The sequence below is a fragment of the Streptomyces sp. NPDC100445 genome, from assembly GCF_044759735.1.
GTDB lineage: Bacteria > Actinomycetota > Actinomycetes > Streptomycetales > Streptomycetaceae > Streptomyces.
The window spans coordinates 504,664-616,884 of sequence record NZ_JBIVZV010000002.1 but is presented as its reverse complement, the minus strand read 5'-3'; the positions used below and the strand labels follow the sequence as shown (position 1 = coordinate 616,884).

The 112,221-nt window shown below is 73.5% G+C and carries 104 protein-coding genes and 2 riboswitches (1 of these 106 only partly in view); of the genes, 48 read left to right on the top strand and 56 right to left on the bottom strand.

All coding sequences use genetic code 11. The features are described 5' to 3' along the window. From thiE to ACIQVT_RS08135, 4 genes are all read right to left on the bottom strand, one after another. On the bottom strand, nucleotides 1–506 hold the 5' portion of the coding sequence (gene thiE / locus ACIQVT_RS08150) for a thiamine phosphate synthase (RefSeq protein ID WP_403749271.1). It extends 145 nt beyond the left edge of the window; only the first 506 of its 651 coding nucleotides appear in the window; its start codon is at nucleotides 504–506; its stop codon lies beyond the left edge, outside the window. Nucleotides 507–591: 85 nt separating this feature from the next. Further along, nucleotides 592–957 carry an Rv2175c family DNA-binding protein gene (locus ACIQVT_RS08145; protein WP_403749268.1) on the bottom strand — a complete coding sequence of 122 codons (366 nt, stop codon included), beginning with the start codon at nucleotides 955–957 and terminating at the stop codon, nucleotides 592–594. Between the two features lie 72 nt (nucleotides 958–1,029). Continuing rightward, a complete protein-coding gene (locus ACIQVT_RS08140; RefSeq protein WP_403749266.1) occupies nucleotides 1,030–2,277 on the bottom strand; it encodes an NAD(P)/FAD-dependent oxidoreductase in 1,248 nt (415 codons plus the stop codon). 31 nt (nucleotides 2,278–2,308) lie between these two features. Next, entirely contained in the window at nucleotides 2,309–2,659 is a 351-nt protein-coding gene (locus ACIQVT_RS08135) for a hypothetical protein (protein ID WP_403749264.1), read from the bottom strand. Nucleotides 2,660–2,711: 52 nt separating this feature from the next. Then, a riboswitch (TPP riboswitch) is annotated at nucleotides 2,712–2,823 on the top strand. Between ACIQVT_RS08135 and thiO the strand changes: the two genes are divergently transcribed. The 5 genes from thiO (at nucleotide 2,821) to ACIQVT_RS08110 (ending at nucleotide 7,993) form a co-directional block, all read left to right on the top strand. Then, the gene (gene thiO, locus ACIQVT_RS08130) at nucleotides 2,821–3,990 is read left to right on the top strand and encodes a glycine oxidase ThiO (RefSeq protein ID WP_403749263.1); all 1,170 of its coding nucleotides are present in this window, start codon (nucleotides 2,821–2,823) and stop codon (nucleotides 3,988–3,990) included. Its footprint overlaps the riboswitch before it by 3 nt. Continuing rightward, a complete protein-coding gene (thiS, locus tag ACIQVT_RS08125) occupies nucleotides 3,987–4,199 on the top strand; it encodes a sulfur carrier protein ThiS (protein ID WP_403749261.1) in 213 nt (70 codons plus the stop codon). Before thiO ends, thiS begins: the two co-directional genes overlap by 4 nt. A gap of 3 nt (nucleotides 4,200–4,202) precedes the next feature. Continuing rightward, nucleotides 4,203–4,997, top strand: coding sequence for a thiazole synthase (locus tag ACIQVT_RS08120; protein ID WP_403749259.1), 795 nt, complete (start codon nucleotides 4,203–4,205; stop codon nucleotides 4,995–4,997). Between the two features lie 98 nt (nucleotides 4,998–5,095). Next, nucleotides 5,096–7,036 carry a Stk1 family PASTA domain-containing Ser/Thr kinase gene (gene pknB / locus ACIQVT_RS08115; RefSeq protein WP_403749257.1) on the top strand — a complete coding sequence of 647 codons (1,941 nt, stop codon included), beginning with the start codon at nucleotides 5,096–5,098 and terminating at the stop codon, nucleotides 7,034–7,036. Nucleotides 7,037–7,093: 57 nt separating this feature from the next. Beyond that, on the top strand, nucleotides 7,094–7,993 hold the full coding sequence (locus tag ACIQVT_RS08110; RefSeq protein WP_403749255.1) for a deoxyribonuclease IV: 900 nt from the start codon (nucleotides 7,094–7,096) through the stop codon (nucleotides 7,991–7,993). Nucleotides 7,994–8,009: 16 nt separating this feature from the next. Here ACIQVT_RS08110 and ACIQVT_RS08105 read toward each other — a convergent pair whose 3' ends face one another. Then, the gene (locus ACIQVT_RS08105; RefSeq protein WP_403749254.1) at nucleotides 8,010–8,642 is read right to left on the bottom strand and encodes a sulfite oxidase-like oxidoreductase; all 633 of its coding nucleotides are present in this window, start codon (nucleotides 8,640–8,642) and stop codon (nucleotides 8,010–8,012) included. Nucleotides 8,643–8,824: 182 nt separating this feature from the next. Between ACIQVT_RS08105 and bfr the strand changes: the two genes are divergently transcribed. Further along, on the top strand, nucleotides 8,825–9,304 hold the full coding sequence (gene bfr, locus ACIQVT_RS08100) for a bacterioferritin (RefSeq protein WP_403749252.1): 480 nt from the start codon (nucleotides 8,825–8,827) through the stop codon (nucleotides 9,302–9,304). An 11-nt stretch (nucleotides 9,305–9,315) separates the two neighbouring features. On the opposite strand, the gene ACIQVT_RS08095 is transcribed toward bfr, so the two are convergent. After that, complete coding sequence (locus ACIQVT_RS08095; protein WP_403749249.1) at nucleotides 9,316–9,558, bottom strand: bacterioferritin-associated ferredoxin; 243 nt, start codon at nucleotides 9,556–9,558, stop codon at nucleotides 9,316–9,318. A 138-nt stretch (nucleotides 9,559–9,696) separates the two neighbouring features. After that, on the bottom strand, nucleotides 9,697–11,049 hold the full coding sequence (locus tag ACIQVT_RS08090) for a class II 3-deoxy-7-phosphoheptulonate synthase (RefSeq protein ID WP_403749246.1): 1,353 nt from the start codon (nucleotides 11,047–11,049) through the stop codon (nucleotides 9,697–9,699). A 105-nt stretch (nucleotides 11,050–11,154) separates the two neighbouring features. Here ACIQVT_RS08090 and ACIQVT_RS08085 point away from each other — a divergent pair, with 105 nt between their 5' ends. Together ACIQVT_RS08085 and ACIQVT_RS08080 are read left to right on the top strand one after the other, a co-directional pair. Then, a complete protein-coding gene (locus ACIQVT_RS08085; RefSeq protein WP_121791294.1) occupies nucleotides 11,155–11,211 on the top strand; it encodes a trp operon leader peptide in 57 nt (18 codons plus the stop codon). A 97-nt stretch (nucleotides 11,212–11,308) separates the two neighbouring features. Next, the gene (locus ACIQVT_RS08080) at nucleotides 11,309–13,198 is read left to right on the top strand and encodes an anthranilate synthase family protein (protein WP_403749244.1); all 1,890 of its coding nucleotides are present in this window, start codon (nucleotides 11,309–11,311) and stop codon (nucleotides 13,196–13,198) included. A gap of 45 nt (nucleotides 13,199–13,243) precedes the next feature. Here the strand turns inward: ACIQVT_RS08080 and ACIQVT_RS08075 are convergent, their stop codons facing one another. The 4 genes from ACIQVT_RS08075 to ACIQVT_RS08060 form a co-directional block, all read right to left on the bottom strand. Further along, nucleotides 13,244–14,272 carry a 6-phosphofructokinase gene (locus ACIQVT_RS08075; RefSeq protein ID WP_403749241.1) on the bottom strand — a complete coding sequence of 343 codons (1,029 nt, stop codon included), beginning with the start codon at nucleotides 14,270–14,272 and terminating at the stop codon, nucleotides 13,244–13,246. A gap of 107 nt (nucleotides 14,273–14,379) precedes the next feature. Then, nucleotides 14,380–15,057, bottom strand: coding sequence for a response regulator (locus ACIQVT_RS08070; RefSeq protein WP_403749239.1), 678 nt, complete (start codon nucleotides 15,055–15,057; stop codon nucleotides 14,380–14,382). Beyond that, nucleotides 15,057–16,301, bottom strand: coding sequence for a MacS family sensor histidine kinase (gene macS, locus ACIQVT_RS08065; protein ID WP_403749236.1), 1,245 nt, complete (start codon nucleotides 16,299–16,301; stop codon nucleotides 15,057–15,059). The genes ACIQVT_RS08070 and macS overlap by 1 nt, the downstream gene beginning before the upstream one ends. Nucleotides 16,302–16,361: 60 nt before the next feature. Continuing rightward, a complete protein-coding gene (locus tag ACIQVT_RS08060) occupies nucleotides 16,362–17,114 on the bottom strand; it encodes a lysophospholipid acyltransferase family protein (protein WP_403749740.1) in 753 nt (250 codons plus the stop codon). A 105-nt stretch (nucleotides 17,115–17,219) separates the two neighbouring features. Between ACIQVT_RS08060 and ACIQVT_RS08055 the strand changes: the two genes are divergently transcribed. Next, complete coding sequence (locus ACIQVT_RS08055) at nucleotides 17,220–17,999, top strand: alpha/beta hydrolase (RefSeq protein ID WP_403749234.1); 780 nt, start codon at nucleotides 17,220–17,222, stop codon at nucleotides 17,997–17,999. Further along, nucleotides 17,992–18,627: a hypothetical protein gene (locus tag ACIQVT_RS08050; protein ID WP_403749232.1), complete on the top strand. Its 636-nt coding sequence runs from the start codon at nucleotides 17,992–17,994 to the stop codon at nucleotides 18,625–18,627. The genes ACIQVT_RS08055 and ACIQVT_RS08050 overlap by 8 nt, the downstream gene beginning before the upstream one ends. A gap of 18 nt (nucleotides 18,628–18,645) precedes the next feature. On the opposite strand, the gene ACIQVT_RS08045 is transcribed toward ACIQVT_RS08050, so the two are convergent. The 6 genes from ACIQVT_RS08045 to ACIQVT_RS08020 form a co-directional block, all read right to left on the bottom strand. Beyond that, the gene (locus tag ACIQVT_RS08045) at nucleotides 18,646–19,398 is read right to left on the bottom strand and encodes an endonuclease/exonuclease/phosphatase family protein (RefSeq protein WP_403749230.1); all 753 of its coding nucleotides are present in this window, start codon (nucleotides 19,396–19,398) and stop codon (nucleotides 18,646–18,648) included. 81 nt (nucleotides 19,399–19,479) lie between these two features. Further along, on the bottom strand, nucleotides 19,480–20,433 hold the full coding sequence (locus ACIQVT_RS08040; RefSeq protein ID WP_403749227.1) for an ROK family glucokinase: 954 nt from the start codon (nucleotides 20,431–20,433) through the stop codon (nucleotides 19,480–19,482). Between the two features lie 67 nt (nucleotides 20,434–20,500). Continuing rightward, nucleotides 20,501–20,989, bottom strand: coding sequence for a DUF5304 domain-containing protein (locus ACIQVT_RS08035; RefSeq protein ID WP_403749224.1), 489 nt, complete (start codon nucleotides 20,987–20,989; stop codon nucleotides 20,501–20,503). Between the two features lie 57 nt (nucleotides 20,990–21,046). Continuing rightward, nucleotides 21,047–22,219, bottom strand: a complete 1,173-nt coding sequence (locus ACIQVT_RS08030) for an ArsA family ATPase (RefSeq protein WP_403749222.1) — start codon at nucleotides 22,217–22,219, stop codon at nucleotides 21,047–21,049. Nucleotides 22,220–22,263: 44 nt separating this feature from the next. Beyond that, nucleotides 22,264–22,707, bottom strand: coding sequence for an SRPBCC family protein (locus ACIQVT_RS08025; protein WP_403749220.1), 444 nt, complete (start codon nucleotides 22,705–22,707; stop codon nucleotides 22,264–22,266). A 120-nt stretch (nucleotides 22,708–22,827) separates the two neighbouring features. After that, nucleotides 22,828–23,583, bottom strand: a complete 756-nt coding sequence (locus ACIQVT_RS08020) for a metallophosphoesterase (protein WP_403749739.1) — start codon at nucleotides 23,581–23,583, stop codon at nucleotides 22,828–22,830. A 339-nt stretch (nucleotides 23,584–23,922) separates the two neighbouring features. Between ACIQVT_RS08020 and ACIQVT_RS08015 the strand changes: the two genes are divergently transcribed. Then, nucleotides 23,923–25,719: an AMP-dependent synthetase/ligase gene (locus ACIQVT_RS08015; RefSeq protein WP_403749217.1), complete on the top strand. Its 1,797-nt coding sequence runs from the start codon at nucleotides 23,923–23,925 to the stop codon at nucleotides 25,717–25,719. Between the two features lie 67 nt (nucleotides 25,720–25,786). Here ACIQVT_RS08015 and ACIQVT_RS08010 read toward each other — a convergent pair whose 3' ends face one another. Continuing rightward, a complete protein-coding gene (locus ACIQVT_RS08010; RefSeq protein WP_403749215.1) occupies nucleotides 25,787–26,929 on the bottom strand; it encodes a glycosyltransferase family 4 protein in 1,143 nt (380 codons plus the stop codon). A 146-nt stretch (nucleotides 26,930–27,075) separates the two neighbouring features. Here ACIQVT_RS08010 and ACIQVT_RS08005 point away from each other — a divergent pair, with 146 nt between their 5' ends. Continuing rightward, entirely contained in the window at nucleotides 27,076–28,308 is a 1,233-nt protein-coding gene (locus tag ACIQVT_RS08005; RefSeq protein ID WP_403749212.1) for a glycosyltransferase 87 family protein, read from the top strand. A gap of 29 nt (nucleotides 28,309–28,337) precedes the next feature. Here the strand turns inward: ACIQVT_RS08005 and ACIQVT_RS08000 are convergent, their stop codons facing one another. The 5 genes from ACIQVT_RS08000 to ACIQVT_RS07980 all read right to left on the bottom strand — a co-directional run bounded on the left by ACIQVT_RS08000 (nucleotide 28,338) and on the right by ACIQVT_RS07980 (nucleotide 33,688). Then, nucleotides 28,338–29,537 carry a hypothetical protein gene (locus tag ACIQVT_RS08000; protein WP_403749209.1) on the bottom strand — a complete coding sequence of 400 codons (1,200 nt, stop codon included), beginning with the start codon at nucleotides 29,535–29,537 and terminating at the stop codon, nucleotides 28,338–28,340. Nucleotides 29,538–29,563: 26 nt separating this feature from the next. Next, on the bottom strand, nucleotides 29,564–30,571 hold the full coding sequence (locus ACIQVT_RS07995) for an NlpC/P60 family protein (protein WP_403749207.1): 1,008 nt from the start codon (nucleotides 30,569–30,571) through the stop codon (nucleotides 29,564–29,566). A 240-nt stretch (nucleotides 30,572–30,811) separates the two neighbouring features. Then, nucleotides 30,812–31,849, bottom strand: coding sequence for an NlpC/P60 family protein (locus tag ACIQVT_RS07990; protein ID WP_403749205.1), 1,038 nt, complete (start codon nucleotides 31,847–31,849; stop codon nucleotides 30,812–30,814). Nucleotides 31,850–32,061: 212 nt separating this feature from the next. Beyond that, nucleotides 32,062–33,405, bottom strand: coding sequence for an NYN domain-containing protein (locus ACIQVT_RS07985; RefSeq protein ID WP_403749203.1), 1,344 nt, complete (start codon nucleotides 33,403–33,405; stop codon nucleotides 32,062–32,064). Between the two features lie 43 nt (nucleotides 33,406–33,448). Continuing rightward, entirely contained in the window at nucleotides 33,449–33,688 is a 240-nt protein-coding gene (locus tag ACIQVT_RS07980; RefSeq protein WP_067125142.1) for a hypothetical protein, read from the bottom strand. Nucleotides 33,689–33,841: 153 nt separating this feature from the next. On the opposite strand from ACIQVT_RS07980, the gene ACIQVT_RS07975 reads away from it, so the two are divergent. Both ACIQVT_RS07975 and ACIQVT_RS07970 read left to right on the top strand, forming a co-directional pair. Continuing rightward, nucleotides 33,842–34,633 carry a rhomboid family intramembrane serine protease gene (locus tag ACIQVT_RS07975; protein WP_403749199.1) on the top strand — a complete coding sequence of 264 codons (792 nt, stop codon included), beginning with the start codon at nucleotides 33,842–33,844 and terminating at the stop codon, nucleotides 34,631–34,633. Then, complete coding sequence (locus ACIQVT_RS07970) at nucleotides 34,630–34,911, top strand: Lrp/AsnC family transcriptional regulator (protein WP_121789193.1); 282 nt, start codon at nucleotides 34,630–34,632, stop codon at nucleotides 34,909–34,911. Before ACIQVT_RS07975 ends, ACIQVT_RS07970 begins: the two co-directional genes overlap by 4 nt. Before the next feature lie 26 nt (nucleotides 34,912–34,937). Here ACIQVT_RS07970 and ACIQVT_RS07965 read toward each other — a convergent pair whose 3' ends face one another. The 6 genes from ACIQVT_RS07965 to ACIQVT_RS07940 form a co-directional block, all read right to left on the bottom strand. After that, nucleotides 34,938–36,299, bottom strand: a complete 1,362-nt coding sequence (locus ACIQVT_RS07965) for an aminotransferase class V-fold PLP-dependent enzyme (RefSeq protein ID WP_403749197.1) — start codon at nucleotides 36,297–36,299, stop codon at nucleotides 34,938–34,940. Between the two features lie 177 nt (nucleotides 36,300–36,476). Then, a riboswitch (SAM riboswitch) is annotated at nucleotides 36,477–36,593 on the bottom strand. 75 nt (nucleotides 36,594–36,668) lie between these two features. After that, entirely contained in the window at nucleotides 36,669–37,733 is a 1,065-nt protein-coding gene (gene trpD, locus ACIQVT_RS07960) for an anthranilate phosphoribosyltransferase (protein ID WP_403749195.1), read from the bottom strand. Between the two features lie 121 nt (nucleotides 37,734–37,854). After that, nucleotides 37,855–39,492 carry a cytochrome bc complex cytochrome b subunit gene (locus tag ACIQVT_RS07955; protein WP_403749193.1) on the bottom strand — a complete coding sequence of 546 codons (1,638 nt, stop codon included), beginning with the start codon at nucleotides 39,490–39,492 and terminating at the stop codon, nucleotides 37,855–37,857. Continuing rightward, nucleotides 39,489–40,547 carry a Rieske 2Fe-2S domain-containing protein gene (locus ACIQVT_RS07950; RefSeq protein WP_403749191.1) on the bottom strand — a complete coding sequence of 353 codons (1,059 nt, stop codon included), beginning with the start codon at nucleotides 40,545–40,547 and terminating at the stop codon, nucleotides 39,489–39,491. Before ACIQVT_RS07950 ends, ACIQVT_RS07955 begins: the two co-directional genes overlap by 4 nt. Then, nucleotides 40,544–41,356, bottom strand: coding sequence for a c-type cytochrome (locus ACIQVT_RS07945; protein WP_403749189.1), 813 nt, complete (start codon nucleotides 41,354–41,356; stop codon nucleotides 40,544–40,546). Before ACIQVT_RS07945 ends, ACIQVT_RS07950 begins: the two co-directional genes overlap by 4 nt. A 61-nt stretch (nucleotides 41,357–41,417) precedes the next feature. After that, nucleotides 41,418–42,038: a heme-copper oxidase subunit III gene (locus ACIQVT_RS07940; RefSeq protein ID WP_403749186.1), complete on the bottom strand. Its 621-nt coding sequence runs from the start codon at nucleotides 42,036–42,038 to the stop codon at nucleotides 41,418–41,420. Nucleotides 42,039–42,192: 154 nt separating this feature from the next. Here ACIQVT_RS07940 and ACIQVT_RS07935 point away from each other — a divergent pair, with 154 nt between their 5' ends. Next, the gene (locus ACIQVT_RS07935) at nucleotides 42,193–42,594 is read left to right on the top strand and encodes a hypothetical protein (protein WP_403749183.1); all 402 of its coding nucleotides are present in this window, start codon (nucleotides 42,193–42,195) and stop codon (nucleotides 42,592–42,594) included. Nucleotides 42,595–42,701: 107 nt separating this feature from the next. Here ACIQVT_RS07935 and ACIQVT_RS07930 read toward each other — a convergent pair whose 3' ends face one another. The 4 genes from ACIQVT_RS07930 to coxB all read right to left on the bottom strand — a co-directional run bounded on the left by ACIQVT_RS07930 (nucleotide 42,702) and on the right by coxB (nucleotide 47,219). After that, nucleotides 42,702–43,964 carry an Ig-like domain-containing protein gene (locus ACIQVT_RS07930; protein ID WP_403749181.1) on the bottom strand — a complete coding sequence of 421 codons (1,263 nt, stop codon included), beginning with the start codon at nucleotides 43,962–43,964 and terminating at the stop codon, nucleotides 42,702–42,704. 167 nt (nucleotides 43,965–44,131) lie between these two features. Then, nucleotides 44,132–44,530 (bottom strand): cytochrome c oxidase subunit 4, encoded by a 399-nt coding sequence (locus ACIQVT_RS07925; protein ID WP_403749179.1) that lies wholly within the window; start codon nucleotides 44,528–44,530, stop codon nucleotides 44,132–44,134. Then, nucleotides 44,527–46,263, bottom strand: a complete 1,737-nt coding sequence (gene ctaD / locus ACIQVT_RS07920; protein WP_403749177.1) for a cytochrome c oxidase subunit I — start codon at nucleotides 46,261–46,263, stop codon at nucleotides 44,527–44,529. Before ctaD ends, ACIQVT_RS07925 begins: the two co-directional genes overlap by 4 nt. Beyond that, entirely contained in the window at nucleotides 46,260–47,219 is a 960-nt protein-coding gene (gene coxB / locus ACIQVT_RS07915; protein WP_403749175.1) for a cytochrome c oxidase subunit II, read from the bottom strand. The genes ctaD and coxB overlap by 4 nt, the downstream gene beginning before the upstream one ends. 327 nt (nucleotides 47,220–47,546) lie before the next feature. Between coxB and ACIQVT_RS07910 the strand changes: the two genes are divergently transcribed. Beyond that, the gene (locus ACIQVT_RS07910; RefSeq protein WP_403749173.1) at nucleotides 47,547–48,929 is read left to right on the top strand and encodes a cysteine desulfurase/sulfurtransferase TusA family protein; all 1,383 of its coding nucleotides are present in this window, start codon (nucleotides 47,547–47,549) and stop codon (nucleotides 48,927–48,929) included. Nucleotides 48,930–49,083: 154 nt separating this feature from the next. Here ACIQVT_RS07910 and ACIQVT_RS07905 read toward each other — a convergent pair whose 3' ends face one another. Then, nucleotides 49,084–50,058: a carbohydrate kinase family protein gene (locus ACIQVT_RS07905; RefSeq protein ID WP_403749171.1), complete on the bottom strand. Its 975-nt coding sequence runs from the start codon at nucleotides 50,056–50,058 to the stop codon at nucleotides 49,084–49,086. A 130-nt stretch (nucleotides 50,059–50,188) separates the two neighbouring features. Between ACIQVT_RS07905 and ACIQVT_RS07900 the strand changes: the two genes are divergently transcribed. Next, nucleotides 50,189–50,398 carry a hypothetical protein gene (locus ACIQVT_RS07900; RefSeq protein WP_403749168.1) on the top strand — a complete coding sequence of 70 codons (210 nt, stop codon included), beginning with the start codon at nucleotides 50,189–50,191 and terminating at the stop codon, nucleotides 50,396–50,398. 121 nt (nucleotides 50,399–50,519) lie between these two features. Further along, on the top strand, nucleotides 50,520–52,136 hold the full coding sequence (locus ACIQVT_RS07895) for a hypothetical protein (RefSeq protein WP_403749166.1): 1,617 nt from the start codon (nucleotides 50,520–50,522) through the stop codon (nucleotides 52,134–52,136). A 120-nt stretch (nucleotides 52,137–52,256) separates the two neighbouring features. Here ACIQVT_RS07895 and erpA read toward each other — a convergent pair whose 3' ends face one another. Next, nucleotides 52,257–52,613, bottom strand: a complete 357-nt coding sequence (gene erpA, locus ACIQVT_RS07890; RefSeq protein ID WP_121789178.1) for an iron-sulfur cluster insertion protein ErpA — start codon at nucleotides 52,611–52,613, stop codon at nucleotides 52,257–52,259. A gap of 316 nt (nucleotides 52,614–52,929) precedes the next feature. Here erpA and nadA point away from each other — a divergent pair, with 316 nt between their 5' ends. Continuing rightward, entirely contained in the window at nucleotides 52,930–54,114 is a 1,185-nt protein-coding gene (gene nadA / locus ACIQVT_RS07885) for a quinolinate synthase NadA (RefSeq protein ID WP_403749163.1), read from the top strand. 67 nt (nucleotides 54,115–54,181) lie between these two features. Here nadA and ACIQVT_RS07880 read toward each other — a convergent pair whose 3' ends face one another. From ACIQVT_RS07880 to ACIQVT_RS07860, 5 genes are all read right to left on the bottom strand, one after another. Then, complete coding sequence (locus ACIQVT_RS07880; protein ID WP_403749160.1) at nucleotides 54,182–57,292, bottom strand: efflux RND transporter permease subunit; 3,111 nt, start codon at nucleotides 57,290–57,292, stop codon at nucleotides 54,182–54,184. Nucleotides 57,293–57,473: 181 nt separating this feature from the next. Beyond that, entirely contained in the window at nucleotides 57,474–58,154 is a 681-nt protein-coding gene (locus ACIQVT_RS07875) for a response regulator (protein ID WP_403749157.1), read from the bottom strand. Further along, nucleotides 58,151–59,368, bottom strand: coding sequence for a sensor histidine kinase (locus ACIQVT_RS07870; RefSeq protein ID WP_403749155.1), 1,218 nt, complete (start codon nucleotides 59,366–59,368; stop codon nucleotides 58,151–58,153). The genes ACIQVT_RS07875 and ACIQVT_RS07870 overlap by 4 nt, the downstream gene beginning before the upstream one ends. A 1,267-nt stretch (nucleotides 59,369–60,635) precedes the next feature. Then, the gene (locus tag ACIQVT_RS07865; RefSeq protein ID WP_403749151.1) at nucleotides 60,636–60,914 is read right to left on the bottom strand and encodes a hypothetical protein; all 279 of its coding nucleotides are present in this window, start codon (nucleotides 60,912–60,914) and stop codon (nucleotides 60,636–60,638) included. A gap of 32 nt (nucleotides 60,915–60,946) precedes the next feature. Then, nucleotides 60,947–61,738: a PspA/IM30 family protein gene (locus ACIQVT_RS07860; RefSeq protein WP_403749148.1), complete on the bottom strand. Its 792-nt coding sequence runs from the start codon at nucleotides 61,736–61,738 to the stop codon at nucleotides 60,947–60,949. A 246-nt stretch (nucleotides 61,739–61,984) separates the two neighbouring features. Between ACIQVT_RS07860 and ACIQVT_RS07855 the strand changes: the two genes are divergently transcribed. The 3 genes from ACIQVT_RS07855 to ACIQVT_RS07845 all read left to right on the top strand — a co-directional run bounded on the left by ACIQVT_RS07855 (nucleotide 61,985) and on the right by ACIQVT_RS07845 (nucleotide 64,565). Then, entirely contained in the window at nucleotides 61,985–62,614 is a 630-nt protein-coding gene (locus tag ACIQVT_RS07855) for a DUF3043 domain-containing protein (protein WP_403749145.1), read from the top strand. Nucleotides 62,615–62,697: 83 nt separating this feature from the next. Further along, nucleotides 62,698–63,435, top strand: coding sequence for a class I SAM-dependent methyltransferase (locus tag ACIQVT_RS07850; RefSeq protein WP_403749736.1), 738 nt, complete (start codon nucleotides 62,698–62,700; stop codon nucleotides 63,433–63,435). Nucleotides 63,436–63,491: 56 nt separating this feature from the next. Continuing rightward, a complete protein-coding gene (locus ACIQVT_RS07845; RefSeq protein WP_403749142.1) occupies nucleotides 63,492–64,565 on the top strand; it encodes a S1C family serine protease in 1,074 nt (357 codons plus the stop codon). A 37-nt stretch (nucleotides 64,566–64,602) separates the two neighbouring features. Here the strand turns inward: ACIQVT_RS07845 and ACIQVT_RS07840 are convergent, their stop codons facing one another. Then, nucleotides 64,603–64,812 (bottom strand): hypothetical protein, encoded by a 210-nt coding sequence (locus ACIQVT_RS07840; RefSeq protein ID WP_403749138.1) that lies wholly within the window; start codon nucleotides 64,810–64,812, stop codon nucleotides 64,603–64,605. A gap of 79 nt (nucleotides 64,813–64,891) precedes the next feature. Between ACIQVT_RS07840 and ACIQVT_RS07835 the strand changes: the two genes are divergently transcribed. After that, complete coding sequence (locus ACIQVT_RS07835) at nucleotides 64,892–66,103, top strand: bifunctional adenosylcobinamide kinase/adenosylcobinamide-phosphate guanylyltransferase (RefSeq protein WP_403749135.1); 1,212 nt, start codon at nucleotides 64,892–64,894, stop codon at nucleotides 66,101–66,103. Nucleotides 66,104–66,128: 25 nt separating this feature from the next. Here the strand turns inward: ACIQVT_RS07835 and ACIQVT_RS07830 are convergent, their stop codons facing one another. Then, nucleotides 66,129–67,112, bottom strand: a complete 984-nt coding sequence (locus ACIQVT_RS07830; protein ID WP_403749132.1) for a class I SAM-dependent methyltransferase — start codon at nucleotides 67,110–67,112, stop codon at nucleotides 66,129–66,131. 132 nt (nucleotides 67,113–67,244) lie between these two features. Here ACIQVT_RS07830 and cobT point away from each other — a divergent pair, with 132 nt between their 5' ends. From cobT to ACIQVT_RS07815, 3 genes are all read left to right on the top strand, one after another. Further along, nucleotides 67,245–68,384 (top strand): nicotinate-nucleotide--dimethylbenzimidazole phosphoribosyltransferase, encoded by a 1,140-nt coding sequence (gene cobT, locus ACIQVT_RS07825; RefSeq protein WP_403749130.1) that lies wholly within the window; start codon nucleotides 67,245–67,247, stop codon nucleotides 68,382–68,384. Between the two features lie 136 nt (nucleotides 68,385–68,520). Next, nucleotides 68,521–70,317, top strand: coding sequence for a phosphatidylglycerol lysyltransferase domain-containing protein (locus ACIQVT_RS07820; protein ID WP_403749128.1), 1,797 nt, complete (start codon nucleotides 68,521–68,523; stop codon nucleotides 70,315–70,317). 10 nt (nucleotides 70,318–70,327) lie between these two features. Then, the gene (locus ACIQVT_RS07815; protein ID WP_403749126.1) at nucleotides 70,328–71,062 is read left to right on the top strand and encodes a hypothetical protein; all 735 of its coding nucleotides are present in this window, start codon (nucleotides 70,328–70,330) and stop codon (nucleotides 71,060–71,062) included. Here ACIQVT_RS07815 and ACIQVT_RS07810 read toward each other — a convergent pair. Beyond that, complete coding sequence (locus ACIQVT_RS07810) at nucleotides 71,002–71,766, bottom strand: hypothetical protein (RefSeq protein ID WP_403749123.1); 765 nt, start codon at nucleotides 71,764–71,766, stop codon at nucleotides 71,002–71,004. The two genes, ACIQVT_RS07815 and ACIQVT_RS07810, sit on opposite strands and share 61 nt — an antisense overlap. Before the next feature lie 96 nt (nucleotides 71,767–71,862). Between ACIQVT_RS07810 and ACIQVT_RS07805 the strand changes: the two genes are divergently transcribed. Further along, complete coding sequence (locus ACIQVT_RS07805; protein ID WP_403749121.1) at nucleotides 71,863–72,648, top strand: adenosylcobinamide-GDP ribazoletransferase; 786 nt, start codon at nucleotides 71,863–71,865, stop codon at nucleotides 72,646–72,648. Nucleotides 72,649–72,693: 45 nt separating this feature from the next. Here ACIQVT_RS07805 and ACIQVT_RS07800 read toward each other — a convergent pair whose 3' ends face one another. Then, nucleotides 72,694–74,730 carry a hypothetical protein gene (locus tag ACIQVT_RS07800; protein WP_403749118.1) on the bottom strand — a complete coding sequence of 679 codons (2,037 nt, stop codon included), beginning with the start codon at nucleotides 74,728–74,730 and terminating at the stop codon, nucleotides 72,694–72,696. A gap of 339 nt (nucleotides 74,731–75,069) precedes the next feature. Between ACIQVT_RS07800 and ACIQVT_RS07795 the strand changes: the two genes are divergently transcribed. The 7 genes from ACIQVT_RS07795 to ACIQVT_RS07765 all read left to right on the top strand — a co-directional run bounded on the left by ACIQVT_RS07795 (nucleotide 75,070) and on the right by ACIQVT_RS07765 (nucleotide 86,844). Continuing rightward, nucleotides 75,070–76,611, top strand: a complete 1,542-nt coding sequence (locus tag ACIQVT_RS07795) for a leucyl aminopeptidase (protein WP_403749114.1) — start codon at nucleotides 75,070–75,072, stop codon at nucleotides 76,609–76,611. Nucleotides 76,612–76,902: 291 nt separating this feature from the next. Beyond that, on the top strand, nucleotides 76,903–78,291 hold the full coding sequence (lpdA, locus tag ACIQVT_RS07790; RefSeq protein ID WP_403749111.1) for a dihydrolipoyl dehydrogenase: 1,389 nt from the start codon (nucleotides 76,903–76,905) through the stop codon (nucleotides 78,289–78,291). Nucleotides 78,292–78,351: 60 nt separating this feature from the next. Next, nucleotides 78,352–80,211 (top strand): 2-oxoglutarate dehydrogenase, E2 component, dihydrolipoamide succinyltransferase, encoded by a 1,860-nt coding sequence (sucB, locus tag ACIQVT_RS07785; protein ID WP_403749109.1) that lies wholly within the window; start codon nucleotides 78,352–78,354, stop codon nucleotides 80,209–80,211. 192 nt (nucleotides 80,212–80,403) lie between these two features. Continuing rightward, the gene (locus ACIQVT_RS07780) at nucleotides 80,404–81,027 is read left to right on the top strand and encodes a GntR family transcriptional regulator (RefSeq protein WP_403749107.1); all 624 of its coding nucleotides are present in this window, start codon (nucleotides 80,404–80,406) and stop codon (nucleotides 81,025–81,027) included. A 259-nt stretch (nucleotides 81,028–81,286) separates the two neighbouring features. Further along, on the top strand, nucleotides 81,287–83,989 hold the full coding sequence (gene aceE / locus ACIQVT_RS07775; protein WP_403749105.1) for a pyruvate dehydrogenase (acetyl-transferring), homodimeric type: 2,703 nt from the start codon (nucleotides 81,287–81,289) through the stop codon (nucleotides 83,987–83,989). A gap of 976 nt (nucleotides 83,990–84,965) precedes the next feature. Continuing rightward, nucleotides 84,966–85,484 carry a DUF4240 domain-containing protein gene (locus ACIQVT_RS07770; protein ID WP_403749733.1) on the top strand — a complete coding sequence of 173 codons (519 nt, stop codon included), beginning with the start codon at nucleotides 84,966–84,968 and terminating at the stop codon, nucleotides 85,482–85,484. A gap of 175 nt (nucleotides 85,485–85,659) precedes the next feature. Continuing rightward, the gene (locus ACIQVT_RS07765) at nucleotides 85,660–86,844 is read left to right on the top strand and encodes a MarP family serine protease (protein WP_403749102.1); all 1,185 of its coding nucleotides are present in this window, start codon (nucleotides 85,660–85,662) and stop codon (nucleotides 86,842–86,844) included. A gap of 10 nt (nucleotides 86,845–86,854) precedes the next feature. Here ACIQVT_RS07765 and ACIQVT_RS07760 read toward each other — a convergent pair whose 3' ends face one another. Then, entirely contained in the window at nucleotides 86,855–87,340 is a 486-nt protein-coding gene (locus tag ACIQVT_RS07760; protein WP_403749100.1) for a GNAT family N-acetyltransferase, read from the bottom strand. Between the two features lie 74 nt (nucleotides 87,341–87,414). Between ACIQVT_RS07760 and ACIQVT_RS07755 the strand changes: the two genes are divergently transcribed. Then, on the top strand, nucleotides 87,415–88,311 hold the full coding sequence (locus ACIQVT_RS07755) for a TIGR01777 family oxidoreductase (protein WP_403749097.1): 897 nt from the start codon (nucleotides 87,415–87,417) through the stop codon (nucleotides 88,309–88,311). A 180-nt stretch (nucleotides 88,312–88,491) separates the two neighbouring features. After that, nucleotides 88,492–89,865 (top strand): NAD(P)/FAD-dependent oxidoreductase, encoded by a 1,374-nt coding sequence (locus tag ACIQVT_RS07750; protein ID WP_403749095.1) that lies wholly within the window; start codon nucleotides 88,492–88,494, stop codon nucleotides 89,863–89,865. 19 nt (nucleotides 89,866–89,884) lie between these two features. Here ACIQVT_RS07750 and ACIQVT_RS07745 read toward each other — a convergent pair whose 3' ends face one another. Further along, complete coding sequence (locus tag ACIQVT_RS07745; RefSeq protein WP_403749092.1) at nucleotides 89,885–91,363, bottom strand: regulator; 1,479 nt, start codon at nucleotides 91,361–91,363, stop codon at nucleotides 89,885–89,887. A 238-nt stretch (nucleotides 91,364–91,601) separates the two neighbouring features. On the opposite strand from ACIQVT_RS07745, the gene lipB reads away from it, so the two are divergent. The 4 genes from lipB to ACIQVT_RS07725 all read left to right on the top strand — a co-directional run bounded on the left by lipB (nucleotide 91,602) and on the right by ACIQVT_RS07725 (nucleotide 94,686). Continuing rightward, nucleotides 91,602–92,399 (top strand): lipoyl(octanoyl) transferase LipB, encoded by a 798-nt coding sequence (gene lipB / locus ACIQVT_RS07740; protein WP_403749090.1) that lies wholly within the window; start codon nucleotides 91,602–91,604, stop codon nucleotides 92,397–92,399. A gap of 96 nt (nucleotides 92,400–92,495) precedes the next feature. Then, nucleotides 92,496–93,461: a lipoyl synthase gene (gene lipA / locus ACIQVT_RS07735; RefSeq protein WP_403749087.1), complete on the top strand. Its 966-nt coding sequence runs from the start codon at nucleotides 92,496–92,498 to the stop codon at nucleotides 93,459–93,461. Between the two features lie 253 nt (nucleotides 93,462–93,714). After that, nucleotides 93,715–93,912, top strand: a complete 198-nt coding sequence (locus tag ACIQVT_RS07730; protein WP_403749085.1) for a hypothetical protein — start codon at nucleotides 93,715–93,717, stop codon at nucleotides 93,910–93,912. A gap of 72 nt (nucleotides 93,913–93,984) precedes the next feature. Next, complete coding sequence (locus ACIQVT_RS07725) at nucleotides 93,985–94,686, top strand: DUF4191 domain-containing protein (RefSeq protein WP_403749082.1); 702 nt, start codon at nucleotides 93,985–93,987, stop codon at nucleotides 94,684–94,686. A gap of 95 nt (nucleotides 94,687–94,781) precedes the next feature. On the opposite strand, the gene ACIQVT_RS07720 is transcribed toward ACIQVT_RS07725, so the two are convergent. Continuing rightward, entirely contained in the window at nucleotides 94,782–95,954 is a 1,173-nt protein-coding gene (locus tag ACIQVT_RS07720) for a ferritin-like protein (protein WP_403749079.1), read from the bottom strand. Nucleotides 95,955–96,148: 194 nt separating this feature from the next. Between ACIQVT_RS07720 and ACIQVT_RS07715 the strand changes: the two genes are divergently transcribed. Together ACIQVT_RS07715 and ACIQVT_RS07710 are read left to right on the top strand one after the other, a co-directional pair. Beyond that, nucleotides 96,149–97,228 (top strand): nitrous oxide reductase family maturation protein NosD, encoded by a 1,080-nt coding sequence (locus tag ACIQVT_RS07715; RefSeq protein ID WP_403749075.1) that lies wholly within the window; start codon nucleotides 96,149–96,151, stop codon nucleotides 97,226–97,228. Nucleotides 97,229–97,273: 45 nt separating this feature from the next. Continuing rightward, nucleotides 97,274–98,338 carry a methyltransferase gene (locus ACIQVT_RS07710; protein ID WP_403749072.1) on the top strand — a complete coding sequence of 355 codons (1,065 nt, stop codon included), beginning with the start codon at nucleotides 97,274–97,276 and terminating at the stop codon, nucleotides 98,336–98,338. Nucleotides 98,339–98,415: 77 nt separating this feature from the next. Here ACIQVT_RS07710 and ACIQVT_RS07705 read toward each other — a convergent pair whose 3' ends face one another. The 7 genes from ACIQVT_RS07705 to ACIQVT_RS07675 are packed head-to-tail and all read right to left on the bottom strand — an operon-like array spanning nucleotide 98,416 to nucleotide 103,639. Continuing rightward, complete coding sequence (locus ACIQVT_RS07705; protein ID WP_403749068.1) at nucleotides 98,416–98,748, bottom strand: TcmI family type II polyketide cyclase; 333 nt, start codon at nucleotides 98,746–98,748, stop codon at nucleotides 98,416–98,418. Between the two features lie 21 nt (nucleotides 98,749–98,769). Further along, nucleotides 98,770–99,249: an SRPBCC family protein gene (locus ACIQVT_RS07700; protein WP_403749065.1), complete on the bottom strand. Its 480-nt coding sequence runs from the start codon at nucleotides 99,247–99,249 to the stop codon at nucleotides 98,770–98,772. A 1-nt stretch (nucleotide 99,250) separates the two neighbouring features. Beyond that, nucleotides 99,251–99,508: an acyl carrier protein gene (locus tag ACIQVT_RS07695; RefSeq protein ID WP_121789137.1), complete on the bottom strand. Its 258-nt coding sequence runs from the start codon at nucleotides 99,506–99,508 to the stop codon at nucleotides 99,251–99,253. Between the two features lie 45 nt (nucleotides 99,509–99,553). Further along, nucleotides 99,554–100,795, bottom strand: a complete 1,242-nt coding sequence (locus ACIQVT_RS07690) for a beta-ketoacyl synthase N-terminal-like domain-containing protein (protein ID WP_403749061.1) — start codon at nucleotides 100,793–100,795, stop codon at nucleotides 99,554–99,556. After that, nucleotides 100,792–102,060 carry a beta-ketoacyl-[acyl-carrier-protein] synthase family protein gene (locus tag ACIQVT_RS07685; RefSeq protein ID WP_403749059.1) on the bottom strand — a complete coding sequence of 423 codons (1,269 nt, stop codon included), beginning with the start codon at nucleotides 102,058–102,060 and terminating at the stop codon, nucleotides 100,792–100,794. The genes ACIQVT_RS07690 and ACIQVT_RS07685 overlap by 4 nt, the downstream gene beginning before the upstream one ends. Next, nucleotides 102,057–102,521: a cupin domain-containing protein gene (locus ACIQVT_RS07680; RefSeq protein WP_403749056.1), complete on the bottom strand. Its 465-nt coding sequence runs from the start codon at nucleotides 102,519–102,521 to the stop codon at nucleotides 102,057–102,059. Before ACIQVT_RS07680 ends, ACIQVT_RS07685 begins: the two co-directional genes overlap by 4 nt. 32 nt (nucleotides 102,522–102,553) lie before the next feature. Beyond that, nucleotides 102,554–103,639 (bottom strand): SchA/CurD-like domain-containing protein, encoded by a 1,086-nt coding sequence (locus ACIQVT_RS07675; protein WP_403749053.1) that lies wholly within the window; start codon nucleotides 103,637–103,639, stop codon nucleotides 102,554–102,556. Nucleotides 103,640–103,840: 201 nt separating this feature from the next. Between ACIQVT_RS07675 and ACIQVT_RS07670 the strand changes: the two genes are divergently transcribed. After that, the gene (locus ACIQVT_RS07670; RefSeq protein ID WP_403749051.1) at nucleotides 103,841–105,484 is read left to right on the top strand and encodes an FAD-dependent oxidoreductase; all 1,644 of its coding nucleotides are present in this window, start codon (nucleotides 103,841–103,843) and stop codon (nucleotides 105,482–105,484) included. A gap of 1,225 nt (nucleotides 105,485–106,709) precedes the next feature. On the opposite strand, the gene ACIQVT_RS07665 is transcribed toward ACIQVT_RS07670, so the two are convergent. Beyond that, complete coding sequence (locus ACIQVT_RS07665) at nucleotides 106,710–107,177, bottom strand: RDD family protein (RefSeq protein WP_403749049.1); 468 nt, start codon at nucleotides 107,175–107,177, stop codon at nucleotides 106,710–106,712. 209 nt (nucleotides 107,178–107,386) lie between these two features. Here ACIQVT_RS07665 and glnA point away from each other — a divergent pair, with 209 nt between their 5' ends. From glnA to ACIQVT_RS07645, 4 genes are all read left to right on the top strand, one after another. After that, nucleotides 107,387–108,796 (top strand): type I glutamate--ammonia ligase, encoded by a 1,410-nt coding sequence (gene glnA / locus ACIQVT_RS07660; RefSeq protein ID WP_403749047.1) that lies wholly within the window; start codon nucleotides 107,387–107,389, stop codon nucleotides 108,794–108,796. Between the two features lie 207 nt (nucleotides 108,797–109,003). Next, on the top strand, nucleotides 109,004–109,258 hold the full coding sequence (locus ACIQVT_RS07655) for a hypothetical protein (RefSeq protein ID WP_403749044.1): 255 nt from the start codon (nucleotides 109,004–109,006) through the stop codon (nucleotides 109,256–109,258). 145 nt (nucleotides 109,259–109,403) lie between these two features. Next, entirely contained in the window at nucleotides 109,404–110,324 is a 921-nt protein-coding gene (gene htpX, locus ACIQVT_RS07650; RefSeq protein ID WP_403749042.1) for a zinc metalloprotease HtpX, read from the top strand. 3 nt (nucleotides 110,325–110,327) lie between these two features. Continuing rightward, nucleotides 110,328–110,912 carry a hypothetical protein gene (locus ACIQVT_RS07645; RefSeq protein ID WP_403749041.1) on the top strand — a complete coding sequence of 195 codons (585 nt, stop codon included), beginning with the start codon at nucleotides 110,328–110,330 and terminating at the stop codon, nucleotides 110,910–110,912. Between the two features lie 13 nt (nucleotides 110,913–110,925). On the opposite strand, the gene ACIQVT_RS07640 is transcribed toward ACIQVT_RS07645, so the two are convergent. Further along, complete coding sequence (locus ACIQVT_RS07640) at nucleotides 110,926–111,213, bottom strand: hypothetical protein (RefSeq protein ID WP_403749040.1); 288 nt, start codon at nucleotides 111,211–111,213, stop codon at nucleotides 110,926–110,928. Between the two features lie 137 nt (nucleotides 111,214–111,350). Here ACIQVT_RS07640 and ACIQVT_RS07635 point away from each other — a divergent pair, with 137 nt between their 5' ends. Beyond that, nucleotides 111,351–112,085 (top strand): alpha/beta hydrolase, encoded by a 735-nt coding sequence (locus ACIQVT_RS07635; RefSeq protein WP_403749037.1) that lies wholly within the window; start codon nucleotides 111,351–111,353, stop codon nucleotides 112,083–112,085. Nucleotides 112,086–112,221: the final 136 nt, after the last annotated feature.

Genomic DNA, 112,221 nt, shown 5'->3' with positions numbered 1-112,221 from the left:
GCGAACCACGGGCGGTCGGTGGCCAGGGCGGCCGTGTGGCGGACCAGGTCCAGGCCGGGGGCGTGCCGGTCGGGCTTGGTGGGGGTGGGCCAGCAGGGGCCGGTGCAGAAGTAGTCCACGCCCGGCTGGGACGCCGCGGCGGTCGCCTCGGCCGGGGAGTGCGTGGAGCGGCCGATCAGCACGCCGTCGCCGAGGATCGCGCGGGCGGCCGGGACCGGCAGATCGCCCTGCCCGAGGTGCAGCACGTCCGCGCGGGCGGCGTGGGCGACGTCCGCGCGGTCGTTGACCGCGAGGAGCCTGCCGTGCCGGGCGCAGGCGTCGGCGAGGACCCGGAGGTGTTCCAGCTCCTCGGCGGCCTCCATGCCCTTGTCGCGCAGCTGCACGACGTCGACGCCGCCGGCCAGGACCGCGTCGAGGAACTCCGGCAGGTCGCCCTGGCGCCTGCGGGCGTCCGTGCACAGGTACAGCCGGGCGTCGGCGAGCGCCGCGCGGGCGGTGTCGGACATGGGTGGGTCCCCCCGTGGTCGGTGTGGACGGCGGTCCGGGTGGCGTGCGGGCGGGCCCGCGACGCCACCCCCGGTGCGGGCCGCCTCAGACGGCGAGCGCCTGGGCGCGGCGCTTCACCTCCGTGCCGCGATTCTCGCTCAGGGCCTGCGCGGGCGTGCCGGGCAGGGTCGGGTCAGGGGTGAAGAGCCACTCGATCATCTCTTCGTCGGTGAAGCCGTCGTCCCGCAGGAGCGTCAGGGTTCCGGTCAGGCCCTTGGTGATCTTGTCCCCGTCGATGAAGGCGGCGGGGACGTACAGCGCCCTGTTCTCACCTCGGCGTACGGCGATGAACTGGCCGTCCTTCACCATCTGCCGGACACGCGTCACCTCGACACCGAACATCTCGGCGATGTCGGGCAGGGTGAGCCAGGCGGGGACGAGAGCTTCGATCTTTGCGTCAATCTCGGTCACAGGACAAGCCTGCCATCCCCCACCGACAGTCGGAAGCCGGGTGGGTCCACCTGGGAGGACGCGCCGGGCCGGTCAGTCGGCGCCGGCGTCCTTCAGGGGGCGGCCCGGGTCGGCCAGGGCCCGGGCGTCCATCCGCCGGCCCGCCTCGATCAGCCGGCGGCCCTGCGCCAGGTCCCGCGGGCGGCCGACCGCCAGCACGGCCACCAGGCGGTCCTCGCGCAGCCAGCACACCGTCCACGCCGGTCCCGCCGGGTCACCGCGCCGGACCATGCGGTCGGCGGCGGCGTGGTGGCCGGCGTGCTGCACGAACCGGCCGAACTGCTCGGACCAGAAGTAGGGCACCGGGTCGTAGGTCTCCGGGGTCTCGCCGAGGTGGCCGGCGGCGAGGATGTTCGCGGCGACCGTGCGCGGGCCCTGGAGGGCGTTGTCCCAGTGGTGGACGAGCAGCCGTTCACCGTAGCGGGCGGAGGGGAAGGAGGCGCAGTCGCCGACGGCGTACACGTCCGGCAGGGAGGTGCGCAGGTGGGCGTCGGCGAGGACCTCGCCGTGCGCGCCCAGCTCGATGCCGGAGCCGGCCAGCCAGCCGGTGGCGGGGCGGGCGCCGATGCCGACGACGACGGCGCCGGCGGGCAGCCGGGTGCCGTCGGCGAGCACCACCGCGCCGGGCTCGACGCGCTCCACGCGCGCGTCGGTGCGCAGGTCGACGCCCGCGTCGGCGTACCAGGCGGCCATCGGCGCGGCGACCTCGGCGGGCAGGGCGCCGGCCAGCGGCCGGTCCGCGGCCTCGACGACGGTGACGGCGCACCCCGCCTCACGGGCGGCGGTGGCGAACTCGGCGCCGATCCAGCCGGCGCCGACGACCACGACGTCGTCCTGCCGGGCGAGGACGGGCCGCAGCCGTTCGGCGTCGTCCAGGGTGCGCAGCAGGTGCACGCCGGGCAGGCCCTGGGTGCCGGGCAGGGTGACCGGTTCGGCGCCGGTGGCGAGGACCAGGACGTCGTAGGGCACCGGGCCGGCGGCGGTGTCCAGTTCGTGGTCGGCGGGGCGCAGGCCGCGCACCTCGCGGCCCAGGCGCAGTTCGACGCCGAGGGAGGCGAAGTCCACGTCGAAGGCGGAGCCCTCCACCTTGCCGAGCAGCACCGCCTTCGACAGCGGCGGCCGGTCGTACGGCTGGTGGGCCTCGGCGCCGAGGACGGTCACCGTGCCCTTGAAGCCCTGTTCCCGCAGGGCGACCGCGGTCTGGACCCCGGCCATGCCCGCGCCGACGACCACCACGCGCGGTTCCCGCGGCGTGCCCTCTCCCACTGTCTGCTCGCTCACCCGGTCACCATAGTCACTGACGTTCCGTCAGTCAGGGGGCGGGCTCGGTGACCTGTTCCACAACGCTGGTGCCGGAGCCGGGGCGGGACTCCCACTCCCAGGTCTCCTCCAGCCGCAGCCGCCCGTCGGGCAGCTCCACGACCGTGGACACGCAGTGCCCGGAGGCGGTCGTCCCGTCGGTCCTCAGCTGCACGTACCGAAAGTCCAGGCGGTCGCCCTCGCGGGTGCCGACCAGGTGGCCGCGCACGACGTCGCCGCCCGCGTAGTCGGCCCAGACGGCGCCGTCGTCCTCGTGGTAGGCGAACCGGGTGCGGGTGCCCACCTGACCCGGCGCCTGGTCGGAGACGGGGGCGAGGAACAGTCCGTCGAGCGAGCGGGTCACGGCCGAGGGCTCCCTTACGGGGGTCGAGCGGGCGGGCTAGGGTGGCCACCGTACAAGCACTCGCGGGAGCCCGGACGCACCGGGCTGAGAGGGAGGCTCGCGGCCTCCGACCGTACGAACCTGATCCGGGTCATGCCGGCGAAGGGAGGGGCTGGACGCCCATGTCGTCACGTACGTCAGACGTCCTCGTCATCGGGGGCGGGATCATCGGCCTGGTCACGGCCTGGCGGGTCGCGCAGCGCGGCCTCTCCGCGGCCGTGGTGGACCCCGAACCGGGGGGCGGGGCCGCCGGGGTGGCGGCCGGGATGCTGGCCGCGGTCACCGAACTGCACTACGGCGAGGAAATGTTGCTCGCCCTCAACCTGGAGTCGGCCCGCCGCTACCCGGAGTTCGTGGCCGAGCTGACCGAGCTGACCGGTCTCGGCACCGGCTACCGGCGCTGCGGCACCCTGGCCGTCGCCCTCGACGCCGACGACCGCGCCCACCTGCGGGACCTGCACGCGTTGCAGCGGCGGTCGGGGCTCGCCTCGGAGTGGCTGTCCGGGCGGGAGTGCCGGCGCCTGGAGCCGATGCTGGCGCCCGGGGTGCGCGGCGGCCTGCGAGTGGACGGCGACCACCAGGTCGACCCGCGGCGGCTGGCGGCGGCCCTGGTGGCGGCGTGCGAGCGGGCCGGCGTGGTGTTCCATCGCGCGTGGGCCGAACGGCTGGACGTGGTGGGGGGCCGGGCCGCCGGGGTGACCACGGCGGACGGGACCGGGCTGGGCGCCGGCCGGGTGGTCCTCGCGGCGGGGAGCCTGAGCGGGCGGCTCGCGGGCGTGCCGGAGGAGCTGCGGCCGCCGGTCCGGCCGGTCAAGGGGCAGGTGCTGCGGCTGACCGTGCCGCCCCGATTCGCCCCGTTCCTCAGCCGTACCGTGCGGGCGGTGGTGCGCGGCAGCCAGGTCTACCTGGTGCCCCGGGAGAACGGCGAGCTGGTCGTCGGCGCCACCAGCGAGGAGCTGGGCTGGGACACCACGGTCACGGCGGGCGGCGTGTACGAGCTGCTGCGCGACGCCCACGAGCTGGTCCCCGGCATCACCGAGCTGCCGCTCACCGAGACCCGGGCCGGGCTGCGGCCCGCCTCCCCCGACAACGCGCCGCTGCTCGGCCCGTCGGGCCTGGACGGGCTGCTGCTCGCCACCGGGCACCACCGCAACGGGGTGCTGCTCACGCCGGTGACCGGGGACGTGCTGGCGCACACCCTGGTCACCGGGGAGCTTCCCCCCGAGGCACGTCCGTTCACCCCGCGGCGGTTCGCCGCCGCACCCGTGGAACAGCTGGAGCAGCCCGCATGAGCGCTTGCGTCACCATCTCCGTCAACGGCGAACCCCGCCGCGTCGACCCGGGCACCGCGCTGGACGCCCTGGTGGAGTCCCTCACCGCGGCGCCGCGCGGGGTGGCCGCCGCCGTCAACGAGACCGTCGTCCCGCGCACGCGGTGGGCGGCGACCGCCCTCGCCGAGGGCGACCGGGTCGAGGTCCTCACCGCCGTGCAGGGGGGCTGAGCGATGGCCGACGACCCCCTGGTCCTCGGTGGGCTGACCCTGTCGTCCCGGCTGATCATGGGCACCGGCGGGGCGCCCAGCCTGGACGTGCTGGAGCGTTCGCTGGTCGCCTCCGGCACGGAGCTGACCACGGTCGCGATGCGCCGGGTGGACCCGGCCGCGCACGGCTCGGTGCTGTCCGTGCTGGAGCGGCTCGGCATCCGGGTGCTGCCGAACACGGCGGGCTGCTTCACCGCCGGGGAGGCCGTGCTGACCGCCCGGCTGGCCCGGGAGGCGCTGGGCACGGACCTGGTCAAGCTGGAGGTCATCGCCGACGAGCGAACCCTCCTGCCGGACCCGGTGGAGCTGCTGGAGGCCGCGGAGACGCTGGTCGACGACGGGTTCACGGTGCTGCCGTACACCAACGACGATCCGGTCCTCGCGCGGAAGCTGGAGGACACCGGCTGCGCGGCGGTGATGCCGCTGGGCTCGCCGATCGGGTCGGGACTGGGCATCCGCAACCCGCACAACTTCCAGCTGATCGTGGAGCACGCGCGTGTGCCGGTGATCCTGGACGCGGGGGCCGGCACGGCGTCCGACGCGGCCCTCGCGATGGAGCTGGGCTGCGCCGGGGTGATGCTGGCGTCCGCGGTGACCCGGGCGCAGGAGCCGGAGCTGATGGCCGCGGCGATGAAGCACGCCGTGGAGGCGGGCCGGCTGGCGCGGCGGGCGGGGCGGATCCCGCGACGCCACTTCGCGGAGGCCTCCTCCCCGGCCGCCGGCCTCGCCCGTCTGGACCCCGAGCGGCCCGCCTTCTGAGGCGGCCGACCGGGTGACGGTCACAGCTCTGCTGCATTCCGCCGCCCGGGGCACCGGGGCCGGGAACGGCGCCGGTGGGTCCTCGTAGACTCCTTCGCGTGGATACGACCCTTCAGGACCCCCTCGTCGGCCGGCTGCTCGACGGCCGCTACCGCGTCGACGCGCGGGTCGCGGCCGGCGGGATGGCCACGGTCTACCGGGCCCTGGACACCCGCCTGGACCGCGTCCTCGCGCTGAAGGTGATGCACCCGTCGCTCGCGGTGGACGGGTCCTTCGTGGACCGGTTCATCCGGGAGGCGAAGTCCGTCGCCCGGCTGGACCACCCGAACGTGGTGCAGGTCTTCGACCAGGGCACGGACGGGTCGTACGTGTACCTGGCGATGGAGTACGTCGCCGGTTGCACCCTGCGGGACGTGCTGCGCGAGCGGGGCGCGGTGCAGCCGCGGGCCGCGCTGGACGTGCTGGAGCCGGTGCTGGCCGCGCTCGGCGCCGCGCACCTGGCCGGGTTCGTGCACCGGGACATGAAGCCGGAGAACGTGCTGATAGGGGACGACGGCCGGGTCAAGGTGGCCGACTTCGGGCTGGTGCGCTCCGTGGACACGGTGACCAGCACGACGGGCGCCGTCCTCGGGACCGTCTCCTATCTCGCCCCCGAGCAGATCGAGCAGGGCACCGCCGACCCGCGCGTCGACGTGTACGCGTGCGGTGTGGTCCTGTACGAGATGCTGACGGGCGGCAAGCCGCACGCCGGCGGCTCCCCGGCGCAGGTGCTCTACCGGCACATCCACGAGGACGTGCCGCCGCCCTCGGCGTTGGTGCCCGGGCTGCCGGACCGGCTGGACGAGCTGGTGGCGTCGGCCACCGCGCGCGACCCCGGCCTCCGGCCGCCCGACGCCGTGGCGCTGCTGCTCCGGGTGCGCGAGGCCCGCGAGGCGCTGACCGACGAGCAGTTGGACGCGCTGCCGCCGCAGGCGCTGACCGCGGAGCACGACAACGCCGACGACCGCACGAGCGTGATACCGCGGTCGCCGACCGTGCCCCGGCCGCGGCCCGTCGACGGGGACGCGCCCGCCGAGGTGACCGGCCGCACCGCCCGCTTCGCGAGTCCGCCGCCGCCTGCCCGTCGGCGCCTGGCACGGCCCCTCCTGGCACGACCCCGCCGCACGGTGGTGGCGGCCGTCGCGGCGGTGCTGGTGATGCTCGGCGTGGGCGCCGGGGTCTGGTACATCAACTCCGGCCAGTTCACCGAGGTCCCGCCGCTGGTGACGAAGACCGAGCCGCAGGCCAGGGCGCGGCTGAAGGAGGCCGGGCTCGACGTGGGGCGGGTCGGGCACGCGTACAGCGACACGGTCCGGCGGGACACGGTCATCAGCAGCGATCCGGCGTCCGGTGCCCGCGTCCGGGACCACGACGCGGTGTCGCTGACCGTGTCGCTGGGCCCGAGGACGGTGAAGGTGCCGGACGTGGCGGGCCGGCCGCTGGCGAAGGCGCAGGCGCGGCTGAAGGCGGACGGCCTGGAGCCGGGCATGGTCACCCGCGCGTTCAGCGACGACGTGCCGAAGGGCTCGGTGATCGGTACGACGCCGGACGCGGGCACCGAGCGGCATGCCGGGTCGGCGATCGCGCTGACCGTCAGCAAGGGCAGCCCCGTCGACGTACCGGACGTCACCGGGGAGGACGTGGACGACGCCCGGCAGGAGCTGACGGACGCGGGGCTGGCCGTGCGGATCGCCACCGCGCGGATCGACTCCTCGTACGACAAGGGCCAGGTGGCCGCGCAGAGCCCGCGGGACGGGAGGCGGGCCGCCGAGGGCGACACCGTGACGCTGACGCTGTCCAGGGGCCCTGAGATGATCAAGGTGCCGGACGTGGTCGGGGACAGCGTGGACGACGCGCACGACGCGCTGGAGGCCGCCGGCTTCGAGGTCGACGACGACCGCGGGCTGCTCGGGCTGTTCGGGGACACCGTGAAGAAGCAGTCGGTGGCCGGCGGCGACAGGGCGCCCAAGGGGGCGACGATCACGATCACCATCCGGTGAGCGGGGTCACCGCGGACCGCGGTCCGGACGCCGGGCCGGACATGACACCCTGAACGGGTGAGTCCCGATCCGTCGCCCCTCCTCCCCCGCAACCCGGTCGGCAGCCATGTCCCCGTGGCCGGCGGCCTGCACTCGGTGGGCCTGTCCTACGCCCGTGAGCTGAAGGCCGAGGCCGTGCAGGTCTTCGTCGCCAACCCGCGCGGCTGGGCCACGCCCGCCGGGAACCCGCGGCAGGACGAGGCGTTCCGCGCGGCGTGCGCCGAGGAGTCGGTACCGGCGTACGTGCACGCCCCCTACCTGATCAACTTCGGCTCGCACACCGGGGCGACGGTGGAGCGGTCGGTGGAGTCGCTGCGGCACTCGCTGCGGCGCGGCCGGGAGATCGGCGCGCTGGGCGTGGTGGTGCACACCGGCAGCGCCACCGGCGGGCGGACCCGCGAGGTGGCGCTGAAGCAGGTGCGCGAGCACCTGCTGCCGCTGCTGGACGAGCTGACCCACGACGACGACCCGTTCCTGCTGCTGGAGTCGACGGCCGGGCAGGGCGCCTCGCTGTGCTCGCGGACCTGGGACTTCGGGCCGTACTTCCAGGCGCTGGACGCGCACCCGAAGCTGGGTGTGTGCCTGGACACCTGCCACGTCTTCGCCGCGGGGCACGACCTGTCCGAGCCGGGCGGTGCCCACCGGACGCTGGACCTGCTGGTGGACACGGTCGGTGAGGGCCGGCTGAAGCTGATCCACGCCAACGACTCCAAGGACGTGGCGGGCGCCCGCAAGGACCGGCACGAGCGCATCGGTGCCGGCCACATCGGCGAGGACCCGTTCCGCGCCCTGATGACCCACCCGGCGACGGCGGGCGTCCCCCTGGTCATCGAGACACCGGGCGACCGGGAGGGCCACGCGGCGGACGTGGAGCGGCTGAAGCAGCTCCGCGACTCCCCGTTCGGCGGTACGGCCTAGCCGTATGCCGGGCGGGTCATAGTTCGGGGCCGTCGCCGGGCTCCTCCTGGTAGGAGTAGCGCTGCTCCTGCCAGGGGTCCCCGATGTTGTGGTAGCCGCGCTCCTCCCAGAAGCCGCGGCGGTCTGCCGTCATGTACTCCACGCCCCGGACCCACTTGGGCCCCTTCCAGGCGTACAGGTGCGGCACGATCAGGCGGACCGGGAAGCCGTGCTCGGCGGTGAGCAGCTCGCCGTCCTTGTGGGTGGCGAAGATCGCGCGGTCGGAGGCGAAGTCCGCGAGGCGCAGGTTCGAGCTGAAGCCGTACTCCGCCCAGACCATCACGTGGGTGACGTCCGGCGCCGGCGGCGCGAGGTCCAGGATCGTGCGGGCCGGGATGCCGCCCCACTCCGCGCCGGTCATGCTGAACTTCGTCACGCAGTGCAGGTCGGCGACCACGGTGGTGTACGGCAGCGCCGTGAACTCCTCGTGGTCCCAGGTGTGCTTGTCGCCGTCGGCGGTGGCGCCGAAGATCCGGAACTCCCAGCGCTCGGGCCGGAACTTGGGCACCGGCCCGTAGTGCGTGACCGGCCAGCCGCGCTGGAGCCGCTGACCCGGCGGAAGCTCGGAACGTGCCGCTGCCCCAGACTCTCGCTCCACCGGATGACCCATGTATCCATCCTGACAGACCTCGGGCGATGCCCTTGACCACCTGTCCACCGACCGAACATCTACGACGAACCCGACAACTCAGTACGTACTCACTAAGTACGCACTTACTGGACGATCTTCGTCCGCGATGCAATCATGCCGCCGCACACACCCCCGTCCCCCGCGTGGAAGGAGCCGCCGCGATGCAGGGCGACCCCGAGGTCATCGAGTTCCTCAACGAGCAGCTCACCGGCGAGCTGACCGCCATCAACCAGTACTTCCTGCACGCGAAGATGCAGGAGAACTTCGGCTGGACGAAGCTCGCCAAGTACACGCGGCACGAGTCGTTCGACGAGATGAAGCACGCCGAGGTGCTCACCGACCGCATCCTGTTCCTGGAGGGGCTGCCCAACTACCAGCGGCTGTTCCACGTCCGGGTGGGGCAGACGGTCCGGGAGATGTTCGAGGCCGACCGGCAGGTCGAGGCGGAGGCCGTCGACCGGCTGAGGCGGGGCATCAGGGTGATGCGCGAGAAGGACGACGTCACGTCGGCGAACATCTTCGAGGCCATCCTCGCCGACGAGGAGCACCACATCGACTACCTGGACACCCAGCTGGAGCTGCTGGAGAAACTCGGCGAGGCCCTCTACCTCGCCCAGGTGATCGAGCAGCCGGAGAGCTGAGCCGGGCGGGGTCAGGCCGCGTCGGCGATGCGCGCGGTGTCCGCGAGGGCCGGCCGGGCCCGGTCGGCCCTCGCGGGGCGCGGGGTGGCGCCCCGGCCGAGGATGGCCTGGATGCGGCGGACACAGGAGCCGCAGTCGGTGCCGGCCTTGCAGGCGGACGCGACCTGGCGCGGGGTGCAGGCGCCGTCCTCCGCGTGCCGCTGGACCTGCGCCTCGGTGATGCCGAAGCAGCTGCACACGTACACGCGGTTCACCTCCCGACGGGGTCGCTGTCGTCCTGCCACCCCGTTCCCGGTGAGGCAAACCTAACCTTACCCACACCGCGGGAGCCGTGACAGGGGGAGGGGCGCGGATCGCATGTGATCCGCGCCCCAGAGGTCAGTGCCGCCCGGTCACTGGTCCCGGTACATCTCGGCCACGAGGAACGCCAGGTCCAACGACTGGCTGCGGTTCAGCCGCGGGTCGCAGGCCGTCTCGTAGCGCTGGTGCAGGTCGTCGACGAAGATCTCGTCGCCGCCGCCCACGCACTCGGTGACGTCGTCGCCGGTCAGCTCCACGTGGATGCCGCCCGGGTGGGTGCCGAGGGCCTTGTGGACCTCGAAGAAGCCCTTGACCTCGTCGAGCACGTCGTCGAAGCGGCGGGTCTTGTGCCCGGAGGCCGCCTCGAAGGTGTTGCCGTGCATCGGGTCGGTCACCCAGGCCACCGTCGCACCGGACGCCGAGACCTTCTCCAGCAGCTCGGGGAGGCGGTCGCGGATCTTGTCGGCGCCCATGCGGACGATGAAGGTCAGCCGGCCCGGCTCCCGCTCGGGGTCGAGGCGGTCGATGTAGCGCAGCGCCTCCTCGGCCGTGGTGGTCGGGCCGAGCTTGATGCCGATCGGGTTGCGGATCCGCGAGGCGAACTCGATGTGCGCGCCGTCCAGCTGCCGGGTGCGCTCACCGATCCACACCATGTGCCCGGAGACGTCGTACAGCTTGCCGGTGCGGGAGTCGACCCGGGTCAGGGCGGACTCGTAGTCCAGCAGCAGCGCCTCGTGCGAGGCGAAGAACTCGACGGTCTTGAACTCCTCCGGGTCCGTGCCGCAGGCCCGCATGAAGTTCAGCGCGTTGTCGATCTCCCGCGCGAGCTGCTCGTAGCGCTGGCCCGACGGCGAGGTCCGCACGAAGTCCTGGTTCCAGGCGTGCACCTGGCGCAGGTCCGCGTAGCCGCCCGTGGTGAACGCGCGGACCAGGTTGAGCGTGGAGGCCGAGGCGTTGTACATGCGCTTCAGCCGCTCGGGGTCCGGGATCCGGGACTCGGGGGTGAAGTCGAAGCCGTTGACGGAGTCGCCCCGGTACACCGGGAGGGTGACGCCGTCACGGGTCTCGGTCGGCTTCGAACGGGGCTTGGAGTACTGCCCCGCGATACGGCCGACCTTCACCACCGGCACGGAGGCCGCGTAGGTGAGGACGGCACCCATCTGGAGGAGCGTCTTCAGCTTGTTGCGGATGTGGTCGGCCGACACGCCGTCGAAGGCCTCGGCGCAGTCGCCGCCCTGGAGGAGGAACGCCTCTCCCTTGGCGACGGCCGCCATCCGGGCGCGCAGCTGGTCGCACTCGCCCGCGAAGACGAGCGGCGGATACGACTCGAGGTCCGCGATCGCTGCGCGCAGGGCCTCGGCGTCGGGGTACTCGGGCTGCTGCGCCGCGGGCAGGTCTCGCCAGGTGTTGCCAGCGCTCGGGCTGGTCTTAGCGTTCACGGTCACCCCACAAACACTACGGGGTCGTGTCGAATCATTTTGCCCTGGCTCGAAGAATGAGACGCGGAGATCGCTCCCTGGACACCGCGGGAGTGGGGTAGGGTTTTCCGCATGTTCGCGCCGTCGATCCAGAACTGGTGGTGGACCGCTTCTCCGGCGGCCCGCTGAACGCGCGTACCCACACTTCGCGAAGGCCGCCCGAGGGGCGGCCTTCGGCGTTCCGGGGGCCGTTCCTCTCCGTCACACGATCGAGAAGGAACCCGCCGTGCACCTCGATGACCTGCTCCGCGACCCCCGCCCCTTCGCCCTGCTCCGCCGCCGCACCCCCGGCCACGACGGGCGGACCGTGGAGGTGCTGCTCGGGCCGGTGACCCGCCGCGAGCGCCTCGCCGACCTGCCGGACGAGGGGCTCGCCCTCATCCCGTTCCGGCAGATCCGCGAACGCGGGTTCGACGTCCGCGACGACGGCACCCCGCTGCTCGTCCTCACCCCCGAGGAGACGCACACCCTGTCCCTGGACGAGGCGCTCGCCCAGCTGCCCGCGCACGGCGTGCGGGTCGAGGACGGCGGCTTCGACGTGGACGACGAGGAGTACGCGCGGATCGTCGGCCGGGTGCTGCGCGAGGAGATCGGCCGGGGCGAGGGCGCGAACTTCGTGATCCGGCGCACGTACGGCGGCCGGATCCCCGGCTTCGGCCGCGCGGACGCGCTGGCGCTGTTCCGCCGGCTGCTGACGGCCGAGCGCGGCGCGTACTGGACCTTCGTCGTGCACACCGGCGCGGACGCGGGCGGCCGGACGCTGGTCGGCGCCAGCCCGGAGGTGCACGTCCGGATGTCCGGGGGGACGGTCGTGATGAACCCCATCAGCGGGACGTACCGCTACCCCGCCGGGGGCCCGACGCCGGAGCACCTGCTCTCCTTCCTCGCCGACCGCAAGGAGCGCGAGGAGCTGTCGATGGTCGTCGACGAGGAACTGAAGATGATGTGCACCGTCGGCGACATGGGCGGGGTCGTCGTCGGCCCGCGCCTGAAGGAGATGGCGCACCTGGCCCACACCGAGTACGAGCTGCGCGGCCGGTCGTCGCTGGACGCCCGGGAGGTGCTCCGGGAGACGATGTTCGCGGCGACCGTCACCGGGTCGCCGGTGCAGAACGCCTGCCGGGTCATCGAGCGGTACGAGCCCGCCGGGGCGGACGGCACGGGCCGCGGCTACTACGCCGGCGCGCTGGCGCTGCTCGGGCGGGACCCCGGGGGCGCCCAGAGCCTGGACTCCCCCATCCTGATCCGCACCGCGGACATCGGCGCGGACGGCCGGGTGCGCGTGCCGGTCGGGGCGACGCTGGTGCGCGGCTCGGACCCGGCGGGCGAGGTCGCGGAGACCCACGCCAAGGCGGCGGCCGTGCTGGCCGCCCTCGGGGTCCGGCCGGGCCGGCCGGACGCGGAGCACGGGCGGCCCCGGCTCGCCGACGACCCCCGGGTGCGCGCCGCGCTGGACGGGCGGCGGGCCGGGCTCGCCCCGTTCTGGCTGCGGATGCGGGACCGCGCGCCGGAGCCCGCCGGGCACGCCCTGGTGGTCGACGGCGAGGACACGTTCACCGCGATGCTGGCGCACGTGCTGCGCTCGGGCGGCCTCGGGGTGAGCGTGCGGCGCCACGACGAGCCGGGGCTGCGGGCGGCCGTCCTCGCGCACGAGGGACCGGTGGTGCTCGGCCCCGGCCCCGGTGACCCGCGCGACCTGTCGGACCCGAAGATGCGTCTCCTGCGGGCGCTCACCGCCGAGGTGCTCCGGGAGCACCGGCACGGGGTGCTGGGCGTCTGCCTGGGGCACGAGCTGGTCGCGGCCGAGCTGGGCCTGGACCTGGCCCGCCGGGAGGAGCCCCGGCAGGGGGCGCAGACGGTGATCGACCTGTTCGGGCGGCCGGAGACCGTCGGCTTCTACAACAGCTTCGCCGCCCGCTGCGACGACGGGGCGGCCCGCGCCCTGGCCGCCCGCGGCGTCGAGGTGAGCCGGGCCGCCGACGGCGAGGTGCACGCGGTGCGGGGGCCGGGGTTCGCCGGGGTGCAGTTCCACCCGGAGTCGGTCCTCACCCTCGACGGCGCCTCGATCGTGGCCGAGCTGCTGGACCGGGTGCGCGGGGGGAGCAGGACGGCCTAGTCGGGCGGGCCCGGGGACCGTACGCCCCCCGGGCCCGGCCGGTGGTCAGCCGAAGAACACGCCGACCTCCTGGTAGAGGCGCGGGTCCACCGTCTTCAGCCGGGCCGTCGCCTCGGCCAGGGGGACGCGGACGATGTCGGTGGCGCGCAGGGCGACCATCGTGCCGAAGTCGCCGTCGTGGACGCAGTCGACGGCGTGCAGGCCGAAGCGGGTGGCGAGCCAGCGGTCGAAGGCGCTGGGCGTGCCGCCGCGCTGGACGTGGCCGAGGACCGTGGTGCGGGCCTCCTTGCCGGTGCGCCGCTCGATCTCCTTGGCCAGCCACTCGCCCACCCCGGACAGCCGGACGTGCCCGAAGGAGTCCCGCGACCCGTCCTTGAGCACCATGGCGCCGTCCTTCGGCACGGCGCCCTCGGCGACCACCACGATCGGCGCGTACGACGCCCGGAAGCGGGACGTCACCCACGCGCAGACCTGCTCGATGTCGAAGCGCTGCTCGGGGATGAGGATGACGTTGGCGCCGCCGGCCAGCCCCGAGTGCAGGGCGATCCAGCCGGCGTGCCGGCCCATCACCTCCACGACCAGGACCCGCATGTGGGACTCGGCGGTGGTGTGCAGCCGGTCGATGGCCTCGGTGGCGATGTTGACGGCGGTGTCGAAACCGAACGTGTAGTCGGTGGCGGACAGGTCGTTGTCTATCGTCTTGGGCACCCCGACGCAGGGCACCCCGTACGCGTCGGACAGCCGCGCCGCGACGCCGAGGGTGTCCTCGCCGCCGATCACGACGAGGGCCTGGACGTCCAGCTTGGCCAGGTTCTCCTTGATCCGGCGGATGCCGTCCGTCACCTCGAAGGGGTTGGTCCGGGACGAGCCGAGGATGGTGCCGCCGCGGGGCAGGATGCCACGCACCGCGGGGATGCCGAGGGGGACGGTGTCGCCCTGGAGGGGGCCGCGCCAGCCGTCCCGGAAGCCGACGAAGTCGTAGCCGTACTCCTGCACGCCCTTGCGGACGATGCCCCGGATGACGGCGTTGAGCCCGGGGCAGTCGCCGCCACCGGTCAGTACTCCGACCCGCATGGGGAAGTCCCTTCTCCGCGGTTGCCTGACGACCGGTCACGCTAATGGTGAGTCAGGTCACACGGGAGGGGCGGGACGAGTGATTCCGGGGCGTGCCCCCGCGCACGCTACGCGTCGTCGAGTCCGCGCTCTATCGCGTACCGCACGAGCTCCACCCGGTTGTGCAGCTGGAGTTTGCCGAGCGTGTTCTGCACGTGGTTCTGCACCGTGCGGTGGGAGATGACGAGCCGTTCGGCGATCTGCTTGTAGCTCAGGCCCTTCGCCACCAGCCGCAGCACCTCCGTCTCCCGGTCCGTCAGCCGCGGCGCGCCGGGCTCCCCGGCGTCCGGCGCGGGCGTGGGCTCGGCGGCCAGGCGCCGGTACTCGCCGAGGACCAGACCGGCGAGGCCGGGGGTGAACACCGGTTCGCCGGCGGCGGTACGGCGCACCGCGTCCAGCAGTTCCGCCGTGGAGGCGGACTTCAGCAGGTAGCCGGTCGCGCCGGACTTCACGGCCTCCAACACGTCCGCGTGCTCGCCGCTCGCGGAGAGGACCAGGACCCGCAGCGCCGGGTCGTGCGCGACCAGTTCCCGGCAGACCTGGACGCCGGGCTTGGCGGGCAGGTTGAGGTCCAGGACCAGGACGTCGGGGGCGGCGGCCCTCGCCCGGCGCACCGCCTGCTCGCCGTCGCCGGCGGTGGCGACCACCTCCAGGCCCGACTCGGCGAGGTCCCGGGCGACCGCGTCCCGCCACATCGGGTGGTCGTCCACCACCATGACCCTGACCGGGCCCCGCTGCTCCGTCATCACCGCTCCGCCTTCCTCCGCCGCGCCCGCGCGGCGCCCTTCGGTACCTTCAGTTCGACTTCCGTGCCCTGCCCGGGGACCGAGACGATCTCGGCGCTGCCGCCCAGGTCGCGCAGCCGGCCCCGGATCGACTGGGCCACCCCGAGCCGTCCCTCGCCCTCGGCCTGGGCGAGCCGGCCCGCGGGGATGCCGGGGCCGTCGTCCCGGACGGTGACGACCACCTCGCCCGGCTCGTCCTCCACCAGGATCCAGGCGCGCGCCTCCTCCCCGGCGTGCCGGCGCACGTTGTCCAGGGCGGCGCCGACCGCGGCGGCCACCTCCCGGGCCACGGCCGGCGGCAGTGGCACCGGGGCGCCGGGCTCGGCGAGGGCGACCCGGGCGCAGGCGTACGGGGCGAGCAGGCGGCGCAGGTCGGCGGGGCCGGCCGGTTCGCCGTCGTCCTCGACCCCCGCCCCCGCCCCGACGGCGCGGACGACGGCTCCGGCCGCCGCGTCCCGGGACACCCGGGACACCGGCACCAGGCCGCCCGAGACCAGCGTGCGCAGCGCCACCTCCTGCTCCCCGGCGAGCCGGCCCAGGTCGGCCGCCTCGCCGCCGAGGGCGGTGCCGCGCCGCTTCACCATCGCCAGCACCTGGAGCACGCCGTCGTGGATGTCCCGGGCCAGCCGCTCCCGCTCCCGGATCGCGGCCTCGATCTCCAGGGCGCGGGCGAGGGTGCGTTCGGAGGCACGGGCCACCTCCACGACGTAGCCGATCGCGATGGAGGCGACCCAGACCAGGATCACGTTGTGCACGGTGTCCCGGGCGGGGTGGCCGCGCTCGACGAGGTTGGCCGCGGCCACGGCGGTGGAGGCGACGGCCGCCCAGCGCCAGCCGCCCTTGACGGCGTAGGCCAGCACCGCGCCGGCCGTCCATATCGACGGCAGGGTGGGGCCGCCGCCGGCGATCCGCTCGTGGCTGTCGGCGAACGGGGTGAGCAGGATGCCGGTGACGGCGACGGCCAGGTCGGCGGCGAGGAAGCGCCGGGTGCAGCTCGCCGCGTTGGCCACCCTGGGGAGGGTGGCGAGGGTCCAGACCACCAGGACGGCGTAGTAGCCCACGGCGATCCAGGGGCGGACGAACTGCTCGTAGGCGGTGGCGCACAGGCCGATGGCGTACAGCGCGGTCAGGACGCGGTAGCCGGCCAGCGCGCGCCACAGCGGCAGCTCGACCGACATCCGCACGACGCGCTCGCGCTTGGGCATGGTCCCGCGTCCCCCCGACGTCCCCACGGCTCGACGGACCCCCGTCCGGGAGCCGTCCGGCTACTTCTCGGCCCGCTCCGCCGCCCCGACCCTGGCCTCTCTGGCCTCCCTGTCCGCCTTCGCCGCCTTGGCCGCGTCCGCGATCTGCCGTTTGGCCGCGGTGGCGTACATGTCGACGTACTCCTGGCCGGAGAGCTTCATGATCTCGTACATGACCTCGTCGGTCAGCGCGCGCAGCACGAACCGGTCGTGTTCCATGCCCTGGTAGCGGCTGAAGTCCATGGGCCTGCCGATGCGGATGCCGGGGCGCATCAGCTTGGGCACGACCTTGCCGGGCGGCTGGATCTTCTCCGTGTCGATCATGGCGACCGGGACGACCGGCGCGCCCGTGGCGAGCGCGACGCGCGCGAGGCCGCCGGGCTTGCCCCGGTACAGCCGCCCGTCGGGCGAGCGGGTGCCCTCGGGGTAGATGCCGAACAGCTCGCCGCGCTCCAGGACCTCTATGCCGCTCCTGACCGCCGCCTCGCCGGCGCCGCGCGACCCGGAGCGGTCCACCGGGAGCTGGCCGACGCCCTTGAAGAAGGCCGCGGTGAGGCGGCCCTTCACACCGGGGGTGGTGAAGTACTCGGCCTTGGCGATGAAGGTGACCTTGCGGTCCAGCACGGCCGGCAGGAAGAACGAGTCCGAGAAGGACAGGTGGTTGCTGGCCAGGATGGCGGGCCCCGTGGCCGGGATGTTCTCCACGCCCTCCACCCAGGGCCTGAAGGCGACCTTGAGCGGCCCCCCGATGGCGACCTTCATCGTGCCGTACAACACCCGTGTGCCTCCCGTTTCCGTCGAACAGACCATAACCCCAAGGACCGTCAATGGGCCCGACGACCCTGGTCGGTGTCAGTGCGGTCGCGTACGGTGAAGCACATGCCAGTTCTCCCCGGAGCCGAGCCGTACCGCCGTCAGGGCGGGGAGGTGGGGGTTCTCCTCTGCCACGGCTTCACCGGCTCGCCCCAGTCGCTGCGCCCGTGGGCGGAGCACCACGCGGCCCACGGCCTCACCGTGTCCCTGCCCCTGCTGCCCGGCCACGGCACCCGTTGGGAGGACATGCAGCTCACGGGCTGGCAGGACTGGTACGCGGAGGTGGACCGCGAGCTGCGGGTCCTCACCGAGAGCTGTTCCCGGGTGTTCGTCGCGGGCCTGTCGATGGGCGGCGCGCTGGCCCTCCGGCTCGCCGCACGCCACGGCGATCGGGTCGCCGGCGTGATCGTCGTCAACCCGGCGAACAAGGTGCACGGCCTGTCGGCGTACGCCCTGCCGGTGGCCCGGCACCTCGTGCGCACGACGCGGGGCATCGCCAGCGACATCGCCAAGGACGGCGCGACCGAGCTGGGGTACGACCGGGTGCCGCTGCACGCGGCGCACTCGCTGCGGGTCTTCCTGCGCCGGCTGGACGGCGAACTGCCGCAGGTCACCCAGCCGCTGCTGCTGCTGCGCAGCGCCCGGGACCATGTCGTGCCGGCGGCCGACGCGGCCCGCGTGCTGAGCCGGGTGTCGTCGACGGACGTCACGGAGAGCGTGCTGGAACACAGCTACCACGTGGCGACGTTGGACCTGGACGCGGATCGGATCTTCGAGGAGAGCCTCGCTTTCGTCGGCCGGCTCGCACCGGGTGTCGGCAAGGAAGGGACGGCCGCAGTTGGCTGAGCACGACTCCGGCCGGGAGGGCCGCGAGGACCGGGAGCCGGACGAGCAGGGCGTGCCGTTCGACGAGGACGCCGCCTGGCGGGCCATCGTGGCCGGGTACGGCCAGGAACCGCCGGACCCGCCCGGCGCCCGGCCCTTCAAGGCGGTGGAGGACCTGGCGCTGCTGGAGAAGAACGCCGGGCCGGAGACCGCGGGGACGGTCGGGGCGGACGCGGGCCCGGACACCGGCGCGGACCCCGCCGAGGACGGCGAGGGCGACGACGCGGCGGGCCGGCGGCCCGTCCGGCCGCTGGGCGGCTCGGTCTCCTTCGCCGTCGGGGTGGGCCCGCGCGACCACACCCCGGCCGAGCCGTCCGACGACGACTTCGACGAGGACGACGAGGGCCACTTCGTCCCGCCGGAGCCGCCGCCGCTGCCCGCCGCCGACACCACCTCCCGGTTCGCCTGGCTGGGTGTGGTCGGCGGGCCGGTGCTGCTCCTGCTGGCGGTGCTGTTCGGCTGGGACATGACCTGGTGGCTGGCGACCCTCGGCATCGGCGGTTTCCTCGGCGGTTTCGCGACGCTGGTGACGCGGATGCGCACGGACGACGACGAGGAGGACGGCCCCGGGCGCGGGGCCGTGGTCTGACACCGGGCGGGTCGCGCCTCAGACGGCCGGGACGCGCAGCGCGGCCAGCACCGGGAGGTGGTCGGTGGCCGCGGTCAGGTCGGCGTGGGTGACGCCCGGCTGGTCCAGCGGGACGCCGCAGCCGAGCACCTCGACGCCTCCGGTCGCGAAGACCGCGTCGATGCGCTGCCGGGGGTCGGCCGGGGTGGAGGTGAGGTCACCGCCCCAGGGAGCCGTGGCACGGCAGTCCTGGAGCCGGTCGGCGAGCCGGCGGAAGGTGGGGCCGTCGGGGCGTTCGTTGAGGTCCCCGCCGACGACGGCGTGGCCGGCACCGAGCCCGTCGAGGTGTTCCAGGAGCCGTGCCCCCTGCTCGGCGCGTTCCTTCCGGTCCAGGCTGAGGTGGCAGCTGATCACGCCGAGCCGGACGCCGCCGAACCGGACCACCGCCGTGGCGAGACCGCGGCGGTGCAGGCCGGGCCTGAGCGGGAACAGGACGTCCTCCGTCCGCTCCACCGTGGCCCGGAGCGAGCACAGGATGGCCGGCCCCGCGGCCGTCGCACCGCCGGTCAGGACGACCTGGCCCGAGGCCGCGGCCAGCCGGGAGAGCTTCTTGCGCCAGCGGAAGAAGCGGGGAGCCTCCTGCACCAGGACCAGGTCGGGGGCGCAGGCGGAGATGACGCGGGCGAGCGCGTCGGTGTCGTCGCGCATCGACCGGATGTTGTAGCTCAGCACCCGGACGACCGCGCAACCGTCCGGCTCCGTACGTGAGTTGGGAAGCAGCGGTGTTGCCATGCCGTCAATCTACGCCGACCGTCGAGCGGGCCGGCGCCCGTGCCCCGGGGGGTACGGGCGCCGTGTCCCCTCGGACGGGTGCTACATGATCGGGTCGGGCTCCCGGGCCAGGTCGGCCGCGCCGACCATGCCGGCCTTGTTGCCGAGCTGGGCCGCGATCACGTCGGCCACCGGGCGCCAGTTGCCACCGACCAGCCAGCGCTTGTACGACTTGCGAATCGGGTCGAGGACCAGGTCACCCTCGTCGGAGAGGCCGCCGCCGACGATGAAGGCGGAGGGATCGAAGAGGGAGGCCAGGTCGGCGAGGCCGGCGCCGGCCCAGCGGGCCAGCTCCCGGTAGGAGTCCACCGCCACCGGGCAGCCCTGGCGGGCGGCCATGGAGATGTGCTTGCCCTCGATGCCGTCCGGCGTGCCGTCGCCCAGCGCGAGCAGCACCTCGGCGCGCTCGGGGGTGGCGTTGGCGCGCTGCTTGGCGTAGCGGACGAGGGCGCGGCCGGAGGCGTACTGCTCCCAGCAGCCCTGCGAGCCGCAGCCGCACAGCAGGCCGTCCGGGACCATTCGGATGTGGCCGAACTCGGCGGCCACGCCGAAGTGGCCGCGGCGCAGCTTGTTGCCGATGATGATGCCGCCGCCGAGGCCGGTGCCGAGCGTGATGCAGATGACGTTGCGGTGGCCCTTGCCGGCGCCGAAGCGGTACTCGCCCCAGGCGGCGGCGTTGGCGTCGTTCTCGACCACGACGGGCAGGCCGGTACGGGCCTCGACCTTCTCCTTGAGCGGCTCGTTGCGCCAGTCGATGTTGGGCGCGAAGTACACCGTGGAGCGCTGGCGGTTGACGTATCCGGCCGCGCCGATGCCCACACCGACGATCTCGTGCCCGGCGCGCGCGCCCTCCACCGCCGAGGCGATGGCGTCCACGATGGCCTCGGGCGTGACGGGCGTCGGCACCTTGAAGGTCGAGAGGATGTTGCCTTCCTCGTCGACCACGCCGGCCGCGATCTTCGTGCCGCCGATGTCGACGCCGATGGTGAGTCCCATGAATCCCTCAGTTCCGGTCGAGCCCCGCTACGGCCAACCGTACCCGAGGCCCTGCCGTGCCAGGGCTTCAGTCCAGGTCGATGCGTTCCCCCGGACCGGTGCCCTCGTCCCCGTCGGACCGGCCGGGCGCGTCGGGTCCCCCGGGCCGGCCGTCGGCCGGGCGGGCGGTCCAGCGGTGCTCCTGCGCCTGGACGGCGGAGCGGTAGGCGGCGAGCAGCTCACCGCCGGCCGCGGCCAGGTGGTCGAACACGTCGGGGTTGCGTTCCACGACGGGTTCGACGGCGGCCTTCGCCTGCTCGACGACCTGCCGCACCACCTGCTGCGCGGCGGGGCCGGCGAGGGAGCCGAGCAGCGGCGCGCCGAGGCCGGACAGCTTGTCGGCGACCGTGTCCACGAGCTTCCTCAGCTCCTCGGCGGCGGTGCCCGGTGGCGGGCCGTCCCCGCCGCCGCGGCGGGCCTTCTCGGCGGCGAGGTCCTCGGCGCAGGCCTTGGCCCAGGCGTCGGCGTCGGTCGCCCGCCGCTCGTCCGGTTCGGGTACGGGGCGCTCTTCGCTCATGGCGGACTCCTGACGACGGTTCGCCCCTACGACGTTACCCGAACGGACGTGCCTCGTTCACCGTCCGGCGGCGGGCCACAGGCCGGGATCGGGGGCGAACCGGATGCGCAGCTCGCCGTCGCGGAGCGCGGCCCCGGCGACGGTGCAGCGGCGCAGGACGGCAGGGAGCGGCACGATCCGGCGGAACGGGCCCACCGTGACGAGGAGTTCGTCGCCGCGCCGGACCAGGTCCAGTTCCTCCCGTATCGCGCCGGGCAGCGGGAGGTGCCAGACCAGCACGCCGTCCTCGGCGATCCGGTCGGTGACGGGCCACTCGAGCGGGGCGGGCGCCGGGTTGACGCCGGGTACGGCGAGGGCCGTCAGGTCGTCGGGGCCCTGCGGGTCGTGTCCGAGGTGGGCCACGGTGTGGAGGTCGCCGGGCTGTTCCCGCCAGCCGTCGAGGGTCTTGCGCTGCTGGGCGAGGAGCCCAGCGAGCCAGTCCCCGCCGGCCTCGGGCAGGACCCGGTTGGCGATCAGCGACTCGGTGCGCAGGCCGCGCAGGGCGAGGCCGAGCGAGGCGGCGCGGACGGCGTCGGCACCGGCCGGGCCGGGTTCGGCGACCAGGCGTACGGCGGTGTTCCGGTCGGCGAGGACCGCCTGCACGGCGGCCAGTTCGACGTCCCAGCGGGCCGCCGTCTCGTACAGCCACTCGGCGGGCATGGGCACGCCGGCCAACCGGCCGAGGACCGGGCGCAGGGCGCGGGCGGCCTGCCGCTCGGGCGGCAGCAGGCGGCGCAGGTAACGGCGCAGTTCCTCGGGCAGGGCGAGCAGGGCGAGGGCCTGCGGGAGCGGCGGGAGGTCGACGACGAGGAGGTCGTGGCGCTCGGCGAGGGCCGCGTCACGCAGGGCGCGCAGCAGGGACAGCTCCTCGGCGCCGGGCAGCGGGGTGACCTCCTCGGCGTCCAGGCGGGCGGCGCCGAGCAGGTCGAGGACGTTCGTGGCGCGGGTCTGGAAGGCGGTGAGGTCCGCGCGGAAGCCGGCGGCCGCGTCGGGCCGCCGGACGGTGAGGCGCTCGGCGGCCCGCACGGGGTCCGGTCCTGTCACGGCGCCCAGTGCCGTGCCCGGGGTGTCGGCGTGGTCGGCGCTCAGCAGGAGGGTGCGGTGCCCCTCGCGGGCGGCGGTCAGCGCGGTGGCGGCGGCGATCGTCGTACGGCCGCTGCCGCCCGGGCCCGTGATCAGGATGGTGCGCATGGGGGTGAACGCTACCGCCGGGGGCGGGAGGGACGCCGGGGCGGTCACGCGTCCGGCGACTCGACCCGCTTCTTCAGTCCGGCGAGCGCCCGGTCGATGATGACCTTCTCGGCCTTGCGCTTGATCATGCCCAGCATGGGGATCTTCACGTCGACGGTGAGCCGGTAGGTGACCTCGGTGGCGCCCGCGCCGGCCGGCTTCAGCAGGTAGGTGCCGTCCAGGGAGCGGAGCATCTGGGACTTGACCAGCGTCCAGGAGACCTCGTGGTCGCCCGCCCAGGTGTAGGCGAGGGTCTGGTCGTCCTTGATGGCGCCCGCGTCCATGACGAGGCGGACCCGCTCGGCGCGGCCCTGCGCGTCGGTGGCGAGGACCTCCGCCTCCTTCACCTCGCCGGTCCAGTCCGGGTAGCGCCCGAAGTCGGCGATCACCGCCATGACGTCGGCCGGGGCCGCCTCGATCGTGATGCTCGAACTGGTGTGTTCCGCCATCGTCGTGGCTCCTCCGGATGGGCCGTGTGGAGAGGTGGGTGTGCGCCGGGCTGCGCACGTGTGTGCAGCGTGAAGGCTACCGCGCCACCGCCCGCCGGCCCTCACCCCGCCCGCGTGCCCTCACCATTCGAGCGCCCAGGGGGTGCCGGTGCCGGCGAAGTGCCCCACGTTGACGCACTCGGTGGCGCCGATCCGCATCCGGCGCGCCAGCGGCTGGTGCACGTGCCCGAAGAGCGCGTAGCGCGGCCGGGTGCGGCGGATGGCGTCCAGCAGGGCGCGGCTGCCGCGCTCGAAGCGGCGCGCGACGGTGTCGTAGACCAGCTCGGGGACCTCCGGCGGGATGTGGGTGCACAGGACGTCGACCTCGCCGACCGCCTCGATCTTCGCCGCGTACTCCTCGTCGCCGATCTCGTAGGGCGTGCGCATCGGGGTGCGCAGGCCGCCACCGACGAAACCGAAGGTGCGGCCGCCGATCTCCACGCGCTCGCCGTCGAGGACGGTGGTGCCGGGGCGGGCGTACTCCGGCCACAGGGCCGGCATGTCGACGTTGCCGTAGGTGGCGTAGGTGGGGGTGGGGAAGGCGGCGAACAGTTCGGCGTACTGCTTGCGCACGGCCCGTTCGATGGCGGCGGCGCGGTCGGTGCCGATGCCGCCCCACAGCCGGGTGCCGAAGGCGCGGGCCTCCTCGAAGCGGCGGGCGGTGCGCAGCTCGACGATCCGGTCGGCGTTCTCGGTGCCGAACAGGTCGGGGAAGATGCCGCGGGAGTGGTCGGCGTAGTCCAGGAAGAGGACGAGGTCGCCCAGGCAGATCAGGGCGTCGGCACCCTCGCCGGCCCGGGCCAGGTCACGGACGTTGCCGTGGACGTCGCTGACCACATGGACGCGGGTGGGCCGGCTGCCGGCGCGTGTGGGTGCCATGGCGATCAAGCGTAGGCGGAGCGCCGCACCTGTGAACAGTGCCGGTCAGGCCCTCGGTTACTCGCCGGTCGGATCGGCCGTCGACTAGTGTGCGCGAAGGAACGCCCCCGTGTGTGACGCAGCGAACATCTGCCCCGGTCCCCCTGTCCTAGACGCCATACCGGCGGGTAACGTCCGGGCAGTCCAGTCGTGCTCAGGATTTCAACTTGTGAATCCGCGAGCACTTGCCCGAGCCTTGGACCGCACCGTCGCATCGCACAACGTCGTGGCGCCGGCGCCCTATGAGGAGCAGCAGTCTTGCGCGAGTTCAGCCTTCCGGCTTTGTACGAGGTCCCCGCGGACGGGAATCTGACCGACATCGTCCGCAGAAACGCCGCGCAGCATCCCGACGTCGCCGTCATCGCCCGCAAGGTGGCCGGTGTCTGGCAGGACGTGACCGCCCGGACGTTCCTCGCCGAGGTGCACGCCGCCGCCAAGGGACTCATCGCCGCCGGTGTCCAGCCGGGCGACCGGGTGGGCCTGATGTCCCGGACCCGCTACGAGTGGACGCTGCTGGACTTCGCCATCTGGAGCGCGGGCGCGGTCACCGTGCCGGTGTACGAGACCAGCTCGCCGGAGCAGGTGCGCTGGATCCTGTCCGACTCGGGCGCGACCGCCTGCGTCGTGGAACTGGACGGCCACGCGGCGGCCGTGGAGTCGGTGCGCGACACGCTGCCCGCGCTGAAGCACGTCTGGCAGATCGAGGCCGGCGGCCTGGAGGAGCTGGGGCGGCTCGGCCAGGACGTGTCGGAGCGGACGGTCGAGGAACGCGGCTCGCTGGCCCGCGCCGACGACCCGGCGACCATCGTCTACACGAGCGGCACGACCGGCCGGCCCAAGGGCTGCGTCCTCACCCACCGCAGCTTCTTCGCCGAGTGCGGGAACGTGGTGGAGCGGCTGCGTCCGCTGTTCCGCACCGGCGAGTGCTCCGTCCTGCTCTTCCTGCCGCTCGCGCACGTCTTCGGGCGGCTGGTGCAGGTCGCGCCGATGATGGCGCCGATCAAGCTGGGCTGCGTCCCGGACATCAAGAACCTCACGGACGAGCTGGCCGCGTTCCGGCCGACCCTGATCCTCGGCGTCCCCCGGGTCTTCGAGAAGGTCTACAACTCGGCGCGGGCCAAGGCGCAGGCGGACGGCAAGGGCGCCGTCTTCGACCGGGCCGCCGACACCGCGATCGCCTACAGCCGGGCGCTGGACAGCGCGTCGGGCCCGTCGCTGGGGCTGCGGATCAAGCACAAGGTGTTCGACCGGCTGGTCTACAGCAAGCTGCGCGCGGTCCTCGGCGGCCGGGGCGAGTACGCCATCTCCGGCGGCGCCCCGCTGGGCGAGCGGCTCGGACACTTCTTCCGGGGCATCGGCTTCTCCGTGCTGGAGGGCTACGGCCTGACCGAGTCGTGCGCGGCGACCGCGTTCAACCCGTGGGACCGGCAGAAGATCGGCACGGTCGGGCAGCCGTTGCCGGGCTCGGTGGTGCGGATCGCGGACGACGGCGAGGTGCTGCTCCACGGCGAGCACCTGTTCAAGGAGTACTGGAACAACCCGGCCGCGACCGCCGAGGCGCTGGCGGACGGCTGGTTCCACACCGGCGACATCGGCACCCTCGACGAGGACGGGTACCTGCGGATCACCGGCCGGAAGAAGGAGATCATCGTCACGGCGGGCGGCAAGAACGTCGCCCCGGCCGTGATCGAGGACCGGATCCGGGCCCACGCGCTGGTCGCGGAGTGCATGGTGGTGGGCGACGGGCGGCCCTTCGTGGGCGCGCTGGTCACCCTCGACGAGGAGTTCCTGGGCCGCTGGTGCGCCGAGCACGGCAAGCCGGCCGGCTCCACCGCGGTGACGCTGCGTACGGACCCGGACCTGATCGCCGCGGTGCAGTCGGCCGTGGACGACGGCAACGCCGCGGTCTCGAAGGCGGAGTCGGTGCGCAAGTTCCGCATCCTGCCCTGTCAGTTCACCGAGGAGTCGGGGCACCTCACGCCCTCGCTGAAGCTCAAGCGGAACGTGGTGGCGAAGGACTACGCGGACGAGATCGAGGCCATCTACGCCAAGTGAGCCCGGCCGGCGGGCCGTCGGCCCCCGCGCCCGGCCGGCCGGTCCCCGCCGGGACCGGCCGCACCGCTCACAGCAGCGTCCGCAGCTTCTCCGCCAGCAGGTCCCAGCGCCACTTCTCCTCGACCCACCGCCGGCCGCGCTCGCCCATGCGGCGGCGCAGCTCGGGGTCCTGGAGCAGGACGACGATCCGCTCCGCGGTCTCCTCGGGCGAACCGCCCCGGACGACCCAGCCCGTCTCCCCCTCCAGCACCGCGTCCGGCGCGCCGCCCGAGTCGCCGGCGACGACCGGCAGGCCCGTGGCGGACGCCTCCAGATAGACGATGCCGAGGCCCTCGACGTCCAGGCCGCCGCGCCGGGTGCGGCACGGCATCGCGAACACGTCCCCGGCGCCGTAGTGCGCGGGCAGCTCGGACCAGGGCACGGCGCCGGTGAAGCGGACCGAGGCGGCGACGCCCGCCTCCTGGGCGAGGCGGCGCAGGTCCCGCTCGTAGGGGCCGCCGCCGACGACGAGCAGCACGGTGTCCGGCTCGGCGGCGAGGACGCGGGGCATGGCCCGGATCAGGGTGTCCTGGCCCTTGCGCGGCACCAGCCGGGAGACGCACACCACGACCGGCCGGTCGGTGAGGCCGAGCCGCGCGCGGACCTCGCCGCCGCCGGAGCCGGGGTGGAAGGTCTTCTCGTCGACCCCGGGCGGCAGCTGGACCATCCGCCGGGCCGCCGCCGGGCTGAGCGCGGTGGCGATCCGGGAGCGGGTGTACTCGCCGAGGTAGGTGACCGTGTCGGTGTGCTCCCCGATGCGGCGCAGCAGCTGCCGGGCGGCGGGCAGCTGGGCCCAGCCGGCCTCGTGCCCGTGGGTGGTGGCCACCAGCCGCTCGGCGCCGGCCGCGCGGAGGGCGGGCGCCATGAGGCCGAGGGGTGCCGCGGCACCGAACCACACCGAGGTGCAGCCGTGCTCCCGCAGCAGTCCGGCCGCCCGCCGGGTCACCCGGGGGGTGGGCAGCAGCATCGTCGTGGGGTCGCGGACGACGGTGAAGGGCTGCTCGGCGTCGAAGGCGGCGGTGGCCTCGGCGCCCTCACGGCCGCGCTTCCAGGTGGAGGCGTACACGACGAGCCGGCCGGGGTCCAGGCGGAGCGCCATGTTGTGCAGGAAGGCCTGGATCCCGCCGGGGCGCGGCGGGAAGTCGTTGGTGACGATCAGGGTCTTGCGCATCGTCCGCCGACCCTACCCAATCGCCCGTCCGGTGCCGGGCGCGGCCGGGTCCGTGGCATCGCACAGGTGCGCAGGACATCATGGTCGACCGGTACGGAATCGAACGGCGCGCCCGGTGCCGGGGACGGACGACGACAGGGGTCCACATGGAGAGGGAGGCCGTCCGGCGGTCCCTGGTCGCACCGCTCGCGGTGTGGGGCGTCACGCGCGCGGTGCTGCTGCTGTTCGTCTTCCGGGTGTACGTCTTCCCCGGCCCGGACGTCACCTCCGACGTGTCGGTGACCTACCAGGGCTGGTACGAGGTGCTGCGCCACGGAACGTTCCCGCTGTCCGACGTCACCTGGCAGTACCCGCCCGGCGCCGCCCTCGCCGTCCTCTCCCCCGCGGCCCTGCCGTTCCTGTCCTACCCGCACGCCTTCTTCCTGCTGGCGTTCCTCGCCGACGCCGCCGTGCTGGCCGCGCTGCTCGTCGCGGGCCGGCGCCCCGGCCGGTCGCCGCGCGGGGCCCGGGTGTGGGTGGCGGGCGTACCGCTGCTCGGACCGACGGTGTACGCCCGCTACGACGTGATGGTGACCGCGGTGGCCGTGGCGGCGCTGCTCGCCGGGGCGCGGCGCCCGCGGGTGCTGGGGGCGCTGGCCGCGTTCGGCGCGCTGCTGAAGGTGTGGCCGGTGCTGCTGCTGGCCGGGGCGGGGCGGCGGGCCTGGCGGACGGCGGCGGTGACCGCGGCGGGCCTCGCGGCGCTGTTCGCGGTGACCGTGCCGGGCGCGTTCGCGTTCCTGGCGTTCCAGCGGGAGCGGGGCACCGAGGTGGAGTCGCTGGGCGCGCTGGTCCTCCACGTGGCCCGGCACTTCGGGTGGCGGGGTCAGGTGCTGCTGAACTACGGCTCGATCGAGTTCCTCGGCCCGTACGTGGACCGGGTGAGCACGGCGGCACTGGCGCTGAGCGCGGTCGCGTTCGGCTGGCTGCTGCTGTGGCGGCTGCGCGCGGGCCGTCTCGCCCCGCACGTCCTCGCCGAGGCGGCGCTGACCGCGGTGCTGCTGTCCACGGTGACCAGCCGGGTGATCAGCCCGCAGTACCTGGTGTGGCTGGTCGGGCTGGCCGCCGTGTGCCTGTCGTACCGGGCGAGCCGGATGACGGCGCCGGCGTTGCTGGTCGTCCTCGCGTCGTTCGTGACGGTGCTGGAGTTCCCGCTGGGCTTCGCGCACGTGGTGGCGAGCGACGGGTACGGCATCGCGCTGCTGGTGGTGCGCGACGGCCTGCTGCTGGCGGCCGGCCTGACCGCGGCCCGCCGCCTGTGGTCCTCGGCCCCCGCGGCCGAGCCCACCGCCCCGTTCCCCCCTCACCCCACCCGGCCGAAGCAGAGCCCGGTCTCCTCCTGACCGGTGGCCGCGCGGGATTCCGGGCAGGCTCAGCCCAGCTGTTCCGTGACGTACCGGCGCCAGCGGGCGGTGAACTGCCCGGGGGTCGTGCCGAGGACGTCGGCGAGGGCCGCCCCGACCGCGCCCGCCCGCCCGCCGTGGGCGCCGACGGCGCGGTAGAAGGCGCCGAGCCGGGCGGGGCCCCACCGGTCGGCGATCATCCGGCAGGCCAGCCAGCCGCCCTCGTAGGCACGCGCCAGGTCGGTCGGATCGCTGGTGAAGCCGAAGTCCCGGTCGGTGGGGAGGGCGTCCGGCACCTCGCCCCCGGCGACGGCGCGGGCGAGTTCCGGGGCGGCCTCGGCCGGGGTGCGCCCGGTGTCCAGGTAGCCGATCCAGTCGGCGTAGCCCTCGGAGAGCCACAACGGGGTGGCGGCCGTGGTCCGCGCCCGGGTGGCGACGTGGGTGGTCTCGTGGGTGAGCACGACCTGCTTGCCGAGGCCGCCGAGGACGGCGTACGCCTCCGGGTTGACCACCACCCGGTCGGCGGGGGCCGCGGAACCGGCCGGGGCGGCGGCGCTCACCTCGCCGGTGGTGACGGCGGCGATGCCCCGGTAGGTGGCGGCCGGCGAGCCGAGCAGGGCCGCCATCCCCGCGAGGGACCGCGGGACCAGGACGACGATCCGGCGGCTCCAGCCGGTGCCCCAGGCGCGGGAGACGGCCGGGACCGCGCGGTCGGCGAGCCGGGCGTAGGCCCGCAGGCCGGCGGCGGGCGTGCCGCTGCCGAGCACCAGGCTGTGCGCGCCCCGCACCGCGGTCACGGTGCCCTGGTCCCACAGCTGCTGCCCGGCCTGCCGGGCGGGCCGGTCGGCGGTGACGTACCAGCGGCCGTCGGCGGTGCGGCCGAGGGTGAGCGTCCGGCGGACGTCCACGGGGGCCCGGTCGTAGCCGGCTACGCGGTAGCGCAGGTCGGCGTCGGCGGTGGCGCCGGCGCCGGTGCGGCGCACTCCGGTGACCCGGTAGCCGAAGGAGGCCAGCGGGAGGGCCCGCAGCCGGGTGTACTCGCCGCGGGCGCCCGTCCGGCCGTACGCCGTCTCGTCGTGGCCGAGCAGGGCCGCCGCCCGCCGGTCCAGCACCCGCTGCACCTCGGCCCGGGCCGGGTCGGTGCGCGGCCCGCCGCCGCACCCGCCGAGGGACAGCAGCAGCGCGAGCCCCACGGCTCCGACCCCCCACGCCCGCCTGCGACCAGCCACTTCCCGATCGTACGGCGAGCGGGCGGTCAGGGTCTGGTGACCGAGGAGACGGGCATCATCCCCACCGGGTCGTAGCGGACCGGGGCACCGGGGTAGGGCGCGTGGATGACCTGGCCGTTGCCGGCGTACATCGCCACGTGGCTGGCGTCGGAGCGGTACACGACCAGGTCTCCGGGGCGGGCCTGGGAGAGCGGGACCTGCCGGCCGGCGAAGCGCTGCGCCTGCGAGGTGCGCGGCAGGTGGATGCCGGCGTGCGCGTACGACCACTGCATCAGGCCGGAACAGTCGAACCCGGACGGGCCGTTGGCGCCCCACACGTAGGGGCGGCCGAGGGCGGAGCGGGCGGCGGCCAGGGCCGCCGCGGCGCGGCCGTCGGCGGCGGCGCCGACCGGGTCGGGCAGGTCCGCGCGGCTGCCCCGGGAGGCCCGGTCGTAGGCGGCGCGCGCGGCGGCGGGCAGGGCGTTGATCAGCTGCCGGGCCCGGGCGAGCTTGCGCTCCACGGTCCGCTTGTGGGCGGCCACCGCCCGGCGGCTGCGCTCGAGTTCGGCGAGCTTGCCGGACGCCTCCGCGCGTTCCTGGGCCAGGTCGCGCAGCGCGGACCGCAGTTGCCGCAGCTCGCCGGCCTGCCGGCTGCCGATGCGGTCGAGGGTGGAGGCCTTGTCGAGGTAGTCGTCGGGGTCGTCGGAGAAGAGCAGGGCGACGGCCGGGTCGATGCCGCCGGCGCGGTACTGGGCGCCGGCCAGCGAACCGAGGCGCTCGCGCAGGGTGTTGACGCGCTGCTGCTGCCGGGCGATGTGGTCCTGCGCGTGACGGACCTCGCGGCGCAGCACCCCGGCCCGTTCGTCGGCCCGGTCGTAGGCCTGGGTCGCCTTCTCGGCGGCCTCGTACAGACGGTCCACCTCGGCACGGGGGTCGGCGTCCGGCGCCGCGTGCGCCGGTACGGCGCCGAGCGCGGCCGCCGCGGCCGACACCACGCACAGGGCGGCGGCGCCCCGGTCGAATCCGGACGGGGCAAGACGGCGATGAGCGCCCACGAGAAGCCGAGTTCCTTCCGCTGGCCTACAGGACACGTCTCCCCGGCGCCGGGGACGGGGAGGCCCCGGGCCGGGGAAACGCGGCAGACAGTAGCCGTGCGGAGGTGCCGCGGCCAAAGACCGCGGAGTCAAGACAGAGTGACGCCCCGCCACTGACGCAGGTCAGGGGCGGGGCGTGACGTCAGTTCCGGTCACCGGGATTCGCTCGTTCGGGCGCCCCCCGGTACGTGTCGTACGGGGTCAGACCCGGACGCCGAACTGGAAGGGCATGTTGCCCATGGCCTCGTAGCGGACCACGGCACCGGTGTGCGGGGCGTGCAGCACCTGGCCGTTGCCGGCGTACAGGCCCACGTGGTGCAGGTCGCCGTAGAAGAAGACCAGATCGCCGACCTTCAGGTCGCCGACCGAGCCGATCCGGGTGCCGATGTTCGCCTGCGCCTCGGAGGTGCGCGGTATGGACACCCCGGCCTGGGCGTAGGCCCAGGAGGTCAGGCCCGAGCAGTCGAAGGAGGAGGGGCCGGTGGCGCCGTAGACGTACGGCTTGCCGATCTGGCTCTGGGCGGCGGAGAAGGCCGCCGAGGCGCGCCCGGAGGCGGGCGGGGTCTTGTCGCCGAGGTCCACGCGCTCGGTGGAGGAGCGGTTGGCGCGCTGCTGCTCCTGGGCGAGCTGCTGCTTCTCCTCGGCGGTCAGGGTGTTCAGGAGCTTCTGCGCGGCGGCGAGCTTCCCCTGGACCTCCTGCTTCTTGCTGCCCAGCTCGGTGCGGGTGGCGGCGAGGTCCTTGAGCTTCTCGGTGGCCTCGGCGCGCTCCTGGGCGAGTTCGCGCTGTTTGTCCTGGATCTTCCGTAGCGCGTCGACCTGCTGGCTGCTCAACTGGTCGAGCGTGGACGCCTTGTCGAGGTAGTCGTCCGGGTTCGAGGACAGGAAGAGCTGGACGGAGGCGTCGATGCCGCCGGAGCGGTACTGGGCGGTGGCCAGCGATCCGAGGCCGTCGCGCAGCTTGTTGAGCTCCTCCTGGCCGCGGGCGACGTCGTCCTGGATGGTGGAGATGTCCTTCTGGAGCTTCTGCTGCTTCTCCTTGGCGCCGTTGTACTTCTCGGTCGCCTGCTCCGCCTGCTCGTAGAGCTTGTCGACCTTGGCCTTCACCTCGTCCTTGTTCAGCTTCTCGCTGGGGGCGGCGTTGGCGGCGTTCGCGCTGAGCGCGACGGCAGCGGCGGCTGCGGTGGTCAGCACGGTCACACGGGTGCGACTGGGCTGCTTGGGTCGACGGTGGGACGCCACGGAGGACGAACTCCTTCTTGTGAGTGATCACCCGTTCGGAGGTTCGAGCCCAGACCCTAGTGACACAGTTGTGATCAGTTCAAATCCTCACAGGAAAAAACCCTGTCACGCCATGCATTCTTTGCACATGACTCACCGGTAGTGAGAGCCGGTTGACACACCGTCGCACGTCACTCGGGTCAATTCGGGCAAGCATGGCGCCCGTTGGGCCTTCAGGACAGTCGCTTCAGAAGCACCGCAGAAGCCACGGGACGGGCACCGGCCCTGGCGACCCCGTCGGCCACCTCCCGGTCGGTGGAGGCGACGATGACCGGACGCCCCGGCGGTTCGGCGCGCACGAGCTGGCGGATCAGCTCGTCGGCCGTGATGCCCGGCTTGGAGAACAGCACGCGCACCCCGCGCGGCGGGGCGAGCAGCACCGGCGCGGCCAGCTCGGCGCCGTCGAAGACGCACGTCACCTCCGCCCCGGTCTGCGCGGCGAGCGCGGAGAGCTGCCCCAGCAGCCGCAGCCGCTGCTTCTCCAGCGGCATCTGCGGATAGCCGGTCTTGGTCACGTTGTAGCCGTCGACGACCAGATGGGCCTGCGGGAGGGCCAGGAGCTGGTCGAGGATGGCCGGGTCATGCTCGGACAGGGCGCGCGCCGCGATGTCCTTCGGGGTCATCCGGCCCGGTTCGACCGCGTCGACCGTCTCGGCCGGGCGCACGGACACCGGGGGCAGGGCGAGTTCGCGCCGCAGGCCCTGGGTCGCCTCCAGCAGGGTGTCGAGCAGCAGCCGTACCCGCATGTCCTCCACGCTGCGGCCCTCCCGGGCCGCCCGCCGGGTGGCTTCCAGCGCGGCCTCCGCCTCGCTCAGGCGGGCCTTGAGCCGCCGGGACTCGCTGTCCGCCGCCGACACCCGCGCGTGCGCCTCGGCGCGCGCGGTGTCCATCTCGGCGTGCGCCTTGCGCAGCGCCGCCTCGCCCCGCTTGACGTCGCTGAGCGCGGCCCGCAGCTTGCGGTGCAGCGACTCGCCCTCCCGCTTCGCCGACTCCAGCTCCGCGCGCAGCCGTTCGGTCTCGGCGCGGGTGTGGTCGCGGGCCTGCGCCAGTTCCGCGCGCAGCCTCTCCAGCTCGGCGCGGCTCTCCTCGTCGGCCCGCTCGGCGTCCGCGCGCTGGGCCTCCTCGCCGGCCGCGGTGACCAGCTTCACCCAGCCCGCCGGGCGCAGTACGTAGGCCGCGGCCGCCACGTCGAGCGGGTCCGCGGCCGGGGGCGGCGAGCCGGAGTCGAGGGCGCCGGCGAGTTCCGGCTGGACCTCTCTGTACTTCTCCCCGATCCGCTGCCGGAAGAGCGGGTCGGTCTCCAGCGCCGCCGCCATCGCGTTGCCGGCGAACTTGGCCCGGCGGTTCGGGGCGAACCGGGCGTACTGCCGCAACTGGGCGGGAAGTTCGGCCATGGTCAGCCCGCCGAAGCCGTCCGAGACGATCTGCACGACCCGCCGGCGCACGCCGTCGGGCAGCGGACGGTCAAGCACCTCGGCGGTGCCGTCGCCCGGCCCCCCGTCCGCGCTCTCCACCATCCGTCACACCCCAATACCGAAAGCCTCGGCGGGACCGCTCCGCTCAGGAGCCGGCGCCCGGCCTGTCCACGAGTTCCACCTGGTCCACCGCGTTGCACCAGCGGCAGCGCACCGACTCGATGGTCTCACCGACCACCTCGCGCTCCTCCACCGTCGGCTCGCCGGCGAGGTCGAGGTGGACGTACTCGACGACCTTGGAGGAGCGGGTCACGTCGAAACGGGTCAGGTTGCCGCACAGGGTGCAGCGCCATCGTGTCGTGGCCGTCGGCAGGGGAACCGTCATCGTGACTGTCCGCTTCCTTCTCGTGTCGGTCCGCGCCGTTCCCCGGCGCGTGTGGCTCGTAACCCTACGGCCTGCCGGGTGGTCGCCGCCCGTCCGTTCACGGCGGCGAGGCGGTCTGTCGGCTTGCGTCCCGTTACGTCATGCTCTGTAGTCATGATCAGCACCTGGAGCACGGCGGCCGGCAGGACACTGGGGCGGGTCCGGGGCACCCCGGCACCGATCACGTACGGCCTCATCGTCCTGTGCTGCCTGATCTTCGTCCTCGGCCCGGCCTCCGGGCTGACCCCCGGGTACGGCACCGGGGACGCGCTGCTCGCCGCGCAGCGGACGTACTTCCGGCGCTGGGGAGTGGTGCCGGGCCAGCTGTTCGGCGGACCGGCCCGGGAGGCGCTCACGCCGGCCACCGCGCTGTTCGTGCACGGCGGCTGGGTCCACCTGCTCGGCAACATGCTGTTCCTCTTCGTCTTCGGGGCGATGACCGAGGAACGCATGGGACGGGTGGAGTTCACCCTGTTCTACGTCGGCTGCGGCTACCTCGCCCTGCTGGGCTACGCGGCCGCCAACGCCACCTCCGAGCAGTCGCTGGTCGGCGCCTCCGGGGCGATCTCGGCGGTCCTCGGAGCCTTGCTCTACCTGTTCCCCCGCGCCCGGGTGACCAGTCTCCTGCCGTTCCTGTTCTTCCTGCCGCTGCGCTTCCCGGCGTGGGTGGTGCTGCCGTTCTGGGCGGCGCTCCAGTGGTTCGCGGCGGGGCGGGCCTCCGACGGGCCCGGGGTGGCCTACCTCGCGCACCTGGTCGGGTTCGGCCTGGGGTTCTGCTACGCGTGGGCGCGCTACGGACGCGGCCACCGCCGCGCGGGCGGTCCCGGCGCGGCGGTGGCCGACGGGCGGGCGACTAGAGTGAGGGCCGCACCAGCTCCGGTCACCGAGGGAGAGACACAGCCGTGATCACCGCGATCGTCCTGATCAAGACCAGCGTGGACCGGATCCCCGAGATCGCGGAGCGCATCGCCGCGCTGGAGAGCGTCAGCGAGGTCTTCTCGGTCACCGGCACCTACGACCTGATCGCCATGGTCCGGGTCGGGCAGCACGAGGACCTCGCCGAGATCATCCCCGGCCGGATCAGCAAGATCCCCGGCGTCGAGGCCACCGACACGCACGTCGCGTTCCGCACCTACTCCCAGCACGACCTGGAAGCCGCCTTCGCGATCGGCCTCGACAACTAGGCCCTCTCGTTCGGATCGCGCCGGGCTCAGACCGCCGGGACGCAGCGGCCGTCCTCCGTGCGGTAGCGCCAGCGGGCCCCGTCCCGCACCAGCTCGCGCACGGCGGCCACGAAGCGCTCGACGTGCTCGTCGGGGGTGCCGGCGCCGAAGCTGACCCGGACGGCGTTCAGCGACTTCTCGCCCGGGGCCGCCTCCGGGGCGCCGCACTCCCCCTGGGTCTGCGGGTCGGTGCCCAGCAGGGTGCGGACCAGGGGGTGGGCGCAGAACAGGCCGTCGCGGACGCCGATGCCGTACTCGGCGGAGAGGGCGGCGGCGAAGTGCGAGCTGTTCCAGCCCTCGACGACGAAGGACAGGACACCGACGCGCGGGGCGTCGTCGCCGAACAGGGAGAGGATCCTGACCTCCGGGACGTCGGCGAGGCCCTCGCGGACCGTGCGGATCAGGTGCTCCTCGCGGGCGACCAGGGTGTCCCAGCCGGCCTCGGTGAGGGCCTTGCACGCGGCGGCGATGGAATAGGCGCCGATCACGTTCGGGGAGCCGGCCTCGTGGCGGGCGGCGCTGTCGTGCCACTCCACGGCCACCCCGCCGTCCTGCCGCCGGGTCACCCGGCGGCTGGCGCCGCCGCCCGCGAGGTACGGGTCGGCCGCCCGGAGCCAGTCGGCGCGGCCGGCCAGGACGCCGGAGCCGAACGGGGCGTACAGCTTGTGGCCGGAGAAGGCGACCCAGTCGACGTCGAGGTCGCGGACGTCCACCGGGTGGTGGGGGGCCAGCTGGGCGGCGTCCAGGACGATGCGGGCGCCGTGGGCGTGCGCGGCGGCGGCCAGCTCGCGCACCGGCCACAGCTCGCCGGTGACGTTGGAGGCGCCGGTGACGCACACCAGGGCCGGGCCGTGGGGGTCGCGGTCGGCGAGGGCCCGCTCCAGGGTCTCCAGGGCCTGCCGCGGGGTGCGCGGGGCGTCGAGGTAGGTCACCCGGGCGTCCCGCCAGGGCAGCAGGGAGGCGTGGTGCTCGGTCTCGAAGACGAAGACCTGGCAGCCGTCCGGGACCGCGCGCGCCAGCAGGTTGAGGGAGTCGGTGGTCGAACGGGTGAAGACGACCTGGTCGTCCGGGCGGCAGCCGAGGAACTCGCCGACGGTCCTGCGGGCGTTCTCGAACAGGTCGGTGGAGAGCTGCGAGAGGTAGCCGGCACCCCGGTGCACGCTGCCGTAGTACGGGGCGTAGGCCGCGACGTCGTCCCACACCCGCTGGAGGGCGGGGGCGCTGGCCGCGTAGTCGAGCGCGGCGTAGGCGACCTCGCCGCCGGTGACGAGCGGGACGGTGACGTCGGCGCCCAGCACGGGCAGCGGGGCGTGGAGGGACCGGTCGGCGGCGGGGGTGGAGACGGACATGGCTGGACTCCCGTTAAGGCAGGTGGAAGCCACCGGGCGAGCGGACGTGCTCGAGCGTCGGTGGGGTGACAGGGGGATGCGGAGGCGGGGCTCTGCGGCCCTAGCGCATTCGCTGACTCACGGGAGGCTCCTCGACGACCAGGATCCCTGGTCCCACACTGCCGGGAGTGTGCGAGGGATCCGCGCTTGCCGCGGACCTTGCTGTCCACGGCCTGGTCTTCACCCGGGGCACCCCGCCACGGACGGAGGGTTGCCGGACAGTCGGCCGGGGCCTCATGACTGTCACTCATGACCTGGTGCAAGAAAGTACGCGAACTGATCGTCGCCCCGCAACCCGTGTCCGGATCGCGGGACGACACCGCGGTGCGGTCAGGCGTTGCTGGCCGCCACCCAGCGCTCCAGCACCCGCCGGGCCGCGCCCGAGTCGACCGACTCCGCGGCCTTCGCCATGCCCGCGCGGAGCTGCTCGGTGAGCGACGCGTCCGTCGGCTCCAGGGCCACCAGGGCGGCCGCCGAGTTCAGCAGGACGGCGTCCCGTACGGGCCCCCGCTCCCCGTCGAGGAGGCGGCGGGCCACCTCGGCGTTGTGGGCCGGGTCGCCGCCGCGCAGCGCCTCCACCGGGACCAGGTCGAGGCCGGCGTCACGGGGGTCGAAGGACTCCTCGCGGACCCGGCCGTCGCGGACCACCCACACCCGGGAGGTGGCCGTCGTCGTCAGCTCGTCCAGGCCGTCGTCGCCGCGGAAGACGAGGGAGGAGTTGCCGCGTTCGGCGAGGACGCCCGCGACGATCGGGGCCTCGTGCGCGACGGCGACGCCGACCGCCTGGGCCCGCACCCGCGCCGGGTTGGTCAGCGGGCCGAGCAGGTTGAACACGGTCCGGATGCCCAGCTGCCCGCGAGCCGCGCCCACGTGGCGCAGCGCCGGGTGGAACTTCACCGCGAAGCAGAAGGTGATGCCGGCCTCCTCCGCGACCTCCACGACCCGGCGCGGGGTCAGGTCGAGGTTGACGCCGAGCTTCTCCAGCACGTCGGAGGAGCCGGACGCCGAGGACGCGGCCCGGTTGCCGTGCTTGACGACCTTCGCGCCCGTGCCGGCCACGACCAGCGAGGACATGGTGGAGATGTTCACCGTCCGGGCCCCGTCGCCGCCCGTGCCGACGATGTCGACGGTGCGGCCGGGCACCTCGATGACGTGCGCGTGCTCGTACATCGTGCGGACCAGGCCGGTGATCTCCTGGACCGTCTGCCCCTTCGCCCGCAGCGCCACCGCGAAGCCGGCGATCTGGGCGTCGGTCGCCTCGCCGCGCATGATGCGGTCCATCGCCCACGCGGTGTCGTCGGCGGCCAGGTCCTGGCCCTGGAGCAGCCCGTTCAGGAGGACGGGCCAGGAGCGGTCCGCCGTGGTGTCGCCTCCAGCGGGGGTCACAGCGCTCATCAGCCGCTCCTCGTACACAGTCCTGCTCCGTCGCCCCCCACCCTATCCAGCCGCGGGCACCGCGAAGGGCCCCGTCCGCGAGGCGGACGGGGCCCTTCTGCGTGGTGTGGCGACGGGGGGATCAGTGGTGGCCGTGGCCGCTCGTGATCTCCTTGAACTCCTCGACGGTCGGCTTCGGGATCTGGCTGTCCTCGCCGTAGTAGGCGTTGGAGAGCTTCACCCGCAGCTTCTGGGAGGAGCCGACCTTGCGCTCGACGCCGTTCTCGTCGGTCGTCGGACCGATCTCGGCGGGCCGGTACTGCTCGTGCGCGGTCAGCGTGTGCAGCTGCTCCTGGCTGAGCGGCTCGTGCACCTCGATGAACTCGCCGTGCGGCAGCCGCTTGATGATGCCGGTCTCGCGGCCGTGCAGCACCTTGTCGCGGTCGCGGCGCTGGAGGCCGAGGCAGATCCGGCGGGTGGCGATGAACGTGAGCACCGGCCCGGCGAAGAACGCGATCCGGACGAACCAGGTGACCGCGTTGATCGACAGGTGGAAGTGGGTGGCGATGATGTCGTTGCCGCCACCGATCAGCATGATCACGTAGCCGGCGACCCAGGCGGCGCCGAAGGCGGTGCGGGTCGGGGCGTTGCGCGGCCGGTCCAGGATGTGGTGCTCGCGCTTGTCACCGGTGATCCAGGACTCGATGAACGGGTACAGCGCGATCACCGCGAGGAACAGGCCGAACAGCACCAGCGGGACGAACACGCCCAGGACCAGCGTGTGGCCCCAGAAGTTGATCTCCCAGCCCGGCATGGCGCGGACGAGACCCTCGGCGAAGCCCATGTACCAGTCGGGCTGGGCGCCCGTGGAGACCTGGTCCGGCCGGTAGGGGCCCATCGCCCAGATCGGGTTGATGGACGCGATGCCGGCGATGAGGGCGATGAAGCCGAACACCAGGAAGAAGAACCCACCGGCCTTGGCCATGTAGACCGGCAGCAGCGGCATGCCGACGACGTTCTTGTTGTTCCGGCCGGGGCCCGCGAACTGCGTGTGCTTGTGGTAGAAGACCAGGATCAGGTGCGCCACCATCAGGCCGAGCATGATGCCCGGCAGCAGCAGGATGTGGATCGAGTAGAACCGGGCCACGAAGTCGTGGCCGGGGAACTCGCCGCCGAACAGGAACATCGAGATGTACGTGCCGACGATCGGCACGGACAGGATCGCGCCCTGGGTGAAGCGGACACCGGTGCCCGAGAGCAGGTCGTCCGGCAGGGAGTAACCGGTGAAGCCGGTGAACATGCCGAGGACGAACAGCAGGAAGCCGAACAGCCAGTTGATCTCACGCGGCTTGCGGAACGCGCCGGTGAAGAACACGCGCATCATGTGCACGAACATGCCGGCGAGGAAGACGACCGCCGCCCAGTGGTGGATCTGCCGGATGAGCAGGCCACCGCGCACGTCGAACGAGATGTGCATGGTCGAGTTGAACGCCTCGGACATCAGCTGTCCCTGGAGCGGGATGTAGCTGCCGTGGTACTCGACCTCGTTCATCGACGGGTGGAAGAACAGTGTCAGGTAGACACCCGTCAGGATGATGATGATGAAGCTGTACATGCAGATCTCGCCGAGCATGAAGGACCAGTGGTCCGGAAAGATCTTGCGCATGTTGGCCTTGGCCAGGGAGTAGATCCCGAGCCGGCCGTCGGCCCAGTCGGCGATCCGCTCGCCGGCCGGGGCCTTCCCGCGGGAGCGGGTCTCGTCGTTCTGTGCAGTACTCATCCGCGCTCCCAGAAAGCAGGACCGACGGGCTCCTCGAAGTCGCCGAGCGCCTGGAGGTAACCCTCACTGTCCACACCGATGCGCAGCTGCGGCAGGGGGTGGCCGGCGGGGCCGAAGATGACCCGGGCGCCGTCGGAGAGGTCGAAGGTGGACTGGTGGCACGGGCAGAGCACGTGGTGCGTCTGCTGCTCGTACAGCGAGATCGGGCAGCCGACGTGGGTGCAGATCTTCGAGAACGCGACGATGCCCTCGTGCGACCAGTCGAGTTCGCGCTTGTCCTTGATGTTGCCCGGCTGGAGCCGGACGATCATCAGGGCGGCCTTGGCCATCTGGTCCTGGAAGTCCTCGGCGCGCTCCTCCAGGCCGTCGGGCTTGGCGAAGGTGAGCGAGCCGACGGCGATGTCCTCGGGACGCAGCGGCTGGTTCGTGTTCATGTTGACCAGGCGCTTGTTCTTCGCCCACAGGGTGTGGCGGAGCTTGGTCCCGGGGGCCGGGCCCAGACCGCCGAGCAGCATCACGCCGGAGAGCGGCACCAGGGCCAGCGCGCCGAACATGGTGGTGCGGATCAGCTTGCGGCGGCCGAGCGCCGACTCCTTGGCCCCCAGGCGGAAGTCGTCGTGGACCTTCGCGCGGACCTCGGGCGGGGCCTCGATCGGGTGCCGGTCGTCGGCGACCTCGACGTCGGACATCAGGGTGCGGGCCCAGTGGACCGCGCCCGCGCCGATGCAGAACAGGGCGATGCCCAGGGTCAGGCCGAGCGCGAAGTTCATCGCGCTGATGTGCCCGAGCGGGAAGACGAAGATCGACTTGTCGTTCGGGATCGCCAGGTACGCGGCGATGAAGCCGATCGTCGCCAGCATCGACACCGTGAACAGCAGGGCGACCATGCGCTCGGACCGCTTGGCGGCCCGCTCGTCGATGTCCTGGATGCGGTGCTCGTGGGGCGGCAGACCGGGGTTCGCGAACGGGTTCTCGTGGTCCGCGACGTCTACCGCGCCGTGCGCGTGGTCCCGCCCGGCGGGCAGGTTCTCTTCTGGAATGTCTTGGCTACTCATGACTTCTTGGCCTTTGCGGTCCGGGCGGCGACCCACACGGCGACGGCGATCAGTCCGCCGAGACCGAAGATCCAGCCGAAGAGACCCTCGCTGACCGGCCCGACGCCGCCCAGCTCCAGGCCACCCGGGTTCTCCGTCTCATCGCCGTCGACCGCGTTCAGGTACGCGATGATGTCCTTCTTGTTCTTCTCCGACATCGTGGTGTCGGGGAAGGACGGCATGTTCTGCGGGCCGGTCTGCATGGCCTCGTAGATGTGCTTGGGAGCGACACCCTCCAGGCTCGGCGCGTACTTGCCCTCGGTGAGGGCACCGCCCTTGCCGGTGAAGTTGTGGCACTGCGCGCAGTTGGTCCGGAACAGTTCGCCGCCCTTGGCGATGTCCGCGCCGGCCGGGCCGTACTGGTCCTTGGTCGGCACGCTCGGGCCGGCGCCCAGCGACGCGACGAACGCGGCCAGCTGGTCGATCTCGGTCTGCGTGTAGCTGACCTTCTTGCGCGGGAGCTGGGCCATCTCGGAGGTGGAGGCCGGCATACGGCCGGTTCCCACCTGGAAGTCGACCGCGGCCGCACCCACGCCGACCAGGCTGGGGCCGTCGGAGGAGCCCTGGCCACCGGTGCCGTGGCAGCTGGCGCAGCCGACCTCGTAGAGCTTCTTGCCCTCCTTGATGGTCAGGGACTGGGAGGTGTCATCGGCCTGCGCCTTGCCCGCGGGCGCGAACGCGGCGTACAGCCCCCCAGTGGCCGCCAGCGCGAGGAGTAGGACGACGACCGCCGCCAGCGGATGGCGTCGTCGTGCGGAGAGCTTTTTCACGGATTACCCCGGTGTCAGGATCTTCTGCGTCGGTGCTTCTGGATTGCGGGAGCGGTCGCCGCTACTTGATCAGGTAGATCGTGGCGAAGAGGCCGATCCAGACGACATCGACGAAGTGCCAGTAGTAGGACACGACGATGGCCGCGGTCGCCTGCTCGTGCGTGAACCTCTTGGCCGCGTAGGTGCGGCCGAGGACCAGCAGGAAGGCGATCAGGCCGCCCGTCACGTGCAGGCCGTGGAAGCCGGTGGTCAGGTAGAACACCGAGCCGTACGGGTCGGAGGAGAGCGAGATGCCGTCCTTCCTCACCAGCTCCGTGTACTCGTAGATCTGACCGCCGATGAAGATCGCGCCCATGATGAAGGTGAGCGTGAACCAACCTCGGAGCTTCTTCACGTCGCCGCGTTCGGCAGCGAACACACCGAGCTGGCAGGTGAGGGAGGAGAGCACCAGGATCGTGGTGTTCGTCGCGGAGAAGGGCACGTTGAGCGCGTGCGCCATCTCCTTCCAATGAGCCGGTCCGGTCACCGACCGGAGGGTGAAGTACATCGCGAAGAGGGCCGCGAAGAACATCAGCTCGGAACTCAGCCAGATGATGGTTCCGACGCTGGTGAGGTTCGGCCGGTTGACCGACGGGTGCGCGTGCCCGGTTTCTACTGTCGTTGCTGTCGCCACGACCGACATTATGTCGGTCGCTTATCCCGCCCTCACCCCGGGGGGTGCCGTTCGGAGTGTTGCCGCCCGTCGAACCGGTGCTGACGTGGTGTTCATGGGAGTAACATCCGCCCGAACGGCCCTGTCCGTCCTGTCCGTACGACGCTGACGTCCCGGAGGAACAATGCAGCCGACCGCCACGGTGCTGGTCTACAGCGACGACTCCAACACCCGCGAGCAAGTACGGCTGGCCGCCGGGCGCAGGCCGGCCCCGGACGTGCCCCTGGTGGAGTTCCTGGAGTGCGCGACCCCGGAGGCGGTCCTGCGCGAGCTGGACCGGGGCGGCGTCGACGTCTGCGTCCTGGACGGCGAGGCCGTGCCGATGGGGGGCATGGGAATGTGCCGGCAGATCAAGGACGAGGTGTTCGACTGCCCGCCGGTGCTGCTGCTGATGGGGCGCCCGCAGGACGCCTGGCTGGCCACCTGGAGCCGCGCCGACGCCGCCGTGACGCTCCCGGTGGACCCGGTGGACCTCGCCGCCTCGCTGGCCTCCCTGCTGCGCCGCAAGCGGCTGCTGAGCGCCTAGCGGCCCGGGGCGCGGGACCGCCGGGGGCGCCGGCGGCCCCGTGGGCGCTCGGGGCGCCCACGGGGGCGGGCCGCACGCCGGGACGGCCCCGCACCCCTGGACGACGTTCACACGGCCGTCGGCTGGAGGCGCAGCGCGTCTCCCGGTGCCGGGCCGTCCGGTGTGCCGTTGAAGAGGGCGCTGCCCTGGCGCCACTTCGCCCAGTCGACGTTCCAGTCGCCGAAGCCGTTGCCGAAGGGCTCCATCGCGTTGCCGTCGGAGTTGACGACGCGCACGATGTCGCCCTCGCGGACGGTGTCGAAGAACCACTCGGCGTTGGACGTGCTCATGCCGGTGCAGCCGTGGCTGACGTTGGCGTACCCCTGCGAGCCCACGGACCAGGGGGCGGCGTGGACGTACTCGCCGGACCAGGTCACCCGGGTGGCGTAGTAGACGGGCAGGTCGTAGGAGTCGGAGCTGCCCTCGGCGATCCCGACCGTGGTGCTGCGCATGCGTACGAACTGTTGCTTGCCGAGCACGACCTTGACGCCGTTGCGGGTCTCGTAGCCGGGCTTGCCGGTGGTGACGGGGATCTGGTTGATCTCCACACCGTTCTTGAAGACCGTCATCTGGTGCGACGAGGCGTCGGTGACGGCCTCGACCCGGTCGCCCGTGGTGATCTTCAGGGGCTTGGCGGCGCCGCCGAACAGCCGGTCGCCGATCCGGATGCCGTCCAGGTTGCTGTGCACCCGGACGGTGGCGTGGGCGGGCCAGTACTCCTTGGGGCGGTAGTGGAGTTCCTTGCCGTCCACCCAGTACCAGGCGCCCTGCACGGCCGGCGTGGACTCCACCCGCAGGCCGCGTTCGATGACGGCGCGCTGGGCCTTGTCCTTGATCTCCTGGCCGAGCTGGGCCGTGATGGGCTGCCCGACGCCGTAGGTGCCCGCCTGGGGTCCGAAGGTGACGGCCAGGCGCTTCTTGCTGGTGGGCTTGCTGGTCTCGAACGTGAGGACCTTGCGGCCGGGTGACCCGTCCTCGTCCTCGGTGCTCACCGTGACCGTGTAGTGGGCGTCGGCGGCCAGGGGGGAGGTGCTGTGCCAGCGACTGCCGTCGGCGGCGAGTTCGCCCGCTACGTGACGCCCCGTGGAGTCCTGGGCGGTGACGTCCGTGATGCGCCCCTCGTCACCGTTGGCGGTGACCTCCAGGGGCTTGTCCGGGTCGGCCCGCTTCTCTGCACCGGTGGGGCCGTTGAAGGAGATCAGGCCCGCTGCGTCGTACGGCTTGGCCGACAGGGGGTTGCCGTCCGAACCGCAGGCGGTGACGCCCGCGCCGAGGGCGGTCACCAGCAGGGTGCAGCTGACGACGGTGCGGGTCCGCGGAAAGTGGTTCATATGATCACGCTATGAGGCGGAGACCTTACCGGCGCGGCAGGTAATCCGTACGAGCGAACGACACTCCGGCAAAGGACGGACACGGACGGGCACGCCCGGGCCCGGGAACGACGGGAGCCCGGACCCTCCTCGCGGAGGGGTCCGGGCTCCCGGTGCGTCCGGTGGTGCTACTGGGTGCGGTTCTCACCGCGGTAGTACTCGAACACCCAGCCGAACAGGCCGATCATGATGATCGGGGCGGCGAAGTACAGCAGCCACCAGCCGACCGCGACACCGAGGAAGGCGAACGCGCCGCCGACGCCCAGCATGAGCGGCTGCCAGCTGTGCGGGCTGAAGAAGCCCAGCTCGCCCGCGTCGTCCGCGACGTCCGCCTCCTTGTCGTCCTGCGCGCCCGCGTCGACCCGCCGGGCGGTGAAGCCCAGATAGAAGCCGATCATGACGGTCAGGCCGAAGGCCAGGAACAGCGCGGTGGTGCCGGCCGGCTCCTTCGACCACACGCCGTACACGACGGCCATGATCAGGATGAAGGCGCTGAGCCAGATGAACAGCCAGCCCTGGATCTTCACTTGCCGGCCTCCTTGCTGCCCGTGACAGCGCTGGTGCCGTGGCCGGCGTGCTCAAGCTGCTCGAGGGCGGCGATCTCGGGGTGGTGCAGGTCGAACGCCGGGGATTCGCTGCGGATCCGCGGCAGGGTGAGGAAGTTGTGCCGCGGCGGCGGGCAGGAGGTCGCCCACTCCAGCGAGCGGCCGTAGCCCCACGGGTCGTCCACGCCGACCGGCTTGCCGTACTTGGCTGTCTTCCACACGTTGTAGAGGAACGGCAGGATCGACAGGCCCAGCAGGAACGAGCTGATCGTCGAGACCGTGTTCAGGGCGGTGAACCCGTCGGCCGCCAGGTAGTCGGCGTACCGGCGGGGCATGCCCTCGGCGCCCAGCCAGTGCTGGACCAGGAAGGTGCCGTGGAAGCCGATGAACAGCGTCCAGAAGGTGATCTTGCCGAGGCGCTCGTCCAGCATCTTGCCGGTCCACTTCGGCCACCAGAAGTGGAAGCCGGAGAACATCGCGAAGACGACCGTGCCGAACACGACGTAGTGGAAGTGCGCCACCACGAAGTACGAGTCCGAGACGTGGAAGTCCATCGGCGGCGAGGCCAGGATGACACCGGTCAGACCACCGAACGTGAAGGTGATCAGGAAGCCGGTGGCCCACAGCATCGGTGTCTCGAAGGACAGTGAGCCCTTCCACATCGTGCCGATCCAGTTGAAGAACTTCACACCGGTCGGGACGGCGATCAGGAAGGTCATGAAGGAGAAGAACGGCAGCAGGACACCGCCGGTGACGTACATGTGGTGGGCCCACACGGTCACGGACAGGCCGGCGATCGCGATCGTCGCGGCGATCAGCCCCATGTAGCCGAACATCGGCTTGCGGCTGAACACCGGGATCACTTCGGAGATGATCCCGAAGAACGGTAGCGCGATGATGTACACCTCTGGATGGCCGAAGAACCAGAAGAGGTGTTGCCACAGCAGGGCTCCGCCGTTGGCGGCGTCGAAGACGTGGGCGCCGAACTTGCGGTCCGCCTCCAGGGCGAACAGCGCGGCGGCCAGCACCGGGAAGGCCAGCAGGACCAGCACACCGGTCAGCAGCACGTTCCACACGAAGATCGGCATGCGGAACATGGTCATGCCGGGGGCGCGCATGCAGATGATCGTGGTGATGAAGTTGACCGAGCCGAGGATCGTGCCGAAGCCGGAGAAGGCCAGACCCATGATCCACATGTCGGCGCCCATGCCCGGGGACCGGACCGCGTTCGACAGCGGGGAGTAGGCGAACCAGCCGAAGTCGGCGGCACCCTGCGGGGTGAGGAAGCCGGCCACCGCGACGAGCGAACCGAACAGGTACAGCCAGTAGGCGAACATGTTCAGTCGCGGGAACGCCACGTCGGGCGCACCGATCTGGAGCGGCATGATCCAGTTCGCGAAGCCCGCGAACAGCGGGGTGGCGAACATCAGCAGCATCACGGTGCCGTGCATCGTGAACGCCTGGTTGAACTGCTCGTTCGACATGAACTGGAGGCCCGGCCGGGCCAGCTCGGCGCGCATGAGCAGCGCCATCACGCCACCGATCAGGAAGAACGCGAACGACGTCGCCAGATACAGCGTGCCGATGGTCTTGTGATCGGTGGTGGTGAGCCACTTGATGACGACTTCACCGCGGCGCTGGCGCCGGACCGGCAGCTCGTCCTCGTAGTGGGACCCTGCTGCCGCGGCACCCTGGGATTCGTTGAGGATGCTCACAGGATGTTCGACTCCCGGTTCTTCTCGTGGGTCGTCTGCTCGATACCCGCGGGGATGTAACCGGTCTGCCCCTTCTTGACGAGGTCCTTGAGGTGCTGCTCGTAGCGCTCCGGGGAGACGACCTTCACGTTGAACAGCATGCGGGAGTGGTCGACGCCGCAGAGCTCGGCGCACTTGCCCCGGAAGGTGCCCTCCTTGTTGGGAGTCACCTGGAAGGCGTTGGGGTGGCCCGGGATGACGTCCTGCTTCATCAGGAACGGCAGCACCCAGAACGAGTGGATGACGTCGCGCGAGGTCAGGACGAAGCGGACCGTCTTGCCCTTGGGCAGCCACAGCGTCGGACCGGGGTTGCCGGTCTGCGGGTTGCGCGTACCGGGCACACCGGCGTCGTAGACGCCGCCGGCGTTCGGCGGGAAGTACTTCTTGTAGCGGTCCGGGACGCCGGCGAGGTTCGCGTCGGTCCGCGCGTCACCGGTGGAACCGGGAACGGCCGCGATGTAGTTGAAGCCCCAGCTCCACTGGTAGCCGACCACGTTGACCGTGACGTCGGGCTTCTTCGACATGTCGAGGAGCTTGGACTCGTCCCGGGCCGTGAAGTAGAAGAGCACCGAGATGATGATGATCGGGACCACTGTGTAGAGGGCCTCGATCGGCATGTTGTACCGCGTCTGCGGAGGTACTTCGATCTTCGTGCGGCTGCGCCGGTGGAAGAAAGCACTCCACAGGATCAGGCCCCACACCAGCACGCCGACGGCGAGCGCGGCAGCCCAGGAACCCTGCCACAGGGAGAGGATCCGCGGAGCCTCTTCCGTGGTCGGGGTGGGCATGCCAAGGCGGGGGAAGTCCTTGTATGTGCAACCGGTTGCGGTCGCCAGGACCAGGCCCGCGGTCAGTGCCTGCAGCAGCTTCCGCCGCATCGGGCGCCGCGGCGAGCGGTCGGAGCCGTTGGGACTCACGTAGCGCCTTCCCGAGAGTCTCGCCCGCGCGGTCGGCTGCGGCCTTCTCGCTGGTCGGTCGCCGCCCTGCGTCGGGCAGGGGTTTGGATGTTTATGCGGACCAAACCCTAGCCGACGCCCTTCGGGGGTTCGCGGGGAGGGGGGCATACGCGCCGCCTGTCACTCCGACGGGGTGGGATCGGGCGCCTGATAGCTCGGGGTTGTCATGGTTCGGGGCACCGGCCGGAACACGTCATGGCTGCTCGGAGCGGGCGGCGGCCCCTGGTTCGGGCCCGGTCGCGCGCCCCTGCGGCGGGCCACCCCGGGGCCACGTTCTACCGTGGCCGTGTGTCCTACTTCGACGCGGCCTCCGCCGCCCCGCTCCACCCCGTGGCCCGCCAGGCCCTGTCGGCCGCGCTGGACGACGGCTGGGCCGATCCCGCCCGGCTCCACCGGGAGGGGCGCAGGGCGCGGATGCTGCTGGACGCCGCCCGGGAGGCGGCCGCCGAGGCCGTGGGGTGCCGGGCGGACGAGGTCGTGTTCACCCCGTCCGGGACCCGGGCCGTGCACAGCGGGACGACGGGGGCGCTGGCCGGGCGGCGCCGGACCGGACGCCACCTGATCGTGTCCTCGGTCGAACACTCCTGCGTCCTCCATTCGGCGGACGTGTGGGAGGCGGACTGGGGTACGGTCACCCGGGTGGCCGTCGGCCGGACGGGGGCCGTCGACCCGTCGGTCTTCGCCGCCGCGCTCCGCCCGGACACCGCGCTGGCCTGCCTCCAGTCGGCCAACCACGAGGTGGGCACCGTGCAGCCGGTGGCCGAGGTGGCCGAGGCGTGCCGCGCGGCCGGGGTGCCGCTGCTGGTGGACGCGGCGCAGTCGCTGGGCTGGGGGCCGGTCGAGGGCGACTGGTCGCTGCTGGCGGCCAGCGCGCACAAGTGGGGCGGCCCGCCGGGGGCCGGACTCCTCGTGGTGCGCAAGGGGGTGCGGTTCGCCCCCCAGGGGCCGGTGGACGAGCGGGAGTCGGGCCGGGCGCCCGGCTTCGAGAACCTCCCGGCGATCGTGGCGGCCGTGGCCTCGCTGCGGGCGGTGCGGGCCGAGGCGGCCCAGGAGGCGGTACGGCTGCGGGAGCTGACGGAACGGATCCGGACGCGGGTGCCGCGACTGGTGCCGGACGTCGAGGTGGTCGGTGACCCCGAGCACCGGCTCCCCGGGATCGTCACCTTCTCCTGCCTCTACGTCGACGGCGAGGCGCTCCTGCACGAGCTGGACCGGGCCGGCTTCTCGGTCTCCTCCGGCTCGTCCTGCACCAGCAGCACGCTGACGCCCAGCCATGTGCTGAGGGCGATGGGCGTGCTGAGCGAGGGCAACGTCCGGGTGTCCCTGGCACCGGGCACGGCCGAGGCGGACGTGGAGCGGTTCCTCCAGGTGCTGCCGGGGGCGGTGGCCGGGGTGCGGGAGAAACTGGGCGCGCCCGCCCCGGCGCCGGCGACCGCCGTCCGGGCGACGGAACTCCTCGTCGACGCGCTCGGCAGGCGGTGCCCCATCCCGGTCATCGAACTGGCCAAGGTGATCGGGGACGTACCGGTGGGCGGCACCGTACGGGTGCTGTCCGACGACGAGGCGGCCCGGCTGGACATCCCGGCGTGGTGCGAGATGCGCGGACAGCACTACGCCGGCGAGGAACCGGCGGAACGGGGCACGGCCTACCTGGTCCGCCGCCTGACCTGACGGGAACCGCCCCGGGACAGGAGGCCGTCGGACACGGCCAGGGCGTGGGTCCGGCGTCCGGTTCTCGGGGTGCGGCTCCCGAAGGTGGGCGCGGGGCAGCGGTCCGCCCCGGGCGCGGCTCCCGGAGGGGACGCGTCCGGGGCGGGGGCGTGGGTCAGTGGAGGTGGCGGTTGACCTCTTCGGCGGCCGGTTCGCCGTAGGCCTTGGTGAAGCGCTCCATGAAGGACGACCGGAGCAGCCGGTACTCCTGCGTGCCCACGGTCTCGATGACGAGCGTGGCCAGCATGCAGCCGACCTGCGCCGCGCGCTCCAGGGAGACCCCCCAGGCCAGCCCGGAGAGGAAGCCCGCGCGGAAGGCGTCGCCGACGCCCGTGGGGTCGGCCTTGCGCTCCTCGTCGGGGCAGCCGACCTCGATCGGGTCCTCGCCGGTCCGCTCGATGCGCACGCCGCGCGCGCCGAGCGTGGTGACGCGGTGGCCGACCTTGGCGAGGATCTCCTCGTCGCTCCAGCCGGTCTTGGACTCGATCAGCCCCTTCTCGTACTCGTTGGAGAAGAGGTAGGTGGCGCCGTCGAGCAGGATGCGGATCTCCTCGCCGCCCATGCGGGCGATCTGCTGGGAGAAGTCGGCGGCGAACGGGATGCCCCGGGAGCGGCACTCCTCGGTGTGGCGGAGCATCGCCTCGGGGTCGTCGGCGCCGATGACGACCAGGTCCAGGCCGTCCACCCGGTCCGCGACGGTCTTCAGCTCGATCAGGCGCGCCTCGCTCATCGCGCCGGTGTAGAAGGAGCCGATCTGGTTGTGGTCGGCGTCCGTGGTGCACACGAAGCGGGCGGTGTGCAGGGTCTCGGAGATGCGGACGGACTCGGTGTCCACGCCGTGCCGGTCGAGCCAGGCGCGGTACTCGTCGAAGTCGAAGCCGGCGGCTCCGACGAGGATGGGCCGGGTGCCGAGCTGGCCCATGCCGAAGGCGATGTTGGCGCCCACGCCGCCCCGCCGCACGTCGAGGTTGTCGACGAGGAAGGAGAGGGAAACCGTGTGCAGCTGGTCCGCCACGAACTGGTCGGCGAAGCGGCCTGGGAAGGTCATGAGGTGGTCGGTGGCGATGGAGCCGGTGACTGCGATGCGCACGACGCGAATTCTCCTGCGGGAGGCTGAGTTGACAGTTCACGCTACCCGCTCGGGAGCCGCCTCAGTAGGTGGCGAAACTACCCGATAGTAGATCTTTCTTCGCGGCCGGTGACGTGCTTACGGTGCGGTCATGACGAACCCGAAGGTCACCTCCCCCGCCCCGGCCGACACCGACGGCGACCTGGCCGCGCTGCGCGGCGACTGCGCCCGGATGGCCCCGCACTGGGCGGCCCCCGAGCGCGCCGAGCACCGGCCCGTGTCGCCGTCCCGCATCCACGGCGTGTCGGTGCCCGCGCGGTCCGCCCGGCTGCTGGACGCCATGTCGGAGTACGGCGACTGATCCGCGGGAGTCCCGGGGCGGGCCCGCGGGCGCGCCCCGGGGAACCGTGCGCTCCCTTCCCGCGTCCCACCGGCGTCCCCCGCGCCGGGGACGCGGGACACGATCAGCGAGGAGCGATGCGGTGAACACCGAGCGGCCTGAGAACCCCGGGGACGCGGACCTTCCCCGTCCGTCCGGAGAACCCGCGGCGACCCCCTCCGGGGCGTCCGCGTCCGACGACAGCGACCCCCGGTCCCCCGCCGAGGTGCCGGACGTCTCCACGCGGCCCGAGTCCGCCGAGGGGACGAGCCGGCGGCGGCCGGCCTCCCTCGTCGTGACCGTCGCCGCCGCGGCCGTGCTGCTGGCCGGGGGCGGCGGAGCGTACCTCGCCGCGAGCGGCGACGGCGCCGGCCGTACGGGCACGGCGGCCGCGTCCGGCGGCGGGGACACCGCTCCCCCGCCGCTCGCCCTGGACGGCTGGTCCGCCGACGGCACGCGCGGTGTCGCGCCCGGTGAGCCGGCCCCGTACGGCGCCCGGTACGTGGCGCAGGGCCATCTGCCGGGCGGGCCGCGCTCGGCGCCGGTGTACGGGCCGGGGGCCGAGGTCGGCCGGGACCGGGTGGTGCGGCTGGCGAAGGCGCTGGGCGTGGAGGGCACCCCGGTGGCCGAGGGACGGTTGTGGCGGATCGGTGGTCAGGACGGCTCCGGGCCGGTCCTGGAGGTGCGCCGGGACGCCCCCGGCAACTGGACGTTCTCCCGGCTGGCGCCCGGCACCGACGACTGCCGGAAGGTGACGGTCTGCGCCCACGACCCGGCCGCCCCGGCGGGGGCCCCGGTGAGCGTGGCCGCGGCCGAGAAGGCGGCGGCGCCGGTGCTGAGGGCGGCGGGGCTGGACGGCGCGCGGACCGACGCGAGCCAGGTCATGGGCGACCAGCGGGTGGTCGAAGCCGACCCGGTCGTCGGCGGCCTGCCCACGTACGGCTGGACGACCGGCCTGACCGTCGGCCGGCGCGGTGAGGTGGTCGGCGGACAGGGGCTGCTGGCCACGCCGGTGAAGGGCGACACGTACCCGGTGCTGGGCGCCCGCCGGACCCTGGAGCTGCTGAACGGGCCGGCGGCGGACGGCCACCGGATGGGGATCGGCGGGTGCGCCAGTCCGGTGCCGTTGAAGGACCGGCTGGAGCAGCCGTGCGGTGCGGCCGCCGGGGCGAGCGCGTCCGCGGCGCCCCGGGACACGCTGACGGTGCGGAAGGCGGTGTTCGGGCTGGCCGCGCACTCCGTCGGCGGCCGGCGGGCGCTGGTGCCCTCCTGGCTGTTCCAGGTGCGGGGCTCCACGGCGGGCGACGCGTTCACGGTGACGTACCCGGCGGTGGACCCGGCGCACCTGGCGGCGGCGTCCCCGTCCCCGGTGACCGCCGAGCCCTCGTCGGCGCCGGCCTCCGCGACGCCCGGCAGGAGCCGCGAGGTGCGGGTGAGCGCCTACACGGCGGACGGGCGGACGCTGAACCTGAGCTTCTCCGGCGGGGTGTGCGCCGACTACCGGACGTCGGCCCGCGAGAGCGGTGGCCGGGTGACCGTGAGGGTCACCGAGACGCCGTGGCCGGGCCGGGTGTGCGTGCTGATCGCCAGGGAGTACGTGAAGACCGTGCGGCTGGGCGCGCCGCTGGACGGACGGAGCGTGGTCGGCACCGACGGCCGGGAGGTCGCGAGGGCCGTGGCCGGCTCGCTGCGGCCGGACGCGGCGGCGCGACCGCGCTGACCCGCCCCCGTACGCCCGCCCGGCCCACCCGTCCCGCACGCACGAGGGCGGCGGCCCCGGTCAGGGGGGCCGCCGCCCTCGTCACACCGCCGGCGGTCGCGCCGCCGGACGGTCACACCGTCAGCTGAAGGAGTCGCCGCAGGCGCAGGAGCCGGTCGCGTTGGGGTTGTCGATCGTGAAGCCCTGCTTCTCGATGGTGTCCACGAAGTCCACGGTCGCGCCGCCCAGGTACGGGGCGCTCATGCGGTCGGTGACGACCTTGACGCCGTCGAAGTCCTTCTCGACGTCGCCGTCGAGCGAGCGCTCGTCGAAGAAGAGCTGGTAGCGCAGGCCGGAGCAGCCGCCGGGCTGGACGGCGACGCGCAGTGCGAGGTCGTCACGGCCTTCCTGGTCGAGCAGGGCCTTCACCTTGGCCGCGGCGGCGTCGGTCAGGATGATGCCGTCGGTGACGGTGGTGGTCTCGTCCGATACGGACATCTACATCTCTCCCGGGTTGTACGGAGACTGCTTGCCGACGAGTGCAACCGGCGGTTCCGCGGATTCATTCCGGGCCGGGCAGTCACGTGGTCGCGTTCGTTGTTCTTTCTTCATGCTCGCACATGCCCGTGGAAGCGGGCAGCGGCCCGGAGAGGGGACTTCGGCGGGCGCCGCGGGGTCCGGAGGAGCCGGGGAGCGGCGGCGGGACGCTCCGGGGGGATTCACGTCACACAGACGCTATGGCCGTCGTCAAAGTGACGTGAACCGGCTATGATAGATAGCGTCAGTTAGACGAAAAGTAGAAAGGGTGCGTGTCGTGACCACCGCCCAGACCCCGGAACTCGACGTTCAGCCGACTCCGCTCGCCCTGCTGCTGCTCGGTCGCGAGGCCGACCCGAGGAGCGAGCGCGGTGTCGAGTGCCCCGGCGACCTGCCCTCGCCGTCCGACCCCGACCTGGTCGAGCGGGCCCGCGCGGCCAAGGAGAAGCTCGGCGACAAGGTCTTCGTGCTCGGCCACCACTACCAGCGGGACGAGGTCATCCAGTTCGCCGACGTCACGGGCGACTCCTTCAAGCTGGCCCGGGACGCCGCCGCGCGCCCCGAGGCGGAGTACATCGTCTTCTGCGGCGTGCACTTCATGGCCGAGTCGGCGGACATCCTGACCTCCGACGACCAGAAGGTCGTCCTGCCCGACCTCGCCGCCGGCTGCTCCATGGCCGACATGGCGACGGCCGAGCAGGTCGCGGAGTGCTGGGACGTGCTGACCGAGGCGGGCGTGGCCGAGCAGGTGGTCCCCGTCTCGTACATGAACTCCTCCGCCGACATCAAGGCGTTCACGGGCAAGCACGGCGGCACCATCTGCACCTCGTCCAACGCCGAGCGCGCCCTGGAGTGGGCGTTCGAGCAGGGCGAGAAGGTGCTGTTCCTGCCCGACCAGCACCTGGGCCGCAACACCGCCGTCCGCGACATGGGGATGTCCCTGGACGACTGCGTGCTGTACAACCCGCACAAGCCGAACGGCGGTCTGACGGCGGACGAGCTGCGCGCCGCCAAGATGATCCTGTGGCGCGGCCACTGCTCGGTCCACGGCCGCTTCAGCCTGGACTCGGTCGACGACGTCCGCGCCCGCATCCCGGGGGTGAACGTCCTGGTCCACCCCGAGTGCCGGCACGAGGTCGTCGCCGCGGCCGATCACGTCGGCTCGACCGAGTACATCATCAAGACGCTGGAGGCGGCCCCCGCCGGCTCGAAGTGGGCCATCGGCACCGAACTGAACCTGGTACGCCGCCTGGCGAACCGTTTCGCCCCCGAGGGCAAGGAGATCGTCTTCCTCGACAAGACGGTCTGCTTCTGCTCGACCATGAACCGCATCGACCTGCCCCACCTGGTCTGGACCCTGGAGTCCCTGGCCGAGGGCAACCTGGTCAACCGGATCGAGGTCGACAAGGAGACGGAGGCGTTCGCGAAGCTGGCGCTGGAGCGGATGCTGGCGCTGCCGTAACCACCGCCGCCGTCCCCCGTGCGAAAGGGCCGGGCTCCCTCGGGAGGCCCGGCCCTTCGTCATGCCGTCACACCGCGGCCGGCTCCTGCGCCGGTTCCCGCGTCGGCTCCGCCGTCCGCCGCTTCGCCGCGCGCTTGCGCGCCCGGCGCTCCTTGCCGAGCTCCAGCATCGCGTAGAGCGTCGGCACGAGGAGCAGGGTCAGCAGGGTGGAGCTGATCAGGCCGCCGATGACGACGACCGCCAGCGGCTGGGCGATGAAGCCGCCCTGACCGGTGACGCCCAGGGCCATGGGCAGCAGGGCGAAGACGGTGGCCAGCGCCGTCATCAGGATCGGCCGCAGACGGTGCCGGCCGCCCTCGATCACGGCCTCCACCACACCGTGGCCCCGGGCCCGGTACTGGTTGATCAGGTCGATCAGCACGATCGCGTTGGTCACCACGATGCCGATCAGCATCAGCATGCCGATCATCGCCGGCACGCCCATCGGAGTGCCGGTGACGACCAGCAGGCCGAGGGCGCCCGTCGCCGCGAAGGGGATGGAGACCAGCAGGATCAGCGGCTGGACGAGCGAGCGGAACGTCGCGACCAGGAGCATGAAGACGATCGCGATGGCCGCCAGCATGGCGAGGCCCAGGTTCTTGAACGCGTCGTCCTGGTCGGAGGTGACCCCGCCGATCTCCGCCGTGGCGCCCGCGGGCAGCTTCAGGGCCGCGACGGCGGACCGGAGCTCGCCGCTGACCGCGCCGGTGTCCTCCCCGGTCGGCCTGGCCGTGACGGTGGCGGCGCGCCGGCCGTCGATCCGGGTCAGGGACACCGGGCCGGCCACCTGCCGCACCGTGGCGATGTCGCCCAGTCGCACCGGGCCGAGGCGCAGCGCCTTGAGCCCGGCGAGGCTCGTGGCGGGCTTCGCCGAGCGCACGACGACGTCGCGCTCGGTGTCGTCGAGGACCGCCTTCGCGGCCGTCGTACCGCGCACGGCCTGCGCGACCGCGGCGCCCAGTTTCTCGTCGTCGAAGCCGACCGCGGCGGCCTTGGCGTCGGCCCGGACCGAGATCCGCGGCACGCTCTGCGCGAGGTCGCTGGTGACGTCGGTGACGTGGTCGAGACCGGCGACCGCGGAGCGGACCTGTTCGGCCGCCGTGCGCAGGGCCTTCGGGTCGGCGGCCTTCACGACGACGCTGAGGTCCTGGTTGCCGAAGCCGCCGCCGGAGGAGACGGTGGTCGTGCCGATGCCGTGCAGCTTCCCCAGTCCGTCCGTCAGGTGCCGGCGGACGTCGTCGTAGGACGCCCCGTCCTTCAGCATCACCTGGTAGGTGGCCTGGTTGGTGTCGGTGCCACCGCCGAAGGCGGCCATGAAGCCGGAGGAGCCGACGGTGACCTGGTAGTCCTTCACGCCGTCGGTGGCGGCGAGCAGCTTCTCCACCCGCCGGGCCTCGGCGTCGGTGGCGGCCAGGCTCGTACCGGGCGCCGTCTTCTGCCGGAGGGTGAGGACCTCCTGGTCGCCCTGGTCGAAGAAGTTCGTCCTGAGCAGGCCGGACATGCCGAACGTGACGACGAGGACGGCCACGGCGATGAGCACGCTGGTGAGGCGGCGGCGGGTCGCGAAGCGCAGGACGGGGACGTACACGCGCTGGAGGCGGCTGTTCGCCTCCTTCTCCTCGGCGGCGCGGCGGGCCTCGGCGGCGTCCTCGGGGATGCCCTTGGGGGCGCGCAGGAACCAGTACGACAGGACGGGCACGACCGTCAGCGACACCAGCAGGGACGCCAGCAGCGCGGCCGTGACCGTGATGCTGAACGAGCCGAACAGGGCGCCCACCATGCCGCCGACCAGGCCGATCGGCAGGAACACGGCGACCGTGGTGAGGGTGGAGGACGTGACCGCGCCGGCCACCTCGCGCACCGCGGTGAGGATGGCCTCCTTGCGCTCCTCGCCGTAGCCGAGGTGCCGCCTGATGTTCTCCAGGACGACGATCGAGTCGTCGACGACCCGGCCGATGGCGATGGTCAGCGCGCCGAGCGTGAGCATGTTCAGCGACAGGCCGCGCGTCCACAGCACGATCAGGGCGAGGACGACGGACAGCGGGATGGACACCGCGGTGACCAGCGTGGAACGCACCGACGCCAGGAAGACCAGGATGATCACCACGGCGAAGAGCAGGCCGAGCGCGCCCTCGGTGGTCAGACCCTCGATGGACTTGGAGACCGCCGGGCCCTGGTCGCTGACGACCGTGAGCCGGGCGCCCGAGCCGAGGTCCGCGCGCAGGCGGGGCAGCTTGTCCGCGACCGCTTCGGAGATGGCGACCGCGCTGCCGTCGTGGTCCATCGTGACGTTGACGGCGAGGCTGGGCCGGCCGTCGGTGCGGGTCAGCGAGTCGGCCGGGGCGGGCTGCTCCCGGACGGTGGCCACGGCTCCGAGGCGTACGGGCCTGCGCGCGCCCTCGCCGGTGACCGTGAGGTCCCTGATCTGCTTCAGCGAGGTGAGGCCGCCGCCGACCTGGACGGTGCGGTTGGCGCCGTCCTCGTCGAAGGAGCCGGCCGGAACGGTGGCGCCGCCCGCCCTGAGGGCCTGGCCGAGGGCCGCCGCGTCCACACCGGCCCGTGCGAGCTTCCCGTCGTCGGGGGTGACGGTGACCTGGAGGTCGCGGACGCCGGTGACCTGGACGCGGCCGACGCCGTCGATGTCCTTCAGCGCCGGGACGACCGTCGTGTCGAGCTGGTCGGCGAGGGCCTGCTGGTCCTTGCCGGAGGTGACGGCGAGGACCACGGTCGGCATGTCGTCGGTGGAACCGGAGACGACCTGCGGGTCGACGCCGTCGGGGAGCCGGTTGCGGGACCGGTTCACGGCCTGCTGGACGTCGGAGACGATCCGCTTGGTGTCGTTGCCGTAGTCGAACGACGCCATGATCACGGCATTGCCCTCGCTCGCCGTCGAGGTGACACCGGTGACGCCGTCGACGCCCTGGAGGTTGTCCTCGATCGGCTCGACGACCTGCTTCTCCACGACGTCGGGCGAGGCACCCTGGTAGGGGGCGATCACCGACACCATGGGCAGCTCGATGGTGGGCAGCAGCTGCTGTTTGATCTGGGGTATCGCGATCAGCCCGAAGGCGAGCGCGACGAGCGACACGAGCCCGACGAGGGCCCGTTGCGCAAGGCTGAATCTGGACAGCCAGGACATGGGTGAGGGTCTCTCTTCTGTGAGCGGCAGCAGTGCTCCGCCACGCGGCGGGAGCAGCGACGGGACGCACAGGTGAGCGCCCACCCCACCACCTTGGACCATCCCGGGGAGCCGCCCCGTACCCCCCAGGTCCCGTTCCGCGCCCGGCCCCTACTCCGCGCGCAGTACATCCGGGTGGAGATCAGCCGGTCCGCGGACGGACCAGCCCCGACTCGTACGCGATCACGACGAGCTGCGCCCGGTCGCGCGCCCCCAGCTTGGCCATGGCCCGGTTGACGTGCGTCTTCACCGTCAGCGGGCTGACCGCGAGACGCTCGGCGATCTCGTCGTTGGAGTGACCGCCGGCGACCAGGCCGAGGACCTCCCGCTCCCGGCCGGTGAGCGCGCCGAGCCGTTCGGAGCGGGCCGGATCCGGTCCGTCGCCGTCGTCGCCCCGGGCGAGGAACCGGGCGATCAGTCCCTTGGTCGCGGCCGGGGACAGCAGTGCCTCGCCGCCGGCCGCGACCCTGATGGCGTTGAGCAGTTCCTCGGGCTCGCTGCCCTTGCCGAGGAAGCCGGAGGCGCCGGCGCGCAGCGCCCGGACGACGTAGTCGTCCACCTCGAAGGTGGTCAGGATGACCACCCGGACCTGCCCGAGGGACGGGTCGGCGCTGATCATCCGGGTGGCGGCGAGGCCGTCGGTGCCGGGCATCCGGATGTCCATGAGGACGACGTCGGGGCCGAGCTCCTGGGTCAGCCGGACCGCCTCCGCCCCGTCGGCGGCCTCCCCCACCACCTCCATGTCGGGCTCGGAGTCGACCAGCACCCGGAACGCGCTGCGCAGCAGGGCTTGGTCGTCGGCGAGCAGGACACGGATCGTCATACGGGCTCCCCCTGGGCGGTCACGGTCCGGACCGGCAGGATCGCATGGACGCGGAAGCCGCCGCCGGGGCGGGGGCCGGTGGTCAGGGTGCCGCCGAGGGCGGTGACCCGCTCGCGCATGCCGATGAGTCCGTGGCCACCGCCGTCCGCCGGCGCGCCGGGCTGCCCGGGGCCGTCGTCGAGGACGGTGACCTCGACGTCCGGGCCGGCGCGGACGAAGCTCACCTCGGCCCCGGCCCCGGGACCGGCGTGCTTCCGCACGTTGGTCAGCGCCTCCTGCACGATGCGGTAGGCGGCCAGGTCGACGGCGGCGGGCAGGCCGGCGGCCCGGTCGGCGCCGATCGCCCGCACGGGCAGGCCGGCGCTGCGGAAGGTGGCGAGGAGGTCCTCCAGGCGGTCCAGGCCCGGGGCGGGTTCGGTGGGTGCCTCCGGGTCGCCGCTCTGGCGGAGCAGGCCGACGGTGGCGCGCAGTTCGTTCAGCGCGCTGCGGCCGGCCTCGCGGACGTGGGCGAGGGCCTCCTTGGCCTGGTCGGGCCGCCGGTCCATGACGTGCGCGGCGACGCCGGCCTGCACGTTCACCAGGGCGATGTGGTGGGCGACGACGTCGTGCAGGTCGCGGGCGATGCGCAGCCGCTCCTCGGCGACCCGGCGGCGGGCCTCCTCCTCGCGGGTGCGTTCGGCGCGCTCCGCGCGGTCCCGGATGGCCTGCACGACGGCGCGGCGGCTGCGCACGGCGTCCCCGGCGGTGGCGCCGATACCCGTCCAGGCGAGGACGCCGAGGTTCTCCTGGGCGTACCAGGGCAGCGGGCCCGCGAAGACGGCGGCGGCCGTCAGCACGGTCATGGTGAGCAGGCCGAGCCGCCAGGTGGTGGCGCGGTCGGTGGTCGCGGCGACGGTGTAGAGGGCGACGACGGCGGACATCGCGACCGGGGCGCGCGGGTCGCCGGTCACGCACTCGATCACCGAGACGGTGCCGGTGAGGGCGAGGACCGCCTTGGCGTGGCGGCGGCGCGGCACCAGCGCCGCGGCACCGACCAGCATCAGCAGCAGGCTGAGGGGGTCCGGGACGCGAACGCCCCAGGTGACGCCGTTCTCGCTCCGGGGCACCACGAAGGAACCGGCGACCATGCAGGCCAGCACGCCCGCGGCGAGCGCCGCGTCCAGCGCGAGGGGGTGGGCCCTGAGGCTGCACCGGGCGCGTTCGAGAGTGCTCACGGGTGAACAGTACGGCCAGGGTCCGTACCGGTCAGCCACACACCGGAACACCACCCAGCCCCCCGAGAACCCCGCCCCGGACGAGGGAGCGAACCGGGCAGAGGGCAGCGACACGGGCCACGGCACCCTTCCGGCGGCCAGGCGCCAAGACCGGCGCCGTCCCGGGCGGGCGGGCGCGGCTCCCCGTGACGGGCCGGCCCGACGCCAACCGTCCAGGCAGGCGAGTCACGGGGCTGGGCGGGGAGTCCTCCCGCTGCCACACACCGGGTCACCCCGGCTCCACCCAGACCGGCACCGTCCCGGCCGGGCCAGCGCGGCTCCCCGCGGCGGGCCGGCCCGGCGGTCACCGTCCAGGCAGGCGAATCAGGGGGCCGGGGGGGCTCCGGCACGTCAGCGCGGCCACGGCACCCTTCCGGCGGCCCGGCGCCAAGACCAGCGCCGTCCCGGGCGGGCCGGCGGGGCTCCCCGTGACGGGCCGGCCCGACGCCAACCGTTCAGGCAGGCGAATCATGGGGCTGGGCGGGGAGTCCTCCCGCTGCCACACACCGGGTCACCCCGGCTCCACCCAGACCGGCACCGTCCCGGGCGGGCCGGCGCGGCTCCCCGTGACGGGCCGGCCCGACGCCAACCGTCCAGGCAGGCGAGTCAGGGGGCTGGGCGGGGAGTCCTCCCGCTGCCACACACCGGGTCACCCCGGCTCCACCCAGACCGGCACCGTCCCGGCCGGGCGGGCGCGGCTCCCCGCGGCGGGCCGGCCCGGCGGTCACCGTCCAGGCAGGCGAATCAGGGGGCCGGGGGGGCTCCGGCACGTCAGCGCGGCCACGGCACCCTTCCGGCGGCCCGGCGCCAAGACCAGCGCCGTCCCGGGCGGGCGGGCGCGGGTTCCCGCGGCGGGCCGGCCCGGCGGTCACCGTCCAGGGCCGGTGAGTCAGGGGGCCGGCGGAGAGTCCTCCGGCGTCTTCCCGGGCGGGCGGGGGCTCCCCGCGGCGACCCGGGACGGCGGTCACGGTCCAGGCGGGCGAGTCAGGGGGCGGGCGGGGAGTCCTCCCGCTGCCACACACCGGGGCGCCCCCGGCTCCGGCACGACAGCGCGCCGGGACAACCGGCCGCGCGAGCTCCGAGCGGGCGGCCCGACGATCACGCTCGCGCGTGGAAAGCCACCGGCAGCCCCGGAAGGCCACGTACGACCCGGCCTCGGCACCCCGGCCACCACCTGGCGGCGCCGGCGTGAGATCCGGGGGCGGCTGCGGTGGGGTCGGAGCGGATGTCAGCTGGGGATCAGGCCGCCGTCGCCGAGGAGATCGCGGACCTCCTCCAGCGTCGCGTCCGGCGACGGGAGGATCAGCCCGGACGGCTCCAGCGCGTCGTCCGGCAGCGGGGTGCCGAGCCGGCGGACGGCGTCGAGGAGGGCGGTCAGCGTGCGGCGGAAGCCCTCGTCGTCACCGCTCTCCATCTCGTCGAGCAGGTCGTCGTCCAGCCTGTCCAGCTCGGGCAGGTGGGCGTCGTCCAGCTCCACCTGGCCCTCCCCCATGATCCGTACGATCACGTCGGCCTCCTCGGCTCGGTCCCGGCGCCGGGCTACTGCTTGTCGAAGCGCGGGGTGTCCTGCGGCTGCTGCTGGGTCTGCCCCCGGCCGTTGCCACCCTCGATGGCCTGCTGCGGGGAGCCGCCCGCCAGCTCCGCCTTCATGCGCTGGAGTTCCAGCTCTACATCCGTACCACCGGAGATCCGGTCCAGCTCGGCCTGGAGGTCGTCCTTCTGCATGCCGGACGGGTCGTCCAGGGCGCCGGAGGCGAGGAGTTCGTCGATGGCGCCGGCCCGGGCCTGGAGCTGGGCGGTCTTGTCCTCGGCACGCTGGATGGCCAGGCCGACGTCGCCCATCTCCTCGGAGATGCCGGAGAAGGCCTCGCCGATCCGGGTCTGCGCCTGGGCGGCGGTGTACGTGGCCTTGATGGTCTCCTTCTTGGTGCGGAAGGCGTCCACCTTGGCCTGGAGGCGCTGGGCCGCGAGGGTGAGCTTCTCCTCCTCGCCCTGGAGGGTGGTGTGCTGGGTCTCCAGGTCCGTCACCTGCTGCTGGAGGGCGGCACGCCGGGACAGCGCCTCGCGGGCCAGGTCCTCCCGGCCGAGCGCGAGCGCCTTGCGGCCCTGGTCCTCCAGCTTGGAGGACTGCTGCTGGAGCTGGTTGAGCTGGAGTTCCAGGCGCTTGCGGCTGGTCGCCACGTCGGCGACACCGCGCCGCACCTTCTGGAGCAGCTCCAGCTGCTTCTGGTAGGAGTAATCGAGGGTCTCGCGCGGGTCCTCGGCCCGGTCAAGGGCCTTGTTCGCCTTCGCGCGGAAGATCATCCCCATACGCTTCATGACACCGCTCATGGGCTTCGCGCGCCCCCTTCTGACGGACTCCAGCTCACCGATCCTGCGACAGGACCCACAGTACGGGCCCTGCCTCCATTACCGCACTGTTCGGGGAGTGATGCGCTCATCCCCGAGGACGACTGCGGTCCGCACCGCTCCGGCGTAAGGAGTAGGTGATCGCACCGGAGCGCCCGCTCCCGTGTCCTCTCTGTCCCTCTGAGGACGTCCGGCGTTGCCGGATCGTTCCCCGCCGGGCGGAGAACCATGCCGGTGCAGCGCTTACCCTTGGGTTTTGTGTTCCGTAGCCGTGCCAAGGAAGAGAAGGCCCCGAGCGCCGACAAGGCGCAGGTGACCCTCTCCAAGCAGCCCCGTGACCCGCAGGCCCCCAAGGGTCGGCCCACGCCCAAGCGCAGTGAGGCCCAGTCCCAGCGCCGCAGCGTGGCCACCACCCCGACGAACCGCAAGGAGGCCGCCAAGCGGCAGCGCGAGGAGCGGCGACAGGCCCTGGAGCGGCAGCGCCGGGCGCTGGCCGGCGGCGACGAGCGGTATCTGCCGGCCCGGGACAAGGGCCCGGTCCGCAAGTTCGCCCGGGACTGGGTGGACTCGCGGTTCAACGTGGCGGAGTTCTTCCTGCCGCTCGCCGTGGTGATCCTCGTGCTGAGCGTGGTGCGGGTGCCCGCGATCCAGAGCGTCGCGCTGCTGCTGTGGCTGATCGTGATCGTGCTGATCGTCCTGGACGCGGCCGTCAGCGGCTTCCGGCTGAAGAAGCGGCTCAAGGAGCGCTTCCCGGACCAGAACACGCGCGGCGCGGTCGCCTACGCCCTGATGCGGTCCCTCCAGATGCGCCGGCTCCGGATGCCGAAGCCGCAGGTCAAGCGCGGAGAGCGGCCCTGAGCGCAGAGGCTTGCACCGGGGACGCGGCGGCCGTCCGGCCGACCGGTCCCGGCGGCCTGCGCGAGGTCGTACGGCAGGAGTTGCTGGCCCGGCAGCTGGACGAGCAGATAGCCGGGCGGTTCCCGGTGGGGCGGCGGCTGCGGGTGCTCGACGTGGGTATGGGCCGCGGCGCGCAGGCGCTGCGGCTGGCCCGGCTCGGCCACCAGGTGACCGGGGTGGAGCGGGACGGTGCGCTGCTCGCGTCCGCCCGTGAGGCGCTCGGCCTGGAACCGGAGGGCATCCGGGAGCGGGTCCGGCTGGTGCAGGGCGACGGCCGGGACACCGGGGTGCACTTCCTGCCGGGCAGTTTCGACGTGGTGCTGTGCCACGGCGTACTGATGCAGGTGACGGAGCCGGACCCGCTGGTGGCGGGCCTGGCCCGGATGCTGGCCCCGGGCGGCCTGCTCTCCCTGCTGGTCCGCAACGGTGACGCACCGGCCATGCGGCCGGGTCTCGGCGGGGACTGGGCGGGCGCGCTGGCCGCGCTCGACACCGCCGCGCAGGTCCCCCGGGCCCGCACCGACCCCGACGACGAGCCCGCCGCACGGCGTGGTCCGGAGGCCCGGGCCGACCGGCTGGCGACCCTCTCGGCCACGCTGGACGGCATCGCGGCCCCGCTGCACGCCTGGTACGGCGTCCAGGTCTTCACGCAGACGGCGGCGGACGACGCGCCGGTCCCGGCCGACCCGGGCCCGATGCTCGCGGCCGAGGAGCGGGCGGGCCGCACGGACCCCTACCGCGGGGTGGCGGCGCTGCTGCACCTGTGCGGCGTACGCGGCTGAGCCCGTACGGGGGAACAGCGGGGGCCCGGTGATCGTCCCCCGGTGAGACTCGGGGCATGAGCGCTTCCCCTGGCCGCGCCCCGCGCAGGGCCGTCCGCGCCGCCGCGCTGGCGTGCTGCGCGGTCCTCGCCGCCGGCTGCTTCGGCCCCGCCGCCCGGACCGGGGCGGACACCGCGGCGGCGACCCCGGCGGCCGCGCCGGCGTCCGCGGTCGACCTGGAGGGCCAGTACCTGAAGGTCATCGGCGCGGTCCTGCCGTCGGTCGTGCAGATCCAGGCGGGCGACGGCCTGGGCTCCGGGGTGGTGTACGACGACGCGGGGCACATCGTCACCAACGCGCACGTGGTCGGCTCGGAGCGGACCTTCCAGGTGACCACCGCCCAGGACCGGCGGCCGCTCACCGCCCGGCTGGTGTCCTCCTATCCCGAGCAGGACCTCGCGGTGATCCGGCTGGACCGGCCGCCGGGCGGGCTCAGGCCGGCGGTGTTCGGGGACTCCGGGAAGGTGCGGGTGGGTCAGATCGTGCTGGCGATGGGTTCGCCGCTCGGGCTGTCGTCCAGCGTCACCCAGGGCATCGTCTCGGCGACCGGACGGACCGTCAGCGAGGGCAGTGGCGGCGGCGGCACGGGCGCCACCATCGCGGACATGGTGCAGACGTCGGCCGCCATCAACCCCGGCAACAGCGGGGGCGCGCTGGTCGGCCTGGACGGGCGGGTCGTCGGCATCCCCACGCTGGCCGCCACCGACCCCGACCTGGGGGGCGGCGCGGCGCCCGGCATCGGTTTCGCGATCCCCGCGTCCATGGTGCGCACGGTCGCCGACCAGATCATCGCGAAGGGCAGGGTGGTCGACTCCGGGCGGGCCGCCCTCGGCATCACCGCGCGGACGGTGGTCGACGACCGCTACCGGCCGGCCGGGGCGGCGGTGGTCACCGTGCTCGGCGGCGGCCCGGCCGCCGGGGCGGGCCTGCGTCCGGGTGACGTCATCACCCGGCTCGGTGACCGGCCCGTCACCTCGGTCACCTCGCTGTCCGAGGCGCTGGCGGCGGGCCGGCCGGGGCAGCGGACCACGGTGACGTACCAGCGGGACGGGGCGGAGGGGACGGCGGAGGTGACGCTGGGCGAGCAGTGAGGAGGGGGTCGGCCCCCCTCCTCACCGCCCGGCCGGATCAGGTGTCGGCGTGCAGGCTCATCGGCCCGTAGATCTCGCTGGTCTCCTCGAACAGCCGCACCTGGTCCGCCCCGCCCTCCTGGAGCGTCTTCCAGTGCTCGCCGATCCAGGACTCGGCATCCCCCTGCGTGGTGAAGTCCTCCGGCTGCACGGCCGGCTGGACCTCCGTCCCGTCGGCCGTCTCGAACCGCCACGTCCATGCCGTCATGTGGTCCTCCTTCGCTCCAACACCTGCTGGCAGCCTAGCCGGAAGCGCAAGACCTGCGGGGACAGGCGAAAATCGGTCCGTGGAAATCACTCTGCTCGGTACCGGTGCCCCCGCGGGTCTGCCTCGCCCCGACTGTTCCTGCGCCGCCTGCGCGACCGCGCTCGGGCCGGACGCGCGGGCCGCGACCGCGGTGCTCGTGGACGGGACGCTGCTGCTCGACCTGACCCCGGGCGTGGCGTTCGCGGCGGCCCGCGCCGGGCGTTCGCTCGGCGGGGTGCGGCAGGCGCTGCTGTCCCATCCGCACGACGGGCCGGCGGTGGAGGTGCCGGCCGGGCTGCCGCAGCCCGGCCGGGTCCCGGACGGGCGGGAGCTGGCGCTGCTGACGGGGCATCGGGTGCGGGCCCTGGCGACGGACGGGGGCGGCACCGGGTACGCGGTGACCGGGCCGGACGGGCAGCGGCTGCTGTACCTGCCGCCGGGCGGGGCGCCGGCCGGGCTGACGGGGACGGCGGCGCACCCCTACGACCTGGTCCTGGCGGACGTCGTGGGCCGGCCCGACGCGCTCGCCCGGCTCCGCGCGGCCGGCGCGGCCGGCCCGGCGACGGACGTGCTCGCCGTCCACCTCGACCACGACGTGCCGCCGGGCGCGGAGCTGCGGCGCCGGCTCGCGGCGGCCGGGGCACGGGCGGTGCCGGACGGTACGACGCTGACGGTGGGGGCGTACCCGGGGATGTCCGACGTGCCGGACGTGCCGCGCCGGACGCTGGTGCTGGGCGGGGCCCGTTCGGGGAAGTCGGTGGAGGCGGAGCGGCGCCTGGAGTCGTTCCCGGGCGTGGTCTACGTGGCGACCGGCGGTACCCGGGGCGGGGACGCCGAGTGGGCGGAGCGGGTGGGCGCGCACCGGGAGCGGCGGCCGGGTTCGTGGTGCACGACGGAGACGACGGACCTGGTGCCGCTGCTGGCCGGGGACGGGCCGCCGCTGCTGATCGACTGTCTGTCGCTGTGGCTGACCGACGTGATGGACACCGTCGGGGCGTGGGACGACGCGGAGTGGACGGGCGGGGCGCGCGAGGCGCTGCGCAAGCGGGTGCGGGAGCTGACGGCGGCGGTGCGCGCCACCCGGCGGACCGTGGTGGCGGTCTCCAACGAGGTGGGGTCGGGGATCGTGCCGGCGACGGCGTCGGGCCGGCGCTACCGGGACGAACTGGGGCGGCTGAACGCGGCGTTCGGGGCGGAGTGCGAGCAGGTGGTGCTGGTCGTGGCCGGACAGGCGCTGGTCCTGCGGGGCTGAGGGGCGCCCGGTCCCCTTCCGCGCCCTACCTCGTGTCCTTGCGCGCCACGACCCGGTAGGCGTTGGCGAACGGCGTGCGGCGCAGCAGGGGCGCCAGTCCCCGGTCCAGCGCCCCGGCGAGCGCCGGCAGGGGCTCGGCCATGCCCCGCAGCAGCGGGTCGACGTGGGCCAGGGCCAGGACGGCGGCCCCTGACAGGTCGTAGGGCTGGTGGGGGGTCGTACGGTCGGTGACGAGCACCGTGCAGCCCCGGGCGCGCAGTTCGGTGCGGAGGTTGGCGAGCGGGACCAGGTGCAGGTGGCGGGGCTGGCCGTACGGGAGCCACCACCGGCCGAGGAGCGTGGCGAAGAGGCAGCGCGGGTCGGGGGCCTCGACGACCAGGTGGCCGCCGGGGCGCAGGACCGTGAGCGCGGCGCTCAGTTCGGCGCGCGGGTCGGGGGTGTGCGGCAGGTGGTGGAACATGCTGACGACGTCGTAGCGGCCGCGCAGCCGGGCCGCCGTGCCGGGGGTGGTCAGATAGCCGCGGTGGGCCTCCTCCACACGTCCCTCCAGCAGGGCCTCCTCGACGCGGGCCGTCGGGTCCAGCCCGTCGAAGCTGGTGTACGGGAAGAACTCCTTGGCCGCCTCGGGGAAGCGGCCGTGGCCGGTGCCGACGTCCAGCCAGCTCTCCGGTTCGCGCAGTGCCGACAGACGCCAGGCGGTGGCGCGGTGCCGGCGCCGGGCCACGTGCGGGGGGACGACGCGTTCGGTGAGCAGTTCCAGCTGCCGCTCGTAGAAGTCCCGGTGGAAGAAGGCGAGCCCCTCCGCGCTGAGCCGGGGGTTCTGGAACCCGTGCCCGCAGTCCCGGCACCGGTCCAGGGCGAACGTGCCCGGCCGGTGCCGCAGCGGGTCGGGGGCGCGCAGCCGGGTGCGCAGGCGCCGGGAGCCGCACCAGGGGCAGTCCTCGCGGCGCGGCTCCTGGAAGGGGTCGATGGGAGTGGCGGTCCGGGGGACGAGGGGCGAGGTCGGCATGGGCGGCTCCCTGTGGGACATTCCGGGCAAACCGGAACGTATGGGATACCGCCGTGAGGTGCAATGACGTCGTGGGTGTGTGGTGGCCCTGTGGCGCCTCGGGGTTCGCGCGCCGGCTGTACTGTTCGGCGAATGAGCAGGCTTAATCTGGACGACTTCACCGATCTGATCGAGCGCCCGGACGGGGGCGTGCGCCGTGACGCCGAGGCCCGGCGGGAGCGTCAGAGCGTGCCGCCCGGGGCCCTGGGCCGCCTGGACGAGCTGGGCGAGTGGCTGGCCGCCGCCCAGGGTGCCGTACCGGTGCGGCAGGTCGAACGGCCGCGGGTGGTGCTCTTCGCCGGCGACCACGGCATCGCCGGGCAGGGCGTCTCGGCGCGGCCCGCGGGCGGGGCGGAGCGGCTGGTGCGGGGCGTGCTGGAGGGCACCAGCCCGGTCGCGGTGCTCGCCCGCCGGCTGGAGGTGTCCGTCCGGGTCGTGGACATGGCCCTCGACTGCGACCCGGGGACCCTGCCGCAGGACGTGGTACGGCACCGGGTGCGGCGGGGCAGCGGCCGTATCGACGTCGAGGACGCGCTGACCGAGGACGAGACCGAGGCGGCCCTGCGCGCGGGGGTCGCGATCGCCGACGAGGAGGCCGACTCGGGCACCGACCTCGTGGTGCTGGGCGACGTCAGCGTGGGCGGGACGACGGCCGCCGCGGTGCTCGTCGCCGCGCTGTGCGGCACCGACGCGTCGGTGGTCACCGGGCGGGGCGGGCTCGCCATCGACGACCTGGCGTGGATGCGCAAGTGCGCGGCGGTCCGGGACGCACTGCGGCGGGCGCGGCCGGTCCTCGGCGACCAGACCCGGCTGCTGGCGGCCGTGGGCGGGGCGGACCTCGCGGCGATGACCGGGTTCCTGCTGGAGTGCGCGGTGCGCAAGCTGCCGGTGATCCTGGACGGTGTGGTGGCCGCGGCGTGCGCGCTGGTCGCGCAACGGGTGGCCTTCCGGGCGCCGGACTGGTGGCTGGCCGGACACGACAGCGGGGAGCCCGGGCAGGCCAAGGCGCTGGACCGGATGGCCCTGGAACCGCTGCTGGAGCAGGGCGTGAAGGTCGGCGAGGGCGTGGGCGCGCTGCTGGCCCTGCCCCTGGTCCGCAGCGCGGCCGCCCTCTCCGCCGAACTCCCGGAGCACCCGGAGCACCCGGAACACCCGGAACAGGCGGAACAGGCGGACCGCCCGGAGAACCCGGAAGTCCCCGAGGAGGCGGCCCCCGCGGCCGCCCCGGAGTGACCTGCCGTACCGGGCGGGACCCGCCGCCTCGTCGGGTGCTCGATGGGGTGGTGTCGCGAGGAAAAGCCGGGTGGATGGTGAGGGCCGGACGGAATGGCTCTGGTTCGCCGGGGTCCCGCCCATATGATCCTGCACCATGGGAGATGCCCGAATTGCCGTGGAGCAGCGTGCCGAGACGGAGCGGACGGACGGACGGCCGCGGTGGTCCGCCGGGGTGTCCCGGAGGTCCGCCGCGTTCGCCGTCTGGTACCTGCGGACGGTCGCGTTCATCAACTTCCTCAGCGGGACGTGGGTCTCGCTCGGCCAGGACGTGCGCCGGCACAACCAGGACGACTTCTTCACGCCGTACCTGCTGACGGCCGGCTTCGCCTCCGGGGTGTTCACCGCCTTCCTGGCGATCACCATGCGGCGCAGGAAGCGGGCGGCGTGGATCCTGAACCTGGTGCTGAGCGGCCTCTTCCTGGCCCTGTTCGCGTTCGCCATGGCGTTCCCGGACATCCGGCGCTACCCGCAGAACTGGGTCTCCCTCGCGCTGACGGCCGCCTTCGTCGGCGCGCTGCTCGCCGGCCGCCGGGAGTTCTACGCCAAGGGCGACCGGTCCAACCCCCGGCTCGCCGCCACGGTGGGCGTGGTCGGGGGACTCGCCGCGAGCCTGCTGGCCGGGCTGCTGGTGACGGTCACCAATCAGGCGCCGGACGCGGCCCGTTCGACGTTCTGGGAGCGCTGGCACTACGGCACCCTGCGCCTGGTGTCGGTCGCCGCCCAGGAATCCCGCTTCCCGGGGATCGACCCGCCCAACTGGACCAACGTCACGATCAACGTCCTCAGCACCGCCCTGGTCCTCGCCGTGTTCTACGCCGCCTTCCGGTCCCGGCGGGCCGTCGACCCGCTCACCGAGGACGACGAGAAGCGGCTGCGGGCCCTGCTGGAGCGGCACGGCGAGCGTGACTCCCTCGGCTACTTCGCGCTGCGCCGGGAGAAGAGCGTGGTGTGGTCGCCGACCGGGAAGGCCGCCGTCGCCTACCGCGTGGTCGGCGGGGTGAGCCTGGCCTCGGGCGACCCGATCGGCGACCCGGAGGCGTGGCCCGGGGCGATCGTGCCGTGGCTGGCGGAGGCCCGGGCGCACGGGTGGATCCCGGCGGTGATGGGGGCGGGCGAGGAGGCCGGCACCGTCTACGCGCGGCACGGCCTGGACGCCCTGGAGCTGGGCGACGAGGCGATCGTGGAGGTCGCCGACTTCACCCTGGAGGGCCGGGCGATGCGCACCGTCCGGCAGGCGTACAACCGGGTGCGGCGGGCCGGGTACCGGGTGCGGGTCCGGCGACACGAGGACATCCCGGCGGACGAGATGGCGTACCTGGTGGAACGCGCCGACGACTGGCGGGACGGGGCGACCGAGCGCGGATTCAGCATGGCGCTGGGCCGGCTCGCGGACCCGGAGGACGGCCGGTGCGTGATGCTGGAGTGCACGGACGCGCAGGGCCGGCTGCGGGCGCTGCTCTCCTTCGTGCCGTGGGGGCCGAACGGGCTCTCCCTGGACCTCATGCGGCGGGACCGCGACTCCGACAACGGGCTGATGGAGTTCATGGTCATCGAGCTGCTGCGGGGGGCCCGCGAGATCGGGATCACGCAGGTCTCACTCAACTTCGCCATGTTCCGGTCGGTCTTCGAACGTGGCGCGCGCCTGGGAGCCGGACCGGTGCTCAGGCTGTGGCGGTCGCTGCTCAGCTTCTTCTCCCGCTGGTGGCAGATCGAGTCGCTGTACCGCGCCAACGCCAAGTACCGGCCCATCTGGGAGCCGCGGTTCCTGCTCTTCGAGAAGAGCGCGGACCTGCCGCGCATCGGCCTCGCCTCGGCCCGCGCGGAGGGTTTCCTGGAGGCGCCGGGACTGCCGAAGTGGCTGCACCGCAGGCACCTGGAGACGCACCGGTGAGGAACGTGTGATGAGGACGCCCGCCCGCTGGGCCCGCGCCGAGTGGGGACCCCTGTACGGCGCCGTGAGCACCCCGCTGCGGCAGCGGGGACCGGTGGCACTGCCGATGACGGTGGGGGCGGTGTTCCTGACGGCGTTCCTCCAGTACGTGCAGAACCAGCCCTGGGGGTACCGGCCGGTACAGGCCCTGGGTGCCGTCCGGGCGGAGGACCCGCTGTGGGCGGCCCTGCTGCGCACGCCCCTGTCGCTGTTCGTGCCCGCGCTCGACCTGCCGGTGTGGGGCGCGCTGGCGCAGCTGCTGCTGGTGTTCGGGGTCGCGGAGCTCTGCCTGGGCTGGTGGCGGACGCTGGTCATCGCGTACGCCGCCACGCTGGCCGGGACCCTGTACGCGCGCGTCGGCATCACGCTGGGCGCGCACGCCCCGTTCGGGCTGCCGTGGACCGACGCGCAGGTGGTGGACACCGGCCCGTCGGCGGCGGTCGTGGGGCTGGCGGTGTTCGTGAGCTGGCGGTACGGCGCCTACGGGACGGCGGGGGCGGTGACCCTGGCGATGGTCGTCGAGGTGCTGGTGAAGGAGAACCTGGCGGGCAAGGAGCACCTGGCCGCGCTGATGGCGGTGGGGGTGCTGTGCCTGCTGGTGGCGGCGCGCCACCGGCAGGTCCGCGTGCCGACCGGGGCCCCCGGTCACCGGCGGCCGGACAGGCGCGCCGGCCGGGGGTCGGGCTTGCCGCCGATCCAGTCCTGAACGGCACGGCGCGGCCGGGCCCAGCGGCGGTCGTGGCGGTAGGCGCGCAGGGCGGCCCGGGCGCGGGCGCGGGGCCGGCCGCCGTAGAAGCGGCGGGCCCACGCGGAGCCGGGGCGGGCCAGCCGGACGGCGCCGACGAGCGCCACCAGCGGCACGACCGTGCCGAAGATCGCGGTGCGGGTCTTGCCCTTGCCCAGGGCGACGAGCGAGAAGAGGAAGTTCCCGGCGAGGGTGGCGATGGCGCTGCCGCGGTCGGTCAGCTCCTGCTGGGTGAGGTCGTTGACGCCGAACGGCGAGAACCCGGCCAGCAGCAGGCCGACGAGGGCGGCGGTGAGCACGACGACCTCGACGCTCTTGCGGCCGTCCTCGGTCCAGTAGACGTCGTCCAGGTGCAGGATCAGCGCGAACTCGTCCAGGACCAGGCCCGCGCCGATGCCGAACAGGACGGCCGCGACGGCCCCGCCGGCGCCGTGCCGGTCGCTGGCCACCGCGCCGAAGCCGCCGACGACGGTGAGGACGACGCCGGGGACGACGTGGTGGATGTGCAGGCCGCCCGCCTTGACGTTGCCGAACGGGCCCCGGCCGGCCCGGATCAGCCGGGTGATGACGCGGGTCACCACGAAGGTCAGCACGAAGGCCGCGAGGGCGAGGAGCAGGGGCAGCTTGCCCGGCTCGACGATGTTCCGCACCCACCAGTGCCCCATAGGCGCAGATTACCCGGATATGGCGGACCGGCCCCGTGCGACCCGGTGCGCCCGGGGGCGGCAGGCGGCCGTGCGGGCGCCCGGTAATCTGCGCCGGTGCTCACGTCCTCCCCTCTCGACGGTCTCCGTTTCGCCTTCGGCACCCTCACCGTGCTGCCCGTCCGGGTACGCCGGTGGGACCGGGGGGCCGCCCGCGCGGGCATGCTGTGCGCCCCGGTGGCCGGTCTCGTCGTCGGCGGCTGCGCGGCCGGGCTCGGCCTGCTGCTGCTCCTGCTCGGCGCGGGACCGCTGCTCGCCGCCGTCGCCTCGGTCGCCGTACCGGCCGCGCTGACCCGCGGGCTGCACCTCGACGGGCTCGCCGACACCGCCGACGGGCTGGGCAGCGGCAAGCCCGCCGAGGACGCGCTGAGGATCATGAAGCAGTCGGACATCGGGCCGTTCGGGGTGCTCACCCTGGTCCTGGTGGTGCTGGCCCAGGTGGCCGCGCTGGCCCAGCTGTACGCCGGTTCCTGGGCGCGGGGCGCGCTGGCGGCCGTCGTCTCGGCGACCGCGGCCCGCCTCGCGCTCACCCTGGCCGCGCGCGCCGGGGTGCCGGCCGCCCGCCCGGAGGGGCTGGGCGCGGCGGTGGCGGCGGTGGTGCCGGGGGGCGCGGCGCTGGCCGCGGCGGCCTCGGTGGTGGCGGCGGCCGGCGCGGCGGGGGCCTGCCTCGGCGGGTACGACGGGGTGCGCGCCGCTCTCGCCGTGGCCGTCGCCGTCGCCGCCGCCGAGCCCCTGTCGCGCCACTGCGTCCGCCGGTTCGGCGGGGTGACGGGGGACGTGTTCGGCGCGCTCGCCGAGACGGCGGCGACGGCGGCGCTCGTCGTGTCGTGCCTCGGCCGGTAGCCGCCGCCCACCCGCCCGGCGACGACCGACCGTGCCGGGCCCGTCCTACGGCAGCTTCAACGTGATCGCCGTCTGGAGGGCGCCCGGCGTCCCCCACGCCGAGCGCGCGCCCGCGTACGACGTCCCGAAGGCGCTGGAGGAGAGCACGAACTGCTGCTTGGTGCCCTCGGGTGCCGTCACCGGGACCTTCGTCCCCGACGGGGCGGTGACCGTCACGGTGTTCCCGACGCGGTAGGCGGTGACCTTCCCGGCGTCGAGGGCGGTCTGCCACCTGGCCCGGTTCTGGAGTTCGGCGCCGATCGCGCTCTGGCGGAGGTTCACGACGGGGGTGTTGTCGGCGAAGAGTGCCTGGTAGTCGGCGAGGACGCGGTCCAGCACCGGATAGAGGACGCGGTCCTCGGCCAGGTTGGACTGGTGGGCGTAGTGCGGGCGGGGGTCGTTGCTCAGCACGTGGCCGAGGTCGGTGTGCGCCTCGGCCGGCACGATGTGGTCGGTGAAGCCGGTGGCGGTGTCCAGCGGCTCGGACAGGCAGGTGGAGGTCGGGTTGTCCGTGCAGACGCCGCTGCCGCCGTCGGCCTTGGCGGTGTAGATCCAGTTGTACTCGTCGGCCATCTCGGCCTTGGTGCCGGCGTTGTAGTAGACGTTCATCGGGTAGCGGGGCACGGTGAGCGCGCTGCTGCCCACGGCCCTTTGGGCGGACTCGCGGGAGTTGTCGGAGGCGGTCCACTTCACCCCGGTGGCGGCCAGCGCGGGCCCCAGGCCGGGGTTGTCCTGGGGCTGCTGCGGCAGGGTCTTCAGGCCGGAGTGCTCACCGGTGATCAGCTCGCTCCGGTCGAGGGAGAGGCCGTGCAGGAGGGCCCAGTCGGCGTTGTCGGAGATCTCGCCGGAGATGTCGGAGCGGCTCACCCATCTGGTCGTGCCGTCGGCGTTCTTCGCGCAGCTCCAGGGCACGGCCGAGGTGTCCTGGACGCAGCCGAGGAAGAGGTGGGTGTAGGTGTGGTTGATCCAGCGGTAGGCGGCCCGGTCCTTCAGCAGCTGGTCGGCCAGCGGGTCGGTGCCGCCGTTCGCGGTCCTCCACTCCTCGCCGGCGCCCGCGTTGAACGCCAGGTCCAGGGTGAAGCCGTGGCTGCGCTCCCACTGGGCCGCGTACTGCGCGTCGGCCGCGGTCATCCGGATCGGTGTCCCGTCGTCCTCGCCGCCGCCCGCGCAGTCGATGTCGCCGGGCGTGCAGTTGCGCGCGGTGTCCCAGCGGGCGTCGGGCGCGAGGACGTCGTCGACGTGGACGGCGAAGTAGTTGCGGGCCTGGCCGAGGTGGACGCCCTGGGTGAGCCACTCGACCATGCCGCGGGCCAGCACCCGGAACTGCTGCTGGTACTGGTTGTAGGCGAAGGTGACGACCAGTTCCCGGCGGCCGTCGTGCGCGTACTCGCCGAGCAGGGTGCCGGTGCCGGAGCCGCCGGGCACGGGGGCGTCGACATAAGAGGTGAAGCCGGTGCGGGGCTGAGCGACGAAGCCGTAGCTCTCGTCCGCCGAGGGGGAGTTGTCCTCGAAGGAGAACGCGCCCTTCAGGTAGCCGAAGGGGCCCGTCCGGCCGGCCGCGGTGACGGTGGCGGTGCGGCCGTCCAGGGGGCCGACGTACCCGTTCTGGTCGGCGTAGTCGAGCCCGACCTCGGGGTGGGCCCAGGTGTAGGCGTCGACCTGCGGGATGCCGTACGTCTTCTCGTACGCCTCCAGGGCCGTCCGTTCGGCGGAGTCCGCGCCGAACGGGGCCTCGTTCGGCAGGACCACGCCCTGGAACCTGGCGCGGGGCCGGCCGCCGACGGTGTCGCTCAGGAAGGCGCCGGTGATCGTGGGGCGCCCGGAGTCGGCCAGGTCGAGCACGGTGTACGGGACGCCTTCGCTCCGTAGCTGGGCGGTGATCGCGCCGGCCGGACCGGCGCCGTCGTCGACGACCAGGACCCGGAGGTCGACGCGTGGCTCGACCGCGGCCGAGGCGCCCGGTGCGGCGAGCCCGAGTGTGAGCAGACCCGCGGCCGTGACGGTGACGCCGGCCGCTCTGCGGCGGTGCGCGCGGTGGGACATGACAGGTTCCTCCCCCCAGAGGATCCGCCGCGGTGAGCCCGGGGCGGATCAGTGGCAATCGTGCGGACCGGGGGTCGTCACCCGCCGGGGCCTGTCGAGTGTGGCTCAGATCACGTGTGCGTGAGGCCGGAAGTGGCCATGTCGCCACGCGTGGGTGAAGATTCGAAGGAATGAGCGGGCACGGGTACGCGCGTAGTCTCGTCCCGGGTGTTCGCCGACAGGCTGAAGGCCCCGGTGCCACCTGTCCCCAGGCCTGGACCTAGGGTCGGCTCTCGGGCCCGGTCGACCCACCCCACTTCGGCCACCGCAACTTCACATCGGAAGCGAGATCTCACCACCGTGACTGCTCTGACTCTCAGCACCGCCGCGGCGCCCGGCCTGCGGGCCGACGCGATCGTGATCGGTGTCGCCAAGGGCGCCCAGGGGCCCGTCGTCGCGCCGGGCGCCGAGGCCGTGAACGAGGCGTACGACGGAAAGCTGGCCGGCCTCCTGGAGACCCTCGGCGCCTCGGGTGCCGAGGGCGAGCTGACGAAGCTGCCCTCCCCGGCCGGTTTCCGGGCCCCGCTCGTGGTGGCGGTGGGCCTGGGCGCCGAGCCCGCCGGGGACGCCGACGCCGAGGACGCCGGCTACGACGCCGAGGCGCTGCGCAGGGCCGCCGGCGTGGCCGCCCGGGCACTCACCGGGGTGCGCAAGGCCGCGTTCGCGCTGCCCGTCGACGGCCCCGGCGCCGTCGAGGCCATCGGCGAGGGCGTGCTGCTCGGCGCCTACTCCTTCGACGTCTACAAGGGCGGCACCGAGGACCCGAAGGCCAAGAACGGCAAGGCGCCGCTGGCCGAGGCCACGCTGCTCGGCGGCAAGCCGCGCGACGCCGCCCACAAGGGCGCGCTCGCCCGCGCGGTCGCGATCTGCGAGGAGCTGAACCGGGCCCGCGACCTCGTCAACACCCCGCCCAACGACCTCACCCCCGCCGACTTCGCCGGTATCGCGCAGGCCGCGGCCAAGGAGCACGGCGTCAAGATCCAGGTGCTCGACGAGAAGGCCCTGGTCAAGGGCGGTTACGGCGGCATCCTCGGCGTCGGCGGCGGCTCGGCCGCGACCCCGCGCCTGGTGAAGCTGTCGTACACCCACCCGGAGGCGGAGAAGCACCTGGCCTTCGTCGGCAAGGGCATCACCTACGACTCGGGCGGCATCTCGCTGAAGCCGGCCGGGCACAACGAGACGATGAAGTGCGACATGGCGGGCGCCGCCGCCGTGTTCGCCGCGGTCGTCGCCGCCGCCCGCCTGGGCCTGGCGGTCAACGTCACGGGCTGGCTGGCGCTGGCCGAGAACATGCCCTCGGGTTCCGCCGTCCGCCCGGGCGACGTGCTGCGCATGTTCAGCGGCAAGACCGTCGAGGTCCTCAACACCGACGCCGAGGGCCGTCTCGTCCTCGCCGACGCGCTGTGGGCGGCCTCGCAGGAGAACCCGGACGCGATCGTGGACGTCGCCACGCTGACCGGCGCCATGATGCTGGCGCTCGGCAGCCGGACGTTCGGTGTCATGGCCAACGACGAGGCGTTCCGCTCCGCCGTGCACGAGGCGGCCGAGGAGGTCGGCGAGCCGGCCTGGCCGATGCCGCTGCCGGAGCACCTGCGCAAGGGCATGGACTCGCCCGTGGCCGACATCGCGAACATGGGCGAGCGCTGGGGCGGCGGGCTGGTGGCCGGCCTGTTCCTGCGCGAGTTCGTGGGCGAGGGCATCGCCTGGGCGCACCTGGACATCGCCGGTCCCGCGTTCAACGAGGGCGGGCCGTTCGGCTACACGCCCAAGGGCGGTACGGGTACGGCCGTGCGGACGCTGGTGCGGCTGGCCGAGCTGACGGCCGCGGGCGAGCTGGGCTGATCCCCGCCCGGCCGCCCGGCGTGATCCGCCGGGCACCCGGGGCGCGGGGAGCCGTCCGTACTGTTCCCCGCGCCCCTTCGGCGTGCCCGCGCCTCCGCCGGGGCGTGCGGTGCGTCACACCGCGGCCCGGCGTCTCGTCCGCCTCGAACAAGTGCAAAGATGGAGCCCGGCAGGACAGGGCCCCCACCGAAGGGCCGAAGCATCAAGCGGCCGGACACCAGCCGACCGGCCGGTCACCTCACCGATGGACAGGGTGCCCGGCGCGCGGCACACATGCATGGAGGACGTGACGTGGCGAACGACGCCAGCACCGTTTTCGACCTAGTGATCCTCGGCGGTGGCAGCGGTGGTTACGCCGCGGCCCTGCGCGGGGCGCAGCTGGGCCTGGACGTCGCTCTGATCGAGAAGGACAAGGTCGGCGGCACCTGCCTGCACCGGGGCTGCATCCCCACCAAGGCCCTGCTGCACGCGGGCGAGATCGCCGACCAGGCCCGCGAGAGCGAGCAGTTCGGTGTCAAGGCCACCTTCGAGGGCATCGACGTCCCGGCCGTCCACAAGTACAAGGACGGTGTCGTCGCCGGTCTGTACAAGGGCCTCCAGGGTCTGATCGCGTCCCGCAAGGTGACGTACATCGAGGGCGAGGGCCGACTGTCCTCCCCCACCTCCGTCGACGTCGACGGCCGGCGGGTCCAGGGCCGCCACGTCCTGCTGGCGACCGGCTCCGTGCCGAAGTCGCTGCCGGGCCTGGAGATCGACGGCGACCGGGTCATCTCCTCCGACCACGCCCTCGTCCTGGACCGCGTGCCCAAGTCCGCGATCATCCTGGGCGGCGGCGTCATCGGCGTCGAGTTCGCCTCGGCGTGGAAGTCCTTCGGCGCGGACGTCACCGTCATCGAGGGCCTGAAGCACCTCGTGCCGGTCGAGGACGAGAACTCCTCGAAGCTGCTGGAGCGCGCCTTCCGCAAGCGCGGCATCAAGTTCAACCTGGGCACCTTCTTCGAGAAGTCCGAGTACACCCAGGACGGCGTGAAGGTCACCCTGGCGGACGGCAAGGAGTTCGAGGCCGAGGTCCTCCTCGTCGCCGTCGGCCGCGGCCCGGTCTCCCAGAACCTGGGCTACGAGGAGGCCGGGGTCGCCATGGACCGCGGTTACGTCCTCGTCGACGAGTACATGCGGACCAACGTCCCGACCATCTCCGCCGTCGGTGACCTGGTCCCGACGCTCCAGCTCGCGCACGTCGGCTTCGCCGAGGGCATCCTGGTGGCGGAGCGTCTGGCCGGTCTCAAGACCGTCCCGATCGACTACGACGGCGTGCCGCGGGTGACGTACTGCCACCCGGAGGTCGCCTCCGTGGGTATCACCGAGGCCAAGGCCAAGGAGATCTACGGCGCGGACAAGGTCGTCGCTCTGAAGTACAACCTGGCGGGCAACGGCAAGAGCAAGATCCTGAACACCTCGGGCGAGATCAAGCTCGTCCAGGTGAAGGACGGTGCCGTGGTCGGCGTCCACATGGTCGGCGACCGCATGGGTGAGCAGGTGGGCGAGGCCCAGCTGATCTACAACTGGGAGGCGCTGCCGGCCGAGGTCGCCCAGCTCATCCACGCCCACCCGACGCAGAACGAGGCGATGGGCGAGGCGCACCTGGCGCTGGCCGGCAAGCCGCTGCACTCCCACGACTGAGCCTTCGGTCACGGGCGCGACGACACAGACTTCCGCAATTCGTTAGGAGCAACCGAAACCATGGCGGTTTCCGTAACCCTTCCGGCGCTCGGTGAGAGCGTCACCGAGGGCACTGTCACCCGCTGGCTGAAGGCCGAGGGAGAGCGCGTCGAGGCCGACGAGCCGCTGCTCGAGGTGTCGACCGACAAGGTCGACACCGAGATCCCCTCGCCCGCCGCCGGCGTGCTGGCCTCCATCAAGGTCGCCGAGGACGAGACCGTCGAGGTCGGCGCCGAGCTGGCCGTGATCGACGACGGCTCGGGCGCGCCCGCCGCCGCCCCGGCCCCCGCCGCCGAGCCCGAGCCGGCCGCCGAGCCCGAGCCGGCGCAGGCCGAGGCCGCCGTCCCCGCGGCCCAGGCCGCTCCCTCCACGGAGCAGGACGCCCCCGCCCCGGCCCCGACGGCCGAGGCCGCCACCGGTGGTTCCTCCGCCGAGGGCACCGACGTGGTCCTGCCCGCCCTCGGTGAGTCCGTCACCGAGGGCACCGTCACCCGCTGGCTGAAGTCGGTCGGTGACTCCGTCGAGGCCGACGAGCCGCTGCTCGAGGTCTCCACGGACAAGGTCGACACCGAGATCCCGGCGCCCGCCTCCGGCGTGCTGCTCGAGATCGTGGTGAACGAGGACGAGACCGCCGAGGTCGGCGCCAAGCTCGCCGTCATCGGCGCGCCGGGCGCGGCTCCGGCCGCCGCCCCGGCCCCGGCCGCCCCGGCCGCGGAGCCCGCCGCCGCCCCTGCCCCGGCGCCCGCCCCGGCCCCGGCTCCCGCGCCGGCTCCTGCCCCTGCTCCGGCCCCGGCTCCCGCCCCGCAGGCGCCGACGGCCCCGGCTCCGCAGCAGACGACGACCCCGGCGCCCGACCCGGTCCCGTCCGCCCCGGCGCCCGCTCCGGCTCCGGCCCCCGCGCCGGCCCCGGCCACCGCTCCGGCCGCCCCGGCGCCCGCCGCCCAGGCGAGCGACGAGGGCGCGTACGTGACCCCGCTGGTGCGCAAGCTCGCCGCGGAGAACAACGTCGACCTGTCCGGCGTCAAGGGCACCGGCGTCGGCGGTCGTATCCGCAAGCAGGACGTCATCGCCGCCGCCGAGGCCGCGAAGGCCGCCCCGGCCCCGGCCCCGGCCGCCGCCGCGCCCGCCGCGAAGAAGGCCCCCTCCCTGGAGGCCTCCCCGCTGCGCGGCCAGACCGTCAAGATGCCCCGCATCCGCAAGGTCATCGGCGACAACATGGTCAAGGCGCTGCACGAGCAGGCCCAGCTGTCGTCGGTCGTCGAGGTCGACGTCACGCGCCTGATGCGCCTGCGCGCCCTGGCCAAGGACTCCTTCGCCGCGCGCGAGGGCGTCAAGCTCTCCCCGATGCCGTTCTTCGTCAAGGCGGCGGCCCAGGCGCTGAAGGCCCACCCGGTCATCAACGCCCGGATCAACGAGGCCGAGGGCACGATCACCTACTTCGACACCGAGAGCGTCGGTATCGCGGTGGACTCCGAGAAGGGCCTGATGACCCCGGTCATCAAGCACGCGGGCGACCTCAACATCGCCGGCATCGCGAAGGCCACGGCGGAGCTGGCGGGCAAGGTCCGCGCCAACAAGATCACCCCGGACGAGCTGTCCGGCGCGACCTTCACCATCTCCAACACCGGTTCGCGCGGCGCGCTGTTCGACACGATCATCGTGCCGCCGAACCAGGTCGCGATCCTCGGCATCGGTGCCACGGTCAAGCGTCCGGCCGTCATCGAGACCGAGGAGGGCACGGTCATCGGCGTCCGCGACATGACCTACCTGACCCTCTCCTACGACCACCGTCTGGTCGACGGCGCCGACGCGGCCCGTTACCTGACGGCGGTCAAGGCGATCCTGGAGGCGGGCGAGTTCGAGGTCGAGCTGGGCCTGTAGCCGCCGACCGGCCGCCACACGCTGGTGCCCCCGCCCGGGACGATCCGGGCGGGGGCACCGGCGTTCCCGGGGCGCGGCGTCACCCACACCGTGTGCGCCTCGTCTCACCTGCACCAAAGCACCCCCGAGCGCCCTGCCCACGGAGCGAACCCGCCGTATTGTCTACACGTCAGCCCTCCCGAAGGAGCCCTCATGACCGCGCCCGTCGTCCACTCGCTGCGCGAACAGATCCGCGAGCACATCGTGGAGGGGATCGTCAGCGGGCGCTGGCAGCCGGGCGAGCGCATCGTGGAGCGCCGGATCGCCACCGAGCTGGAGGTCAGCCAGACCCCGGTCCGGGAGGCCCTGCGCGAGCTGGAGTCGCTGCGCCTGATCGAGTCGGCGCCGAACAAGGGCGTCCGGGTCCGGAACCTGACCGCGGCCGACCTGGAGGAGAGCTACCCGGTCCGGGCGGGCCTGGAGGCCATCGCGGCGGAGCTGGCCGTGGAACGGCTGGCGGAGGACTGCTCGGCGCTGGAGCCGCACGTGCTGGCCCTGTACGAGGCCGACCGGGAGGCCGACGGCACGGCACAGGTGCGTCACACGGTCGGCTTCCACCGCGAACTGGTGCGGGCGGCGCGGAACTCGGTGCTGCTGCACACGTGGGAGGGGCTGGGCATCGAGGTCTTCACGGCGCTGTCCATCCGCTGGCTGGGCACCGTCCAGCAGTCGTACGCGGAGGAGCACGAGGAGCTGGTGCAGGCGTTCAAGCGCCGGGACCCGCGGATCGCGGAGCTGGTGAAGGCGCACGTCCTGGGCTGCGCCCCGCGCCCCTGACGCACCCGAGCATTCCGCCGCTCACCTGCGAAAACACCCGTCGAACGCGTCACCGGGTGCCAGTACCGAAGGCACCGCGTGCCGACTTTCTTCAAATCAAGAGGTTTTCGCGCTCAACCCTTTGATCGATCATCGATCAGGGAGTTACAGTCGCCGACGGACTCCTACCGGAGCCCGCTGCCCTGTCCTGCCAAAGACCAAGGGCAACCCCGAACCCTTACCGATGAGGGAACCCCCTTCGACCGAGGAAGGCGGCGACATGACCGACCCCCAGGCCATCCAGCCGAGCGCGCTCGACCAGCTCCCGGACCGCGACCCGGAGGAGACCGCCGAATGGCAGGCCTCCCTGGACGCCGTCGCCCGGGAGGCGGGACCGCACCGCGCCGCGTACCTGATGCGCCGCACGCTGGAGCGCGCCGAGGCGGGTGGCGTCGCGCTGCCGAAGCTCCTCGAGACCGACTACGTCAACACCATCCCGACCGCCGCCGAGCCGTCCGTGCCCGGTGACCCGGAGATGGAGGCGCGGATCACCGCCTGGAACCGCTGGAACGCGGCCGCCATGGTGACCCGCGGCGCGAAGCACGGCGTCGGCGGCCACATCGCCACCTTCGCCTCCGCGGCCTGGCTGTACGAGACCGGCTTCAACCACTTCTTCAAGGGCAAGGAGGGCGACGGCTCCGGCGACCAGCTGTACATCCAGGGCCACGCCTCCCCCGGCATCTACGCCCGGGCCTTCCTCGACGGCCGGCTGGACGAGCATCACCTGGACAACTTCCGCCAGGAGGCCGGCGGCGCCGGTCTGCCGTCGTACCCGCACCCGCGCCGGCTGCCCTGGCTGTGGGAGTTCCCCACGGTGTCCATGGGCCTCGGCCCGCTCTCCGCGATCTACCAGGCGCGGTTCAACCGCTACCTGACCAACCGCGGCATCAAGGACGTCTCCGCCTCGCACGTGTGGGCGTTCCTCGGCGACGGCGAGATGGACGAGCCGGAGTCGACGGCGGCCCTCGCGCTCGCCGCCCGCGAGGAGCTGGACAACCTCACCTTCGTCATCAACTGCAACCTCCAGCGCCTCGACGGCCCGGTCCGCGCCAACTTCAAGATCGTGCAGGAGCTGGAGGCCCAGTTCCGCGGCGCCGGCTGGAACGTCGTCAAGACGCTGTGGGGCTCCGCCTGGGACGAGCTGTTCCAGCTGGACACCACCGGCGCGCTGGTACGCCGGCTGCGCCAGGTGCCGGACGCGCAGGTCCAGACGTACCAGACCCGCGACGCCGCCTACATCCGCCAGGACTTCTTCGGCGCCGACCCGGCGCTGGCGGAGATGGCGAAGCTGCTGAGCGACGACAAGATCCTCGAGTGTTTCCACCTCTCGCGTGGTGGTCACGAGTCCCGCAAGGTGTACGCCGCGTACAAGGCGGCCGTCGAGCACAAGGGCGCGCCGACCGTGATCCTGGCCCAGACGGTCAAGGGCCACACCCTCGGCGAGGGCTTCGCGTCGAAGAACGCCAACCACCAGATGAAGAAGCTCTCGGTGGACGAGTTCAAGGCGATGCGCGACCTGCTGGAGCTGCCGATCAAGGACAGCGACTTCGTCGACGGCGTGGTCCCCTACGGCCACCCGGGCGCCGACTCCCCCGAGGTCCGCTACCTCCAGGAGCGCCGGGCGGCCCTCGGCGGTCCCGCCCCGGCCCGCCGCACGCACGCGCTCGCCCCGCTGCCCGCCCCCGCCGAGAAGGCCTTCGCCTCCTTCGACAAGGGCTCCGGCACCCAGAACGTGGCCACCACCATGGCCTTCGTCCGCCTGGTCAAGGACCTGGTCCGCGACAAGGAGACGGGCCGGCGCTGGGTGCCGATCGTCCCCGACGAGGCGCGCACGTTCGGCATGGAGTCGCTGTTCCCGTCCCTGGGCATCTACTCCCCCAAGGGCCAGACGTACGAGCCGGTCGACCGCGACCAGCTGATGTACTACAAGGAGGCCCAGAACGGCCAGATCCTCAACGAGGGGATCACCGAGGCCGGTTCGATGGCCGACTTCATCGCCGCGTCGACCGCGTACGCGACGCACGGCGAGGCGATGATCCCGTTCTACATCTTCTACTCGATGTTCGGCTGGCAGCGCACCGCCGACCAGATGTGGCAGCTCGGCGACCAGCTCGGCCGCGGCTTCCTCGTCGGCGCGACGGCCGGCCGCACCACCCTGACGGGCGAGGGCCTCCAGCACGCCGACGGGCACTCCCCCGTCATCGCGGCCACCAACCCGGCCGCCCTGAGCTACGACCCCGCGTTCGCCTACGAGATCGCGGTGATCGTCCGTGAGGGTCTGCGCCGGATGTACGGCGAGGCACGGCCGGAGGAGGACCAGAACGTCTTCTACTACCTGACGGTCTACAACGAGCCGCTGCCGCAGCCCGCCAAGCCGCAGGGCCTCGGCATCGACGAGGGCATCGTCAAGGGCCTGTACCGCTTCAACACCGCCGAGTCCGCGGGCGTGGCCGTGCCCGCCGACGCCCCGCGCCTCCAGCTGCTCGGCTCCGGTACGGCGATCCACTGGGCCCTGCGGGCGCAGCGGATGCTCGCCGAGGACTGGGGCGTCGCCGCCGACGTGTGGTCGGCGACCTCCTGGACCGAGCTGCGCCGGGACGCGCTGGAGGCCGACGCGGCGCTGCTGCGCGGCGAGGAGCGGGTGCCGTTCGTCCGCCAGGCGCTCCAGGGCGCCGAGGGCCCGGTGCTGGCCGTGTCCGACTACATGCGCCAGGTCCCCGACCAGATCGCGCAGTGGGTCGAGCAGGACTACTCGTCGCTGGGCGCCGACGGCTTCGGCCTGTCGGACACCCGTGAGGCCGCCCGTCGCCACTTCGGCGTCGACGCCCCCTCGATCGTCGTCGCGGCCCTGGCCCAGCTGGCCCGGCGCGGCGAGGTGAAGGCCACGGCGGTCAAGGAGGCCCGGGAGAAGTACGGGCTGTAGGACACCGGGCACCGCCGACGCGGCGGACCGGGGGCGCCCACCGCGCCCCCCGGTCCGCCGCGTCCGTGTGCCGGCAGGCTCCGGCACCATAGGCCCCCGCGGTGGCCGACTGGCGAGCACCGGACGGGACCGCCGGGCCTACGCGTGGCGAAGCCGAGGCGAGCGGTGGGCTCCGCCACCACGCGACGGCGGACCGCGGCACGGGACACCTAGGGCCCCGCCGGAGGCCGCCTGGCGAACACCGGACGGGACCGGAGGGCCGACGCGTGGCGAGGCCGAGGCGCTGGGCCCGAGCGGGGTGCCGGGGGTGCCGCGGCGAACGTGCCGGCCCACTTAGCCTGCACGGCCCGGCCGAGGGTGGCGGCGGCGCTGCGGGAATCGGGGCCGGCGCACACGGCCTCCACGGCTCGGCTGAAGGTGGCGGCGGCGCCGTTGCCCGGCCGGGTTCCGGGAGCCGGTGGCGCCGTCACTGGCCCCGCTGCGGTACAGCCCGGACGGTGCCGCCCTGCGGATCGACGTGGTCCACCTGCGCGGGGCGGGCGCCGGGAAGCGGCGGCCGGAGTCGTACGGCCCGTGCTGGAGGCGGGTGTCCGGTACCCGTGCGCGCGGGTGGCCCACGGCGGCGACGTCGCGCGTACGTACCGGGCTTCGACCGGCCCGCCCACTGGTCGGAGCAGACCGGGCGGTCGCCCGGTCGATCCCGCGCGCCGAGGTCGTCGTACGGATGGCTGTCCCCCCGGGGCATGCGCGGGCTGCCGTACGCCGTGGGCACCGGCGCGGCCGGAGGCGGAGGTGTATACCGGTCCCGGCAGCCCGGCGGACGCGGTGCGACGAAGGCGGAGGTGCCGGTCGGCTCCGGTGGCCTCGCGGAGCGGTGCGTGGGGGCGTGGGACGGATCGGCGGGCCGTACGGTGCCGTAACGATCCGCGGTACTCCACGTGCGGCCCACCGGCCGAGGCCCGATGCTGGTGGCGTGATGGACGAGACGGAGTTCTGGGAGCTGATCGACGCCACCCGCGAGGCGGCCGGGGGCGACCCCGAGGAGCAGGCCGACCTGCTCCTGGACCGGTTGCTCCGGCTCGAGCCCGATCTGGTCCTGGACTTCGCCCGGCACTTCGAGGCCCGCTACAACCGCGCCTACCGCTGGGACCTGTGGGGCGCCGCCTGGGTGCTGCTGGACGGGTGCAGCGACGACGCGTTCGACTTCTTCCGGTGCTGGCTGATCGGGCAGGGCCGGGAGGTCTTCGAGGGCGCCCTGCACGATCCGGACGCGCTGGCCGGACTGCTGGGCGAGTTCGACGAGCGGATCGACGGCGACGGCGAGGAGCTGGGCTACGCGGCGGACGAGGCGTACGAGCAGCTGACCGGGACGGTCGCGCCCGACCTGGGCATCGCCCCGGCGCCCGCCGAGCCGGAGGGCACGCCGGTGGACCTGGAGGACGAGCGGGTGCTCGCGCAGCGGTACCCGCGCCTGTGGGACCGGTTCAAGGACTGACACCACCGCCCGGGGCCCGGATGCGGTGTCCGGGGGAACCTTCGCCCGGGTCCGGGGCGTTTCAGGGGTACTCACGTACGTGAGCCGGTTTCGCCGCCGGGTGCGCTGACGTACGGGTGGCCGGCCGGCGGGCCCGTCCCGGCCGTACGGAGGGGTCCGAGAGAAAGGCGGCTCCGTGGACCTGCTCGACCTGCTGCTCGCGCTGGTGATCGTCGTGTACGCGGTGTCCGGCTACCGGCGTGGGCTGGTGGCCGGCTGTGTCTCGCTGGCGGGGTTCGTGGGCGGTGCCGCCGCCGGGGTGTGGGTGCTGCCGTGGGTGACGGGCCAGGTGGAGCGGGGCACGACGACGGCGACGGTGGCCGCGGTGCTGACGGTGCTGGTGCCGGCGGTGGTGGGCCACGAGCTGGCGGGCCGGCTGGCGCTGCGGCTGCGCGGGGAGCTGGACCGGGGGCCGCTGCGGGTGGCGGACGGGATCGGGGGCGCGGCGGCGAACGCGGTGGCGGTGCTGATCGTGGCCTGGGTGGCGGCGAGCGTGCTGGGCGCGGCCCCGGCGCGGACGCTGACGACGCAGATCCGCGACTCGGCGCTGCTGGACGCCGTACAGCGGACGATGCCCGACACGACGCCGGCGTGGTTCTCGCGGGCGACGTCCGCGCTGACCGAGGCGGGTTTCCCGCAGGTGTTCAACCCGTTCGAGAACGAGTCGACGGCCCGGGTGGCCCGTCCCTCCGGTGACAGTGTGACGCCCGCGGCGACGGAGGCGGCCCGGCGCAGCTCGGTGAAGATCGAGGGCTCGGCGGGCAACGAGGGCCGGGAGGGCAGCGGGTTCGTGTACGCGCCGGAGCGGGTGATGACCAACGCGCACGTGGTGGCGGGCATCGGCCGTCCGGGCGTGCGGGTCGGCGGGGTCGGGCCGTCGTACGGGGCGCGGGTGGTGCTGTTCGACCCGGACCGGGACGTGGCGGTGCTGTACGTGCCGGGGCTGCGCGCGCCGGCGCTGCGGTTCGGCGGCGGTGCCGTGCGCGGCGACTCGGCGGTGGTGGCCGGCTATCCGCAGGACGGGGGGCTGGACCTCCAGGCGGCGACGGTCGCGAACCGGGTGCGGGCGACCGGGCAGGACATCCACAACGACCGCACGGTGACCCGGGAGGTCTACTCGATCCGGTCCACGGTCCGGCCGGGCAACTCCGGCGGCCCGCTGCTGACGACGGGCGGCCGGGTGTTCGGGGTGGTCTTCGCCCGCTCCACCTCCGACGCCGAGACGGGCTACGCGCTGACGGCGACCGAGGTGGCGGCCGACGCCCGGCGCGCGGCCACGGCGACGGCGCCGGTCGGCACGGGCGGGCTGGTCGGCTCCTGAGGGCGGCGGCTCACAGCCGGCGGCCCATGAGGACGTCGTCGACGTACGCGCCGTCCAGGTGGAACTCCCCGGGCAGCACGCCTTCGACGGCGAACCCCTCGGACTCGTAGAGCCGGCGGGCCGGGGTGTTGTGCCCGAGCACGCGCAGGGTGAGGCGGCGGGCGCCGCGGGCGCGGGCCTCGGTGACGGCGGCCCGGATCAGGGCGCGCCCGACGCCCCGTCCCCGCGCCTCCTCGGCGACGACGAAGCCCTGGACCGCCAGGACGTGGGCGTTGGAGGCGAGCGGGGTGGGGCGGACGAGGCGGATGTAGCCGAGGAGGTGTCCGCCGGCCTCGGCGACCAGGTGGTCCCGCGGGTCGTGGCGCTCGAAGAACGGCGGGTGGGGCGGCTGGGGTGCGGGCACCACCTCGTGCAGCGGGGACCAGGCGGCCCGGTCGAGGCGGCCGAGTTCCGCGTCGTCTTCGGGGCGGGCGGCGCGCAGGGACAGCTCAGGCATGACGATCACCCTACGGCGGGCCGGCCGGGGCGCCCACCGGGTTTCCCGGCGGCTGTGCGGTCATGCTGGTGGCCATGGAACGTTCACGCATCGCGGTGGCCGGCGCGTCCGGCCTCATCGGCAGCGCCCTGGTGCGGTCCCTGACCGCGGACGGGCACGAGGTGGTACGACTGGTGCGCCGGGCGCCCCGGGGCGCGGACGAGGTCCGCTGGGACCCCGGGCGGCGGCAGGTCGACCCGGCCGGGCTGGCCGGCTGTGACGTGGTGGTCAACCTGGCGGGGGCCGGGGTGGGCGATCGGCGCTGGACGCCGGAGTACAAGCGGCTGCTGCGGGACAGCCGGGTCGGGGGCACGGCCGCGCTCGCGGAGGCGGTGGCCGCGCTGCCCGAGCCGCCGCGGGTGTTCGTGAACGGCAGCGCGATCGGCTTCTACGGCGATACCGGCGACCGGGTGGTGGACGAGGACGGCGCGCCGGGCGACGGGTTCCTGTCCCGGCTGTGCGTGGAGTGGGAGGAGGCGGCGGCCCCGGCCCGGGCGGCGGGGGTGCGGACGGTGTTCCCCCGCACGGGGCTGGTGGTGGCCCGGGACGGTGGGGCGTGGGGGCGGTTGTTCCCGCTGTTCCGGGCGGGGCTCGGGGGGCGGCTCGGTGACGGGCGGCAGTACTGGTCGTACATCGCGCTGCACGACGAGGTGGCCGCGATCCGGCACCTCATCGACACCGAGGGCCTGTCCGGGCCGTTCAACCTGACGGCGCCGGAGCCGCTGACGAACCGGGAGATCACGGCGGCGATGTCCCGGGTGCTGCGCCGGCCGGCGGTGTTCGCGGTGCCCGCGCCGGCGCTCAGGGCGGCGCTCGGGGAGATGGCGGGGGATGTGCTGGGCAGTCAGCGGGTGGTGCCGCGACGGCTGCTGGAATCGGGGTTCCGGTTCGCGTTCCCGGGCATCGATGAGGCGATCCGTGCGGCGGGGTGAGCCGGTTGGTGACACCGGCGAACGAAAGTGACCGTATGCGACCTCTATGCGACCGTGCTCTGTTGATGCGCGACTGCTCCTGACCGAACCCGGCCCCTACCCTCGACGCGAACTCCGGTATCCCTGGCGCCAGTTGGGGGCATGACGTCTCCACCGGCCGCGCAACCACAGGAGGGCCTCGTGTTTGAGCCCGCGTACCAGGTGGACGTCGTCGTCGTGGGGGCCGGGGTCGCCGGCCTCTCGGCGGCTCACCGGCTGACCAGCGCAGGACTGACGACCGCGGTCCTGGAGGCCGCCCCGCACGTCGGCGGCCGCATGTCGACCGAGAAGGTCGACGGCTTCCGCCTCGACCGCATCGGGCAGTTGCTGTCCACGTCCTACCCCGAACTGCGGCTGACCCCGGGCCCCGGCGCCCTCGCCGTGCGCCGCTTCGCGCCGGGTGTCCTGCTGCACCGCGACGGCCGGGCCCAGCGCGCGGGCGCGCCGGCGGCCGGAGGGAGCGCGCGGGGCGCACGGGGCGCACTCCACGTGGTGCGCGCCCTCGCCGCCACTCCTCGGGGCACACAGCCCCCGCCCGGCCGGGCCGGCGCGCCGGTCGGCGGCGCGGTGGACCAGGCCCGGCTGGGCGCCGCCCTCGGCCGGATCGCGGCCACGCCCGTCGAGCGCATCCTGGCCCGCCCCGAGCTGCCGGCCGCGCTGGCCCTCGCCCGGCGCGGGGTACCGGCGCGCACCATCGAGGGCTTCCTGCGCCCGCTGCTGGCCGCGCTGCTGTGCGACCCGGAGCTGACCACGTCCAGCCGGTGCGCCGACCTGGCGCTGCGCGCCTTCGCCGGCGGGCGGCTGTGCGTGCCCGAGGGCGGCGCGGAGGCGCTGCCCGAGTCGCTGGCCCGGGCGCTCCCGCCGGGCACCGTGCACACCGGGGTACGGGTCACCTCGGTGTCCACCACCGCGGTGACCACCGCGGACCACGGCGAGCTGCGCTGCCGGGCGGTGCTGCTCGCCACCGACGCGCGCGCCGCGGCCGAGCTGCTGCCGGGGCTGAGGGTGCCGGACTTCCACCCGGTGACCGTGGTCCACCACACCACCGACGACCCCGGGACGGCGTTCGCGACCGGGACCTCGCTGCTGCTGGACGCCGACCGGGGCGGGCCGGTGGCGCACACGGCGGTGCTCAGCAACGTGGACCCGAGCCGGGCGCCGGCCGGCCGGACGCTGATCTCCTCGACCGTGCTGGGCACTCCGCCGGAGGGTGTGGACACGGCGGTCCGCATCCACCTCGCCCGGCTGTACGGCACCTCGACGCGGCGCTGGGAGACGCTGGCCGTGCACCACACGCCGGAGGCGGTCCCGGTGATGCGCCCGCCGCACGACCTGCGCCGGCCGGTACGGCTGCTGGCCGGGCTGTACGTCTGCGGCGACCACCGGGACTCCAGCACCGTCCAGGGCGCCCTGCACTCCGCCCACCGGGCGGCGGCGGCGATCCTCTCCGACCTGTGCGCGGCCGCCTCCCCGCACCGGGCCGACCCGGCGCCGACGCTGCCGCGGGCGGCGTGAGACCCGGGCGGGGTGCCGCTCAGCCGAGGGCGGCCACCTTCTCCCGGTAGCTGCGCACCGGGGGCGCGTCCCGGTAGGGCTCCAGGCGGCGCTCGAAGTCCCGCACGTACTCCACCGCGCGGGCGGAGCGCATCTCGGCCGCCTGGCCCGCGGCCTCCGCGGCGAGCGCGCAGGCCTGGTCGAGTTCGCCGAGGGCGAGGCGGGCGGTGGCGAGGACGACGCGGCAGAACAGGCGGCTGCGGGCGTACGCGGGGGCGCGGAGCTGGAGCGAGCGCTCGGCGTGCTGGGCGGCGGCCCGGAACTGCTGGAGGTCGCGGTGGCAGTGGCCGAACTCGTCGGCGAGCTGGGCCTCGTCGAAGAACGCGGCCCAGTACGGCACCTCGTCCCCGGGCCGGGCCGCGTCCAGGGCGCGTTCGGCCCGCACCAGCGCGGCCGTGCACGCCCGTACCTCGCCCAGCACGCCGTGCGCCCGCGCCTCGGCGGCGTGCAGCAGCGCCTGCACGACCGGAGGGGCGCCCGTGCCGACGCCCTGCTGGGCGACGCGCGCCAGCTGCACGGCCTCCCTGCCGTGGCTGAGGTAGACGGCCTGACGGCTCATGGTGACCAGCACGAACGAGCCGTACGCCCGGTCGCCGGCGGCCTGCGCGAGCCGCAGGGCCTGCACGAAGTACCGCTGGGCGAGCCCGTGCGCGGCGATGTCGTACGACGTCCAGCCCGCGAGCCGGGTGAGGTCGGCGGCGGCGCCGAACAGCCGGCGGCCGGTCTGCTCGTCGTAGCTGCCGCGCAGCATCGGCTCGCACTCGTGCTCCAGGTAGCGCACCAGGGCCTGCCGGGCGTGGCCGCCGCCGAACCGGTCGTCGAGGGTGCGGAACAGCTCGCCGACCGAGCGGAGCGCGCCGATGTCGCCGCCGGTGACCCGTTGCCCGGGGCCGCGCTCACCGGCCCCGCGCACCCGCGGCGGCACCGGCACCCCGGGCCGCGGCGGCTGGGGGTGCGTCCGGCTCGCGCCGGGGCGGCCCTGGGCGGGCACCCGGGGTGCCGGTTCGCGGGCCACCCGGTCGTCGGGCTTGCCGATGAGCCAGTCCCGGCTGGGCACGACCAGCCCGGCCGGGGTGAAGGCGATCTTGCGCAGTTCGGCGTGGCTGCCGGAGTCCTTGCGCCACAGCCCGCTGACGATGTCGACGGCCTCCTCCGGGCCGGCGGCGAACTCCAGCCCGGCGTAGACCGGCGCGCACGCGTCCAGGCCGAGGTCCTGGGCGGTGAGCCGGCGCCCGAGCCGGCGGGTGAACACCTCGGCGATGAGGGCGGGCGTGGTCCCGCGCGGCTGCTGTCCGCGCAGCCAGCGGGTGACCGAGGTCTTGTCGTATCTCAGGTCCAGCCCGTGCTCCAGGCCGAGCTGGTCGACGCGACGAGCCAGACCCGCGTTGGAGAACCCCGCCTCTGCGATGAGCGCGGCGAGCTGGCGGTTGGGGGTGCGCTGCGCGGGTCGGTCCGTCATCTGCGGTGCGGTCTCCTGCCTTCCGGGCCCTGATATGCCCGGAGCGCCTTTGAGCAGCCCTTATGGCCTCACGAACGGCGCGAATGTAGCGGAGAGTGAGCGGACCGTCGCACATTTCGCTGGGCATTCATCCGATCGTGTGAGGAACGCCCGCAGGGCTGACGTACTCCGGTCGGACGTACAGTGGCGTGGGCGCTTCACGCGCCTGACACACCGGTCACCGAGGGAGGCGCTTGCCGTGAGTGAGTTGCGGTTCGTCCGTATGGGGTTCGGCGCGGATGCCGTCGAGTACCAGCAGGCCTGGGACGAGCAGCGCCGGGTGCACGCGGCCCGGTTCGCCGACGAGGTCCCGGACACCGTCCTCCTCCTGGAACACCCCCCGGTGTACACGGCGGGCCGCCGCACCGCGGACAGCGAGCGCCCGCTGGACGGCACCCCGGTCGTCGACGTGGACCGCGGCGGCAAGATCACCTGGCACGGCCCGGGCCAGCTGGTGGGGTACCCGATCCAGAAGCTGCCCCGCCCGGTGGACGTCGTCGCGCACGTGCGGCGCCTGGAGGAGGCCCTCATCCGCGCCTGCGCCGACTTCGGCCTGGAGACCACCCGGGTGGAGGGCCGCAGCGGCGTGTGGGTGCTCGGCGACCCGGTCGAGCGGCGCCCCGCGCCCGGCGGCCTCACCCTGGACCTCGACCCCCGGCTGGCCGACGAGGAGTTCGACCCCCGGCTCGACGGCCCGGAGTACGCCCCCTCCAACGCCGGCCAGCGGCGCGAGGACCGCAAGATCGCCGCGATCGGCATCCGCGTCGCCAAGGGCGTCACGATGCACGGCTTCGCGTTCAACGTGAACCCGGACAACGTCTGGTTCGACCGGATCATCCCGTGCGGCATCCGCGACGCGGGCGTCACCTCGCTCGCCGCCGAGCTGGGCCGGGAGGTCACGGTGGAGGAGGTCCTGCCGGTGGTCGAGGGCCACCTCAGGGACGTCCTGGAGAACGCGGACCTCAAGCCACGGGTGATCGAGAGGGCGTCCGCGTAAGCGCGGCCCGCCCCCGAGGACGGCGTCCGCGCCGGCCATGAAATCAACGGGCGTACCCTGGGGAACGCCGAAGAATCAATCGCTAGGGAGCCGGTCGTGTCCGCAGTCGCACCCGACGGACGCAAGATGCTGCGCCTGGAGGTCCGCAACAGCCAGACCCCCATCGAGCGCAAGCCCGAGTGGATCAAGACCCGGGCGAAAATGGGCCCCGAGTACACCAAGATGCAGAGCCTCGTGAAGAGCGAGGGCCTGCACACGGTCTGCCAGGAAGCCGGCTGCCCGAACATCTACGAGTGCTGGGAGGACCGCGAGGCGACCTTCCTCATCGGCGGCGACCAGTGCACGCGGCGCTGCGACTTCTGCCAGATCGACACCGGCAAGCCCGAGGCGCTGGACCGGGACGAGCCGCGCCGGGTCGGCGAGTCCGTGGTCACCATGGACCTGAACTACGCCACCATCACCGGCGTCGCCCGCGACGACCTGGAGGACGGCGGCGCCTGGCTGTACGCCGAGACCGTGCGCGAGATCCACCGGCAGACGGCGGACCGGGAGGCCGGCCGGACCAAGGTCGAGCTGCTGGCGCCCGACTTCAACGCGGTCCCCGAGCAGCTGGCGGAGGTCTTCTCCGCCCGGCCCGAGGTCTTCGCGCACAACGTCGAGACGGTCCCCCGGATCTTCAAGCGGATCCGCCCCGGCTTCCGGTACGAGCGGTCCCTGAAGGTCATCACCGAGGCGCGCGACTTCGGCCTGGTCACCAAGTCCAACCTGATCCTCGGCATGGGCGAGACCCGCGAGGAGGTGAGCGAGGCGCTGCGGCAGCTGCACGAGGCGGGCTGCGAGCTGATCACCATCACCCAGTACCTGCGCCCGTCCGTGCGCCACCACCCGGTCGAGCGCTGGGTGAAGCCGCACGAGTTCGTGGAGCTCAAGGAGGAGGCCGAGCAGATCGGCTTCTCCGGTGTGATGTCCGGTCCGCTGGTGCGCTCCTCCTACCGTGCCGGCCGCCTCTACCAGATGGCGGTGGAGAAGCGCGGCGCGTACACCGCGGCCCAGGCCGTGTGAGACCCGCTGCGTGACGTCCCGAGACAGACTGTGTGAATTCACGCACAAGCACTTACCGGCCGGTAGTGGCCGAGTCGCCGCGGCCCTGACCGTCCTCGCTGATGAGGACACCCGTCAGGGCCGCGTCGGCGTTCACGGGGCGACGCATTCGGGTTCATGGGCGTTTGACCCGTCGGACACGCCCTGGTAACACCGAACAGTGACTCTGGTATCACGCCCCGTACACCATCCACTTCCAGGGGGGACCCCGACCATGCAGGACGCTCCGGTACACGCCACCGCGATCCCGTCCTTCACCGACGCCCTGCGGGCCGTCGAGTCGCTGCTGATGAGCGGTGGTCAGCGCACCGCCCGCCGCAACGCCTGGACCTCCGTCCTGGAGGACCGCCGCCGCGCCAAGGACCGGGTCGAGGCCCAGCGGTTCCTGGAGCAGGCCACCACCCGTCACTGACCGCCGCTCCCCCGGCGGCCCCGCCGGGCACTGCCGTCGTCCGCGCTCCCGGGGGCACGTAGACTTCGTGGCATGGCGAGGAAGGAACCCGCGGCGGACGCCGCGAATGCCGGGCGACTGAAGCAGATCGCCCTCACGTACAAGATGACCCGCAAGGCCGACAAGACGATCGGCCTGGTGCTCGCGGCCGTCGGCATCGGCACGCTCGGTGTCTTCCTCGCGATCGGCTTCCTGATCGGCCACCCGGTCTACCTGGGTGTCTTCGGTCTGCTGATCGCCCTGCTGGCGTCGGCCGTCGTGTTCGGCCGCCGGGCCGAGCGGGCGGCGTTCGGCCAGATGGAGGGGCAGCCGGGTGCCGCGGCGGCCGTGCTGGACAACGTCGGCCGCGGCTGGACGACGACTCCGGCGGTGGCGATGAACCGCAGCCAGGACGTGGTGCACCGGGCGGTCGGCAAGGCCGGCATCGTGCTGGTCGCCGAGGGCAACCCCAACCGGGTGAAGGTTTTGCTGGCCGCCGAGAAGAAGAAGATGAACCGCATCGTCGCGGACGCCCCGGTGCACGACCTGATCGTCGGCACCGGCGAGGGCCAGGTCGAGCTGAAGAAGCTCCGCACGACCATGCTGAAGCTCCCCCGCGTGCTCACCGGCCCGCAGGTCACGGCCACCAACGACCGGCTGCGTGCCCTGGGTGACCCGATGAGCAAACTGCCCCTGCCCAAGGGCCCGATGCCGAAGGGCATGAAGCTCCCCAAGGGCGGGCCGCGCGGCCGCTGAGCACCCCGTCCGCCACCCGCACGACAGCCCGGCCCCGCGCCGCCCCTGACAGGGGCCGCCGGGGCCGGCGTCGTTCCGGGCCGGGCCCGCGCGGTTCAGGGGCGGCGGAACTGGGGGCCGTAGTTGCCCGGGGCGTCCGGGATGGTGATCTCCATCAGCTCCACGGCGGGCTCCTCCATCGCGCGCATGGCGTGGACGGCCGCGCCCATGGCGCTCTGACCGCCGCCCGACCAGGCCGCCTCCAGCTTGTCCAGCACGGTGGCGTACGTGTCGTCGAACCGGTCCAGGAGCTGCCGGACCCGCTGCGCCGGGTGGGGCCAGCCGCCGGCCGGGACGCGCGCCATGGGGCGGGCGTCGGGGAAGGGCACGGACGCGCCGGTGAAGGACCAGCCCCGGGCGTCCGGGCGCAGCTGCCGGCCGTGGTAGATCTCGGCGAAGGCGTAGTAGTGCGCCGGGTGGTCGTCCTGGAAGGAGTCGGCGGGGGAACTCTCGGTCCCCTCCCCCTGCTCCTTGACGATCTCGAGGCAGCGCTCGACGTCGTCGAGGGTCTTCACCGGAGTCAGCTCGTCGGAGCCGATGCGGCTGGACAGCTGGCCGCGCGCCGACAGCTCCGGCGCCGCCTCACGGAACGCCTTCCCCAGGTCGCCGTAGAAGTCCCCGATGCTGGGCGAGCGGTCAGTGCGGGCGAGCGGTGTGTCGGGGGCCTCGATCGCCATCATCACGTCGTGCACGAAGGTCCGGGTGAGCCCGGACAGGTACACCTTCAGCCCGCCGCGCACACCGCCGGGCAGCGGTCCGGGGTAGGTGGGCGCCGCCTCCCTGATTCGGGGCCGGCCGCCCACGGCCACGAGCAGGTTGCAGACCACGCCCAGGTGGTACATCTCGTCGCCGATGACGCGCCGGATCAACCGGGCGGTCTCGCTCCGGCGGTCGCGGACGGACCACCAGGCGCACAGGTACGGCGGGAGCGTGGCGAGTTCGAGTGCCACGGCCGCCTCCAGGGCCTGCCGCAGCCAGGCGACGCCGCGGTCCGCCCGGGGCACGGCGAGCAGTCCCGCCACGGACCGGCAGCCGGGCCGGGCGGGCGGCCCGCACTCCGGGAGCCCGCCGGTCTGTCCGGGGCCTCCGGCCGGGTCCGGGTCGGCGGCCCGCGCCGGGTCCGCGGCCGGGACCTGGGCGGCGGCGGCCAGGGCCGCCGACGCCAGGAATGTCCGGCGTCCGAGGGGCTCGGCCGCCGCGCCGTGCGGGTCTTCCGTGGTACCGGTCACCGTTGCCTCCGCTCGCAGCCATGGCCCCGCACCGCCCCGGGACGGCCCGGGGCCCTCGGACCGCTGGCGAAGCTAGCAGTCCGCACGGCAGTTCCCCGGACGCCCGGGCGGGTCGCTCCCCCGTCTCCGGCCAACACGCCGCCGAACGGAGCATCCACCAGGTAATCGGGTCATGCGCTCCTAGCCTTCGTGGTGTGAAAAAACGCCATATCTCGTACCTCGCGTGCGCCGCAGCCCTCCTCGGCACGTTCGCCGGCACCAGCCCGGCGTCGGCCGCCCACCGGACCCTCGTCGTGCATCCGGGTGAGTCGATCCAGAAGGCGGTGGACGCCGCCCGGTCCGGCGACACCGTGCTCGTCCGCGCCGGCACCTACCGCGAGAGCGTCACCGTCCGGACGCCGGGCCTGACCCTGCGCGGCGCGGGCGACCGGACGGTGCTCCGGCCGGCCGCGAAGCCCGCCGCCGCCCCGGCGAAGGCCGCCGTCACCTGCCTCGGCAGCGGCAACGGCGTCTGCGTCGTCGGGTGGAAGGACAAGGCCCTGCGGGACGTCACGGTCGCCCAGCTGAAGGTGACCGGCTTCGCCCACAACGGCCTGTGGTCCATGGGCACCGACCACCTCACCGTGCGCCGGGTGACCGCCGACGACAACGGGCAGTGGGGCATCGCCCAGGAGCACTCCACCCGCGGTGTCTTCGAGGACAACACCGCCCGGGGCAACGGCGACGCCGGCCTGTTCCTCGCCAACAACGTGAAGGCCGAGCAGGGCGCCACCGACACCAAGGGCGCGCTGGTCGCCGGCAACCACCTCGAGGACAACCGCATCGGCATCACCGTCCGCCGGCTGCGCAACCTCACCGTCGCCGGCAACTACCTCACCGCCAACTGCGCCGGCGTCTTCGTCGTCGGCGACGAGAACAAGCCGCGGGCGGGCGCGCTGACCGTGCGCGACAACCGGCTGGAGCGGAACAACAAGTACTGCCCCAAGACCGCCCGGCTGCCCTACCTGAAGGGCACCGGCATCGTGCTGACCGGCACCGAGAAGGCGCTGGTGACGGGGAACACGGTCGTCGGTCACTCGGGGAAGTCCCCGCTGTCGGGCGGCATCGTCCTGTTCAAGAGCTTCGTGGGCGCCGGCAGCGAACAGAACCGGATCACCGGCAACCACCTGTCGGACAACACCCCGGCCGACCTGGTGAACCAGGAGCCCGCCAAGCGGAAGAACACCTTCAGCGGTAACTCCTGCCGGGCCTCCAAGCCCGCGGGACTGTGCTGACCGGACAGCCGTAGTACCCACCCACACAAGGAAGGAAGGCGGCACATGACCGCACCATCCCCCGAGCTGTCGGCACCGGCCGGGCAGGGGGCGACCCCCGCCCCGCCGCCGTCGATGCGCCTGCGAGAGCTCGTGTTCGGGGCGGCCTGTGCCGCCGCCGTCCGCGCCGCCGCCCGGCTGGGCGTCGCCGACGTACTCGGCGACGTCCCCCAGTCGGTGGAGCACCTGGCGACCGCGGTGCGGGCCGAGCCCAAGCCACTGCGCCGGCTGCTGCGCGCCCTGTCCTGCTACGGCGTCTTCGCCGAGCGGCCGGACGGGACGTTCGCCCACACCGAGATGTCCCGGCTGCTGCGCGAGGACGACCCCAACAGCCTGCGCTACATCTCCCTGTGGTGCACCGAGCCGTGGACCTGGGACGCCTGGCCGCGGTTGGACGAGGCGGTCCGCTCCGGCCGCAACGTCGTCGAGGACCTCTACGGCAAGGAGTTCTTCGTCTACCTGAACGAGGACGCCCCCGAGTCGGCGGACGTCTTCAACCGCGCGATGACCACCTCCAGCGAACAGTCGGCGCGCGACGTCGCCGCGCTGCTGGACCTGTCCGGCGCCACCTCCGTCGCGGACCTCGGCGGCGGGCAGGGCCACGTGGTGGCGAGCCTGCTGGACAAGTACCCGGCGATGCGCGGTTACCTGCTGGACCTGCCCCGGGTGGTGGAGAACGCCGTGCCGCGGCTGCGCGAGGGCGGCGACCTGGCCGATCGGGCGCGGATCGTGCCCGGCGACGTCCGCGTGTCCGTCCCGGTCGAGGCGGACGTCTACATCATCAAGAACATCCTGGAGTGGGACGACGAGTCCACCACCCGGCTGCTGCGCAACGTGGTGGAGGCGGGCGGCCCCGGCACCCGGGTCGTGGTCATCGAGAACCTCGTCGACGACACCCCGTCGATGCGGTTCAGCACCGCCATGGACCTGCTGCTGCTGCTCAACGTGGGCGGGGCCAAGCACACCACCACCAGCATGGTCGCGCGGCTGGAGCGCGCGGGCCTGGCCGTCGGTGACATCCGGCCCGTCAACCCCTACCTGCACGCGTTCGACTGCACGGTCTCCGCGTGAGCGGACGCCCCGCGCGCGACACCGGTGCCGGGCCCGCGTCGGACGCGGGCCCGGCACCGGTGGCCGGACGGGGTGGCTCACGCTCCGGCGTCGCGCTCCCAGAGGTAGAAGCGCCGCGCCATCGCGTCCTTCGGGGACCGCCAGGTCTGCGGGTCGTACGCGCTGACGTACGCCGACAGGCGCTCGCTGACCTCGACGAACTCGGGGTGCGAGGTGACCTTGGCGATGGCCGGTCCCGGTTCCCGCTCGGACTCGACGAGATGCATGTACACGTCACCGAACTGGAAGAGGCTGCGCCGGACGACACCGACGAGGTGCGGCAGCTCCCCCCGGTCGGACTCCCCGAACACCTTGGCGATGTCGGAGGCGGAACCGGGGGCCATGCGGGCGACGATCAGGGCCTGGTGCACGGTCTTCTCCTGTCGTCCGGCTCAGTCGGCCAGGGCCGGGGCGGGCCGGTGGCCGGCGGCCGCCTTCTCGATCCGGTCCCGGATCAGCTCCAGCTGGACCTTGGAGTTCTTGTTGATGTTGTCGGTCATCCAGGCGTCGTCCACGGGCGCGTCGGGCTTCATGGCGAAGTCCTGCGTCCAGACCATCCGCGTGCCCTCGGGCACCTCCTCGTACTCCCAGCGGATGTCCATGTGGGCGAAGGGGCCGGTCTCGATGCGGCGGGCGGTGACGCTCAGCCCATCGCGGTCGGTCTCTCGCTCCGAGACCCAGCTCCACACCGTGCCGTTCTCGTCGGGGTGCATGGTGAGGCGGAAGGTGACCTTGTTCCCCTCCTGGGAGAGGATGTCGGCCCGGGCGTACTCGCTGAACAGCCGCGGCCAGTTCGCGACGTCGTTGGTCATGTCCCAGACCAGGTCGACGGGGGCGGCGATGGTGATCTCGTTCTGGGTGTGTCCGGTCATGTCAGGCTCCCGCGGGCAGTGCGCTGTTGACGAGGTCGAGGAACTGGCGGGGCGTCCTGGAACGCTCCGCGTCGGTCGGCATGGGCGCTCCGTGCCGGTTCTCCAGCTCGCCGACGATGCCGAGCAGGCCGAGCGAGTCGACGCCGAGGGCGTCGAAGCCGGAGTCGTACCGCTGCTGGAGCTCTTCCGCGGAGACGGTGACTCCGGCGGCCTTCTTCATGAGTTCGGACAGCTCTTCCACGGTGATGCGGTCACTCATGGCGATTCCTTTCTCCTGTGCTGCTGGGCAGCTGGTGTGTGCGGCTCACCCGGCGGCGTGGCGCAGGACGAGCGCCGAGTTCGACCCCATCAGGCCCCGGCTGAGGACCAGCGCCGTACGCAGCCCGGCGGGGCGGGCGCGGCCGGTCACGAGGTCGAGGTCGTGGCAGACGGCCACGACACCCGGGGTGGGCGGGATCAGGCCGTGCTCCAGTGCGAGCACGGCCGCCGCGGTGTCCAGCACCGGTGCCGCGCAGTAGCCGCGGCCGGTCCCGGTCTTGGGCGCCGTGACGGGTACGCGCCGGCCGTGCGCGCCGAGGACGTCGGCGATGGCCAGCGCCTCGGCGCGGTCGGCCTCCGGTACCCCGAGGGCGTCGGCGAAGACCACGTCGACCTCCTCGGGGGCGCAGTGCGCCTCGGCGAGCGCGCCCCTGATCGCCTGGGCGAGCCCCTCCCGGGACTCCGCCCAGCGGGAGGCGCCGGTGAAGGTCGCCGCGTGTCCCGCGAGGTAGGCGCGGACGTCCGCGCCGCGTTCCCGGGCGGCCGTCTCCGCCTCCACCACGAGCATGGCGCCGCCCTCGGCCGGCACGAACCCGCAGGCGTCCTCGGTGAAGGGGCGGTAGGCGCGGGACGGGTCGGCCACGGTGCTCAGCTCCTGGTATCCGAGCTGGCAGACCACCGAGTACGGCGCGAGCGGCGCCTCGGTGGAGCCGGCCACGATCACGTCGGTGCCGCGCCGCACCGCCCGTGCCGCGTGCGCCAGGGCGTCCAGGCCGCCGGCCTCGTCGGAGGCGACGACCGAGCAGGGGCCCTTCAACTTGCGGCGGATGGAGATCTGGCCGGTGCTGGCGGCGTAGAACCAGGCGATGGACTGGTAGGGGCCGACGAACCGGCTGCCCTTGCTCCACAGCCGCTGGAGTTCGCGCTGGCCGAACGCGCCGCCGCCGGAGCCGGCCGCCGTCACCACGCCGATGGAGTACGGCGCCCCGGCGGCGTCGGCCTCACCGAGCCGCGCGTCGTCCAGGGCGAAGTCCGCCGCGGCCATGGCGAAGTGCGTGAACCGGTCGGTCTGGACGAGGAAGCGCTCCTCGATCGTCGCCGCCGGGTCGAAGCCGCGGACCTCGCCGGCCACCTTCAGCGGAAGGTGTTCACAGCCCTCGCGGGTGACCCGGTCCAGGACGCTGATGCCTTCCTGGGTGGCCTTCCAGAAGGTGTCGGTGCTGGTGCCGTTCGGCGCGACCACCCCGATGCCGGTGACGGCCGCGCGCCGGCCGTGCGGTTCGCTCATGGTGTCCTCTCCCTCGTCCGGGTCAGGACCACGGCGGACTGGAAACCCCCGAACCCGCTGCCCACGGACAGGACGCTGGAGAGCTTCCGTTCGCGGGCGACGCGCGGGACGTAGTCCAGGTCGCACTCGGGGTCGGGGGTGTCGTAGTTGGCGGTCGGCGGTACGGCCTGCTCGGCCAGGGCCAGCACACAGGCGACCACCTCGATGGCCCCGATCGCCCCGAGGGAGTGGCCCACCATCGACTTGATGGAGCTCATCGGGGTGTCGTAGGCGTGCGGGCCGAGCGCCCGCTTCACGGCCGCCGTCTCATGGCGGTCGTTCTGCCGGGTGCCGGAGCCGTGGGCGTTGACGTAGTCGATCGCCGTCGGGTCCAGCCGGGCGTGGTCGAGGGCCAGTTCGATGGCCCGCGCCATCTCCAGGCCCTCGCTGGTCAGCCCGGTCATGTGGTAGGCGTTGCCGAAGGTGGCGTAGCCACCCAGTTCGCAGTACACGTGGGCGCCGCGGGCCCGGGCGTGTTCCAGCTCCTCCAGGACGAGCACCGCGCCGCCCTCGCCCATGACGAACCCGTCACGGTTGTTGTCGAAGGGCCGGGAGGCGTGGGCGGGGTCGTCGTTGTTGGGGGACGTGGCCTTGATCGCGTCGAAGCAGGCCATGGTGATCGGGGAGATCGGGGAGTCCGAGGCACCCGCTATGCAGATGTCCGCCCGGCCCTCCTCGACGGTGTGGAAGGCGTACCCGACCGCGTCGAGGCCGGAGGTGCAGCCGGTGGAGACGGTCTGCACCGGGCCCTGAGCGCCGAACCGTTCCGCCACCGCGGAGGCGACCGTGCTGGGCGAGAACGCCCGGTGCAGGTACGGCTCCGCCTGCCGGTGGTCGACGTCCCAGCGCTCCCCGCGGCTGCTGACCAGGACGTAGTCGTGCTCCAGCCGGGTGGTGCCGCCGACCGCGGTGCCCAAGGACACCCCGACCCGCCACGGGTCCTCCCGGGCCAGGTCGAGGCCCGAGTCACGGACCGCCTCCGCCCCGGCGACCAGCGCGAACTGGATGTACCGGTCCGCGCGGGCGGCCTGCTCCTCGTCCAGGCCGTGTGCCGCCGGGTCGAAGTCGCACTCCGCCGCTATCCGCGAGCGCAGTCCCGAGGGGTCGAAGAAGGTGATGCCCCGCGTCGCGGTCCGGCCGTTGGCGAGCAGGTCCCAGAAGGCCGGTACGCCGATGCCGCCCGGGGCGACGATGCCTATGCCAGTGACCGCCACGCGCCGGGTCATGACCGGACCTGGTCCCGGCCGCGGGCGGCACCGGCGGCAGCGGACTCCGTGACCACCGCGGCGGCCCCGATGACCTCCGTCTCCTCCGTGTCGACGTGTCCCAGGCTGGGGCGCGGGGCCAGCGGACCGAGGTGGAAGACCATCCGCGCCTCCACGTCGCCCACGTTGCGGAACCGGTGGCGCATGTTGACGGGGATCATCAGCCCCTGCTCCGGCCGGAGCGGGTGCGGCTCGCCGTCCAGGTCCACCTCCAGCTCCCCGCAGACGACGTACACGAACTCCTCGGAGTACGGGTGGTAGTGCTCGCCGATGCGGTCGCCGGGCCGGATCAGGGCCACGCCCATGAAGCCGCTGGTGGAGCCCACCGTGGCCGGGGTGAGCATGGCGCGCAGGTCACCGCCGCGCCGGGTGTTGTGCTCGACCTCGCTGAGGTCCACGATCTTCGGAAGGGGTTTGATCACGACGTTCCTCCGTGGTGTGCTGCGCCTGACAGTCAGGCGACCGGCGAGCGGCGGTCGGTGATGAGTTCCATGCGGACGGCGTCGCCGTCCAGCAGGGCGTCCAGCGGGGCCTGCGCCGCGCGTCGCGGCAGGGCTGCGTCGGCGCCCGGGCCGGGGCGCACGTCGATCAGCCGGACGACGACGTCGTCACGCTGGAAGATCGTGCTGCGCAGGACCGGGCTGCCCGGGTCCTCCGCCGCGTCCTCGTCCTGCCGGGCGAGCAGCTCGGCCAGCTGCATCCCGAGACCCGGCCGGGCGGGGTAGTACAGCGCGTACCGCTCGCCCTCGGGCAGCTCGTCCGCGCTGACGTGGTGGACGGCCGGCAGCGCCGCCCGGGTGAAGAACACCCGCGCGGACTCCTGGTCGTCGAGGTCCCGCTCCTGCTCCAGGTACGGGTTGATGGCCTCCTCGACGGCCCGGACCTCGGGCTGGCGGGCGACGTGGCGCAGTGCGGCGAGCAGGTCGCCGCGGACCTCGATGGCCCGCACGACCCGGTTGCCGTGCATGAACAGGGAGGTGCGCATCAGGCGGGTGGTCTCGTCGACGCGGGCCTCGGGCGAGGCGTAGTCCGCGAGGATCTTCGCGACCCGCGACTCGCTGCCCGGCTTCACCGTGAAGGTGAGCGCGTGCCGGATGATGCCGTCACCGATCCGCGGGGACGTCTGGAGCCGGCGCTGGGCCGCGCTGGCCGCGGCGGTGTCGGTGCCGGTCTCGCGGACGACGTGGAAGCGCAGCGAGCGGGTGTCGCGCACGCAGCTGTGCAGCGGCTCCACCATCCGCACGTGCTCCTCGCTGTTGACCCAGGCGAGGAACGGCGGGGCGCTCTCCCACTCGCTGGTGATGAGCCACTGGGAGGGGTTCTCGATCGACTGGCACAGCTGGTCGCTGACGTGCCCGGGCACGGACGCCACCTGGTTGCACAGCTGTTCGTAGGCCTCCAGGAACTGCTGCTGGGCGCCGTCGTGTACGTCCACCAGCAGGACGACCCGGAGGCGGGAGCCGTCGAACACGGACTGGGAGACCCGCTTCGACACGTGTCGCGTCAGCTGTTCCGAAACCTTTTCCGACGTGGTGGTCATACTGCGCACATCTCCTTCACGGGGGGCAGAGCCGAACGCCGGCCGCCGATGACGCGACGTCAGCGCTTTCTGATCCTGTGCCGGTCCCCCGATGCGCGCGACTCGCGTGAACCACGCGGGTGATTGCGCACGCGGAACCCCCCGCACCGGGCATGGACACTCCGACACGCCCCACACCCCACCCCTGCCTCAGGAGCCTTGATGCAGCAGAAAGCCGATCACCAGGTTCCCGTCCTCGTCGTGGGCGGCTCCCTGGTGGGCCTGTCCATGTCCCTGTTCCTGGGCCGTCTCGGCGTACGGCACATGCTCGTCGAGCGGCACTCCGGGACCTCGGTCCACCCACGCGGACGCGGCAACAACGTGCGGACGATGGAGCTGTTCCGGGGGGCCGGCGTCGAGCCCGGCATCAAGGAGGCGGCCTCGCTCCTCGCGGAGAACCACGGCATCCTCCAGACCCCGTCCCTGGCCGGCGACGCCGGGGAGTGGCTGTTCAAGGAGATCGACCCGGGCGGCGGGCTCGCGCGGTTCAGCCCCACGGGATGGTGCCTGTGCAGCCAGAACGACCTGGAACCGGTCCTCGTGAAGGGGGCCCGCGCGCTCGGCGGCGACCTGCGCTACTTCCACGAGCTGGAGTCGTTCTCGCAGGACCCCGAAGGAGTGACGGCGTACGTCCGGGACCGTGACAGCGACCGGATGTACACCGTCCGCGCGGACTACCTGGTCGCGGCCGACGGCCCGCGCAGCCCCGTCCGGGGCCGGCTCGGCATCGGGCAGCAGGGCCCCGGCGACCTCTTCGCCAACGTGAGCGTCACCTTCCGGTCGAAGCTGCTCGCCGACGTCGTCGGCGACCGGCGCTTCATCTGCTGCTACCTCACCGACCCGGGGGGCGACGGGGCGCTGCTGCCCGTCGACAACAAGGAGAACTGGGTCTTCCACGCCCCCTGGCACCCCGAGCACGGCGAGACGCTGGAGGAGTTCACCGAGGAGCGGCTCCAGCGGCACATCCGGCACGCGGTCGGCGCGCCGGACCTCGACGTCGAGATCACCGGGAAGGCGTCCTGGCGGGCCGCCGAACGGGTGGCCGAACGGTATGCGGCCGACCGGGTGTTCCTCGCCGGCGACTCCGCCCACGAGATGTCCCCGACCGGCGCGTTCGGCTCCAACACCGGCATCCAGGACGCCCACAACCTGGCCTGGAAGCTGGCCGCCGTGCTCGGCGGCTGGGCCGGGCCCGGGCTGCTGGGGACGTACGACACCGAGCGCCGGCCGGTGGCCCTGGCGACCAGCGCCCGCGCCTCGGCCCGCTCGGTCGAGCACAGCCACCCCGGTTTCGCGCCGGCGCCCGGCATCGGCGGCGGCAAGCGCGGCGGCATCCTCAACGTGGTCCTCGGCTACCGCTACCCCAAGGGCGCCGTCGTCGGCGCCGACCCGGACCGGCCGGTCGTGCCCGATGGGCTGCGGCTGACCGGGGAGCCGGGCAGCCGGGCCCCCCACCTGTGGCTGCGCCGCGCGGGTGAGCGGATCTCCACGCTCGACCTCTACGAGCGGTCACCGGTGCTGCTGTGCGACGCCGGGTCGGCGGCCGGCGCCGCCTGGCACGCCGCCGCCCTGCGCGCCGCCGCGGACGGCGTGCCGCTCGTGGCGTACCGGGTCGGCGCCGGCGCGGACGCCGCGCTCACGTACGACATGGAGGACGGCGACTGGGCTACGGCCCACGGCGTCACGGTCGACGGGGCGGTGCTGGTACGCCCGGACGGATTCGTGGCCTGGCGCACCCCGGGCACGGCCCCGGACCCGGACACGAAGCTGCGCAGCGCACTGACCGAGGTCCTGCACCGGCCCTGACCCCCAACTGCGGCTGCCGCGGGGGGGGCGGGCGGGGGGCGCCGGGTGCGTCGGCGGACGGGCGGGGGGCGCCAGGGAGCGGGGTGTTCGGCGGCGGGCGGTGAGCACCGAGGACCGGGCGCCGCCGGGCGGGGTGTCCAGCCGCGGGCGGTGAGCACCGAGGACCGGGCGCCGCCGGGCGGGGTGTCCGGCGGCGGGCGGTGAGCACCGGGGACCGGGCGCCGCCGGGCGGGGTGTCCGGCGGACGCCGGGTGCGGGTGCCGGGGGCCGGGGGCCGGGGGCCGCCGGGCGGGGTGTCCGGCGGACGCCGGGTGCGGGTGCCGGGTGCCGGGTGCCGCCGGGAGGCGGGGCTGTCCGACACCGCGCACGGGGTGCCGTCGGGCAGGCGAGTGGCATCGGGCGGTCGGTGTCGGGTGCCGTCGAGCAAATGGGTGGCATCCGGCACTGCGGGTCACGTGCGGCCCGGCAGGCATCCGGCATCCGGTGATGTCCGGGGACGGATGCCGGGGGGCACCGGGCAGGCGGGGGCCGTGGGTGTCCGGGTGTCCGGCGGCGGACGCCGGGATGCCGCCTGGCGGGCGACCTTGCCCGGCAGGCGCATCGTGGCCGGTGAGGGGCTTCGGGGCCGCCCGACAGGCCGGTGGCGCCGGGCGGTCGGCGTCGGATGCCGCCGAGCAGATGGGTGGCGTTCAGCACCACGGGTCGGGTGCGGCCCGGCAGGCAGTCAGCGTCCGGGTGGTGTCCGGGGACGGGTGCCACCGGGCAGGCGGGTGGCCTTGGGCATCCGGGTGCCCGGCGGCGGGAAGCGCGCAGCGGAAGCTGCCGGGCGGGCGGCGAGTGCCGGGGCCGGTGCCCGGGGCCGCCGGGGAGGCGGAGAGTGTCCGGCGGGCGCCGGGTGCCGGACGACGCCGGGCAGGCGGGGGGCGTCGGGCGGCCGGCGTCGGGTGCCAGCGAGCGAACGGGTGGCGTTCGGCACCACGGGTCAGGTGCGGCCCGGCAGACCGTCTGCATCCCGCATCCGGGTGGTGTCCGGGAATGGGGCGCCGGGGGCCGGCGGCTGGCCTTGGGCATCCGGGTGCCCGGCGAGCGGGTGGTGTGCGGTGAGGGGCGTCGGATGTCGCCCGACAGGCCGGTGGCGTCGGGCAGACGGGTGACGTCGGCACCACGCGTCACGTGCGGCCCGGCAGGCAGGAGGCGTGCGGGTGGGGACGGCCGGCGGTCGGGGTCAGAGGCGGACTTCGACCGTACGGGCGAGCCGGTCGTGGAGGCCGCGGCCGTCCCGGTCCCAGACGAGGGCGGGGATCGCGAGGCAGAGCAGGACCGTGCGCAGCAGCGAGCGTCCGGGGCTGACGGTGCCGGTCTCCAAGGCGACGACCCGGATGCCGAACAGGCGCTTGCCCGGGGTGAAGCCGACCGTGCCGACGGTCAGGGCGCTCAGGACGAAGAAGACCCCGAGTGCCCAGTTGCTGGTGGCGGGGCCGTAGCCGTGGGTGATCAGGCCGTATGCGATCAGCACGCACAGGGCCCAGTCCACGGCGAGGGCGCCGAGCCGCCGGCCGGGACGTGCGATCGAGTTCGGCCCGTCCTCCGGGAGACCGAGTTGCTCGCCGCGGTATCCGAGGTCGGCGCCCGCGTCCTCCATGGCCGCGCGGGGGCCGGAGAGCCACGATCCGAGTACCTGCCTGTTGTCCACCCGTCCACGGTACTGTGCCCGGTTCCGGGCACAGCACAGGGGTGTGACCGGCGCTACGGTGGACAGGAGGTTGGTTAACTTCTGCGAAACAAACGAGTCACGCCCGAGAAATCACCCGTCCATAGGGTCGAGACCACCGTGTGCCACCGCACTGGCCGCACGAACGATCTACCACCCCGGCGCCGACGGTCGGGAGTAGGAGGAGCTGGATGTTCCAGAACGCCGACGAGGCCAAGAAGTACATCGCGGACGAGGACGTCAAGTTCGTCGACGTCCGATTCTGCGACCTGCCGGGCGTCATGCAGCACTTCACGTTGCCCGCCGAGGCGTTCGACCCGGACGCCGAGCAGGCGTTCGACGGGTCCTCGATCCGCGGTTTCCAGGCCATCCACGAGTCGGACATGGCCCTGCGGCCCGACCTGTCCACCGCGCGGATCGACCCGTTCCGCCGGGACAAGACCCTCAACATCAACTTCTTCATCCACGACCCGATCACGGGCGAGCAGTACTCCCGTGACCCGCGCAACGTGGCGAAGAAGGCGGAGGCCTACCTCGCCTCGACCGGTATCGCGGACACCGCGTACTTCGGTCCCGAGGCGGAGTTCTACGTCTTCGACTCCGTGCGCTTCCGGACCGCCGAGAACGAGTCCTTCTACCACATCGACTCCGAGGCGGGCGCCTGGAACACCGGTGCGCTGGAGGACAACCGCGGGTACAAGGTTCGCTACAAGGGCGGTTACTTCCCGGTCCCGCCGGTCGACCACTTCGCCGACCTGCGCGCCGAGATCTCCCTGGAGCTCGAGCGGTCCGGCCTGAAGGTCGAGCGCCAGCACCACGAGGTGGGCACCGCCGGCCAGGCGGAGATCAACTACAAGTTCAACACGCTGCTCTCCGCCGCCGACGACCTCCAGCTCTTCAAGTACATCGTGAAGAACATCGCCTGGCGCAACGGCAAGACCGCGACCTTCATGCCGAAGCCGATCTTCGGTGACAACGGCTCGGGCATGCACGTGCACCAGTCCCTGTGGAGCAACGGCGACCCGCTGTTCTACGACGAGGCCGGTTACGCGGGCCTGTCGGACACCGCCCGTTACTACATCGGCGGCATCCTCAAGCACGCCCCGTCGCTGCTGGCCTTCACCAACCCGACGGTGAACTCCTACCACCGCCTGGTGCCGGGCTTCGAGGCGCCGATCAACCTGGTGTACTCGCAGCGCAACCGCTCCGCGGCGATGCGTATCCCGATCACGGGCTCCAACCCGAAGGCCAAGCGCGTCGAGTTCCGCGCCCCGGACTCCTCCGGCAACCCGTACCTGGCCTTCTCCGCGCTGCTGCTCGCGGGCCTGGACGGCATCAAGAACAAGATCGAGCCGGCCGAGCCGATCGACAAGGACCTCTACGAGCTGGCTCCCGAGGAGCACGCGAACGTGGCCCAGGTCCCGACCTCCCTCGGCGCGGTCCTGGACCGCCTGGAGGCCGACCACGAGTTCCTCCTCCAGGGCGACGTGTTCACGCCCGACCTGATCGAGACGTGGATCGACTTCAAGCGCACCAACGAGATCGCCCCCCTCCAGCTCCGCCCGCACCCGCACGAGTTCGAGCTGTACTTCGACGTGTGACGGTCGACCCCGAGCGCCGACAGGGCCCCGCTCCTCTCCGTACGGAGAGCGGCGGGGCCCTGTCGTCGGTGCGGGGGGAGGCCGTCCGCAGCGGTGTGCCCGGCCGGCCGGTCCGTGGCCGAAGGGCAACCTTTCGCGCTTCCCGGACTTCCTATTGTCGGGGGATCATCCCTCCAGGCTCTGCCGGACGAGAGAGGGTGCACGGGGATGTCGGAACGGAACGACTGGGAGCGCGAGTTCGATCACAGGTGGGCGAACGCGGCCGAGCACAAGGAGCCCTCCGCGCGGGCCCGGATGCTGGCCGCCCGCTGGCGGGAGAACCCGCCGGACCCGGCGCCCTTCCGCGCCGACCCCGACCCGGCGCCGCGCCGCTCGTCGTGGGTGTCGACGGTCGTGGTGCTCGGCTGCGTGGCCGTGGTGATCGTGCTGCTGGGCTACGCGCAGGCGCGCTCCTCCTACTGACCCGGGACCGCCCGGGGGGGCCGTTCCCCCGGGCGGAGCCGGCCGGGCGCCCTTTGCCGGTCCTGGGCCCGTTCGCGACCGCTTCATGGGGACCGCGGGTGCACACTGGATGCGGAGCGAGTGCCTCAGTGCGGGGTGATGCAGCATGCAGAGCCGTTTCCGGAGCGACCGGCGCCTGACCGTGCGGATGGGTCTGACGCTGTTCCTGCTCGGGCTGGTGTACGTGGGGTTCGTCGCCGCGCTGATCGTGCTGCTGCGGTCCTGGGTCCTGGTCGTCGTCCTGATCGGGGCGATGTTCGTGGCGCAGTTCTGGTTCTCCGACCGGATCGCCATGTTCGCGATGCGCGGGCGGGTCGTCGACCGCGAGGAGTACCCGGAGCTGCACGCGGTGGTGGACCGGCTGTGCGCGATGGCCGACCTGTCCAAGCCGGCGGTCGCGGTGTCCGCGATGGACATGCCGAACGCGTTCGCGACCGGGCGCAGTCCGGAGCACGCCGTGGTCTGCGTGACCACGGGGCTGCTGCGCCGGCTGGACGCCGCGGAGCTGGAGGGCGTGCTGGCGCACGAGCTGTCGCACGTGCGGCACAAGGACGTCGCCGTGATCACGATCGCGTCGTTCCTCGGGGTGCTCGCCGGTCTGGTCGTGCGCTTCGCCCTCTACTCGCAGATCCTGGGCGGGGGGCGCCGGGACCAGAACACGGCCGCCGTGCTCGCCGCCGTACTGGGTGTCTCGCTGGCCGTGTACGCGATCAGCTTCCTGCTGATCCGGGCGCTGTCCCGGTACCGGGAGCTGGCGGCGGACCGCGCGGCGGCGCTCCTGACCGGGCGGCCCTCGGCGCTGGCGGCGGCGCTCACCAAGGTCTCCGGTGACATCGCCCGCATCCCGGCCGAGGACCTGCGCACGGTCCAGGCGTTCAACGCCTTCTACTTCACCCCGGCGACCGGCGGGAAGGGCGGCCTGGAGCGGTTCTTCTCCACCCACCCGGCCCTGGAGCAGCGGCTGGAGCAGCTCGGCCGGATCTCGGCGGAGCTGGGCGAGCCCGCCCGCCCGGACCGGACGGGCTGAGCGGTGGGGCTGCTGGACATCCTGCTGGGCCGTACGAGACCGGTCGCGCCGGACCTGGACCGGCTGTTCGCGCTGCCGTCCGCCGCCGTCACGCTCGAGGTGGCGGCCGGTTTCACGGCGACCGGCGACGGCGCGGTGTGCTTCGCCAGCGTGGAGGGGGCCGCCTTCGAGCAGACCCACCGCGAGGTACGGGCGCTGCTGGACGCGGACAACGAGCGCACCGGACCGCCGGTGGAGCTGCGCCGGGACGAGTACGGCTACTCCTGGCTGGTGTCGCACCGGTCCCCCGACGGGCTGCCGCAGCTCGTGGGGGACCTGCACGCGGTGAACACGGCCATGGAGGCCAACGGTTTCGGCCCGCAGTTGCTGTGCTCCCTGGCCGGCTTCAGGGACGACTCCGGCCGCGCGCTGGCCCTCGTCTACCTGTACAAGCGCGGCGCGTTCTACCCGTTCGCCCCGCTGCCCGGTGGCGGCGGGCGGCGGGACAGCGCGCTGGAGCTCCAGGTGCGGGCGACGCTCGGCGACGACCTGCGGATCGAGCCGGACCTGGGCCGCTGGTTCCCGGTGTGGGGCGCCCCGGGTCTGTGACCGGGCCACCGGCTCAGGTCCGGCCCTGCCCGCGGTCCTTCTCGCGGTCCTGGCGCCGGGCCTCGGCGGGCCGTTCGCGGCGGTAGCGCCGTTCCCATCCGGCCTGGCGGTCCCGGCGCTCGCGGTAGGCCCGGTAGCTGTCGGGCGGGGTGGCCGGGCCGGCCGGCGGGGCCGTCCCGGGCGAGCCGCGCGCGTGTGTCGCGTACAGGTAGAGCAGGGCCACGGCGGCGAGCCACCACAGGTGGTCGCCGCAGCCGAGGAGCACGAGGACGGCGGTGCCGGTCGCGAGGGTGCCACGCATGACGGACCTCCTTCGGGCGGAGTGCGGGTCGGGGCGGAGGTTCGCCGCTCCGCTGCCGTTCGCCCAGCGTAGGTAAAGCGTAACGGTGGGTGCATCCGGTTTTCGGGGCTCGGGACCGGCGTGAGTGAATGGCCCGCATGGACGAACTCACCGGTTTCAGCTACGCGTACGACGGCGAACGGCTCAGCGGCGTGAGCGCCGGACCGGCGGGCCGGGCCACCGTCATCCTGCTGCACGGTGCCGGCAACGGCAGCAAGGAACGGCTGCTGCCACTGGTCGCCGACTTCGCCGCCCACGGCTTCCGCGCCCTGGCGTTCGACTTCTCCGGGCACGGCGACAGCACGGGCGCGCTCGCGGAGCTGAGCCTGCGCCGGCGCTTCGAGCAGGCCGTCGCGGTGCTCGACGCCCATGTCCCGGCCGGCGATCCGCTGGTCCCGGTCGGTTTCAGCATGAGCGGCCAGACGGTCGCGGACCTGACCCGGCACTACGGACGCCGGGTGGCCGCCGTCGGCCTGTGCGCGCCCGCCGTCTACGCCCCGGAGGCCTGGGAGGTGCCGTTCGGTGACGGCGACGGCCGCTTCTCGGAGATCATCCGCACCCCGGACAGCTGGCGGACCTCCGCCGCCCTGGAGGCCCTCGCCGCGTACGAGGGCCGGGCGGTCCTGGTGGTCCCCGGTACCGACACGGTGATCCCGGCGGAGACGACCCGGGCCGTGCGGGAGGCGCTGTCGGTCCGTGCGCGCCACGTGCGTCTGGTGCTGCCGGACGCGGACCACTGGCTGGGGCGGTGGCTGCACGACCACGCGGCCGACCGCACGGCACTGGTGGAGTCGTTGACGGCGGCCGTGGCGGAGCGGGAGCCGGCCGAGTGACGGTGCCGGGGGGCCCCCCCCCCCCGGGGGCCCCCCCGCCCCGGGGGGGGGGCCCCGGGGGGCCCCCCCCCCCCCCCCCCCCCGCCCCCCGCCGGTGGGGCGGCGGGCGCAGAACCAAACCCCCCCCCCGGGCGGG

Coding starts and splice junctions, on each gene's coding strand:
- thiO (WP_403749263.1), top strand. CDS start 2,821: ATGTCGTCACGTACGTCAGACGTCCTCGTCATCGGGGGCGGGATCATC.
- thiS (WP_403749261.1), top strand. CDS start 3,987: ATGAGCGCTTGCGTCACCATCTCCGTCAACGGCGAACCCCGCCGCGTC.
- ACIQVT_RS08120 (WP_403749259.1), top strand. CDS start 4,203: ATGGCCGACGACCCCCTGGTCCTCGGTGGGCTGACCCTGTCGTCCCGG.
- ACIQVT_RS08105 (WP_403749254.1), bottom strand. CDS start 8,642: ATGGGTCATCCGGTGGAGCGAGAGTCTGGGGCAGCGGCACGTTCCGAG.
- bfr (WP_403749252.1), top strand. CDS start 8,825: ATGCAGGGCGACCCCGAGGTCATCGAGTTCCTCAACGAGCAGCTCACC.
- ACIQVT_RS08075 (WP_403749241.1), bottom strand. CDS start 14,272: ATGCGGGTCGGAGTACTGACCGGTGGCGGCGACTGCCCCGGGCTCAAC.
- ACIQVT_RS08070 (WP_403749239.1), bottom strand. CDS start 15,057: ATGACGGAGCAGCGGGGCCCGGTCAGGGTCATGGTGGTGGACGACCAC.
- macS (WP_403749236.1), bottom strand. CDS start 16,301: ATGCCCAAGCGCGAGCGCGTCGTGCGGATGTCGGTCGAGCTGCCGCTG.
- ACIQVT_RS08055 (WP_403749234.1), top strand. CDS start 17,220: ATGCCAGTTCTCCCCGGAGCCGAGCCGTACCGCCGTCAGGGCGGGGAG.
- ACIQVT_RS08045 (WP_403749230.1), bottom strand. CDS start 19,398: ATGGCAACACCGCTGCTTCCCAACTCACGTACGGAGCCGGACGGTTGC.
- ACIQVT_RS08040 (WP_403749227.1), bottom strand. CDS start 20,433: ATGGGACTCACCATCGGCGTCGACATCGGCGGCACGAAGATCGCGGCC.
- ACIQVT_RS08035 (WP_403749224.1), bottom strand. CDS start 20,989: ATGAGCGAAGAGCGCCCCGTACCCGAACCGGACGAGCGGCGGGCGACC.
- ACIQVT_RS08030 (WP_403749222.1), bottom strand. CDS start 22,219: ATGCGCACCATCCTGATCACGGGCCCGGGCGGCAGCGGCCGTACGACG.
- ACIQVT_RS08025 (WP_403749220.1), bottom strand. CDS start 22,707: ATGGCGGAACACACCAGTTCGAGCATCACGATCGAGGCGGCCCCGGCC.
- ACIQVT_RS08010 (WP_403749215.1), bottom strand. CDS start 26,929: ATGCGCAAGACCCTGATCGTCACCAACGACTTCCCGCCGCGCCCCGGC.
- ACIQVT_RS08005 (WP_403749212.1), top strand. CDS start 27,076: ATGGAGAGGGAGGCCGTCCGGCGGTCCCTGGTCGCACCGCTCGCGGTG.
- ACIQVT_RS07985 (WP_403749203.1), bottom strand. CDS start 33,405: ATGGTGGAGAGCGCGGACGGGGGGCCGGGCGACGGCACCGCCGAGGTG.
- ACIQVT_RS07980 (WP_067125142.1), bottom strand. CDS start 33,688: ATGACGGTTCCCCTGCCGACGGCCACGACACGATGGCGCTGCACCCTG.
- ACIQVT_RS07975 (WP_403749199.1), top strand. CDS start 33,842: ATGATCAGCACCTGGAGCACGGCGGCCGGCAGGACACTGGGGCGGGTC.
- ACIQVT_RS07965 (WP_403749197.1), bottom strand. CDS start 36,299: ATGTCCGTCTCCACCCCCGCCGCCGACCGGTCCCTCCACGCCCCGCTG.
- trpD (WP_403749195.1), bottom strand. CDS start 37,733: ATGAGCGCTGTGACCCCCGCTGGAGGCGACACCACGGCGGACCGCTCC.
- ACIQVT_RS07955 (WP_403749193.1), bottom strand. CDS start 39,492: ATGAGTACTGCACAGAACGACGAGACCCGCTCCCGCGGGAAGGCCCCG.
- ACIQVT_RS07950 (WP_403749191.1), bottom strand. CDS start 40,547: ATGAGTAGCCAAGACATTCCAGAAGAGAACCTGCCCGCCGGGCGGGAC.
- ACIQVT_RS07940 (WP_403749186.1), bottom strand. CDS start 42,038: ATGTCGGTCGTGGCGACAGCAACGACAGTAGAAACCGGGCACGCGCAC.
- ACIQVT_RS07935 (WP_403749183.1), top strand. CDS start 42,193: ATGCAGCCGACCGCCACGGTGCTGGTCTACAGCGACGACTCCAACACC.
- ACIQVT_RS07930 (WP_403749181.1), bottom strand. CDS start 43,964: ATGAACCACTTTCCGCGGACCCGCACCGTCGTCAGCTGCACCCTGCTG.
- ACIQVT_RS07900 (WP_403749168.1), top strand. CDS start 50,189: ATGACGAACCCGAAGGTCACCTCCCCCGCCCCGGCCGACACCGACGGC.
- erpA (WP_121789178.1), bottom strand. CDS start 52,613: ATGTCCGTATCGGACGAGACCACCACCGTCACCGACGGCATCATCCTG.
- ACIQVT_RS07880 (WP_403749160.1), bottom strand. CDS start 57,292: ATGTCCTGGCTGTCCAGATTCAGCCTTGCGCAACGGGCCCTCGTCGGG.
- ACIQVT_RS07875 (WP_403749157.1), bottom strand. CDS start 58,154: ATGACGATCCGTGTCCTGCTCGCCGACGACCAAGCCCTGCTGCGCAGC.
- ACIQVT_RS07860 (WP_403749148.1), bottom strand. CDS start 61,738: ATGAGCGGTGTCATGAAGCGTATGGGGATGATCTTCCGCGCGAAGGCG.
- ACIQVT_RS07855 (WP_403749145.1), top strand. CDS start 61,985: ATGCCGGTGCAGCGCTTACCCTTGGGTTTTGTGTTCCGTAGCCGTGCC.
- ACIQVT_RS07845 (WP_403749142.1), top strand. CDS start 63,492: ATGAGCGCTTCCCCTGGCCGCGCCCCGCGCAGGGCCGTCCGCGCCGCC.
- ACIQVT_RS07840 (WP_403749138.1), bottom strand. CDS start 64,812: ATGACGGCATGGACGTGGCGGTTCGAGACGGCCGACGGGACGGAGGTC.
- ACIQVT_RS07830 (WP_403749132.1), bottom strand. CDS start 67,112: ATGCCGACCTCGCCCCTCGTCCCCCGGACCGCCACTCCCATCGACCCC.
- cobT (WP_403749130.1), top strand. CDS start 67,245: ATGAGCAGGCTTAATCTGGACGACTTCACCGATCTGATCGAGCGCCCG.
- ACIQVT_RS07820 (WP_403749128.1), top strand. CDS start 68,521: ATGGGAGATGCCCGAATTGCCGTGGAGCAGCGTGCCGAGACGGAGCGG.
- ACIQVT_RS07815 (WP_403749126.1), top strand. CDS start 70,328: ATGAGGACGCCCGCCCGCTGGGCCCGCGCCGAGTGGGGACCCCTGTAC.
- ACIQVT_RS07810 (WP_403749123.1), bottom strand. CDS start 71,766: ATGGGGCACTGGTGGGTGCGGAACATCGTCGAGCCGGGCAAGCTGCCC.
- ACIQVT_RS07800 (WP_403749118.1), bottom strand. CDS start 74,730: ATGTCCCACCGCGCGCACCGCCGCAGAGCGGCCGGCGTCACCGTCACG.
- sucB (WP_403749109.1), top strand. CDS start 78,352: ATGGCGGTTTCCGTAACCCTTCCGGCGCTCGGTGAGAGCGTCACCGAG.
- ACIQVT_RS07780 (WP_403749107.1), top strand. CDS start 80,404: ATGACCGCGCCCGTCGTCCACTCGCTGCGCGAACAGATCCGCGAGCAC.
- aceE (WP_403749105.1), top strand. CDS start 81,287: ATGACCGACCCCCAGGCCATCCAGCCGAGCGCGCTCGACCAGCTCCCG.
- ACIQVT_RS07770 (WP_403749733.1), top strand. CDS start 84,966: ATGGACGAGACGGAGTTCTGGGAGCTGATCGACGCCACCCGCGAGGCG.
- ACIQVT_RS07760 (WP_403749100.1), bottom strand. CDS start 87,340: ATGCCTGAGCTGTCCCTGCGCGCCGCCCGCCCCGAAGACGACGCGGAA.
- ACIQVT_RS07755 (WP_403749097.1), top strand. CDS start 87,415: ATGGAACGTTCACGCATCGCGGTGGCCGGCGCGTCCGGCCTCATCGGC.
- ACIQVT_RS07745 (WP_403749092.1), bottom strand. CDS start 91,363: ATGACGGACCGACCCGCGCAGCGCACCCCCAACCGCCAGCTCGCCGCG.
- ACIQVT_RS07730 (WP_403749085.1), top strand. CDS start 93,715: ATGCAGGACGCTCCGGTACACGCCACCGCGATCCCGTCCTTCACCGAC.
- ACIQVT_RS07725 (WP_403749082.1), top strand. CDS start 93,985: ATGGCGAGGAAGGAACCCGCGGCGGACGCCGCGAATGCCGGGCGACTG.
- ACIQVT_RS07710 (WP_403749072.1), top strand. CDS start 97,274: ATGACCGCACCATCCCCCGAGCTGTCGGCACCGGCCGGGCAGGGGGCG.
- ACIQVT_RS07700 (WP_403749065.1), bottom strand. CDS start 99,249: ATGACCGGACACACCCAGAACGAGATCACCATCGCCGCCCCCGTCGAC.
- ACIQVT_RS07695 (WP_121789137.1), bottom strand. CDS start 99,508: ATGAGTGACCGCATCACCGTGGAAGAGCTGTCCGAACTCATGAAGAAG.
- ACIQVT_RS07690 (WP_403749061.1), bottom strand. CDS start 100,795: ATGAGCGAACCGCACGGCCGGCGCGCGGCCGTCACCGGCATCGGGGTG.
- ACIQVT_RS07685 (WP_403749059.1), bottom strand. CDS start 102,060: ATGACCCGGCGCGTGGCGGTCACTGGCATAGGCATCGTCGCCCCGGGC.
- ACIQVT_RS07675 (WP_403749053.1), bottom strand. CDS start 103,639: ATGACCACCACGTCGGAAAAGGTTTCGGAACAGCTGACGCGACACGTG.
- ACIQVT_RS07670 (WP_403749051.1), top strand. CDS start 103,841: ATGCAGCAGAAAGCCGATCACCAGGTTCCCGTCCTCGTCGTGGGCGGC.
- glnA (WP_403749047.1), top strand. CDS start 107,387: ATGTTCCAGAACGCCGACGAGGCCAAGAAGTACATCGCGGACGAGGAC.
- ACIQVT_RS07655 (WP_403749044.1), top strand. CDS start 109,004: ATGTCGGAACGGAACGACTGGGAGCGCGAGTTCGATCACAGGTGGGCG.
- htpX (WP_403749042.1), top strand. CDS start 109,404: ATGCAGAGCCGTTTCCGGAGCGACCGGCGCCTGACCGTGCGGATGGGT.
- ACIQVT_RS07640 (WP_403749040.1), bottom strand. CDS start 111,213: ATGCGTGGCACCCTCGCGACCGGCACCGCCGTCCTCGTGCTCCTCGGC.
- ACIQVT_RS07635 (WP_403749037.1), top strand. CDS start 111,351: ATGGACGAACTCACCGGTTTCAGCTACGCGTACGACGGCGAACGGCTC.